The sequence below is a fragment of the Halarcobacter ebronensis genome, assembly GCF_013201825.1.
In the GTDB taxonomy this organism is placed as follows: domain Bacteria; phylum Campylobacterota; class Campylobacteria; order Campylobacterales; family Arcobacteraceae; genus Halarcobacter; species Halarcobacter ebronensis.
Genome location: NZ_CP053836.1, coordinates 1,672,472 through 1,787,814, shown reverse-complemented (window position 1 = coordinate 1,787,814; position 115,343 = coordinate 1,672,472). Strand labels below are relative to the sequence as shown.

Annotated in this window: 122 protein-coding genes, 1 tRNA gene and 1 other RNA gene (2 of these 124 running past the window's edge); 70 read left to right on the top strand and 54 right to left on the bottom strand. The window is 28.2% G+C overall.

Annotated features, from left to right (window positions below; genetic code table 11):
* From AEBR_RS08855 to mltG, 5 genes are all read right to left on the bottom strand, one after another.
* Positions 1–38, bottom strand: partial view of a heavy-metal-associated domain-containing protein gene (locus AEBR_RS08855; protein WP_129086580.1) — the beginning only. Its footprint begins 169 nt before the window's first position; the window shows 38 of its 207 coding nt (coding positions 1–38); its start codon is at positions 36–38; its stop codon lies off the left edge, out of view.
* 79 nt (positions 39–117) lie between these two features.
* The gene (locus AEBR_RS08850; RefSeq protein WP_129086581.1) at positions 118–408 is read right to left on the bottom strand and encodes a heavy-metal-associated domain-containing protein; all 291 of its coding nucleotides are present in this window, start codon (positions 406–408) and stop codon (positions 118–120) included.
* An 80-nt stretch (positions 409–488) separates the two neighbouring features.
* Positions 489–1,430: a malate dehydrogenase gene (gene mdh, locus AEBR_RS08845; RefSeq protein ID WP_129086582.1), complete on the bottom strand. Its 942-nt coding sequence runs from the start codon at positions 1,428–1,430 to the stop codon at positions 489–491.
* Between the two features lie 129 nt (positions 1,431–1,559).
* A complete protein-coding gene (locus AEBR_RS08840) occupies positions 1,560–3,752 on the bottom strand; it encodes an NADP-dependent isocitrate dehydrogenase (protein WP_129086583.1) in 2,193 nt (730 codons plus the stop codon).
* 122 nt (positions 3,753–3,874) lie between these two features.
* Positions 3,875–4,873: an endolytic transglycosylase MltG gene (mltG, locus tag AEBR_RS08835; RefSeq protein ID WP_237682619.1), complete on the bottom strand. Its 999-nt coding sequence runs from the start codon at positions 4,871–4,873 to the stop codon at positions 3,875–3,877.
* A 43-nt stretch (positions 4,874–4,916) separates the two neighbouring features.
* On the opposite strand from mltG, the gene AEBR_RS08830 reads away from it, so the two are divergent.
* On the top strand, positions 4,917–7,859 hold the full coding sequence (locus tag AEBR_RS08830; protein ID WP_129086585.1) for a YhdP family protein: 2,943 nt from the start codon (positions 4,917–4,919) through the stop codon (positions 7,857–7,859).
* Positions 7,860–7,864: 5 nt separating this feature from the next.
* Here the strand turns inward: AEBR_RS08830 and AEBR_RS08825 are convergent, their stop codons facing one another.
* Together AEBR_RS08825 and secA are read right to left on the bottom strand one after the other, a co-directional pair.
* Positions 7,865–9,070, bottom strand: a complete 1,206-nt coding sequence (locus tag AEBR_RS08825) for an ABC transporter permease (protein WP_129086586.1) — start codon at positions 9,068–9,070, stop codon at positions 7,865–7,867.
* A 1-nt stretch (position 9,071) separates the two neighbouring features.
* The gene (gene secA / locus AEBR_RS08820) at positions 9,072–11,690 is read right to left on the bottom strand and encodes a preprotein translocase subunit SecA (protein ID WP_129086587.1); all 2,619 of its coding nucleotides are present in this window, start codon (positions 11,688–11,690) and stop codon (positions 9,072–9,074) included.
* A gap of 96 nt (positions 11,691–11,786) precedes the next feature.
* On the opposite strand from secA, the gene lolA reads away from it, so the two are divergent.
* The 5 genes from lolA to AEBR_RS08795 all read left to right on the top strand — a co-directional run bounded on the left by lolA (position 11,787) and on the right by AEBR_RS08795 (position 15,716).
* The gene (gene lolA / locus AEBR_RS08815) at positions 11,787–12,317 is read left to right on the top strand and encodes a LolA-like outer membrane lipoprotein chaperone (protein WP_129086588.1); all 531 of its coding nucleotides are present in this window, start codon (positions 11,787–11,789) and stop codon (positions 12,315–12,317) included.
* Between the two features lie 25 nt (positions 12,318–12,342).
* Positions 12,343–12,668, top strand: an RNA gene (gene rnpB, locus AEBR_RS08810) — RNase P RNA component class A.
* A 316-nt stretch (positions 12,669–12,984) separates the two neighbouring features.
* Positions 12,985–14,193 (top strand): hypothetical protein, encoded by a 1,209-nt coding sequence (locus AEBR_RS08805; RefSeq protein ID WP_129086589.1) that lies wholly within the window; start codon positions 12,985–12,987, stop codon positions 14,191–14,193.
* Positions 14,194–14,202: 9 nt separating this feature from the next.
* The gene (locus AEBR_RS08800; protein ID WP_129086590.1) at positions 14,203–14,688 is read left to right on the top strand and encodes a YceI family protein; all 486 of its coding nucleotides are present in this window, start codon (positions 14,203–14,205) and stop codon (positions 14,686–14,688) included.
* Between the two features lie 164 nt (positions 14,689–14,852).
* Positions 14,853–15,716: a helix-turn-helix domain-containing protein gene (locus tag AEBR_RS08795; protein WP_129086591.1), complete on the top strand. Its 864-nt coding sequence runs from the start codon at positions 14,853–14,855 to the stop codon at positions 15,714–15,716.
* Positions 15,717–15,902: 186 nt separating this feature from the next.
* Here AEBR_RS08795 and AEBR_RS08790 read toward each other — a convergent pair whose 3' ends face one another.
* From AEBR_RS08790 to AEBR_RS08775, 4 genes are all read right to left on the bottom strand, one after another.
* A complete protein-coding gene (locus AEBR_RS08790; RefSeq protein WP_129086592.1) occupies positions 15,903–16,316 on the bottom strand; it encodes a hypothetical protein in 414 nt (137 codons plus the stop codon).
* A gap of 121 nt (positions 16,317–16,437) precedes the next feature.
* Entirely contained in the window at positions 16,438–17,067 is a 630-nt protein-coding gene (locus AEBR_RS08785) for a hypothetical protein (protein ID WP_129086593.1), read from the bottom strand.
* An 80-nt stretch (positions 17,068–17,147) separates the two neighbouring features.
* Positions 17,148–18,917: an ABC transporter ATP-binding protein gene (locus AEBR_RS08780; protein ID WP_129086594.1), complete on the bottom strand. Its 1,770-nt coding sequence runs from the start codon at positions 18,915–18,917 to the stop codon at positions 17,148–17,150.
* Between the two features lie 13 nt (positions 18,918–18,930).
* The gene (locus AEBR_RS08775; protein WP_129086595.1) at positions 18,931–19,218 is read right to left on the bottom strand and encodes a hypothetical protein; all 288 of its coding nucleotides are present in this window, start codon (positions 19,216–19,218) and stop codon (positions 18,931–18,933) included.
* A gap of 126 nt (positions 19,219–19,344) precedes the next feature.
* On the opposite strand from AEBR_RS08775, the gene AEBR_RS08770 reads away from it, so the two are divergent.
* The 6 genes from AEBR_RS08770 (at position 19,345) to AEBR_RS08745 (ending at position 22,688) form a co-directional block, all read left to right on the top strand.
* Entirely contained in the window at positions 19,345–19,566 is a 222-nt protein-coding gene (locus tag AEBR_RS08770) for a DUF1104 domain-containing protein (RefSeq protein WP_129086596.1), read from the top strand.
* Between the two features lie 8 nt (positions 19,567–19,574).
* Positions 19,575–20,246: a response regulator transcription factor gene (locus AEBR_RS08765; protein WP_129086597.1), complete on the top strand. Its 672-nt coding sequence runs from the start codon at positions 19,575–19,577 to the stop codon at positions 20,244–20,246.
* 100 nt (positions 20,247–20,346) lie between these two features.
* On the top strand, positions 20,347–21,390 hold the full coding sequence (locus AEBR_RS08760) for a sensor histidine kinase (protein WP_323807946.1): 1,044 nt from the start codon (positions 20,347–20,349) through the stop codon (positions 21,388–21,390).
* A complete protein-coding gene (locus tag AEBR_RS08755) occupies positions 21,384–21,713 on the top strand; it encodes a hypothetical protein (RefSeq protein ID WP_129086599.1) in 330 nt (109 codons plus the stop codon). The genes AEBR_RS08760 and AEBR_RS08755 overlap by 7 nt, the downstream gene beginning before the upstream one ends.
* A 70-nt stretch (positions 21,714–21,783) precedes the next feature.
* Positions 21,784–22,086 carry a c-type cytochrome gene (locus tag AEBR_RS08750; RefSeq protein WP_128977927.1) on the top strand — a complete coding sequence of 101 codons (303 nt, stop codon included), beginning with the start codon at positions 21,784–21,786 and terminating at the stop codon, positions 22,084–22,086.
* A 35-nt stretch (positions 22,087–22,121) separates the two neighbouring features.
* On the top strand, positions 22,122–22,688 hold the full coding sequence (locus AEBR_RS08745; protein WP_129086600.1) for a glycine zipper 2TM domain-containing protein: 567 nt from the start codon (positions 22,122–22,124) through the stop codon (positions 22,686–22,688).
* A gap of 33 nt (positions 22,689–22,721) precedes the next feature.
* Here the strand turns inward: AEBR_RS08745 and AEBR_RS08740 are convergent, their stop codons facing one another.
* Entirely contained in the window at positions 22,722–23,552 is an 831-nt protein-coding gene (locus tag AEBR_RS08740) for a flagellin (RefSeq protein WP_129086601.1), read from the bottom strand.
* 320 nt (positions 23,553–23,872) lie between these two features.
* On the opposite strand from AEBR_RS08740, the gene AEBR_RS08735 reads away from it, so the two are divergent.
* Positions 23,873–24,502, top strand: coding sequence for a thermonuclease family protein (locus AEBR_RS08735; protein ID WP_172658882.1), 630 nt, complete (start codon positions 23,873–23,875; stop codon positions 24,500–24,502).
* 33 nt (positions 24,503–24,535) lie between these two features.
* Here the strand turns inward: AEBR_RS08735 and AEBR_RS08730 are convergent, their stop codons facing one another.
* Entirely contained in the window at positions 24,536–25,486 is a 951-nt protein-coding gene (locus AEBR_RS08730; RefSeq protein WP_129087898.1) for a hypothetical protein, read from the bottom strand.
* 182 nt (positions 25,487–25,668) lie between these two features.
* Between AEBR_RS08730 and AEBR_RS08725 the strand changes: the two genes are divergently transcribed.
* The gene (locus AEBR_RS08725) at positions 25,669–26,418 is read left to right on the top strand and encodes a glycosyltransferase family 2 protein (RefSeq protein ID WP_172658881.1); all 750 of its coding nucleotides are present in this window, start codon (positions 25,669–25,671) and stop codon (positions 26,416–26,418) included.
* Between the two features lie 38 nt (positions 26,419–26,456).
* On the opposite strand, the gene AEBR_RS08720 is transcribed toward AEBR_RS08725, so the two are convergent.
* The 4 genes from AEBR_RS08720 to AEBR_RS08705 form a co-directional block, all read right to left on the bottom strand.
* Positions 26,457–26,786 carry a hypothetical protein gene (locus AEBR_RS08720; protein ID WP_129087900.1) on the bottom strand — a complete coding sequence of 110 codons (330 nt, stop codon included), beginning with the start codon at positions 26,784–26,786 and terminating at the stop codon, positions 26,457–26,459.
* A 117-nt stretch (positions 26,787–26,903) separates the two neighbouring features.
* Positions 26,904–26,986: transfer RNA gene (locus AEBR_RS08715), tRNA-Leu, on the bottom strand.
* Positions 26,987–27,120: 134 nt separating this feature from the next.
* Positions 27,121–27,396 (bottom strand): HU family DNA-binding protein, encoded by a 276-nt coding sequence (locus AEBR_RS08710; RefSeq protein WP_129087901.1) that lies wholly within the window; start codon positions 27,394–27,396, stop codon positions 27,121–27,123.
* A 114-nt stretch (positions 27,397–27,510) separates the two neighbouring features.
* The gene (locus tag AEBR_RS08705; protein WP_128977945.1) at positions 27,511–28,092 is read right to left on the bottom strand and encodes a class II aldolase and adducin N-terminal domain-containing protein; all 582 of its coding nucleotides are present in this window, start codon (positions 28,090–28,092) and stop codon (positions 27,511–27,513) included.
* Between the two features lie 73 nt (positions 28,093–28,165).
* Between AEBR_RS08705 and rsmH the strand changes: the two genes are divergently transcribed.
* Genes rsmH through AEBR_RS08690 form a run of 3 tightly spaced genes read left to right on the top strand, consistent with a single transcriptional unit; the run spans position 28,166 to position 32,403 of the window.
* On the top strand, positions 28,166–29,068 hold the full coding sequence (gene rsmH, locus AEBR_RS08700; RefSeq protein ID WP_128977947.1) for a 16S rRNA (cytosine(1402)-N(4))-methyltransferase RsmH: 903 nt from the start codon (positions 28,166–28,168) through the stop codon (positions 29,066–29,068).
* A complete protein-coding gene (locus AEBR_RS08695) occupies positions 29,061–29,330 on the top strand; it encodes a hypothetical protein (protein WP_128977949.1) in 270 nt (89 codons plus the stop codon). The genes rsmH and AEBR_RS08695 overlap by 8 nt, the downstream gene beginning before the upstream one ends.
* The gene (locus AEBR_RS08690) at positions 29,311–32,403 is read left to right on the top strand and encodes an efflux RND transporter permease subunit (RefSeq protein ID WP_129087902.1); all 3,093 of its coding nucleotides are present in this window, start codon (positions 29,311–29,313) and stop codon (positions 32,401–32,403) included. The genes AEBR_RS08695 and AEBR_RS08690 overlap by 20 nt, the downstream gene beginning before the upstream one ends.
* 2 nt (positions 32,404–32,405) lie before the next feature.
* On the opposite strand, the gene AEBR_RS08685 is transcribed toward AEBR_RS08690, so the two are convergent.
* Positions 32,406–33,677 carry a C40 family peptidase gene (locus tag AEBR_RS08685; protein WP_172658880.1) on the bottom strand — a complete coding sequence of 424 codons (1,272 nt, stop codon included), beginning with the start codon at positions 33,675–33,677 and terminating at the stop codon, positions 32,406–32,408.
* A 26-nt stretch (positions 33,678–33,703) separates the two neighbouring features.
* Complete coding sequence (locus tag AEBR_RS08680; RefSeq protein WP_129087904.1) at positions 33,704–34,687, bottom strand: hypothetical protein; 984 nt, start codon at positions 34,685–34,687, stop codon at positions 33,704–33,706.
* Positions 34,688–34,804: 117 nt separating this feature from the next.
* Here AEBR_RS08680 and rraA point away from each other — a divergent pair, with 117 nt between their 5' ends.
* The 6 genes from rraA (at position 34,805) to AEBR_RS08650 (ending at position 42,631) form a co-directional block, all read left to right on the top strand.
* Positions 34,805–35,284, top strand: a complete 480-nt coding sequence (rraA, locus tag AEBR_RS08675) for a ribonuclease E activity regulator RraA (RefSeq protein WP_128977957.1) — start codon at positions 34,805–34,807, stop codon at positions 35,282–35,284.
* Entirely contained in the window at positions 35,285–35,857 is a 573-nt protein-coding gene (locus AEBR_RS08670) for a gamma-glutamylcyclotransferase family protein (RefSeq protein ID WP_129087905.1), read from the top strand.
* Complete coding sequence (locus AEBR_RS08665) at positions 35,847–38,051, top strand: tetratricopeptide repeat protein (protein ID WP_129087906.1); 2,205 nt, start codon at positions 35,847–35,849, stop codon at positions 38,049–38,051. The genes AEBR_RS08670 and AEBR_RS08665 overlap by 11 nt, the downstream gene beginning before the upstream one ends.
* A gap of 11 nt (positions 38,052–38,062) precedes the next feature.
* Positions 38,063–40,153: a 5-histidylcysteine sulfoxide synthase gene (gene ovoA / locus AEBR_RS08660; RefSeq protein ID WP_129087907.1), complete on the top strand. Its 2,091-nt coding sequence runs from the start codon at positions 38,063–38,065 to the stop codon at positions 40,151–40,153.
* Positions 40,154–40,196: 43 nt separating this feature from the next.
* On the top strand, positions 40,197–41,435 hold the full coding sequence (locus tag AEBR_RS08655; RefSeq protein ID WP_129087908.1) for a ComEC/Rec2 family competence protein: 1,239 nt from the start codon (positions 40,197–40,199) through the stop codon (positions 41,433–41,435).
* A 134-nt stretch (positions 41,436–41,569) separates the two neighbouring features.
* Positions 41,570–42,631, top strand: a complete 1,062-nt coding sequence (locus tag AEBR_RS08650; RefSeq protein WP_129087909.1) for a response regulator — start codon at positions 41,570–41,572, stop codon at positions 42,629–42,631.
* Between the two features lie 4 nt (positions 42,632–42,635).
* On the opposite strand, the gene AEBR_RS08645 is transcribed toward AEBR_RS08650, so the two are convergent.
* From AEBR_RS08645 to AEBR_RS08635, 3 genes are all read right to left on the bottom strand, one after another.
* A complete protein-coding gene (locus AEBR_RS08645; RefSeq protein WP_129087910.1) occupies positions 42,636–43,796 on the bottom strand; it encodes a murein transglycosylase domain-containing protein in 1,161 nt (386 codons plus the stop codon).
* 18 nt (positions 43,797–43,814) lie between these two features.
* Positions 43,815–44,330 (bottom strand): hypothetical protein, encoded by a 516-nt coding sequence (locus AEBR_RS08640; protein ID WP_129087911.1) that lies wholly within the window; start codon positions 44,328–44,330, stop codon positions 43,815–43,817.
* A gap of 166 nt (positions 44,331–44,496) precedes the next feature.
* Positions 44,497–45,045, bottom strand: coding sequence for a hypothetical protein (locus tag AEBR_RS08635; protein WP_129087912.1), 549 nt, complete (start codon positions 45,043–45,045; stop codon positions 44,497–44,499).
* Positions 45,046–45,188: 143 nt separating this feature from the next.
* Between AEBR_RS08635 and AEBR_RS08630 the strand changes: the two genes are divergently transcribed.
* Positions 45,189–45,515: a hypothetical protein gene (locus AEBR_RS08630; protein ID WP_129087913.1), complete on the top strand. Its 327-nt coding sequence runs from the start codon at positions 45,189–45,191 to the stop codon at positions 45,513–45,515.
* An 11-nt stretch (positions 45,516–45,526) separates the two neighbouring features.
* Positions 45,527–46,801 (top strand): DEAD/DEAH box helicase, encoded by a 1,275-nt coding sequence (locus AEBR_RS08625; protein WP_337787742.1) that lies wholly within the window; start codon positions 45,527–45,529, stop codon positions 46,799–46,801.
* 16 nt (positions 46,802–46,817) lie between these two features.
* On the opposite strand, the gene AEBR_RS08620 is transcribed toward AEBR_RS08625, so the two are convergent.
* The 6 genes from AEBR_RS08620 to tatB all read right to left on the bottom strand — a co-directional run bounded on the left by AEBR_RS08620 (position 46,818) and on the right by tatB (position 52,497).
* A complete protein-coding gene (locus tag AEBR_RS08620) occupies positions 46,818–48,155 on the bottom strand; it encodes a sodium-dependent transporter (RefSeq protein ID WP_129087915.1) in 1,338 nt (445 codons plus the stop codon).
* Positions 48,155–49,492, bottom strand: a complete 1,338-nt coding sequence (locus AEBR_RS08615; RefSeq protein ID WP_129087916.1) for a sodium-dependent transporter — start codon at positions 49,490–49,492, stop codon at positions 48,155–48,157. The genes AEBR_RS08620 and AEBR_RS08615 overlap by 1 nt, the downstream gene beginning before the upstream one ends.
* 65 nt (positions 49,493–49,557) lie before the next feature.
* Positions 49,558–50,295: a 3'-5' exonuclease gene (locus AEBR_RS08610; RefSeq protein WP_129087917.1), complete on the bottom strand. Its 738-nt coding sequence runs from the start codon at positions 50,293–50,295 to the stop codon at positions 49,558–49,560.
* Between the two features lie 12 nt (positions 50,296–50,307).
* Positions 50,308–51,345, bottom strand: a complete 1,038-nt coding sequence (gene queA / locus AEBR_RS08605; protein WP_420370926.1) for a tRNA preQ1(34) S-adenosylmethionine ribosyltransferase-isomerase QueA — start codon at positions 51,343–51,345, stop codon at positions 50,308–50,310.
* Positions 51,332–52,060 carry a twin-arginine translocase subunit TatC gene (tatC, locus tag AEBR_RS08600; protein WP_129087918.1) on the bottom strand — a complete coding sequence of 243 codons (729 nt, stop codon included), beginning with the start codon at positions 52,058–52,060 and terminating at the stop codon, positions 51,332–51,334. The genes queA and tatC overlap by 14 nt, the downstream gene beginning before the upstream one ends.
* Positions 52,060–52,497: a Sec-independent protein translocase protein TatB gene (gene tatB, locus AEBR_RS08595; RefSeq protein WP_228720436.1), complete on the bottom strand. Its 438-nt coding sequence runs from the start codon at positions 52,495–52,497 to the stop codon at positions 52,060–52,062. The genes tatC and tatB overlap by 1 nt, the downstream gene beginning before the upstream one ends.
* A 99-nt stretch (positions 52,498–52,596) precedes the next feature.
* Here tatB and AEBR_RS08590 point away from each other — a divergent pair, with 99 nt between their 5' ends.
* The 9 genes from AEBR_RS08590 to AEBR_RS08550 all read left to right on the top strand — a co-directional run bounded on the left by AEBR_RS08590 (position 52,597) and on the right by AEBR_RS08550 (position 59,753).
* Positions 52,597–53,352, top strand: a complete 756-nt coding sequence (locus AEBR_RS08590) for a TerB family tellurite resistance protein (protein WP_129087920.1) — start codon at positions 52,597–52,599, stop codon at positions 53,350–53,352.
* Between the two features lies 1 nt (position 53,353).
* Complete coding sequence (locus tag AEBR_RS08585) at positions 53,354–53,584, top strand: (2Fe-2S)-binding protein (protein ID WP_129087921.1); 231 nt, start codon at positions 53,354–53,356, stop codon at positions 53,582–53,584.
* Positions 53,577–53,804: a (2Fe-2S)-binding protein gene (locus AEBR_RS08580; protein ID WP_129087922.1), complete on the top strand. Its 228-nt coding sequence runs from the start codon at positions 53,577–53,579 to the stop codon at positions 53,802–53,804. The genes AEBR_RS08585 and AEBR_RS08580 overlap by 8 nt, the downstream gene beginning before the upstream one ends.
* Positions 53,801–54,013, top strand: coding sequence for a hypothetical protein (locus AEBR_RS08575; protein WP_129087923.1), 213 nt, complete (start codon positions 53,801–53,803; stop codon positions 54,011–54,013). Before AEBR_RS08580 ends, AEBR_RS08575 begins: the two co-directional genes overlap by 4 nt.
* 38 nt (positions 54,014–54,051) lie before the next feature.
* The gene (locus AEBR_RS08570) at positions 54,052–54,813 is read left to right on the top strand and encodes an NAD+ synthase (protein WP_129087924.1); all 762 of its coding nucleotides are present in this window, start codon (positions 54,052–54,054) and stop codon (positions 54,811–54,813) included.
* Positions 54,814–54,816: 3 nt separating this feature from the next.
* Positions 54,817–55,965, top strand: coding sequence for a DegT/DnrJ/EryC1/StrS family aminotransferase (locus tag AEBR_RS08565; protein ID WP_129087925.1), 1,149 nt, complete (start codon positions 54,817–54,819; stop codon positions 55,963–55,965).
* Positions 55,966–55,968: 3 nt separating this feature from the next.
* Positions 55,969–56,916, top strand: coding sequence for a tetraacyldisaccharide 4'-kinase (locus tag AEBR_RS08560; protein ID WP_129087926.1), 948 nt, complete (start codon positions 55,969–55,971; stop codon positions 56,914–56,916).
* Between the two features lie 131 nt (positions 56,917–57,047).
* The gene (locus AEBR_RS08555) at positions 57,048–59,138 is read left to right on the top strand and encodes a TonB-dependent siderophore receptor (RefSeq protein ID WP_129087927.1); all 2,091 of its coding nucleotides are present in this window, start codon (positions 57,048–57,050) and stop codon (positions 59,136–59,138) included.
* Between the two features lie 9 nt (positions 59,139–59,147).
* Positions 59,148–59,753 (top strand): PepSY-associated TM helix domain-containing protein, encoded by a 606-nt coding sequence (locus AEBR_RS08550; protein ID WP_129087928.1) that lies wholly within the window; start codon positions 59,148–59,150, stop codon positions 59,751–59,753.
* A gap of 12 nt (positions 59,754–59,765) precedes the next feature.
* On the opposite strand, the gene AEBR_RS08545 is transcribed toward AEBR_RS08550, so the two are convergent.
* The 3 genes from AEBR_RS08545 to AEBR_RS08535 all read right to left on the bottom strand — a co-directional run bounded on the left by AEBR_RS08545 (position 59,766) and on the right by AEBR_RS08535 (position 62,305).
* Positions 59,766–60,419 carry a hypothetical protein gene (locus tag AEBR_RS08545; protein WP_129087929.1) on the bottom strand — a complete coding sequence of 218 codons (654 nt, stop codon included), beginning with the start codon at positions 60,417–60,419 and terminating at the stop codon, positions 59,766–59,768.
* Between the two features lie 66 nt (positions 60,420–60,485).
* Positions 60,486–61,664 (bottom strand): glutathionylspermidine synthase family protein, encoded by a 1,179-nt coding sequence (locus tag AEBR_RS08540; RefSeq protein WP_129087930.1) that lies wholly within the window; start codon positions 61,662–61,664, stop codon positions 60,486–60,488.
* A gap of 2 nt (positions 61,665–61,666) precedes the next feature.
* Positions 61,667–62,305, bottom strand: coding sequence for a UPF0323 family lipoprotein (locus AEBR_RS08535; protein ID WP_129087931.1), 639 nt, complete (start codon positions 62,303–62,305; stop codon positions 61,667–61,669).
* A 172-nt stretch (positions 62,306–62,477) separates the two neighbouring features.
* Between AEBR_RS08535 and AEBR_RS08530 the strand changes: the two genes are divergently transcribed.
* The 3 genes from AEBR_RS08530 to AEBR_RS08520 all read left to right on the top strand — a co-directional run bounded on the left by AEBR_RS08530 (position 62,478) and on the right by AEBR_RS08520 (position 66,036).
* Positions 62,478–63,173, top strand: coding sequence for a metallophosphoesterase (locus AEBR_RS08530; RefSeq protein WP_129087932.1), 696 nt, complete (start codon positions 62,478–62,480; stop codon positions 63,171–63,173).
* A 30-nt stretch (positions 63,174–63,203) separates the two neighbouring features.
* Positions 63,204–63,728 carry a 3'-5' exonuclease gene (locus AEBR_RS08525; RefSeq protein WP_129087933.1) on the top strand — a complete coding sequence of 175 codons (525 nt, stop codon included), beginning with the start codon at positions 63,204–63,206 and terminating at the stop codon, positions 63,726–63,728.
* Positions 63,729–63,813: 85 nt separating this feature from the next.
* Positions 63,814–66,036 carry a sensor domain-containing diguanylate cyclase gene (locus AEBR_RS08520; protein ID WP_129087934.1) on the top strand — a complete coding sequence of 741 codons (2,223 nt, stop codon included), beginning with the start codon at positions 63,814–63,816 and terminating at the stop codon, positions 66,034–66,036.
* A gap of 26 nt (positions 66,037–66,062) precedes the next feature.
* Here the strand turns inward: AEBR_RS08520 and AEBR_RS08515 are convergent, their stop codons facing one another.
* Entirely contained in the window at positions 66,063–66,866 is an 804-nt protein-coding gene (locus AEBR_RS08515) for a shikimate dehydrogenase (RefSeq protein WP_129087935.1), read from the bottom strand.
* 95 nt (positions 66,867–66,961) lie between these two features.
* Here AEBR_RS08515 and pgeF point away from each other — a divergent pair, with 95 nt between their 5' ends.
* The 4 genes from pgeF (at position 66,962) to AEBR_RS08495 (ending at position 70,404) form a co-directional block, all read left to right on the top strand.
* On the top strand, positions 66,962–67,636 hold the full coding sequence (gene pgeF / locus AEBR_RS08510) for a peptidoglycan editing factor PgeF (protein ID WP_128978021.1): 675 nt from the start codon (positions 66,962–66,964) through the stop codon (positions 67,634–67,636).
* Between the two features lie 148 nt (positions 67,637–67,784).
* Positions 67,785–69,044, top strand: coding sequence for a malic enzyme-like NAD(P)-binding protein (locus AEBR_RS08505; RefSeq protein ID WP_129087936.1), 1,260 nt, complete (start codon positions 67,785–67,787; stop codon positions 69,042–69,044).
* 60 nt (positions 69,045–69,104) lie between these two features.
* Complete coding sequence (gene purU, locus AEBR_RS08500) at positions 69,105–69,938, top strand: formyltetrahydrofolate deformylase (RefSeq protein WP_128978025.1); 834 nt, start codon at positions 69,105–69,107, stop codon at positions 69,936–69,938.
* Position 69,939: 1 nt separating this feature from the next.
* Entirely contained in the window at positions 69,940–70,404 is a 465-nt protein-coding gene (locus AEBR_RS08495; RefSeq protein WP_129087937.1) for a tRNA (cytidine(34)-2'-O)-methyltransferase, read from the top strand.
* Here the strand turns inward: AEBR_RS08495 and AEBR_RS08490 are convergent.
* Positions 70,397–70,633: a hypothetical protein gene (locus AEBR_RS08490; RefSeq protein ID WP_128978029.1), complete on the bottom strand. Its 237-nt coding sequence runs from the start codon at positions 70,631–70,633 to the stop codon at positions 70,397–70,399. The genes AEBR_RS08495 and AEBR_RS08490 overlap by 8 nt on opposite strands.
* A complete protein-coding gene (locus AEBR_RS08485) occupies positions 70,623–72,389 on the bottom strand; it encodes a Na/Pi cotransporter family protein (protein WP_129087939.1) in 1,767 nt (588 codons plus the stop codon). Before AEBR_RS08485 ends, AEBR_RS08490 begins: the two co-directional genes overlap by 11 nt.
* 136 nt (positions 72,390–72,525) lie before the next feature.
* Between AEBR_RS08485 and AEBR_RS08480 the strand changes: the two genes are divergently transcribed.
* From AEBR_RS08480 to AEBR_RS08465, 4 genes are all read left to right on the top strand, one after another.
* The gene (locus AEBR_RS08480; protein WP_129087940.1) at positions 72,526–73,185 is read left to right on the top strand and encodes a response regulator transcription factor; all 660 of its coding nucleotides are present in this window, start codon (positions 72,526–72,528) and stop codon (positions 73,183–73,185) included.
* The gene (locus AEBR_RS08475) at positions 73,175–74,035 is read left to right on the top strand and encodes a sensor histidine kinase (RefSeq protein WP_129087941.1); all 861 of its coding nucleotides are present in this window, start codon (positions 73,175–73,177) and stop codon (positions 74,033–74,035) included. The genes AEBR_RS08480 and AEBR_RS08475 overlap by 11 nt, the downstream gene beginning before the upstream one ends.
* Before the next feature lie 71 nt (positions 74,036–74,106).
* A complete protein-coding gene (locus AEBR_RS08470; RefSeq protein ID WP_128978037.1) occupies positions 74,107–75,045 on the top strand; it encodes an SPFH domain-containing protein in 939 nt (312 codons plus the stop codon).
* Positions 75,020–75,463 (top strand): NfeD family protein, encoded by a 444-nt coding sequence (locus AEBR_RS08465; RefSeq protein ID WP_129087942.1) that lies wholly within the window; start codon positions 75,020–75,022, stop codon positions 75,461–75,463. Before AEBR_RS08470 ends, AEBR_RS08465 begins: the two co-directional genes overlap by 26 nt.
* Positions 75,464–75,477: 14 nt before the next feature.
* Here AEBR_RS08465 and AEBR_RS08460 read toward each other — a convergent pair whose 3' ends face one another.
* Positions 75,478–75,651: a hypothetical protein gene (locus AEBR_RS08460; RefSeq protein ID WP_164969516.1), complete on the bottom strand. Its 174-nt coding sequence runs from the start codon at positions 75,649–75,651 to the stop codon at positions 75,478–75,480.
* 63 nt (positions 75,652–75,714) lie between these two features.
* On the opposite strand from AEBR_RS08460, the gene dgt reads away from it, so the two are divergent.
* Entirely contained in the window at positions 75,715–77,151 is a 1,437-nt protein-coding gene (dgt, locus tag AEBR_RS08455) for a dGTPase (protein WP_129087943.1), read from the top strand.
* On the opposite strand, the gene AEBR_RS08450 is transcribed toward dgt, so the two are convergent.
* On the bottom strand, positions 77,148–77,774 hold the full coding sequence (locus AEBR_RS08450; RefSeq protein WP_129087944.1) for an HAD family hydrolase: 627 nt from the start codon (positions 77,772–77,774) through the stop codon (positions 77,148–77,150). The genes dgt and AEBR_RS08450 overlap by 4 nt on opposite strands.
* A gap of 292 nt (positions 77,775–78,066) precedes the next feature.
* Here AEBR_RS08450 and AEBR_RS08445 point away from each other — a divergent pair, with 292 nt between their 5' ends.
* Both AEBR_RS08445 and AEBR_RS08440 read left to right on the top strand, forming a co-directional pair.
* Positions 78,067–78,570, top strand: coding sequence for a hypothetical protein (locus tag AEBR_RS08445; RefSeq protein WP_129087945.1), 504 nt, complete (start codon positions 78,067–78,069; stop codon positions 78,568–78,570).
* Entirely contained in the window at positions 78,571–79,281 is a 711-nt protein-coding gene (locus tag AEBR_RS08440; protein WP_129087946.1) for a sulfite exporter TauE/SafE family protein, read from the top strand.
* Between the two features lie 37 nt (positions 79,282–79,318).
* Here AEBR_RS08440 and AEBR_RS08435 read toward each other — a convergent pair whose 3' ends face one another.
* Positions 79,319–81,211 carry a methyl-accepting chemotaxis protein gene (locus AEBR_RS08435; RefSeq protein WP_129087947.1) on the bottom strand — a complete coding sequence of 631 codons (1,893 nt, stop codon included), beginning with the start codon at positions 81,209–81,211 and terminating at the stop codon, positions 79,319–79,321.
* A 125-nt stretch (positions 81,212–81,336) separates the two neighbouring features.
* Here AEBR_RS08435 and AEBR_RS08430 point away from each other — a divergent pair, with 125 nt between their 5' ends.
* From AEBR_RS08430 to AEBR_RS08410, 5 genes are read left to right on the top strand one after another with little or no spacing between them, the layout of a single operon-like run.
* Positions 81,337–81,522 carry a hypothetical protein gene (locus AEBR_RS08430; protein ID WP_129087948.1) on the top strand — a complete coding sequence of 62 codons (186 nt, stop codon included), beginning with the start codon at positions 81,337–81,339 and terminating at the stop codon, positions 81,520–81,522.
* A gap of 10 nt (positions 81,523–81,532) precedes the next feature.
* The gene (locus AEBR_RS08425; protein ID WP_129087949.1) at positions 81,533–83,368 is read left to right on the top strand and encodes a TonB-dependent receptor plug domain-containing protein; all 1,836 of its coding nucleotides are present in this window, start codon (positions 81,533–81,535) and stop codon (positions 83,366–83,368) included.
* A complete protein-coding gene (locus AEBR_RS08420) occupies positions 83,369–84,193 on the top strand; it encodes an ABC transporter substrate-binding protein (protein WP_129087950.1) in 825 nt (274 codons plus the stop codon).
* A complete protein-coding gene (locus AEBR_RS08415; protein WP_129087951.1) occupies positions 84,177–84,875 on the top strand; it encodes an ABC transporter ATP-binding protein in 699 nt (232 codons plus the stop codon). The genes AEBR_RS08420 and AEBR_RS08415 overlap by 17 nt, the downstream gene beginning before the upstream one ends.
* Positions 84,872–85,834, top strand: coding sequence for a FecCD family ABC transporter permease (locus AEBR_RS08410; RefSeq protein WP_129087952.1), 963 nt, complete (start codon positions 84,872–84,874; stop codon positions 85,832–85,834). Before AEBR_RS08415 ends, AEBR_RS08410 begins: the two co-directional genes overlap by 4 nt.
* On the opposite strand, the gene cbiB is transcribed toward AEBR_RS08410, so the two are convergent.
* The 10 genes from cbiB to AEBR_RS08360 are packed head-to-tail and all read right to left on the bottom strand — an operon-like array spanning position 85,805 to position 94,901.
* Positions 85,805–86,692, bottom strand: coding sequence for an adenosylcobinamide-phosphate synthase CbiB (cbiB, locus tag AEBR_RS08405; RefSeq protein ID WP_129087953.1), 888 nt, complete (start codon positions 86,690–86,692; stop codon positions 85,805–85,807). The genes AEBR_RS08410 and cbiB overlap by 30 nt on opposite strands.
* 2 nt (positions 86,693–86,694) lie before the next feature.
* Positions 86,695–87,705, bottom strand: a complete 1,011-nt coding sequence (locus AEBR_RS08400; protein WP_129087954.1) for an aminotransferase class I/II-fold pyridoxal phosphate-dependent enzyme — start codon at positions 87,703–87,705, stop codon at positions 86,695–86,697.
* Positions 87,706–87,708: 3 nt separating this feature from the next.
* On the bottom strand, positions 87,709–88,494 hold the full coding sequence (locus AEBR_RS08395; protein ID WP_129087955.1) for a precorrin-3B C(17)-methyltransferase: 786 nt from the start codon (positions 88,492–88,494) through the stop codon (positions 87,709–87,711).
* Positions 88,495–88,498: 4 nt separating this feature from the next.
* Positions 88,499–89,518, bottom strand: a complete 1,020-nt coding sequence (locus tag AEBR_RS08390; RefSeq protein WP_129087956.1) for a cobalt-precorrin 5A hydrolase — start codon at positions 89,516–89,518, stop codon at positions 88,499–88,501.
* Complete coding sequence (locus AEBR_RS08385) at positions 89,515–90,264, bottom strand: cobalt-precorrin-4/precorrin-4 C(11)-methyltransferase (protein WP_129087957.1); 750 nt, start codon at positions 90,262–90,264, stop codon at positions 89,515–89,517. The genes AEBR_RS08390 and AEBR_RS08385 overlap by 4 nt, the downstream gene beginning before the upstream one ends.
* Positions 90,264–91,460, bottom strand: a complete 1,197-nt coding sequence (gene cbiT, locus AEBR_RS08380) for a precorrin-6Y C5,15-methyltransferase (decarboxylating) subunit CbiT (RefSeq protein WP_129087958.1) — start codon at positions 91,458–91,460, stop codon at positions 90,264–90,266. The genes AEBR_RS08385 and cbiT overlap by 1 nt, the downstream gene beginning before the upstream one ends.
* Positions 91,454–92,476: a cobalt-precorrin-5B (C(1))-methyltransferase CbiD gene (gene cbiD, locus AEBR_RS08375; protein ID WP_129087959.1), complete on the bottom strand. Its 1,023-nt coding sequence runs from the start codon at positions 92,474–92,476 to the stop codon at positions 91,454–91,456. Before cbiD ends, cbiT begins: the two co-directional genes overlap by 7 nt.
* Positions 92,476–92,955 carry a (2Fe-2S) ferredoxin domain-containing protein gene (locus AEBR_RS08370; RefSeq protein WP_129087960.1) on the bottom strand — a complete coding sequence of 160 codons (480 nt, stop codon included), beginning with the start codon at positions 92,953–92,955 and terminating at the stop codon, positions 92,476–92,478. The genes cbiD and AEBR_RS08370 overlap by 1 nt, the downstream gene beginning before the upstream one ends.
* Entirely contained in the window at positions 92,933–93,643 is a 711-nt protein-coding gene (locus AEBR_RS08365) for a precorrin-8X methylmutase (RefSeq protein WP_129087961.1), read from the bottom strand. The genes AEBR_RS08370 and AEBR_RS08365 overlap by 23 nt, the downstream gene beginning before the upstream one ends.
* Positions 93,633–94,901 (bottom strand): cobyrinic acid a,c-diamide synthase CobB, encoded by a 1,269-nt coding sequence (locus tag AEBR_RS08360; RefSeq protein ID WP_129087962.1) that lies wholly within the window; start codon positions 94,899–94,901, stop codon positions 93,633–93,635. Before AEBR_RS08360 ends, AEBR_RS08365 begins: the two co-directional genes overlap by 11 nt.
* Before the next feature lie 105 nt (positions 94,902–95,006).
* Between AEBR_RS08360 and AEBR_RS15560 the strand changes: the two genes are divergently transcribed.
* The 11 genes from AEBR_RS15560 to AEBR_RS08310 are packed head-to-tail and all read left to right on the top strand — an operon-like array spanning position 95,007 to position 103,093.
* Positions 95,007–95,129: a hypothetical protein gene (locus AEBR_RS15560; RefSeq protein WP_272953308.1), complete on the top strand. Its 123-nt coding sequence runs from the start codon at positions 95,007–95,009 to the stop codon at positions 95,127–95,129.
* 57 nt (positions 95,130–95,186) lie between these two features.
* Entirely contained in the window at positions 95,187–95,867 is a 681-nt protein-coding gene (locus AEBR_RS08355) for an energy-coupling factor ABC transporter permease (RefSeq protein WP_129087964.1), read from the top strand.
* The gene (locus tag AEBR_RS08350; protein WP_129087965.1) at positions 95,867–96,709 is read left to right on the top strand and encodes a sirohydrochlorin cobaltochelatase; all 843 of its coding nucleotides are present in this window, start codon (positions 95,867–95,869) and stop codon (positions 96,707–96,709) included. The genes AEBR_RS08355 and AEBR_RS08350 overlap by 1 nt, the downstream gene beginning before the upstream one ends.
* A gap of 8 nt (positions 96,710–96,717) precedes the next feature.
* Positions 96,718–97,386: a precorrin-2 C(20)-methyltransferase gene (locus AEBR_RS08345; protein WP_129087966.1), complete on the top strand. Its 669-nt coding sequence runs from the start codon at positions 96,718–96,720 to the stop codon at positions 97,384–97,386.
* A gap of 15 nt (positions 97,387–97,401) precedes the next feature.
* Positions 97,402–98,253: a phosphotransferase gene (locus tag AEBR_RS08340; RefSeq protein WP_129087967.1), complete on the top strand. Its 852-nt coding sequence runs from the start codon at positions 97,402–97,404 to the stop codon at positions 98,251–98,253.
* Positions 98,254–98,877: a 5,6-dimethylbenzimidazole synthase gene (bluB, locus tag AEBR_RS08335; RefSeq protein WP_129087968.1), complete on the top strand. Its 624-nt coding sequence runs from the start codon at positions 98,254–98,256 to the stop codon at positions 98,875–98,877. It abuts the gene before it with no gap.
* A gap of 8 nt (positions 98,878–98,885) precedes the next feature.
* The gene (gene cobT, locus AEBR_RS08330) at positions 98,886–99,944 is read left to right on the top strand and encodes a nicotinate mononucleotide-dependent phosphoribosyltransferase CobT (RefSeq protein WP_129087969.1); all 1,059 of its coding nucleotides are present in this window, start codon (positions 98,886–98,888) and stop codon (positions 99,942–99,944) included.
* Between the two features lie 2 nt (positions 99,945–99,946).
* Positions 99,947–100,438: a bifunctional adenosylcobinamide kinase/adenosylcobinamide-phosphate guanylyltransferase gene (locus tag AEBR_RS08325; RefSeq protein WP_129087970.1), complete on the top strand. Its 492-nt coding sequence runs from the start codon at positions 99,947–99,949 to the stop codon at positions 100,436–100,438.
* Positions 100,439–101,833 carry a cobyric acid synthase gene (locus AEBR_RS08320; protein ID WP_129087971.1) on the top strand — a complete coding sequence of 465 codons (1,395 nt, stop codon included), beginning with the start codon at positions 100,439–100,441 and terminating at the stop codon, positions 101,831–101,833.
* The gene (locus AEBR_RS08315; RefSeq protein ID WP_129087972.1) at positions 101,826–102,572 is read left to right on the top strand and encodes an adenosylcobinamide-GDP ribazoletransferase; all 747 of its coding nucleotides are present in this window, start codon (positions 101,826–101,828) and stop codon (positions 102,570–102,572) included. The genes AEBR_RS08320 and AEBR_RS08315 overlap by 8 nt, the downstream gene beginning before the upstream one ends.
* Complete coding sequence (locus tag AEBR_RS08310) at positions 102,563–103,093, top strand: histidine phosphatase family protein (RefSeq protein WP_164969517.1); 531 nt, start codon at positions 102,563–102,565, stop codon at positions 103,091–103,093. The genes AEBR_RS08315 and AEBR_RS08310 overlap by 10 nt, the downstream gene beginning before the upstream one ends.
* Before the next feature lie 63 nt (positions 103,094–103,156).
* Here the strand turns inward: AEBR_RS08310 and AEBR_RS08305 are convergent, their stop codons facing one another.
* Complete coding sequence (locus AEBR_RS08305; protein WP_129087974.1) at positions 103,157–103,360, bottom strand: malate dehydrogenase; 204 nt, start codon at positions 103,358–103,360, stop codon at positions 103,157–103,159.
* A gap of 54 nt (positions 103,361–103,414) precedes the next feature.
* On the opposite strand from AEBR_RS08305, the gene AEBR_RS08300 reads away from it, so the two are divergent.
* The gene (locus AEBR_RS08300) at positions 103,415–104,392 is read left to right on the top strand and encodes an SLAC1 anion channel family protein (protein ID WP_129087975.1); all 978 of its coding nucleotides are present in this window, start codon (positions 103,415–103,417) and stop codon (positions 104,390–104,392) included.
* A 54-nt stretch (positions 104,393–104,446) separates the two neighbouring features.
* Positions 104,447–105,466 (top strand): aldo/keto reductase, encoded by a 1,020-nt coding sequence (locus tag AEBR_RS08295; RefSeq protein ID WP_129087976.1) that lies wholly within the window; start codon positions 104,447–104,449, stop codon positions 105,464–105,466.
* A 56-nt stretch (positions 105,467–105,522) separates the two neighbouring features.
* Here the strand turns inward: AEBR_RS08295 and AEBR_RS08290 are convergent, their stop codons facing one another.
* From AEBR_RS08290 to AEBR_RS08265, 6 genes are all read right to left on the bottom strand, one after another.
* Positions 105,523–105,942 carry a hypothetical protein gene (locus AEBR_RS08290; protein WP_228712196.1) on the bottom strand — a complete coding sequence of 140 codons (420 nt, stop codon included), beginning with the start codon at positions 105,940–105,942 and terminating at the stop codon, positions 105,523–105,525.
* 5 nt (positions 105,943–105,947) lie between these two features.
* Positions 105,948–106,496, bottom strand: coding sequence for an HPP family protein (locus AEBR_RS08285; RefSeq protein WP_128978109.1), 549 nt, complete (start codon positions 106,494–106,496; stop codon positions 105,948–105,950).
* A 2-nt stretch (positions 106,497–106,498) separates the two neighbouring features.
* Positions 106,499–106,801: a metal-sulfur cluster assembly factor gene (locus AEBR_RS08280; RefSeq protein WP_128978111.1), complete on the bottom strand. Its 303-nt coding sequence runs from the start codon at positions 106,799–106,801 to the stop codon at positions 106,499–106,501.
* Positions 106,794–107,858 carry a hypothetical protein gene (locus AEBR_RS08275; protein WP_228712197.1) on the bottom strand — a complete coding sequence of 355 codons (1,065 nt, stop codon included), beginning with the start codon at positions 107,856–107,858 and terminating at the stop codon, positions 106,794–106,796. Before AEBR_RS08275 ends, AEBR_RS08280 begins: the two co-directional genes overlap by 8 nt.
* 181 nt (positions 107,859–108,039) lie before the next feature.
* Positions 108,040–108,363, bottom strand: coding sequence for a hypothetical protein (locus tag AEBR_RS08270; RefSeq protein WP_129087978.1), 324 nt, complete (start codon positions 108,361–108,363; stop codon positions 108,040–108,042).
* A gap of 178 nt (positions 108,364–108,541) precedes the next feature.
* A complete protein-coding gene (locus AEBR_RS08265) occupies positions 108,542–110,470 on the bottom strand; it encodes a sensor histidine kinase (RefSeq protein WP_129087979.1) in 1,929 nt (642 codons plus the stop codon).
* A gap of 410 nt (positions 110,471–110,880) precedes the next feature.
* Between AEBR_RS08265 and AEBR_RS08260 the strand changes: the two genes are divergently transcribed.
* The 4 genes in view from AEBR_RS08260 to AEBR_RS08245 are tightly spaced (at most 52 nt apart) and all read left to right on the top strand, a layout consistent with a single transcriptional unit that may run on beyond the window.
* A complete protein-coding gene (locus tag AEBR_RS08260) occupies positions 110,881–113,625 on the top strand; it encodes a molybdopterin-dependent oxidoreductase (protein ID WP_129087980.1) in 2,745 nt (914 codons plus the stop codon).
* Between the two features lie 11 nt (positions 113,626–113,636).
* Positions 113,637–114,266 carry a 4Fe-4S dicluster domain-containing protein gene (locus AEBR_RS08255; RefSeq protein ID WP_129087981.1) on the top strand — a complete coding sequence of 210 codons (630 nt, stop codon included), beginning with the start codon at positions 113,637–113,639 and terminating at the stop codon, positions 114,264–114,266.
* Between the two features lie 14 nt (positions 114,267–114,280).
* Entirely contained in the window at positions 114,281–114,922 is a 642-nt protein-coding gene (locus AEBR_RS08250) for a molecular chaperone TorD family protein (RefSeq protein WP_129087982.1), read from the top strand.
* Between the two features lie 52 nt (positions 114,923–114,974).
* A protein-coding gene (locus AEBR_RS08245) for a NapC/NirT family cytochrome c (RefSeq protein ID WP_129087983.1) crosses the window boundary here: on the top strand, positions 114,975–115,343 show its 5' portion. The gene runs 210 nt beyond the window's last position; 369 of the gene's 579 nt are visible here — the first part of the coding sequence; the start codon lies at positions 114,975–114,977; its stop codon lies beyond the right edge, outside the window.

The following is a 115,343-nucleotide window of genomic DNA, read 5'->3' as shown; positions in this document are numbered from 1 at the left end:
TTGCATGAAATATTTTCTGCTTTATATGTTTTTTTCATATTAAATCCTTTTTGTTATAAATAGTATCATATTTATGTGGAGAGAATATGTAATTGATAATTGCTATTAAATTAAAAGCTATTTCCCTGTTGCTACATTAAATTTACCAACAGCACAAGAGACAAAACTTTTTGCTGTAGTTGCTGCTTTTTCAAAACCACTTAGCTCGTCAGTTGTTAAAGGATAACCTAGTCCTCTTAGTTTCATTTTTAGAGTTTCAACTTTATCATCTTCTATATCTAAAGTTATTTGTCTTGGATGTACATCTAAGTTAACTTCTACTTCTCCAAACTCTTCTTTTAGACCATTTATAAGAGTATTTGCGCATCCTCCGCATTTAACATTGTGAACTTCTAATGTTTTTTTCATATCATATTACCTTGATTTTTTTTGTTTAGTATATCGTAAAGTAATATAGGATGTGTTAAAGAGAGTGTATATTAATTGTATTAGAAGAATCTCTCTTCTAATACATTAATCAGTGATTGAACTGAATCAACTGAGTTTGCAAAAAGTCTTTTTTGTTCATCTGTTAGTTTTAGTTCCATTATCTTTTCAACTCCTTTGCTTCCAAGCATTACAGGAACTCCTGCTACAACATTTTTGTATCCATACTCACCATCAAGCATAACTGAACAAGGATAGATTTTTTTCTTATTATCCAATATTGCTTCAACCATAAGTGATGTGGCATGGGCAGGGGCATAATATGCTGAACCTGTTTCTAGTAGTTTAACTATTTGAAGTCCACCATTTTTAGTTTTTTCAATTATTTGTTCAATCTCTTCTTGGCTTAATAGTTCATTTAAAGCAACTCCTGCAACAGTTGAGTGATTTGGCAGAGGAACCATATCATCACCATGTCCTCCCATAACAGAAGACTCAATTTGACCTGCTCCAAATCCTAGTTTTTCAAGTATAAAGTGGCTCATTCTTGCACTATCTAAAATTCCTGCCATTCCTAAAACTTGTTCTTTTTTAAATCCTGAAGTTTTTAGTGCTGCATAAACCATCGCATCTAATGGATTTGAAACAACAATTATAATTGCATCTGGAGAATAAACTTTTATCTCATCAATTACAGATTTTAGAATTTTTGCATTTGTTAAAAGGAGGTCGTCTCTACTCATTCCTGGTTTTCTAGGGATTCCAGCAGTTATAACAATAACATCACAACCTTCTAAATCATTGGCATTTTTAGCCGCATGAACTGTAGTGTGTGATTTTGCAGCATTTGCAGATTGAGAGATATCCAAAGCCATAGCTTCAACTATGTTCTCTCTAATATCTTTTAATATTATTGATGAGCATATACCTTTGTGGGCTAATGTATAAGCAAGTGTAGAACCCACATTTCCTACACCAATAATTCCAACTTTTTTATTAATCAATATATGACCTTTTAATTAAGATATTTTAATTATATCAAAATAGTTTTTAGTATGATTAAAATATCTGTATATTTTTTAATAAAAAAAGGCAAGAGGGAGAATCTCCCTCCTGCCTTAATTTAAAGTCAATTAACCAATAATTGCGTTTAAAGTTGCTGATGGTCTCATTGCAGCATATGCTTTTTCATCATTTGGTAAATAGTATCCTCCGATATCAGCAGCAGTTCCATGAGGAGCTACTAGTTCAGAGAAAATTTTATCTTCATTTTCAGTCATTGCTTTTGCAATAGGTTCAAATTCTGCTTTAAGCTCTTTATCATCATTTTGAGCTGCTAACTCTTGAGCCCAGTACATTGCTAAATAGAAATGGCTTCCTCTATTATCAATTCCACCTAATTTTCTAGAAGGTGATTTATCATTTAAAAGGAATCTTCCAGTTGCTTTATCTAAAGTAGTTGCAAGAACTTTTGCTTTTGTATTGTTTTGAGTATTTCCAAGATGTTCAAAAGATGCAGCAAGAGCCATAAATTCTCCTAAAGAGTCCCATCTTAAGTAGTTCTCTTCAACAAATTGTTGTACGTGTTTAGGAGCAGATCCTCCAGCACCAGTTTCAAATAATCCTCCACCTTGCATTAATGGAACAATTGAAAGCATTTTTGCACTAGTTCCAAGTTCTAAAATAGGGAATAGGTCAGTGTTGTAATCCCTAAATACATTTCCAGTTACAGAGATTGTATCAAGTCCTTTTCTCATTCTATCAAGAGTGTATTTAATAGCATCATCCGGAGCCATAATAGAGATTTCTAAACCTGTTAAATCATACTCTTTTAAGTACTCTTCAACTTTTGCAATCATTTGTGCATCATGGCCTCTGTTTTTATCTAACCAGAATACGGCAGGAGTTTTAGATAGTTTTGCTCTATTTACTGCAAGTTTAACCCAATCTTTAATTGGAGCATCTTTTGTTTGGCACATTCTAAAGATATCTCCACTATCAACATCAAAACTAAATACAGTTTCACCAGCTTTATTTGTAACAATAATTTTTCCATCACCTTGTGCTTGGAAAGTTTTATCATGGCTTCCATACTCTTCAGCTTTTTTAGCCATAAGTCCAACATTTGGAACACTTCCCATAGTTCTTGGATCTAATGCACCATTCTCTTTACAATCTTCAATTACAACTTGATATGTAGTTGCATAACATCTATCTGGAATCATTGCAAGAGTATCTTCTTCTTTATCTTGCGCATTCCACATCTTACCACCACCTCTAATCATAGCAGGCATTGATGCATCAATAATAACATCAGAAGGTACATGTAAGTTTGTTATACCTTTTGCAGAGTTTACCATTGCAAGTCTTGGTTGTTTTTCATAAATTGCAGCAATATCAGCTTCAATTTCTGCTTTTTTAGCTGCATCAACATTTTCTAGTTTTGAGTATAAATCACCTAAACCATTGTTGAAGTTTACACCTAACTCATCAAAAAATGCCCCATGTTTTGCAATTAAATCTTTAAAGAATACTTTTACAGCAAATCCAAACATGATAGGATCAGATACTTTCATCATAGTTGCTTTTAAATGAAGAGAAAGAAGAACATCTCTTTTTTTAGCTTCATCAATTGCTTCTTGATAGAATTTTTGAAGTGCTTTTGAAGACATTTTTGTAGCATCTACAACTTCACCAGCTTCTAGTGGAAGCGATGCTTTTAAAACTTTCTCTTCACCATTTGCACCAATAAAAGTAATTTTGAAATTATCAACAGAGTTTAGAGTTGTAGAAACTTCAGTACCATAAAAATCATCTGCAGGCATATATGCTACTTCAGTTTTAGAATCTTTTTTCCACTCACCCATTCTATGAGGGTTGTTTTTTGCATAGTTTTTAACTGCACTTGGAGCTCTTCTGTCTGAGTTACCTTCTCTAAGAACAGGGTTAACTGCACTACCTAAAATTTTAGAATATCTTGCAGTAATCTCTTCACTTTCATCATAGTTTGGTACATTGTACCCTTTTGATTGAAGTTCTGCAATTGCAGCTTTTAATTGAGGAATTGATGCCGATATATTTGGTAGTTTAATAATATTTGCATTTGGATCTTGAGTCATATTTCCAAGTTCAGCTAAAGCATCACCAATTTTTTGATCCTCTTTTAAATTCTCTGGGAAATTTGCAATAATTCTTCCAGCTAATGAGATATCTTTTTGTACCATTTCGATACCAGAACTTTTTGTAAAAGCTTTAATAATAGGTAAAAAAGAGTATGTAGCTAACGCAGGGGCTTCATCAACTTTTGTGTAAATGATTTTTGACATGTCTGTTCCTAAATATTGAATTTTTGAATAGTGATATGATAGCAGTATTTGAGTTTATGATAATTGAATTTTTATATTTAATTTATTACAAAAATTTTACTGTTTCAATAATTCACATAAAATTATTTAACATTGTTCCATAAATCTTTTATAGAAGAGGGCTTTTGTTCGCTTACATCGGTATCCATAATCTTTTTAGCCTCTAAATCAAGTTCTGTTTCTTCCTCTTTTATTTTTGTGTAACTTTTCTTAACACCTCTATTCGCGTTAATATTATTTACATGTTCTGTATATGAGCTTGTAAACTTATGAAGACCAGTTGTATTATCTTTGACAAAATATAAATAATCACTCTTTACAGGGAAAATTGCAGCTTTTATTGCATTTAAACTAACTGCACATACTGGACTTGATGGGATTCCTCTATTTTTGTATGTATTATAAGAGCTATTATCTTCTCTGATTCTTTGGGCAGTGATTTTAACATGGGAATATTTCCCATAGTTTAAAGTTCCATCCATCTGCAGTGCCATTTTTTTTCTTAGTCTGTTATATATTACACTTGATACTATTGGCATTTCATCAACACTTGCTGCCTCTTTTTGAATGATTGAAGCAATTGTTAAATAAAAATACCACTTTTTCTTATCATAATAACCAAAAATCTTTCTTGAAAACTCTTCATACTGTTTGTTTGTTTGTGAAAATAGATAAAAAAGGAGATGATCCTCTTTCATTCCATATGGTAATGAGTAGCTCTCTGCTAAAATATTTCCATCCTCTTTATAGGCATGGGTATCATATATTTCTCTTAATTTATCTATTGAGAGATTAAACTTCTCTGCAAGGTCTAATAAAAAGACATAAGAGGTCTCTCCTGGAATCAAAGTTACAGTTTTAAGCGCTGCTTTTGATTTTGTGATTTTATAGAGGAAATCAGCCTTTGTCATATAGTTTGTTTTTAAATCAATCCAGCCATTTTGTGGATAACCAAAAAGTCTTACAACAAACTTATCTATGCCATTTGTTTCATAACCCTTTTTATTTAATTGAGATATAATGCTGTTGGTACTACCTTTAGGTATAAAAATCACTTTTGTTGAGCTTAATGGAATATTCAAATAGAAAAGGAGTGCTATTATTAAAATAAGGATTATCTCAATTATGTTAAAAATCGTTAAGGCTATTAGTCTGTTTTTTGTACTCTTTTTCATTATTTCAGGAATTTCACTCTTTTATGGTATTAAAATTGATTCTTTTTCATTTAGTAATTTTACAATTTCGAAATTTTATTTAAAATTGGATAAAAAGCTTATTTTAAAGACTGAAAAAATAGTAACAAATTTCAAATCTTCTTCAGAAGACAACTCTTTAAAGGGCCTTTATCAAAAATTATCTAATTTAAATATTCTTTTGAAACTATTTAAAGAGATTGATATAAAAGAGCTTAAAGTTAATGATAGTTCCATATCAATCCATTTGGATAATAGCTTTTTGTATTTGGATAATAAATTTATAAATATAGCTTCAGATTTAAAAGTAGAAGATCATTTAATAAAAATGGATATCTATTCAATCTATCTAAAAAAAGAGGACCTTGCATTTTTTGGAAATATAAAAGTAGATTTAAATGAAAAAGTTGCAAGTTTTTTAGGTAAATATGATTATAGAGATATTAAAGGTGAAATAAATGCAAAATTTTCAAAAAAATATTTAGATTTTTATATTGATACAGCTAATAGTATTAAATCAATTGGTTTTTTAAAAGAGTATTTTAGACTTGATAGTGTTGCAGAAGAGTGGATGTATGATAATGTTGAAGGAGATATAAAATTAAACTATCTTTATGGAAAAGTTGATTTAAAAAATTATGAACCAATAATCAACTCTATAAAAGGTCAAGCTGTAATAAAAAATGCCAAAATTAGATTTAATAAAGCTGCAAAAACAGTTGATACTCCTACTTTAACAATTGATTATGAAAATGATAAACTCTCTTTTAATTTAGAAAATCCAATCTATAACACAAGCAAAATCTATGGTAGTAATGTATATATAACTGATTTGACAAGCATGCAAAAGGGTACTGTATTTGTTGATTTGAAATCTGATTCAATACTTAATAGTGATGTTTTAGAGATATTAAAAGCTTATGAAATCAATTTGCCTTTAATTCAAACAAGTGGAACTTTGGATTCAAAACTACTACTTACAATACCATATTTAGCTTCAAAAGAGATGCATGTAGATGGAGAGTTCAAAGCTATAAATGCAGATTTTAAACTAGGAAATTTTGATTTCTTTGCAAGTACTGCTGATGTGAGTTTAAAAGATAATGATGTATATATAAATAATTCATACATAAAACACAAAGAGATGTTAAGTGGTAATTTAAAGTTAAAAATTGATACTAAAAAAGAAGTTGCACAAGGTGAAATAAAAATTGATGAACTAAATATAAAAAGTGATAATAAAGAGATTCTTTTTATAAAAGACAAACTCTCTAAAATTGATATTGATTTTAGTGATAAAACAAAAATAAAATTAGATGATTTTAAAAGTGATATTGAGGTAAAAGATGACTATCTTCAAATAGTAGTTAATGATTTAAACTCTTTGTATGACTATTCAACTCTATTAAAAGAGATAGGTTTATCAAAAGGAGATTTAACTGTTGATATTTATGATGAAAATAAAATTGATTTTAAGGTAAATGCAATAGGGTTAAATCTTCCTTTCAAAAAAGAGAATAAAAAGATTGAAAATTTAACTGCTACAGGGGTTCTTAGAAATGAAGCAATTCTTATTAAAACAAACGATGATAGTATTAGTATTGTATTAGAGAGTAATAAAACACCTATTATAAAACTAAAAAAAGTGGATTTGATTTTATCTGAGGGGACAGGTTTTGAAAGTAAAGAGTATCCAACTGTAAATATTGAATTAAGAGGTTCCAAAATTGAGTTAGATAAAGAGCATATTTTTAATGCTTTATGGGCAAATCTCTATTTGAATAAAAAAGTAGTTGAGTTTGAAGGAGAAGGATTAGATTTAGATTTACCAATTTCTAAAAATGGGAAAATTGTAACAAATCTTCAAATTAGAGGTGTTTATAAAGATAATTTGGTTGAATTAAAGAGTAAAGATAAAGGCTTGTCTTTAAAGTATGATATCCCTAAAGAGAGAATTGATTTAAAGCTAAAAGCTTATGATATTGTATATAACACAAATGATGAAGAGAAAGAAAATATTAAAACAAGCTATTATGTAAAAGGTGAAAATTCAAATATAATTATCAATGAAAAACATATAGCAAAAGCAACAAATTATAGTTTTGTCTTTGAAAAAAAACATACTCGTATAGATTTAAATAATGGTGCAACAAGTTTCTTTTATGAAAAAGATAGAAACGATAATATAACACTCTCTGCAACTAATATGACTGATAACTTTTTAAATCCATTAATTGGAAAAAATTTGATTAAAGGCGGATATGTAAATGTCCTTGCCAAAGGAAAAGATACTTATATAAGTGGAAATGCATATTTTAACGAAACAAAAATAGTTGATTTGGCAATTTTAAATAACTTGATTATTTTAGTAAATACTTCTCCTGCTATTATAAATCCATTTTTGGCAATTCCTTCTGTTGTTGGAATGGCAACAAATGGTGGATTTAATTTAAATGGATATAGAATCACTGAGGGTAAAGTTGAGTTCTCTTATAGTTTTGTTGATAAATTCTTAAATATGAATAAGCTTAATACAGAAGGAAATGGTATTGATTTTGATGGTTATACTACAATAGATTTTAAAACATCAGCAGTTGATGCAAAGCTTAAAATGATTTTCTTTAAAGATTACTCAAAATTGGTAAACTATATTCCTGTTATAAACTATATTTTACTTGGAGATGAAAAAAGAGTTGATACAGAAGTTACTATTTATGGTACTTTAGAAGAGCCAAAATATAAAACAAATTTTATAGAAGAGGGTGTTAGTGCACCTGTTAATTTCTTAAAAAGAGTCTTTACAACACCATTTGACTTAATTAAATCCATAGGAAGTAGTAATAAAGAAGAGGAAGAAATCCCTAAGAGTGAGTAGTAGTTTTACTCATTTCTTAGTACATCTATAACATCAATATTTGTAGCTTTTTTAGCTGGATAATATGATGATAATAAAACAATAATAATAGCTCCAATAACTATTGATACAAAATCAACAGTAGATAAATCTAAAGGAAGTTTAGATGTACCATATACATCTGCTGGTAGTGAAATAATATCAAAAGTATCTAACAACCACATTCCACTAAAACCTAATGCAATTCCAGTTACAATCCCTGAAAAACCAATTATTATTCCAAGTTTTAAAAAAATATTTTTTATCTCTTTTTCAGAAGTTCCCATTGAAAGAAGTAGAGCAATCTCTTTTCTTCTGCTCATAACAGTCATAAGAAGAGAAGAGATAATATTTAAAGAAGCTACTAATATAATAAGCATTAATACAATAAAAAGAGCTCTTTTTTCCATTTGCATTGCAGCAAAAAAGTTTCCATTTTGTTGCCACCAACCAGTAACACCAGCTCCATAAGGAAGTAAAAACTCTTTTAATTTTTTTATATCTTCCATTGCATTATCAGAATAAACATGAATACCATCATAGCTATTTTTATTTTTGTTAAGAAGGGTTTGTAAAGCTTCAATTGAAGTATAAACATAGGCTTTATCATAGGCATGAAGTCCTGACTCAAAGAAAGTTTTGTAGTTAAATCTTTTCATCTTTGGAAGCATAGATAAACCAGTTGGATTAAGAGAAGTAAAATAGAGTGTAACTTTACTATTTGGTGTTAGATACAAATTCTCTTCTATCCCTTTTCCAACAACAATATCATATTTTGAAAGTTTTGTATTCTCTACTGCTTTTTTATAGATTGAGTTAATTTGAGCTTCATCCTCTTGATTTACACCAAAAATAATTCCTCCATTCATATTATCACCATGTTGTAAAATAATTTGTGAACTAAGATAAGCAGAGAATTTAAATTTTGGGAACTCTTTTTTTAAATCTTCTAAAATAGAGTTATTTATTGAGTTTTCAAATCTAGGATAGATAGAAAGTGGGTAGTTCATTGTAAAGAGTTTACTTTCAAACTCTTTTGCTGTACCATTCATAATTGCCATAGAGATTATTAGAACCATAACTCCAATGGCAACTCCAATAAATGCTAAAATAGCACTTATTGATATAAAAGGATTTTTTTTGTCAAATTTTAGATATTTTTTGACAATAAAGTTAACTAATTTTTTATTCAAACTAGTTTCCTGCTGCTAAACCTCTTTTAGGTCCACTTTTCCCGCAACATTGTTTATACTTTTTCCCTGAACCACAAGGACAAGGCTCATTTCTTGCAATTTTTTTCTCATTTGATGAAAATTCATCTTGATCAAGATTTGTTACAAGGTTTTCTGTTGCTTCTTCCATCTTCTCTTTCATTCTCTCTAAAGCCTCTTGCTCTTTTTGAGCATCTTCTTTGCTTTGAAGTTGAATTGTAAATAGAACTTTTATAATTTCAGTTTTAATATTTGAAATAAGCTCAATAAACATATTATATGATTCTTTTTTATACTCAACAAGTGGATCTTTTTGATTATATCCTCTAAGTCCTATACCTGTTTTTAATGTATCCATTGCATATAAGTGTTCTCTCCATGCTTTATCCAAAATTTGTAGATAAAGAACTCTTTCAATCTCACTTTTTTGTTCAGGAGCTGCAACACTCATTTTACCTTCATAAACCTCTTTTATTATTGAGATTAATTTATCTTCTAAACTTTGGTAATCATCACTTACAATATGCTCTTTTTCAACAATTAAGTTTAATTCCTCTTTAAATTTAACAATAATATATTCGTAGTTAAAATCTTCAGCAGGCATTCCATCTATAATTTCACCATCTAAAAGTAGATTTTGAATATAGTCAGCTCTATGTTCATCTAGTTTTGAAGTTATGTCATAATCAGGGTTTAGAAGATCATTTCTAAAGTTGTAGATTACTTTTCTTTGTTGATTTGCAACATCATCATACTCTAAAATATATTTTCTTTGTTCAAAGTGCATTGATTCTACTTTTTTCTGAGCATTTTCAACTGCTCTTGTTACCATTTTAGATTCAATGTGCTCTCCCTCTTCAATTCCAATTCTCTCCATAATACCTTTGATTTTATCACTTCCAAAGATTCTTAAAAGATTATCTTCCAAAGATAGATAGAATTGAGATTCACCAATATCTCCTTGTCTTCCTGCTCTCCCTCTTAATTGGTTATCAATTCTTCTACTTTCATGTCTTTCTGTACCAATAATTGCTAAACCGCCAAGATCAAGAGTCTCTTTAGTTAATTTAATATCAACTCCCCGTCCTGCCATATTTGTAGCAATAGTAACAGCACCTTTTTGACCTGCATCAGCAATAATTTTCCCCTCTTTTTCGTGTTGTTTTGCATTTAAAACAGTGTGAGGAATTTTTAATTTTGTAAGTAATTCATGAAGTTTTTCAGATTTTTCAATTGAAGCAGTACCAACAAGAACTGGTTGTCCTTTTTCATGGTAGTATTTGATTTTATTACTTACTGCCTCAAATTTTTCTCTTTCACTTTTATATATAAGGTCATTTTTGTCAATTCTTTGAACAGGAACATTTGTAGGAATTGATACAACATCAAGATTATAAATCTCTGCAAATTCAGTTGCTTCTGTTTGAGCAGTACCAGTCATACCTGCTAGTTTATTATACATTCTAAAATAGTTTTGGAAAGTGATATCCGCTAAAGTTTGAGACTCCTCTTTAATGCTAACACCTTCTTTTGCTTCTAATGCTTGGTGTAAACCTTCAGAAAATCTTCTCCCTTCACTAAGTCTTCCTGTAAACTCATCAACAATAATTACTTCATTGTCTTTTACAACATAATCAACATCTTTTACAAAAATATAGTTTGCTTTAAGTGCTTGGTCAAGATGGTGAGAAAGTATTGCATTTTCTAAAGAGTATAGGTTGTCAACACCAAAAAGTTGCTCTGCTTTTTCAATCCCTTTTTCAGTAATTAGAACTGATCTGTTTTTTTCATCAACAGTAAAATCACCAGTTGAATAAGGTCTTTCTTCTGCAGATTTAGGAGTAATTACTTCCCCTTTTTCTAAGCTTAATGCAATTTGATTTGCTTTTGCATAATCTGCACTTTTATGGTTTGTTGGACCTGAAATAATTAAAGGTGTTCTAGCTTCATCAATTAAAATAGAGTCAACTTCATCAACAATTACAAAGTAGTGACCTCTTTGAACTTTATCTGCCAAATCATAACCCATATTATCTCTTAAAAAGTCAAAACCAAATTCATTATTTGTACCATAAGTAATATCAGCATCATATTGCTCTTTTCTTAAAGTGTCATCTCTTAAGTCACCAGTAATAGACCCCACACTAAAACCTAAAAAGTTGTAAAGTGGTTTTAACTCTGTAGCATCTCTTGAAGCTAGGTAATCGTTAACTGTAACTACATGTACACTTTTCCCTGTCATTGCATTTAAAACAACAGGTAAGGTAGCTACTAAAGTCTTTCCTTCCCCCGTTTTCATCTCTGCAATTCTTCCATCATTTAGAACCATTCCACCAATAAGTTGCACATCATAGTGTCTCATATTTAGAACTCTTTTACTAGCTTCCCTTGTAATTGCAAAAGAATCATTTAAAACATCTTTTAACTCTATTTCACCATTTTGTACTTTACTTTTTAATTCATTAAATATATTTTGCAACTCTTCATCACTAAGAGATTGATATTTTTCTTCCAATGCAGTAATAGCTTCAGCTTTTTTTCTGTATCTCTTTACTTCTCTATCGTTAGATGTTCCAAAAATCTTTGAAAATATGTTTATCATAAAATAAGTTCCTTTTATACCAAATAGCTATTGATTAATTTTTTTAATTTGGTATTAGTTATAATCGCAAGATTATATAAAAATAAAGGTTAAAGAATGGTTTATAAACTAATTCTAGGTCTCCTCTTTGTAACTACAACACTATTGGCAGATTTTAATTTTAATGATATGAAAACCCTTAAAGCGGAGTTTACTCAAACAATCAAAAATGAAGCAGGGAAGGTTATACAATACACAGGAGTTATTTATATAAAAGATAATAAAAAAGTTTTATGGCAATATTTAACTCCCATAAAGAAAAATGTTTATGTTTTGGATAAAGAGGTTATTATTGATGAACCAGAGTTAGAACAAGCAATATATACTCATTTAGATAAAAATATTGATATTACTACACTTCTTAGTAATGCAGTAAAAGTTAGTGCAGATTTATATAAAACAAAACTTTATGATGTTGAATATTTTTTAGAGATAAAAGATCAAAAAATAAATAAGATAAGTTTTAAAGATGGTTTATCAAATAGTATTGAAATAGATTTTAAAAATGTAGATACTAAAGATGAGCTTGATGATACTCTTTTTGTTTTTCTTCCGTCAAACTCTTATGACATTATAGAGAAATACTAAGTATTAATTTATTATAATTGCAACTTAGGTACATCAGACAATAGCTTGTTAACTCAAGAGGAAAGTCTGGGCTGCAGTGAAGTATGGTTCCATTTAAAGAATGGCTAGAGTAATCTAAGGGATAGTGCAACAGAGAGTAGACCGCCTATTTATATAGGTAAGGGTGAAACGGTAGAGTAAGAGCCTACCAGCATTTTGAGCAATCTTAATGGCTATGTAAACCCAACCAGCAGCAAGAAGAACGTGGTAATAAACTTCACATTTTTGTTCTTTGCATGATTGTTAAAGTAATTTAACAACTAGATAAATTATTGTCAAATACATAACCCAGCTTACAGATGTACCTATTCTTATTAAAAGTCTTATAAATTCTAAACCACATTTTTTCTTATATATATGTAAATCTTATACTTATATACAAATTTTATTTGTTAGGTTTTTTTAAAATTTCAACCCCAAAACAACTAATATAATAGATATAATAAAAAATTATTTTTTATTTTTTATACCTTTAAACTGAAAATGATATTAATTAACAAAATTAGTTAAAAAAATTGAATGAATATTCAAATTTTGACAATTTGTCCAATATTTTGGTAAAAAAATCCATTTTAAAAAAAAATATTAGTTGTTACAATTAAGGTAAATCTAATATAAGGAAACAAAAATGAAAAGATTTACAAATATTATTTTATCAGTGGCAGTTTGTGCTTCACTTGCAAATGCTGAAAAAATAAAACATGTGTTTGAACCAGAAAAAGATACTTCTGGATTTGATAAAGTTGAGTTTAATTTTAACGGAGATTTAACATTTACTTATCAAGGGTTAAGTGACAATTATGGTGATCCAATTAAATCTGGTTTATCTTTGCCTACAGCAAATTTAGATATTAATGCTAAGATTATGAGTGGTTTTAATGTAAAACTTGAAACTATGTTATCATCTCACCACCACCATGAAACATTTGTAAAAGGTGGATATGCTTCTATGGATAATCTTGACTTTGTTTATAAAGGTTTTGCAAAAGACTTTATGGATCATGCAACAATCAAAGTAGGGGTTAATGATATTAACTATGGTGATTACCATTTTAGAAGAACTGATAATGCTGATGTCTTTAGAAATCCATTTGTTAATAATATGGGAGTTGAAGCTTACATGCAAGCTGGATTTGTTGAATTAATGTATAGATTGCCATCTATAGATTCATTTTTTGTGACAGGTGTTACAAATGGTGAGGTTAATCCAGATGATGTTTCTGCTGGAAATGGTAAAGGGGCATATTCATATTATGGAAAATTTGGTTATGATTCTCAACTTAGTGAAAATACAAGATTAAGAGTGTCTCAATCTGGTTTTATTGTAAGAAATACATCAAAAAATAGATTATATATGGGGGATAAGGCAGGAAATATTCCAACAAAAGTGTTTGCCTTTAGTACAGACTCTAATCCAAACGGAGAGTTTAATGCAGTATGGGATCCTGTTAGTGGATATAAAGATTTAACTGCAGGTATGACAAATATATTTTTCAAACATAATGGTACAGAATTTTTTGGATTAGTTGAGTATGTAGATGGGAAAAATCAAACTGATCAAGACTTTAATATGCTTCACTACTCTGGTGAAGTTATTCAAAGATTTGGTGGGGATGAATTCTATGCAGCTGCAAGATACGAAAATGCTACTGTAGAAAGAGATGGAGATTCTGCTGATGATGAGTTAACTCAATATCAACTTGCATTAGGTTGGTTCTTATCTAAAAATGCAATGATGAAATTAGAGTATATCAAACAAGAGAGAGAAAATATAGCTAAATATGGTAAAGATATCAAATTTGATGGATTTATGTTCTCTGCTGCATTAAGTTTTTAAGGATAGATTATGAAAAAAGTAATATTAACAGCAACATTATTAACTTCATTTCTTTTTGCTAACAGTTCAATAACTATAGATGGAACATCTACCCTTCATGACTGGAAGATGGTTTCAGAAAAAATTGATACTGAGTTTGAAAGTGATGATTCAGATATCACTAAATTAAATGTGTCTGTTAAAATTGATACATTAAAAAGTGGTGATGAAGGTCTTGATGAAAAAGCTTATGAGACACTAAAAATTGATAGAAAAAACAATATTATTTTCGAGCTTGAAAACGCGAACTTAAAAGCTGGAGAAATAAAAGGTGTATTTAGAGTTTTGGATAAAGAGAAAGAGGTTGTTTTAAAACCTGAAATTTTAACTTTAAATCAAGTAAAAGGAAGTTTTAAAGTTAAAATGACTGATTTTGGTTTGGAAGTTCCTTCAGTAATGTTTGGAGCTATTAAATCAGGAGATGAAGTAACTGTAAGCTATAACATCGAGAAATAAATAGATAAGAAATTGCATTTGTTCTCCCTTATACAATAAGTATCTATTTTATATATTTATATAATTTTTATAAAACTTGGCAACTAATAAAAAAAAATGTTGCCAAGTTTATTTATATTTTATAGAATAAATTGTTAATTTTTAAATTTAAAGGTATTTATATTATGGATAAAGAAGTCGGCTTTCACGACAAAATAAATGTTTCAGAAGAGGGTAATAAAAATCCATTTTTTATTATGGAAATAGAGCATGCCCCTAAAAATGAAGATTTAGTAACTAGAAATATACATAGACACCCTTTTTATGAAATGATTTTCGTAACTCAAGGTGAGCTGACTATTGAAGTTGATTTTAAAAAACATTTTGTAAAAGAGGGTTCAATATTACTTTTCTCCCCTTTGCAAATTCATCATCCGGAAAAAGTTACAAAAAAATATACTTGTGTTTTAATTAGATTCTATCCTATATTATTTGAGAGTGCAGATTTTCTAAAAGATATTAGCGTATTTAATTATGACCTAATCTCTTTAAATGAAGAGTATTTTAATAAATGTAAAACAGTTTTAAAAGAGTTAATTGAAGAGTTTAATAGTGATTTACCACTAAAAAATATTGCTATAGGTAATTTATTAAAAAACTTTTTAATCGCACTACAAAGATCTATCCCTGAGGATACTTCAGAAAAGAGTGTAGAGGATGTTTTTTCAAAATTTAATTATCTTATTGTTGAAAATGAATTTAAAATAGCAAAACCAAGTTATTATGCAGAAGAGTTAAGAATCTCTTCAAGATCACTAAATGATATCACTAAAAGAAATACAGGCTTTGCAGCTGGAGAATATATAAAATCAAAAACAATTTTTGAAGCACAAAGATTGTTATGTTATACATCTTTAACTGTAAAAGAGATTGCTTATGCTTTAGGTTTTGATGATGTGGCTTATTTTAGTAGATTTTTTAAAAAAGCTGCAAATATTTCTGCTATAGAGTATAGAAAAGAGTTTCTTTCTAATAATAAAGTTAGTTAATATTAAAATTATTTTTCTTCATAATCATTAATTAATCACAATAAAAAAACTAAAAATATGATTTATATATTTTAAAAAATAAAATAAAATTGTTTGCTAATAAAAAAGGGTAGATTTAAAAATTATTTTATATAAATAAAAAAATTATTAATTATAAAAGAGTTAGCTTACGCTAACTTCTTTTATTTAGAATCCTGCAGAGTAACCTCTACTTGAATGACTTTTAATTAGACCATAATAAGTTTTATCTCTTATTTGTTTAATCATGTTTCTAAGAGTAAAAATTGAAGTACTTTTATCTTTCCATGCATTCTTTTTGATTGTGTCTACATCAACAATTGTCCCTTGACTTTTAAGGATAGTGTTGAAAATTGACATTTGAGTCTTTGTTAGACCAACATCTTGATTTTTTCTATCATAAACTTTTTTTAGTACTTTGTCGTAATAAAAACCTTTACCTAAATCAATTCTACTATCAATTTGTTGATTTAAAATCTCTTTTAATGTATCTTCAACAGATAAATTAAATTCTTTTGATTTACTTTTTAAGAATCTTTCCATATCTTTAGTTAAATCTATTGTTAAAATATTGCTACTCATGTATATCTCACTTTTTTTATTTTAATTATAACACATTATATTATGATAAAACTTAAAAATGAGACAATTTTGAGACAAATCTTATTGAAATTTAATAAATAATAAATGGAAAATTAAAAGATTATTTTATTGAACTCTTCCATCTATCAATAAAATCTTTTCGGTTATATATTTTTGCACCTAAATCTATTTTGTATTGAAGTTGAGGATGTCCTAAATTCCATAATTTGTAATCATTATTTTTTAAAAAATCATTTAATAAAACCAGCTGAAGTTTACCCCAACAATTATATTTTTTCTCTCTTGTAGTAAATCCAGATAAAGAAGTGTATGTTTTTCCTATTTTATACCCAATTTCGCCAGAAATTAGCTTATTTGTTACTAAATCACTCACTTCAATAGTTATAAACTTAAAGTTGCTATTTAATTTTGTATTTTTAATATTATTGATTATTTTAATATAATTATCATTTATCCAAGAGTTTTTATGGTACACTTGGATTTTATTTAATACTTCGTCAAAGCTCTCATTTATGGTAAACTTGTACTCTTTTTTTTCAAGAATTTTTTTTACTTTTTTATCTATTTTTATATCTTCAAAATTTAAGATTGCATATTCATATTGTATTTCAGGAAGAAGAATAAACAAATTATCTTTTGTGTACATTGATGTTGTTATAAAACCACATTGAGCTGCTTTAATATAAAATTCATTTGAGAAATCATCACTCCAATAGTAATTTTCATTCATATTTGAATAAATTTCATTATTAAGTAGCTCTTCGTTGTTTAAGTCTTCTAAGGTTAGATAATAAATAATAGGAAATCCTTTTATAAAAGCTGATTCTTTACGAACTCTAAGTAGTGTCCCTCTTCCTCTTCTAGTTTTTTGTGAGTTCCACTTTGAACAATTTTTCCATCTTCTAGTACATATATCATATTTGCATTTTTAACTGTACTTAATCTGTGAGCAATTGTTATTACAGTTTTATCTTTTAATATATCTTTTAAACCATTAAAGAGTTTTGCCTCAGTATGAACATCTAAAGCGGATGTGGATTCATCTAATATTATAACAGAAGGATTTGCAATTATCATTCTTGCAATAGAGAGTCTTTGTCTTTGTCCTCCACTTAATCTTATCCCGTGTTTACCTACTATTGTATCTAAACCATTTGGCATTTTTTTTACATACTCAGTTAATTGAGCAATCTCTAATGCTTTATCTATCTCTTCATCTTCTATATTTTCATTTCCCATGGTTATATTAAATCTAAGAGTATTGTTAAAAAGAATTGGCATTTGCAATACAAGAAAAACTTCATCTCTTAATGTATTTTTATCAATTTGATCAATATTAATATTATTGTATTTTATCTCTCCACTTTTTTTCTCATAAAACCCCGCAATAATCTGTGCAAGAGTTGTTTTCCCACTACCACTTGCTCCAATTAATGCAATTTTTTCTCTCTCTTTAATCTCTATATTTATATCTTTTAAAAGTTCTTTTGTTTCATTATATGAGAAGAAGAGATTCTTTATACAAATTGATACACCTAAACTATTTTTTAAAAGTTTTTGTTCTCCTTGTTTTTCTGTTTGTAGTTCCAATATTTTATTTATTCTGCCAATTGCGGCATTTGCAGTAGTGTATGCATATTGCATTGAAAGAATATCTTGTACTGGAGTCATTATAAACCAGATATATCCAAACATTGCAAACATCATACCTATTGATAAATCTGAATATGCTACCATAACTAGACCACTTGCCCTTAAAACTTCAAAGGCAACTAAAAAAATTGTAAAAGAGAATCTTTCATAAGCAATACTTTTATAATTGTATTCATTTGAAGTTTTTTGAATATTTTGAGCCTTTTTTATTGCATCATTAAAGAAATATTCTTCTTTATTACTAGCTTTTATTTGTCCAAATAGCTCTAAAGATTCTCCAATATTATCCTGGAATTTTTCAACAGCTTGATTTTCAATTTTTTTTAGTGTTCCAACTTGTTTAGAGATTTTTTTTGACAAAATTATAATTATTGGTTGAATAACTAAAATAAGTAATCCCAAAATAGGGTGTATTGCAATCATTACAAAAGATACTGCAATTAAAGTTAACACTGAAGCAACAAATTTACTTGCACCTGAAACTATAAAATTATCTAAAGTATTAACATCAGTAATTAGATTTGCTGTAATTGCTCCACTTCCAATAGTTTCATATTCGTTCATTGAAACTTCTTTTAAATGAAGTATTAATCTTTCTCTTATTTTATATGTAACATATTTTGATATTTTTGTAAAAATTTTTGTATTTAAAACTGTTGCTAAAAAGTGAAGAACTCTTAATGTTACTACTACTAAAGTTACTATACTTATATAATAAAGAGTATTTCCTATACCAAAATAGTTATCTATTGTATTAACAAAAAAATTTGGTTTATTTAATAATACTTCATCAACAAGTGCAGGAAGCATTAAAGGAATAGGGATACTAATTATAATGGCAACAATAGTTACAAACTGCCCAAAAATCAAACTCTTTTTATTATCTAAAAGTAGTTTCCAAATATATTTTAAATCTATTTTATTCATATCAAAGAGTAAATTATTTACTCAATTTTTCACAAACTTCCATTTGTGCACCTTCATTATAAGTGCAATTTAATCCACATTGATAATCGCCTCTTGAAGAGAGTTCTAATCTTTCTAATTCTAATAATGACTCTTTTTTACACTCTTCTAATGTTGGGTAAATACCATGCTTTTTACTTCTTTTGGTATTGTTTTTATCTGGATAGATTAACGCTGTCCACTCTTGTTTTTGGTCCCCTCCACCAAAACACCCTGATAGTACAAAAATTGCTAGGGAAGAAATTATAATTGTCTTTTTCATTTTTACTCTCTATTTTTTTGAAGATTTTATTATAAATATAATTTGTTCACGATAAAACGATATTCGCTTTACATTTTTTCTACAATTTTATGTTATTATTATTGAAATTTTTTATAGAGAAAACAGATGCAAAAACTTTTAATTTCTTTTTTATTTTTAATTATGACATGCCCACTTTTTGCAGTAGATTATACTGAAATGAGTACACAAGAATTAATAGAAATAATGGGCTATGTTGAAAAAGAAAACCTTCATAAATTTGAAAAAGAGCTAAAAAGTAGAGTACCAACAATGACGCAAAAAGAGAGAGATAAATATCTTCAAAATCTCAAAAAAATTAAAAATTAGAGTTTATTATGAAAACTAGGGTACTACTTTTAGAAGATGAGTTAACTTTAAGTGAAACCATTATTGAGTATCTAGAAGAGCAAGGGTATGAAGTATCTAGTGTATATGATGGTAGTGAAGCACAAGATTTAATTTATGAAAAAAAGTTTGATCTTTTTTTATTTGATGTAAATGTTCCTAATATAAATGGGTTTGAGCTTTTAAAATCCCTTAGAGAAGAGGGGAATTTTACACCTGCAATATTTATCACTTCTTTAAACTCAATGGAGTCTTTAGAAAAAGGTTTTGAAAGTGGTTGTGATGATTACATTAGAAAACCTTTTGCGCTAAAAGAACTACTTTTAAGAATCCAAACAATAATCAAAAGGGAGTTTTCAAAAAGTAGGGAAACACTGATTGATATTGATGCTAATATAACTTTTAATAGTGTTACAAATGAATTAAAAAAAGATGGAAAAGTTGTACAATTAAACTTCAAAGAACAAAAATTGCTTAAATTTTTCCTTCAAAATAGTGATGAGTTATTGACTCATGAGAGAATTTATGACAATATATGGGATTATGATGAACAGTATAGTGATAATTCACTTCGTACATACATAAAAAATTTGAGAAAAGTTTTAGGAAAAGAGAAAATTGTTAGTCTTAAAAAGTTTGGATATAGATTTAACTCAAAGTGAAAAAAAGACTCTTTTGAGCTTTTTATTCGTATACTCTTTTTTTACCATAGTTATACTCTTCTTTGTCTCTTTTTTATACTTTAGTTTTCAAAAAGATTTAATGCTTCAAAAGAAAAGACTTATTATGCAAGAGTATGCTAATGATTTTGTTTTTAGATTAAAAGATTTGCATATCAACTTTGATAAATATAAGTATTATCCAAGAGATGAAAAATTTAATTCTGCAATATATGATAGTGATAAAAAGATGATCTTTTCTACTCTTGAATCAAAAAAAGTTGATTTGGATGAAGTTGCTTATATTTCAAACTCTAAAATACATTTTGTTGAAGAACCAGAATCTTTTTATTTAGGGGCAAAATATATAGTTTTGGAAATTCCCGATGATAAACATTGGTTGAGAGATTTAAAAGATGAAATTACAATTTTTGTAATTATTGCCTTTGTTTTTATGACTATCTTGGGATATTTTCTTCTAAAAATATTATTAAAGCCAATGAGAGAGGCTTTACATCTTTTAGATAGATTTATAAAAGATACTACCCATGAGCTAAATACTCCTGTTACAGCAATAATATCAAACATTGAGATGATTGACACTTCTACCTTAGATGAAAAACTTGCTAAAAAAATAAAAAGAATTGATATTGGGGCAAAAACAATCTCAAATATTTATGAAGATTTAACATTTTTGACGCTTAATAATAAAATTATCTCTCAAAATGAGAATTTAGATTTATCAACAATATTAATTCAAAGAATAGAGTATTTTAAAACTTTGGCAGATGTTAAAAAGATTACATTTATTCCATATATTGATAAAGATATAACAATTTTTTGTGATAAAAAAAAGATAATAAAACTAATAGACAATTTTTTATCAAATGCAATAAAATATAATAAAATAAATGGAAAAATTGAAGTGATATTAAAAGAGCACTATTTAAGTATAGAAGATAGTGGAAAAGGTATGACACAAAATCAAATTGACAATCTTTTTGAAAGATATATGAGATTTGATAAAAGTGTTGGAGGTTTTGGAATAGGGCTTAATATAGTTTCATTAATTGCCAAAGAGTATGACTTCAAAATTGAAGTTATATCTAAGTTGGATGAGGGTAGTAAAATGGTGGTAAAATGGTAAAATATATCTTTATTTGTTCTCTTTTTTTTAATTTTTTATATTCAGATGTTTATGAAACAAACTGTTTGCATTGTCATAATAAATTGCCTGTATCTATTGATAAATATTTTTATAGATATCTTCTTAAATATAGCAGTGAAAGAGCTGTTAAAAAAGCGATGAAAGACTATTTACTCAATCCAACTAAAGAGAATACTATAATGCCAGAAGCCTTTATTAAAAGGTTTGGCGTTAAAAAGAAAACAACACTTTCTGAAAAAGAACTTACAGAGGCAATTGACAAATATTGGGAAGAATATAAAGTTTTTGGAAAGTTAAAATAACTGTTTTTTATATACACAATCAATTCACAATTAGATTTTATACTAATATAATCAAAATAAGGAGTATAAAATGAAAATTACAAAAATTACAGCAACTATGGCAATTTTAGGTTTAACATCTCTTTTTGCTGCAGATGGTGCAACACTATTTAAAACATGTGCAACATGTCATGGTGCAAATGCAGAAAAACAAGCATTAGGTAAATCTCAAGTAATTAAGGGGTGGGATGCTGCAAAAATCGAAGCTGCATTAAAAGGTTACAAAGATGGATCTTATGGTGGAGCAATGAAAGGTGTAATGAAAGGTCAAACAACTAGACTTTCAGATGCTGATATTAAAGCATTAGCAGGATATATCTCTGCAATGAAATAAAAACTGGAAGTTTCCAGTTTTTGAAAGGATTAATTATGAGTAAATTAAATCTTTTAAAACATGGGAAAAGAGCAGTTATAATCTCTCTTTCTCTATCTTCTTTTTTATTTGCAGGAGGAGATAGATATTACGAATATGCAAAAGTAACCTACTCAGAACCTATTTATGACTATGTATATGACAATCACCCTAATAGAATTTGTAAAGAAGTTAGATATAAAGTAAGAGATGATTACGATGATGGATATTACGCATCAAGACGTGATGATAGTTTAGGTCTTGACACTTTAGTTGGTGCAACAACAGGTGTAGTAATAGGTAGTCAAATAGGAAAAGGAAATGGAAGAGTAGCTGCACAAATAGTTGGTGGATTACTTGGCGCAAAAATTTCTCATGAAATTAGAAATAATTATAGACCTCAAAAATATGATAATTATAGATATGAAGTTAGAACTGAGTGCTATGATGAACCTACTAGACAAACTAAAACAAGAGTTCTTTCTGGATACAAAAACTATTTTGTTTATAATGGAATAAAACACTATAAAATTACAAATGAACCTATAAAAAGAGTACAGATTACACATACAATAGATTTTTAAACCTAAGTTTTAAACTTAGGTTTAATGCGGTTTTTAAGATAGTGCTCTTGTTACAATACTTTGGTTTATATTATTAGATTGTGCAGCAGCATAAGCACCAATTTGAGCTAAAATATTTTGTTTACTAAAATTTGCTACTTCTTTTGAATAATCAACATCAGTTAATATAGATGAAGAATTACTTGTTTGTGTATAGTCTGAAAGAAGACTTCTTCCATTACTTTCTAGTTGCACTTGTGATGAACCAAAGTTTGATCTATAATCATTTAGTGTGTTTAATGCATTATCAACTTGATCTAAAAAACTTCTTGCAGCATCTATTGTAAAAGTACTTGCATCTTGTGAAACTAAAGAATCTAAACCAAGTCCTGTTGTATTAGATTGGATAGAGTCTGTCTCAATAAGTGATGAAGAATCTTCTCCTGATTGGAATTGAAGTCCAGTTGTAGCAGAAGAATCATTTATTCCATTTTGAAGTAGAGTTTGTCCATTATAGTTTGTACTACTTGCAATATTATTTAGATTATCCATAAGTCCTTGAATATCATTTAACAAAGATTCTCTACCTTCTTGCGAAGTTGTAGATGTAGAAGCTTGTAATAGTTTCTCTTTAACTTGATCTAAAATTTTTGATTGTTCATTAAACGCTTGATCACCAATTTGCATTGTTGCAATTGCACTATTTGTATTATCAATAGCTTGTGAAATACCGCTTGTTTGAGCAATTAACTCTTCTGAAATAGCTAATGATGCAGCATTATCAGCAGCACTATTTAATTCTTTCCCTGTGGCAATTTTATTTAAAGACTGGGTAGTATTTAAATATACCGATTGGTCATATAGTACATTGTTTTCTACTTGCATAACTTACTCCTTCCTGAGTATTTACTTAATTTTATTATTTTCTTTTTTAAAAAATTATTAATCATAGAAATTAGTTTTATATAACCTATTTATTAAGAGATATAAATAAAATTATTTGCTTATGTTAATAGTTGAGTATTGCCATTTTAGGTCACTTTATGTTTAATATTGTTTTTATATAAAATTCAATTATTTTGTTGTTACTCTTTATTTTATAAGTATAATAAATATTAGTAAGTAAATTGTAACTTCAGGTATTTAACAAATAATTAATACAAAGGTCATATGATTGATTAAAAATAATATGAGAAGAGGGAAAAATGAAAAAGTTATTGATTCTTATTACATTGATTTGTAGTTTTGCATTTGCCAAAAGTGCTCAAGTTGTTGATATTGTTAGTGAAAATATAATTAAAGTTAAAGAGAGTAGTGGAGTTGTTAAAAATATTCATTTGAGTGGTATTGAACTTTTTGCAACTGTAAATAATAGTAATAAAAATGTGTCTTATAAAATAAGAGATATTTTGAAAGAGAAAACTATTTCATATATGAAAACAAAAATTAAAATAGGTTCAAATATTAATTATTTTGTTGTAGCAAAAGACTCATATGGAGTTGAAAAAGTTTGGATTGATAATTATGAATTAAACTATTTAATGGTAAAAGAGGGTTATGCAATTGTAAATATGAAAGATAAATTTTTACCAACAGTTTTTAAAAATAGAATGTCAATTGCAATGAACTATGCAAAAGAGAAAAAGTTAGGACTTTGGAAAGATAGTTCTGTTTCAATGCTTGCTTTAGTTAATAAAGATATTCATATGTGTGGATGGAAAAATTCAAAAATCAATCTTGGTTTAACAAAAAATGAAGTACTAGAAGAGTTGAAAGCTCATTTACCAACAAGTTATCAAAAAGAAGAGTTATTTATTTTAGCTTCTTCTAAATAGTGATAGATCCCATCAATTGATGGGATGTTTTTACTAATTTTTTATACAACTATCTAAAATATCATTAAAAATATTAAGATAGTTTCTAATTCCATTTTTATAATACTCTTCAAAATCACTTGATTCTCTTGAAGCTATCTTTTCTAAAAGGTGAAATTTACTATTTATTAATCTATAAATATAGATAAATCCATCATTTAATTTATTATCATGAAATACCAAAGAGTAATTTTTGACTAAATCTTTTTCAAAAATAAAATTTTTTATCTTTTCAAAATCAAATGTTAGATTTTGGTATGATGAAGGGATAACAATGTAGTTCTTTTCATCAAAATCATATTTTTTCTTACTATGCTTTTTAAATATATAAGAGTATGTAAGAAATCCTAAGTTATATGGATCTAAAGTTCCATCAAGTAATTCTATATCTACTCTCATATCATAGTTAATCTCTTTTCTCTCTTTAGTATTTGTTTCAATAGGAGTATTCTCTTTTATCTCTTCTTTAATTTTATCTTCTTCAATCTCTTCTACAATTTTAATAGGGAGATGTTTGACTGTTATGTATTCTTTTAATTTTTGTATAAACTGTTTGTATGTAATTACACTATTATCATCATTTTTTACTTTTTTTAAAACACCAGAAGAGAGTAAATATTTATAAAGTTCAATTGAGTCATTATATTTTTTATTTAATACCAAATCCAAAATAGAAACTTTGCAGTTTAGAAAAACTTTATTGATAGTATGTTCTTCATAACTTTTTTGAAAATATTTAATTAGAAAATTTCTATAACTAAAAACTGAAATTTCTAATTCAAACTCTTTTTTTATTTCATTAATTTGTTGTTTCAAACTAAAGTTTGTATCTAGAAAAAATTTAATTTTATCCCTATTCTCTAGAAGAATTGTGTATCTATCTTTTAAACTTTTTATCTCAATATCATCTAAAAAGTCTGCAAGGTCATATAACTCATTTTCCATATTATATCCTTAATAAAACAAAAATAAAACAAAATATATCATAATTAATATAAATAAAATATAAAATAAAACAAAAATATATATTTTGATTAAGCGTAAATAGATATTTTCATAAAGCTTTTATTATAAAATTATTATAATGTAATAAGTTATTACCATTTAAAAAATATAGGAGAAATATATTGAATAAATTAAAAATATCTGTTGTAGTACCCTTTTATAATACTCCTATAACATATTTTAAAAAGTGTATAGAAGGATTGAAAAAAATCAATCCATATGAGGTTATATTAGTTGATGACTGTTCAACTAATGAAGAGGTGATTTTGGAAGCTTTGAACTCAGGATATAAATATTATAAGACTCCATATCAATCAGGACATGATGGTTTGCCTGTAAATATTGGTGTAAAAAATGCAACAGGGGATTATATTTGTAGAATAGATTCAGATGATATTTTACTTGCTCTTCCTACTTTTATGCATACAGATATTTGTTTTGGAAGACCAGATAGAGTAAGACCTGCTGATAATATAACAATTGAACAGTTAATTTTAGCACCAAGAGCAATATGTAATGCATTGGTCGCAAAAAAAGAGATATTTTTGAAACATCCTTTTGCAACAGATTCAAATGTTTATGGTGATGTGCTGTTTGTATTGCAGCTTTTAAATAATAAATACTCTTTTACTGTTTTCCCAGAAGTTAATTACATATATACAAAAAGAGAAAACTCTATTCAGAGTTCATCCTCTCCTCTTAGTCATAGACTAAGACATATTCAAACTGTTGCAAGATTTTGTCAATTGGAAAAAATTTCACATTTAAGATCAAAACAGTTACTTAATCTTGCTTTTTTAAACTTTAATTATGGGAGTAAAGCATTAAAATACTTAAAATTTAAAAATTCTAAAACTTTAAAAAAGCAGTAATTTTATAAAAATATCTTATAAGTAACATTAAATCAATATTAAAGTCTTGATAACATAACTAAAATAAATGGAACATGATTTTTAGGAGCATCAACAATATCAAATACTTTACATATAGCCTTTGCAAAATCTGTAATATCCTCTATCTTATATTCATGGTCATAGGCATTATCAAGTAATTCCAAAGTTTTTTTTGATACAACTTCTAGATTATTACAATCAACAATATCCTCATTTAGTGCTTTAACAAATTTACATGCATGGGGAAATGTTTCAAATAGTTTTTTTAAATCTTGTTCATTATTTGTTTTTAAAAGTTGTGGGTACTTATGAAAAAAATCAATTATATGTTCAAATTTACAATTCATAAAAATCCTTTATTTCTTAATTTAATATACAAAAACTATACCATAAGCCATAAAAAATTTATTTGTTGTAATAAATAGATGAATTAAATTAAAATATTGATATAAAGAAAAAAGTGGTGGTACCCGTGGTCGGACTCGAACCGACAAGCCGGAGCACCGGATTTTGAATCCGGCGTGTTTACCAGTTTCACCACACGGGCATCTAAAAAAGAGTTGAAATTATACAAGAAAGAATATAATTTTTTGTTTAAATTTTTCAATTTCGAGAAATTTATGCATAAAAAAAGGGGCCTTATACAAAGCCCCTTTTTCTTATAAAAATTTGGAAGTTAAATTATTTAGCTACAGCTTCTTTTAAAGCTTTTCCAACTTTGAATTTTGCTACAGTTGTAGCAGGTACTTTAACAGTTTTGTCAGTTCCTGGAACTTTTGCTGTTCTTTCAGCTCTATCAGCTGTACTAAATGTACCAAACCCAATAAAACTAACAGACTCTTTTTTTACTAAAGTCTCAGTAATAGTATCTAATACTGCATCAACTGCACATTTAGCATCTTTTTTAGATAAACCAGCCTTTGCTGCAACTGCGTCAATAAATTCAGCTTTGTTCATAGAAGAACTCCTTGTGTAAGATTAAAATATTTAAAAACTTTATAGTATTTAAGCTTTAAAATAGCTAAAATTAGGGAATTTTAAACGATTATTATATGAAAAATCTTATTTTTGTTATTTATATGACGATTTTATACTTAAAAGACGACACGAATTCTCTAAAATTGCTACTCTTTTTACCAAATTATTTATATCTCTATCATATACATAAGTACCAATCCCTCTTATAACCATAATATGTTCACTACTCTCTTTTAGATATTTTGTTATCTCTAAAGCATTTCTATCATACCAAGTAGAAAAATCTCCTGGATCATAAACAGGAACTTTTCCACCTAAAGTTGTTTTTCCAAAAAAATCATCTAAGATTATTTCGTCATGTTCAAATGTATAAGCTGTAGTATATATGGGAACACCAAAAGCAATATATTTTGCTTCATGTATATTATTATATATAGTAGAGTGAATATCAGACTCAATACTTGCAATTTTCCATCTATAATCTTTTTTTGTCATATTTAAAGCACAAAAAGATTTTTCATTCATCTCATCAAAGATAGCATCGGCTGTATTAATAATAAATGAATTATAATCAAGTTTTGCCGAGATGGCACCATGATATATACCAAAAAAGTTTTTTCTAAACATTGTTAATGATAAATCACTTAAAAGCTTTACTGTATTTTTATCTAGCATTTTAAAAAGCCTTAAATTATTTTTTAGATATTATATCCAATCGCAAATAAAAGAACTACAATAAGGATATATTATGGATGTGCCCCATATTCCTGTCTTATATGAAGAAGTTTTAGAAACTTTTAGAAATATTAATGAGGGATATATTATTGATTGCACTACAGGTTATGCAGGTCATAGCTTGGGACTTTTAAAACAAAATGAAAATATACAATTAATATGTAATGATCAAGACCAAGAAGCTTTACTTTTTTCAAAGAAAAGATTGATTGATTATAAAACAAGAGTTTTATTCAATCAAGGAAATTTTGAGCATGTAATTGAAACTTTTAGAGGCTTTAAAATAAGAGGTATCTTAGCAGATATTGGTGTTTCATCTTTACAACTTGATAAAACTGAAAGAGGTTTTGGTTTTGATAGTGATACATTAGATATGAGAATGGATCAAACAAAAAGTTTAGATGCTTCAGTTGTGGTTAATACTTACTCACAAAATGAATTAGAGAGAGTTTTTAGAGACTATGGTGAAGTAAGGGAATATAAAAAGGTTGCTTCTTTAATAGTAAACAACAGACCTTTTAGTTCAGCAAAAGAACTTTCAGATTTTTTATATAAACATTTACATAAGGGTAAGATTCATCCTGCGACTCTTCCATTTCAAGGGATTAGAATAGAAGTAAATGATGAGTTAGGTGTTTTGGAAAGACTTTTTCAATCAATTGAAGAGTTAAAACCAAAAAACTGTATTGTTGCAATTATCTCTTTTCACTCTTTAGAAGATAGAATTGTAAAAAACTATTTTAAAAAATGGAAACAATCTTGTATCTGTCCACCAGACTCATTTAAATGTACTTGTGGTAATAATCATGCTTTAGGAAAAATTTTAACAAAAAAACCTATAACTCCAACAAAAGAGGAGATTAAAAAGAATCCAAGGAGCAGAAGTTCTAAATTAAGGGTGTTTAAGTTTGATTAAACTCAATCCTAAAAAATCTCTTTTGATAGTTTTAAGTTTATTACTTATAACTTTGGTTCTTTATTTCCCAAAGATATATTTAATTAACAATATATATTATGTAAGTAAAGATATTAATAAGATGTATTCTCACTATATCTCTTTGAAAGAAGAGAATAAATTTTTAGCACAACAGCTTGAGGATATGAAATTTAAAAACCAAATAGAAGACTCTCTTATTATTTATAGTATAGAAGGAAATTATGGTACAAAGAGTAATTGAGTTTAGTTTAAATAAAAGCCTTTTAAATCATATGCTTTTATTATTTATTTTTGTTTTATCAATTTTTGCATATTTAAAAGTTCCAAAAGAGATATTTCCCCCTTCAAATATGGAAGCAATTCTTATTTCAGGGGAATATGCAGGGGCAAGTTCTGATATCTTAGATAAAATTGCAGTTGAAGAGATAGAGGATGAACTTTTTAGTGTTAGTGAAGTTAAAAAGATAACTTCTATTATAAAAAATGGAACTTTTTCTATAACTGCTGAATTAAAAGATGGTGAAAATCCAAATTTTGTTATTGATGATGTAAAAGATATTATTACAAAAATCAAAACAAATCTTCCTTCAGATATGGATGAACCAACAGTAAAAGCTCTTGTATATAATTTTCCTTTGATTACTGTTGCTGTATATTCAAAAACAAAAGATTCAAAGGAGTATATGCTTGATATTGCTGATGAAGTAAAATCAAAAATCCAACAACTAAAAGATTTAGATAGTGTTAGAATTTTAGGAGATAGTGATAAAGAACTTCTTATCTCTTTTAATGAGGACAAAATAGAAGCTTTGGGTTTATCAAATATAGAGGTTGTCTCTGCTGTTCAAAATATAAGTTCAATTTTTCCTGTTGGGATTATCAAAGATAAAACAAGACACTATTATTTAAGTACCTTTAATGGTGAAAAAGATATTGAAAAAATTAGAAATATCAAAATAAAAGTCAATGGTAAAACACTATATTTAAAAGATATTGCAAATATAGAATATACCTTTAGTGATGTTACAGATACTTCCCATTTTAATGGAAAAACAAATATTGCAATAAATATAAGCAAGAGTGAGCATGGTGATGCAATAGATTTAGTTAAACAGATAAAAACAATTACTAAAGATTTTGAGAAAAGATACACAAATTTAAAGTTTGATACATATATAGATACTTCAATATGGATTAAAAACAGACTTAATACGGTTGTATCAAATATTCTATTTGGATTAATACTTCTTTTTATTGCTCTATTACTCTTTATAAATGTGAGAATAGCCATAGTTATTGCAATAGGAATACCAACTTCATTTATGATTGGACTTATCTCAACAGAAGCTTTAGGATACAGTTTAAATATGCTCTCATTGCTAGGAGCATTAATTGCATTAGGTATGCTTGTTGATGAAGCTATTGTTGTTGGGGAAAATATCTATAGACATATGGAGATGGGAAAAGATAGATATAGTGCTGCTAGAGATGGAGCTTTGGAGATGTATCCTGCTGTTTTAACTGCAACTGCCACAACAATTTTTGCTTTTTTGCCAATTCTTTTAATGACAGGAGAAACTGGTAAATTTATGCAAATTGTTCCTATTATGATCTCCATTCTTCTGTTAAGTTCACTTTTGGAGGCATTTTTCTTCCTTCCTTTACACGCAATGCAGATTTTTAAAGTTAGCCATGAAAATAGAAAATCACATAAAATTTGGGATTTTAATAAAAATTTATATAAAAATATTTTACAGTTTTTATTAAAAGGAAAATATTTAACTCTAGCGGCACTTCTGTTTTTTATAATATTTGCAAGTGTCATATTAATAGGCTCTTCTAAATTTAAGTTTTTGCCAGATTTTGACTCTACACAAGTTTATATAACAGGTTCTGTTGGAGTTGGTAAAAAGATTGAACAAACTGAAGAGATTGTTAGTAAAATAGAGAAAGAACTTTTAAATAGTCTAAATTTTGAGACTGAAATTCAATCAATAAGTTCAGTTACTGGTATGAAATTAGATGGGAAAAATCAACCTCAGTATGAAGAGTTCTATTTCCAACTCTTTGTAAATCTTTTTGAAAGAGCTCCTCAAAACTTTTTTGATAAATATATAAATCCACATTTATCTCCTAAATATGATGATGAAAATATGAAAAGAGAACTAAGAGCTCAGGATGTAGAGCTACTTGTAAAAGAGAAACTTAAAAAATTTATTGATTCAAAAGAGTTTGAAGAGTTTAAAGTCTTTGTTCCAAAGGCAGGAATTGTAAAAAATGATTTAGAGTTGGCTATTTGGGGAGATGAAAAAGAGGTAAAAAGTGCAGTTAAAATTTTAAAAGATGAACTTTCAAAGATAGAAGGGGTATATAATATAGCAGATGACTCACTCTTTGGTAATTTTGATTTGAAATTTAAAGTAAACTCTTATGGATATGAGTTGGGGTTTTCAGAAGAATCAATACTTTCAGAATTAAGACCTTTATATTTAAAAGGTACATACTCTAAGATGTTTGATGACAAAGGTATTATTGATATAGTCTTTAAAAGTGAAAATAGAGATATATTAAGTTCTTTACAAAATTTTGAAGTAACTATTCCAAATAGCCAGAAAAAAGTTCTTTTATCTGAGGTTGTTGATTTTATAAAAATTCCTGCTTATTCTCAAATTTTTAAAGAGAATAATAAAAGAGTTACAAGTGTAACTGCTTCTATTAAAGATGTAACTTCAAATGAGATTTTTCAAAAACTAAACTCAACTTTACAAACTTTGAAAAAAAGTGTAAATATTGATATAAAAGGTGAACAAGAGGAGAATGAGAAAGTTCAGTATGAGATGGCTCAAGCTGCAGCTATGGCTATTATTTTGATTTTTATTGCCCTTGTTTGGATGTTTGATTCAATGGTAAAATCATTAATAATCATAAGTACAATACCTTTATCAATTTTGGGAGTCTATTTTGGGCACTTTATTATGGGTGTTAATATAACAATGCCAAGTCTTATTGGGATGGTTGGACTTGCTGGAGTTATTGTAAATGATGGAATTATTATGATGGATTTTATTAAAAAAGCCAAATCTTTAGAGGAGATGGTAGATTTAGCACTTTTAAGATTAAGACCTATTTTATTAACCTCTATAACAACAGTATTGGGACTTTTTACTCTTATCTTTTTTCCATCAGGACAAGCTTTGATTTTGCAACCAATGGCTTTATCTTTGGGATTTGGAGTATTATGGGCAACAATATTAAATCTATATTATGTTCCAATGCTTTATAGAATTATATATTTAAGAAGAGCACAATTGTAAAACTACTTTTGTGCTTTTTCATTTAATAAAACTATCCCTTTTACTCTTTTTAAAATAGTGCTATTTTTAGCACTTTCAAGCTCTATTCCAGGTTCTAGTGTTGTAATAACTGTTTTCCCAACTACTTTTCTTCCTTGACTAAAAAGTGATCTCCAAGTTCTAACTCCCCACATATTATGCATTACTAAAGGTTCGTTATTAAAAGTTCCAATATAGAGCATAATATGACCACTTAGATAAACCAATGTTAAAAAAGGGGTTCCATTTTTAACTATAAACTCTTTTTTCTCTTTGTCATTTAATTTTGAGACATCAAGATATTTATGTCCAAAAGTTTGTGCTTTTGAGTTTCTATTTAAGTAGAGTCCAAAGGGAGTAAAAAAGTCTTGGGTAAAACTTGAACAATCCCTATGATTGTTTAATCCTCCCCACCCATAAGGCTCTCCTATAAACTCATTTAGAAGTTCAACAATATTTGAAGAGTTGAATTTTAAAGGGAAAGGTGTAATAGTCTCCTCTTTTAAAGAAACTTTTTTAAAACCATTATTTGTAGCAACTAGAAATTTATCTTCAACTTTTGGGAAAAAGGTTCCAACTTTAAGCTCTTCAACTAAATTTATATCAAAACTTTGATAACCCTCTTTTTTTATAACATATAACTCTTGATTTTTAAACTCTTCAATCTCTTTTTCATTTACAAAATATAGATTATCAACCCTAACCCATCCTAAAACATAATTAGCTTGTACAAAAGCCCAAGCTTTATCCTTTGAAAAATGAGAAACCATAACGGGAGTATTGATTTTTACCCTTGAGTTTTGGTTATAATCAAAGGGATAACCTTCTCCTGCAACACTTGGATTATAAAAGAAATTACTATTTGTTGGCATTACCCTAAAGTCACAATTTTTTGTAGTAATAGCTTTTTTTAAAACACTATTGTATTGATTAAAATTTGAATTATCAGTTAGTTTTTTGAACCACTCTTTTTGTGCAACTCTATGATTTTCTAAAAAAATCTCTCTTTTTGCATAGGTTTCCCCCCACATTGCTTCATCTTTTGGATATTTTAGCGAGCTTAAATCCCAAGGAGAGTAGAACTTTTTAATAAACTCTTTTGAAAGGGTATTTTGGTCAAGTGTGATTTCTTGCAAATTATTTATATATGTTTTAGGGCTTTGCGAATAATTTAATTCATCTTCAATTTGTACCTCTTTATATGAACAAGCAGAAAAGAGTAAAATAACTGCAATTAGTAGTAGTGTTGACTTCAAAATATACCTTTAAAATTTATTGGTAATTATATATCACTTAACTGAGATTTTGCTTTTCTCTCTTGTAGTTCATTGCTTTTAATACGTATTAAAGCATTTTCTATAAGTTCCAAATCATCAGACTCTTTACATATCTTCTGAGCCTTTAATAAGTAAGTTCTAGCCATAAAATTATTATGTTGAGCTTCATAAGTAAGAGCTAAATTATAAAGAGTTTCATAACTTTTAGAATCCAATTTTTTATTTAACTCCTGTAGCTTATCTTGTGCTAAAGATATTTGTTGTTTATTCAGTAGTTCAACTATCTGTTCAAACTCTTTTTGATTTTTTTCTCCAAAACTCTCAGCTAACTCCTCTATCAAGGTTGCTTTTTGATATATATAGTGAGGAGAGAGGTCTTCAATCATCTCTTTTGCAATTATATTTGCAAGTTGGGTATTTACTCTTTTTTTCTCTTTCTCATAGTTTAAATTATTATAAAGCATAAAACCAAAATATGGTTCATTATATCTGTAACACTCGTTTTTATAATCACTTTTTGAGTAGATTTTAGAGAATATAACTTCATGTTTCATATTTAAAACTTTTACTTGGGTTTTAACTCTATAATCTCTTCTTTCACAAGGTATCAATAATCGTCTATATTCAATACAGTTACCTGTTCTTGCACCATTTACATACTCATATCTTACACATCTTGAACTAAGGCTTTCATCATAATAGATTCTAAAATCAAAAGATGACTCTAATACTTCCCCTGAAATTATTGCATCAACACCTTCATGGGTAGGTTTTATTGTAAATATTTTTTTATTGTCAACTTTTGCATTTACAAGTTGGGTTTCCAAATAGTTTGTTTGGTTTATATCATCATTTGTAAATTGTTCTAAGAAAACATTGCTTATATTTGTTCCACTTATCTCTGAAGGTTGCAAAGATTTTATAGAGACATATTTATTTGAGCAGCCAATAAATAAAAAAGGGAGTATTAAAAGTAAGTATTGTTTCATTATGTAATCCTTTATTGAATATATTTTACAGTTAATTTCTATAAAAAAAGTATTAATAAGTAAAAATTAAAGCTATTTTGAGATAATTATTCTTTAAGAATAAAAAGGATGGATAAAATGGATTTTTTTACTGCAGATTTATGTGATGAATATCCTGATAGAGTATATGTACTTGATGGTGCTTTTAAAAATTATGGTGCAAAAGAGAAAATATGTGGAACAGTTGTAACTGTTAAGTTAGATAAAAACAACTCAGAGTTAATTAAAATATTAAGAGATGAAGAGGGTAAAGGAAAAATTGTAGTTGTTGATGTGGAAGATGAATATTTTGCCGTTGTAGGTGAAAATTTAATGAAATTTGCCCATAAAAATGGCTATGAGGGAATAATCGTAAATGGTTATATAAGAGATACCTTTCAAATAAAAGATATTCCTGTGGCACTATTTGCTAGGGGAACTTGCCCTAGAAAATATATTCCTGTAACAAAAGCTGAAAGAGGAATTGAACTATCTTTTGGTGGAGTAAAATTTTGCCAAGGGGATTATATTTATGCAGATAGTGATGGAGTAATATTAACAAAAGAGAAAATTGTATAAATGTATATATTTGGATATGGCTCTTTAGTTAATATTAATAGTGCTCAAAAATCTTTTAAAAGAGTATTAAAACAAGAGGATTTTATTCCAGTGGTTTTAAAAGGCTTCAAAAAGGTTTGGAACTCAATAGAGTATATTCTTTTTGAAGATGAAAAGCAGATTTCAAATGGTATATTTTTGAATCTGCAAAAGGATGAAAAAAGCTCTACAAATGGAGTTTTACTACATATTAGTCAAGAAGAGTTTGAGCTTTTAAAATTAAGAGAAAAAAACTATTCATGTATAAAGCTAAATAGTGAAGATTTTATAGGTTTAAAAACAAAAGAGAAGATTTATACTTTTAGTACTACAAACAAAGAGAAAATTGCAACTTTGGGTGATGAAAATTGTTTTATTCCTAAAAACTACATATTTTTATTGGAAGAGGGCTTAAAAAATTACTCAAAAGAGTTTCAAGAAGAGTTTGTAAAGTCTTATTCAAATTATCCTTTTAAAATAAAAGAGGGTACTTATAAATTTTCAGACCCAATACAAAATAGATTTGCAAAAGATGGATTTAAAGATGAAAGCTAGTTGTTTAGTAATAAGTAAAGAGTTACAAACAAATAGTAGAGAAGAGGAGAAAAACAGTTTAGTACAAAAAACTTCAAACTCTTTGGAGATAGTTTATAACTATAATGATACTTTAGAAGAGTTTGAATATTCACTAAATGAGTTGTGTGGAAATTCCTCTTTTTTCTATAAGATGAAAAAAAGAGGTTCAGCTTATTTTTTGAGTTTTATCTCTGTTGTTGTAATTCTTTTTGCATTGATTTCCTCTTCTTTATATGAAGATATTGTTAAAAAGGTAATCTTTGAGTCACCTTTTCCTTGGAGTTCAAATGATACAATCTCTATTTTATTTGTTTTGCTTTTCTTTTTTGGACTTATTTTAATGCCTTCCATTTTAGATGGAGAAGGTTCAGAGTTTAAAGAGAGTCTAAAGGCGTGGATAAATAAAGATATAAGAGTATTAAAACGTTTGAAAGTGGCTTTAAACTCTTTGGATAAGAAATATAAAATAAAAATCTATAACATTGACTTATTGGAAGAGAATCATTGGATGTGGCGTTTAGTTATGCCAATAGTGATTAATCACTTTTCTTATATTGAAATCTATGTAAGAAATGATTTAAAAAAGAGAACCCAAAAGAGAGTTAAAGCTTTAGGTTGTTTAAGTTCAGATATAAAAACAACAAATGGTGTAGATAAACCCTTTTTAAACTATGAGCTTTTTTTCTCACAAAAAGAGGAGACTCTATACTCTTTAATGCAATTAAGTTCTACTAAGATAATAGGTAAAGATGAACAAGATATCTATATCTCTTTAGAACTTTTTGAGTATTGTGGACGAAATTTTTATGATCAAAAGAGTGAAAAAAATCAATTAATTTCAGGGTTCCAAAATTTTGTAAATAGATGTTTTGATGATTTTAAGCTTTTAAATCAGCATAAATCAAATCAGATATTTTTCCAAAAATGGGTCAAAATAGAGGAGCTGGAAGATGAAAGAAGAAGGCTTTCTTACTATCTAAGAAATCATATTGAAGAGTGTTTAGAGTATTTTGACAATCCAATTTCATTACTGATTTTATATTATTATGTAAAAGATATAGTTCTTGATGAAAAGAGAACAATAGCTATATTAGAAAAATTAATTGATTCAATAAAAAGAAAACAACAGTATGATTTAATAAATAACTATTGGTTTAAAATTGCAGGAGAGATGTTTGATTCAAATGATTTAGACAGTTTTATTTTGACAAATAACTCTATATATAGAAAACTTTCAATTGAGACACTAAATAGTTTGATATTTTTGTTTGAGAGAAATGGTAAGTTTGAACAAGCTTTACTTATTGCAAAATATCTTTACGAAATAAATCCAAATAAATACTCAATAGATATTTCATCTTTATATGAGAGACTAGGGGAGTTTGATAAGGCATATAACTCTTTAGTCTATAATGCAAAAGATAATACTAAACCAAATGATGTGGAAGTTAGATATTATCAAAGAAAATCATGGATAGTTGTAAGTCAGAGAAAAGAAGAGAAGAGAGAGGAGGGGAAAGAGGCATTAGGAAAACTATATGAATTACTCTTCTCTCATAAAGAGTTCAATGAACCACTCTGGCTTTGGCATTATTATAATATTAAAGCAAATTATGAAGAGTGGGATGAAAACTTTGATTTAACAATTGATAACTATTTAAAATGTTTAAGTATTCCTGCTTTAGGAGCTTTTGAATATGGTGCAACTTTTGTAAACACATCTATTGCTTATAGATTAAACTATATAAAAAGTAAAGACAAAAATATAGAGCTTATATCTAAATCTATTGAGTTGGGCTTTATAGGTATAAAACTAAAAGAGTCAGTTGGAGACAGAGATGAAATGCCTGTTGTTTTACATAATCAATGTTTAAATATTTTGTATAAACTGGTATATTTTGAGGACAAAAAACTATTAGATAGTGCTATGCTTTTAGTTTTAAAGGCATATGCGATATTAAGTGAAACAAAATCTAAAAAACGTTTAGGTATGATACTTACTGAGTTGATTCTTCTAAAAGCAATTAAAAATGAACCATATTCAAAAGAGCTGGAAGAATTAGAAAAACATTGGATAAATATGAATAACTATGAAAAAACTCAAGCATATAGTATATATTCACTTTATGAAGGAAAAAATATAGTAAAAAGAGTAGAGTGGTTAACCATTTAAGAGGGGATATAATGAATTATAGAAAAAATACGATAAATTTGACTGAAGGCAGTGTTGAGGAAAAAAGAGCAGAGATTAGGGAATATTTCCTCCAAACCTATGAATTAGATGAAAAAATTTTTGATTTATTAAAAGACAAAGAGTACTTATATAAACAACCAAATAGATTAAGACACCCTTTGATTTTCTATTATGGACATACTGCTACATTTTTTATGAACAAACTAAATATTGCTAATATTATAAAAAAGAGAGTAGATAAGAATCTTGAAGCAATATTTGCAATTGGTGTAGATGAAATGAGTTGGGATGATTTAAATAGTGAAAACTACTCTTGGCCAACCTATGAACAAACAAAGGCTTATAGAGATGAAGTAAAAGAGATTATACTTGATTTAATAGATAATATGCAATTTAGTATGCCTATTAATTGGGAAAGTCCTATGTGGATTATTCTAATGGGAATAGAGCATGAAAATATACATATAGAGACCTCTTCTGTTCTACTTAGAGAATTAAATATAAAATATTTAATAGAAGATGAACTTTTATTGTACTGTAATGAGTTTAGTAATAAATATCCTAAAAATGAGTTAGTTGAAGTACAAGAAGGGGAAGTTATTCTTGAAAAGAATCATGAAAATCCTGTATATTATGGTTGGGATAATGAATTTTCTTTTCATAAATCATACATTAAAGCATTTAAAGCAAGTAAATATTTAGTATCAAATGGCGAGTTTATGGAGTTTGTAAAAGAGGGTGGATATACAAAACTTCATTACTTTAGTAAAGATGGTCTTAAATGGCTTGATTTTAGTAAAGCAAAACATCCAACTTTTTGGATAAAAAAAGATGGCAGATTCTATTTAAGAGAGATTAATAGGGTTGTACCTCTACCTTTAAACTATCCAGTTGATATAAATGTATATGAAGCAGAAGCTTTTTGTAAATATAAAAGTGAAAAATTGGGCTTTGAGGTTAGACTTCCAAGTGAAGATGAATTTTATAGATTAAATGATTATGTTAAAGCTCAAGAGAGTGAGGCAAATATTGGTCTTAAGTTCTTTAATCAAACCCCTGTTGATAAGTATAAAATGGGAGAGTTTTATGATGTTATTGGAAATGTTTGGCAGTGGAGTATAACTCCAATTTATCCATTTGATGGTTTTAAAACCCATCCAGCTTATGATGATTTTACAACTCCAACCTTTGATGATAGACACGCTTTAATAAAAGGTGGTTCTTTTATTAGTTTAGGAAATGAGATTTTAAGAAGTGCAAGATATGCTTTTAGAAAACACTTTTTTCAACATGCAGGTTTTAGATATGTTCAATCAAACAATGATTATAGAACTAAACTAAATGATAATGTATATGAAACAGATGAACAAATTTCACAATATTGTGAGTTTCATTATGGAGCAGAGTATTATGGGGTTAAAAACTTCCCTAAAAACTCTGTTGAACTTCTAAAACCATATATAAAAGATTTGAAAAAACAAAAAGCACTTGATTTAGGATGTTCTGTTGGAAGAAGTTCTTTTGAGTTGGCTAAACATTATGATGAGGTTTTAGGTATTGACTTTAGTGCAAATTTTATAAATGTGGGAGTTAAACTTAAAAAATATGATTCTCTAACTTATAAGGTTACAACAGAAGGTAGTCTATTTGATGAAAAGACTATTTCTCTAAAAGATTTTGACTTAGAAGAGACAAAAGATAGGGTAACTTTTATGCAAGGGGATGCTTGTAATTTAAAAGATTTATATAGTGGATATGATTTAATTTTTTGCTCAAATCTTATTGATAGATTATATTATCCTCAAAAGTTTTTAGATGATATTCCAAAAAGAGTTAATAAAGATGGGCTTTTAGTGCTTCTTAGTCCTTATACTTGGCTTGAGGATTATACACCAAAAGCAAATTGGCTTGGAGGATATCTAAAAGATAATAAAGAGGTTAAAACTCTTGATACATTAAAAACAAATCTAGAAAAAGAGTTTGAGCTTCTTGATATTCTTGATGTACCTTTTGTAATTAAAGAGACAAATAGAAAGTTTCAACATACAATATCTCAAATGAGTATTTGGAAAAGAAAATAGCTATATAATAATCTATTTAATTATTTTACTGTAAACTATTTGAATGAATAGTTTACAGCTTTTTAACAATAAAAAAGAGACTTCTTTACTAATTATTCTTCTTACATTTTTGGCTTTTTTTAACTATTTTCATGAATATTTTAAATATAAAGAGTTTAAATCCGAAGAGATATATTCAGGGACTTTTCAGATTGTTAATATTTATAAAAAAGATGATTTTTTTGTTGTAAAACTTCAAAACTCCAATTTCTCTTTTTTTACTTCACTTGAACTTTTAGAAAATTTACACAAACTTGATTATATTGATATAACTTTTGTAACTTTGAATATAGAGTTTATAGATTACCTAAAAGGATTTTACAGTAAAAGTATATATCATGAAGAGCCTTTTTCAAAGCCTAGCATTAAAACAATTCTATATGACAAAATAAATCAAATTCATAAAAACAGTAAATTATCAGAGCTTTTTGCTGCACTTTTTTTAGCAATTCCGGCATCTAAGCAGAGTAGGGAATTTTATACAAATTGGGGAATTAGCCATCTAATTGCAATTTCAGGGTTTCATTTAGCTATCCTTCTTTTTATCTCCTATTGGTTTATATATCTAATCTATTTTCAAATACATAAAAAGTATTTTATATATAGAAATATTAAATTTGATGTACTGCTTATTTCAACTTTTTTTGCTCTTTTTTATCTTTATTTGACAGATTTAGTACCCTCTTTATTAAGAAGTTTTGTAATGTTTTTATTGGGAATTTTATTCCTTCGAGCAAATATAAAACTTTTATCTTTTAAGACTCTTTTTTTAACGCTTTTATTAATTTTGGCAATTTTTCCTAAATTTTTATTCTCAATCTCTTTATGGTTTTCAATTGCTGGAGTATTTTATATCTTTTTATACATAAAATATTTTAATAATTTTCCAAAAATTTTGTCAATAATCTTTTTTAATTTCTGGATTTTTTTTGTTTTTAATCCAGTTGTTCATTTTTTCTTTTATAATACAACCTATGAACAGTTACTTTCTCCCCTTATTACTATACTTTTTACTATTTTTTATCCCCTTGAATTATTTTTACATTTGCTTGGTTTTGGTGATATTCTTAATGATTATATTGTTATATTATTTGATTACAAATTTATAATTTTTGAGAAAGAGAGTAAACTATTTTTTTTCATTTTTTATATTTTATGTTCCATTTTAAGTATTTTCAGTAAAAAATTCTTTATAATACTAAACTTGCTTTTATTGATATTCAATATTAATATTTATATTTAGAGGTTTTGGTTATTTTTTTAAATCTGTATAAAAAATAATATTTATTTTTGAAAAATAATAAAAGTTTATGCTACAATAAAAATTATTTCTTTGTATAGGAAATTTTTTCCTTTTTTTGAAGTAAGGAGGGGATTATGTCTCAGTTACATGAGTGTACATTTAACAAAGATTATTTATCTGCTGCAACAATTCTATTTATTGAAAATAATGAGAAAATAAGGTCAGAAGCCACAGAGATTTTTACTGCTTTTTTCAGAAAAGTTTTAGTAGCAACTGATATTAATGATGCTATAAATATTTTTAAAGCAAATAGAATGGATATTGATATTATTTTAACTGATATTGATATGCCAGATTTTGGTGGAATTGTCCTGCTAGCTGAATTAAGGAAGATTGATTGGGATATACCAGTTCTAATATCTTCAAACTTTTCTGATCCTAATATCTTGTTAAAAGCTATTAAATTTAATCTTACTAACTATATTGTTAAACCAATACAATTAAATACAACTTTGAAAATCATGTCAGATATTATGCTAAAGAAGCAACAACAAAAAGAGTTAGCAATAAAAAATAATGAGTTAAGACAGTTTATGTCTATTTTAGACTCTTATAATATTATATGTGAGTTGGATCTGAATTTTAAAATCACTTTAGCAAACGACTCTTTTCTTATGAATTCAGGTTTTGAACTTGATGAGTTGATTGGATTGCATTTTAATAATAAAAATATCTTTAGACATTCAGATGTTCCAGATATTAAAATAAAAGAGATTTTGGTAAATGGTAAAACATGGGTAGGTTTTAGTAAAAAAATGACAAAAGCTGGTGAGTTTTACTATACTCATTCAACAATACTTCCAATTTTCTTTAATGATGGAAGAATTAAAAAATTTGTTGAGTTCTCAACTCTTATCTCAAAATATGAAAATGAGATACAGTCTTTACGGAAGCATATCTTTTTACTAAAAAGTGAAAATTTGAAGAATAATTCTGAGTTAAGAAAAGAGAGAGAACACTACTATAATATTGCACATAATTTACAAAGTCAAATGGATGAAAATGTAAATAATGCACAAAAAAATCTTTTTGAAGTATATGAATTAAAAAAACAAAATGCTATTTTAAGAGATAAACTCAAAATTCAAGAAAAAAGATTTGAAGAATTTCAAGCAACTATTATGAGTGGGAGATAGCACTTTAAATATTAGTAAACTCTTTTTTAGAGTCTATTACTTTTTTTAAGTATCTTCTTGTCTCCTCATAAGGTAAATCACTCTTTAATGTATTATAAACCTCAAGGGCAGATTTACTATTTATTATATTTACTGCTTTTGTTCTATTTTCTGAAAATGTTCTAAGTACGTTACCACTTCCTGTATTATATGCACTTATTACACAATACTCTTTTGATACTTCATTTTGTATATTTCCAAGATATTGATTATTTAACATTTTTAAATAAGCAGTGCCCAATTCAATATTATTTTGTGCATTAAAAAGATATGAAGTAGATGGTTCTGAATTTTTCCCTTTTACATATTCATAGGCGTCTTTTCCTGCACTACTTGGAACTATTTGCATAAGTCCATAAGCTCCTGCATTACTTACTGCAAATTGATTAAAATTACTCTCTGTTTTTATTATTGCATAAATTAAGTTTCTACTTACACCATATTTTTGTGAATATTTTTCAACGATTGGTTTTACTTTTGCAACTCTAATTGAAGTATGGTCTTTAACCATAGGGATAGTTACATAAGAGACATTTACCTCTTTTGATTCTACTTTTACCTTTTTTTGTTTGAAACTATTTTTTATTAGTACCTCTGCAAATCTATTTGCTCTCCACTCATATCGAATATCTTTGTTTTGATCATCTTTTATCTCTCCTAGTAAATAAGGAGTAGAACCAAGTTTTATCTCACTTGCCCCAAACAAATCAGCAGCTCTTGGATCATCAGGAAGTAAAAGTGTAGTTACAATTGCATTTTGCAGACTATCTTTTGGATTTTTTTCATCTATTGTCTCTACTGTTACAATTCCATTATCAAAATCAATCAATGCTCTACTTTTGTAGTTTTGCATATACTTTACATACTCTTTTTGTTTTGGAATTTTAACATTATCATTTCCCCAATTATTGCTTATTTTTTCAATAAATGAAGATAATGCTTTAATATCTTTTGATAATTTTGTTGGGTTTGAAGCATAATTTATTGCTTTTGAAGTAGCAAGAGATTGTAGTGCAGCAGAGGGATCTTTACTAATTGCAGCCCTTGTGATGTTATAAACATCATTGACTCCACATCCTGTAAATAAAAAAATAGAGAAAAATATTAATACTTTTAATCTTGTCAAAATATTTTAGAACTTCATTTAATTTATTTTGATATTTTGGTATTTTTGTAATTCCATACCTATAGAATTTTTTCCATAATCCAATAAACTTTTTGATTCTTCAACTAATTCTTGACTTAGTTTAAAAATATCTTTCAGTTTATCTTCAATCTTTGCTTTATCAAAAATAGTTCCACTCATATTATTTGTTATATCTTTTATTAAATTTTGCAACTCTTTGAAAAGTTCTTGCATTTTATCTGCTGAGAAGTTTCTTTTACTAGCTTTTTCAAGATTCTTTTTTATTTGATCTATAATTTCATTCAGCTTCTCTTCTGTAATTTCATTTATACCTGAATTTATAATTTTTTTTATTTCTTTAAGCATTTGTTCAACAGGACTTTCTTCTTTTTTAGTGTTTACATTATTTGAACTATTCTTTTGACTTTCCTTTAGTGCTTCTGCAAAAGAAGCGTCTTTTTGTTCTGATTCACTTTTATTATTATTTATCATCTCGTAATTTTGATTTATCATTTTATTGTTAGATATTTCCATAAACTCCCCTTTATGTAGAATATCTTAATATTAACACAAATAACTTTTAAAAAGTTTAAAGATGTGCCATTTTATAAACCCTTTTAAGCTTTAATGAAAATCTTGTTATTATTTTTAACTTCATCAAAATAATCTATCATAAAAGATTATTGAACACTTTAAAACCCTAATACTTTCCTAGTTGGGCTTCAAAAAAAGCTCTGTTATAACTACTGTAGCTATTTAGACTACTTTTATTTTTGCTATTTCTATTTAAATTATATAACAAGTCCATACTATCATTTAAAATAGAGTAGAGTTCATCTTGCAGTTGTAAATAGTTTGATGGTTCAATATTTGATATTTTTTCATTAAATTCTTCAACTCTTTTTTGAATATCTTGAGCAGTGCTACTACTGTTTGTGAAGCTTGAGAACTCATTTCTTATACTGTTTTGAATACTACTTTTAATTTTTTGTAAAATTTGGTCAATTTTTTCTTGAGGTACTTTATAGGCTCTATCTTTTGATAACTCTTCAATCTCATTTTTCATAATGTTAATTAGTTCATTATTGCCATTTATCTGCTCTTGTACACCATTTTCATCTTTTATTTTATCTCTTAATGTATTTTCTAAATCATTTAAAAAAGAGCTATTGTTTTTTGTTGTCTCATTTTGTGTAGAGCTAGAAAGATTCTTATTTTGGTTTGAAGTTTCATCAATAGTCATTGCCATGGAGACTCCTTTAGTAGATAAAAAGATACTAGCACTACAAAGCTTTTATAAATATAAATGATAAGTATTAAATATAGACTTCATTTGATTTAATGAAAATCTTGTTATTATTGCATTGATATAATAAATCAAGGTGCTTTTTAATGGAAATGATTTTAAATGATAGTGATATGGTTGTTGGTGCTATTTTTGAAAATGGTACAATTCAAGACTATGTCAATAAAGAGAATACTTATGGTCTAATAAGATATGAAAATACAACTGCAAATTGGTTTTTGTACAATGATTTAGACTCTCCAACAGATATTAGAAGATTATATGAAAAGGTTATTGAAAAAGAGCACTTCATAAAAAATGATTTTGGTGAAGAGATAGTTCTATTTAACAAAGATGGTAAAATCTCTTATGAAGATTTAGTAAAAAAAATTGATGAATACTTAGATGACGAGATTATGTCTAGCTCATTTTAAAAGGATAAAAGATAAATAAATTTAGTGAATTTAACCTAAACGAATTAATACTAAAAGCTATTGAAAAGCAAGGGTATGATTCTCCTACAAAAGTTCAAAAAAAAGTTATACCAATTATTGACAAAGGTATAGATGTAGTAGCAGCCTCAAAATCTGGTACAGGGAAAACAGCAGCTTATATTCTGCCAATGATAAAAAAGATAAATTCAAATCTAAATTATAAAAATAGAGTTTTAAGAGGGCTTATTTTAGTTCCAACTAGAGAGTTGGCTGAACAAGTATCTAAAACACTTGCAGATTTAGGAGAATTTTTAAAACTAAAACATACAAAAGTAATTGGTGGAACAAGTAGAACTAAACAGATTCAAGTTTTATCTTCTGGAGTTGATATTGTTGTAGCAACAACAGGGAGATTATTGGATTTAGTAGGTGAAGGGTTTATAAACTTAGAATCAGTAAATTTTATAGTTTTAGATGAAGCTGATACTATGCTTGAGATGGGTTTTATTGAAGAGATAGAAAAGGTATTATCTTTATGCTCTCCTTATAGACAAATGGTTATGTGTTCGGCAACAATTTCTCAAAATATAAACAAACTTGCAAAAGAGTTTTTAAAAGATCCTGTTACTGTACAAGTTCATGATAGAAGAGACACTGTTCATCTAATAGAGCATTTTGCATATAAAATTGATAAAACGAAGAAAAAAGAGCTAGTTGCAAAACTTATCCTTGAATCTGGATATGAACAAATACTTCTTTTTGTAAACAAAAAAGATAGTGTTGATTCTGCAATTGAGTATTTTGGACAGTTTAAAATAAAAGCTGCTGCTATTCATGGTGGAATTGAATATAAACAAAGAGTTCAATCAATTAAAGATTTTAAGAATAAAAAAGTTCAAGTCTTAATTGCTACAGATATTGCTGGAAGAGGGCTTGACATAGAAAAACTCCCTTTGGTTATAAACTACTCTTTACCTGAAACAACAGACGATTTTACGCACAGAACTGGGAGAACAGGAAGAGCAGGGAACAGAGGTGAGGTTATTACTATTTTAACTACTGAGGATTATAATAGGTTTACAAAAATTGAGAGAGATTTAAGACTAAATGTAAAAAGATTGGTTCATGATGAATTCCCATTAAAAGATAGACAACCAAGACAAAAAGCTCAAGCTAAAAAGAAACTTAGTGAAATAAAGGGTAAAAAAACTCCTGTAAAAAAAGAGCCTCCAAAATCAAAGAAAACTACAAAAAGAGATGCAAATAGAAACTTTAGAAAGAAGTAGGTTAAACCTACTTTTTCTATTTTATAATTCCTAATTTATTTAAAAATAGTATTATAATTGCAATTGGAACAATATATCTAATTAGAGCAAGCCAAATTTTAAATACAATTTTGTTTATATGGATTGTAAACTTCTTTTCTAACTCTTGTTGATCAACAAAATATCCTAAAAAGATACAAGTAATAAAACCTGAAATCGGCATTGCAATTGATGAAGTTAAATAATCTAACCAATCAAATAGATTTTTTTCAAAGAAAGTTAAAAATTTTCCAAAATCTTCACTCATTGATAATAGAGCAAAAATCCCTAAAATGTAGAAAAATAGGCTACAAAGAATAGTTCCTTTTACTCTACTTACTTTATATCTCTCCATTAAATACATCAAAGGTGGCTCTAGCAAAGATACAGCAGAAGTAATACCAGCAAAAAGAAGAGCTACAAAGAAGGCACATCCAACTATTTGTCCAAAAATACCCCATGTAGAGAAGATTAAAGGAAGAGAGATAAATACAAGTCCAGGACCAGCTGTACTTTTAGCTCCAGCTGAAAATAAAAATGCAAAAATTATAATACCAGCAACAAGTGCTACAGCTGTATCAACAACAGCAACCATAATAGAAGATTTTACGAAATTTGTTTTTTTATCCATTGATGCTGAATATGTTATTACAATAGCCATCCCTAAAGATAGTGTAAAAAATGCTTGTCCAACTGCTGCAAGGATAGAGTTTTCATTAACTTTATCCCAGTTAGGCATAAACATAAACTCAAGAGCTTTTGAAAATGAATCAAGAGTAAATGAGTATATTAAAAGTCCAAATAAAATAAGTCCAAGTAGTGGCATTAAAATAAGATTGAGTTTCTCAATTCCCTCTTTAACACCTTTTACAATAATATATGCAACAGTTAAAGTAACTATTGTATGAAATAAAATTTGCTTGCCAATTTCCTTTGTAACTAAGTTATTAAATAGATTTTCTGCTTTTTGTATATCATTAGGGAAACCAGTAAAAGAGATTAGAATATAGTTTAAAATCCAACCTATGATAAATGCATAGAAAGAGAGAATTACAATACCTGTAACAATTTGAAACCCAGCAAACTTCCATGAGCTATTTTTACTTTTTGATACTATTTGATAGGCATCTGCAGCATTAACTCTTGCTTCTTTCCCTATATATGATTCAGCAATAAAAATTGTAAGACCAATTAGACTAACTGCAATTAAATAGATAAGAACAAAAGCTCCACCGCCATACTCACCAGTAATATATGGAAACTTCCAAATATTACCTAATCCAACAGCTGAACCAGCAGCTGCAAGTATAAAACCAATTCTTGAAAAATTATTCATTATTTAATCACTCCTATTTTATTAAGAAGGAGTATAGCAATTGCAAAAGGTACTAGGTATTTAACTAGAAAATACCAAATATCAAATACAATCTTAGGTGCATGTTGAGTAAATTTATCCCTCATTTTATTTTTATCTACAAAGTATCCTAAAAAGATACAAGTCATAATTGCCGCAATTGGCATTGAAATTGATGATGTTAAAAAGTCCATCCAATCAAAGGCATTTTTTCCAAAAAATGTAAGTGAATCTTTAAATGAGTTTGACATTGATAAAAGTGCAATAATACCAAGTGAGTAGAAAATTGAACCACAAATTACTACAGCTTTTTTTCTTGTCATATTAAATCTTTCTATAAAGAGCATTAAAGGTGGCTCTATCATAGATACAGCAGAAGTTATTCCTGCAAAAAGAAGAGCAGTAAAAAATGCAATAGCAATAATATTTCCTAAAACGCCCCATTGTTGAAAAATAACAGGTAGTGAGATAAAAACAAGTCCTGGTCCAGCACTACTTTCTGCTCCCGCTTCAAAAAGGAAAGCAAAAATTATAAGACCAGCAATAATAGCTATAATCGTATCAACAATTGCAACATAAAGAGATGACTTTATAAAGTTTTCATTTTTTGGTAATGAAGCGGCATATGTTATGATTGTACCTATTCCAAGAGAAAGTGTAAAAAATGCTTGTCCAAGAGCTGCAAGAAGAGCATTCTCATCTATTTTATTCCAATTTGCACTAAACATAAACTCCACTGACTTTGAGAAACTATCTAAATTTACTGCATATATTAAAAGTCCAAAAAGGATTATACCAAGAAGAGGCATTAAAATTAGATTTATCTTTTCAATTCCCTCTTTAACTCCTCTTAAAACTATAAAAATAGTAATAAGTGCAATAATAGTATGGAAAAAGATTTGTAATTCAATTTTTTCAGAAACAAGGCTATTAAAGTAGCTCCCTGCTAATTCACTACTCTCTGGCAATGAAGCAAAAGAGATAAAAATATAGTTTAAAATCCAACCTAATACAACAGAGTAAAAAGAGAGTATAATTAAACCTCCAAATACCATAAAACCACTATATTTCCAATTTGAATTTTTACTTTTTGAGAGCTTTACAAAAGTTGAAGACACATTTGCTTCTGAAGTTTGTCCTAAATATGATTCAGCAATAAAAACTACAAGTCCAATAAATACAATACAAAGCAGATACACAATAACAAATGCTCCACCACCATACTCACCAGTAATATATGGAAACTTCCAAATATTACCTAATCCAACAGCAGATCCCGCTGCTGCGAAGATAAATCCTAAACGTGAAAATTTATTCACAACAATTCCTTAATACTTTTTTGTAATTATAGTATAATATTTATGAAAGTTTTATGTAACTTATTTTAACCTAAAACTTTATCTAAACTATATTTCATATCTTCATCAAGCTCTAAATTTGTTCTCATCCAATTTAGATAACCTGGATCCTCATTTGCAACCTCTGCAATATCTCTATTTTTATATTTACCAAATTTGAATGTTTTAATAAAAACAGGAGTTTTGGTTAAAGTTACAAGTTTTTCCATTGGATTATAATCTGGATAGATCTCTCTACATTTACTAACAAGTTTTGATAAAAAGAGTTTCATAACAAGTACATCACCAATTGCATCATGGGCTTTAATAGTTATATTATGTTTTGCCGCCTCTTTCTCTTCAGTTTTATAAAGCTCTAAAGCATATCTTAAATATTGAAGTCTATGGTATGGCATTTGGGGAAAAAGATGTTTTGCACATCTTAAAGTATCAATAACTTGGTAAGCATTTACAAATCCCTCTTTTTCTATCATTGCCATATCAAAACTTATATTATGTGCAATTAGATAGTTTTCTGGTGAGTTAAGCTCTTCTAATTTTTTAAAAAAAGAGGTTTCATTAGCTTTTGATTTTCCTTCAAGCAAATTTGGAGTGATATTATGAACTTCCATTGCCTCAATCTTAATTTCAACATCTGTAGAACAAAATTCATCAAAAGCTTCTACATTTCCTTTTTGGTCAACTACCATAGCTCCAAACTGGATTACTCTGTCTTCCTCTTGATTTCCTGTAGTTTCTGTATCAAATAGTACGTAATATGGCATAATATCTCCTTTTTATATAATTAACATTCCATCACCATAAGAGTAGAATCTATATCTCTCTTTAATGGCTTCATTATAGATTTCTAAAGTCTTTTCTAATCCTACAAATGAGGCAATAAGCATTATTAGTGTTGATTTTGGCAAGTGAAAATTAGTAAGCAAATAATCAACTTTTATTGGCTTGTTTAGTGGATTTAAAAATAGATCACACTCACCTTGAATTTTATTTGTTCTTGCATAATATTCAATTGTTCTTGTAACTGTTGTTCCAACTGCCAAAACTTTTTTTGCTTTATCTAAAGCTTTTTTTGCTTCAATTCCTATCTCAAAATATTCACTATGCATTGGATGTGAAAGTATTTCATCCACATCTACAGGTTTAAAAGTACCAGCTCCCACATGTAAAGTTAGATAATTTATAGGAAAATTTTGATTAATTTTCTCTAATAACTCTTCAGTAAAATGTAAAGATGCAGTTGGTGCGGCAACTGCTCCATAATTTTTTGCAAAAAGAGTTTGATAGTCTTGATTATCTTTATCTTCATCTTCTCTATTCATATATGGAGGAAGAGGAAGATGTCCAATTTTATTTAAAATCTCCACAAGTGATAGAAAATCAAGCTTTTTATCTTTTTGAAAAAAGTGTACAACTCTACTTCCATCTTCGTTTACTTCAAGAACTTCTACACTTAAATCATACTCAAAAAATAGTTTTGTACCGACTTTTACTTTTCCTCTTATCATTACAAGATATCTATCCATAAAAAGAGGTTTATTAAACAATAGTTCAACTCTTCCCCCTGACTCTTTTGTTCCAAATATTCTTGCTTTTATAACTTTTGTGTCATTTAAAAAAATAGAACTATCTTTTGGTATAAAATCAAGAAGATTTTTAAATGTAGTATGAGTGATTTTATTTTCTACTCTATTATAGACTAAAAGTTTTGCACTATCAGCTGGATATACAGGATGGGTTGCTATGAGCTCTTTTGGTAAAGAGTAATCATAGCTTGAAGTCTTTAGAGGGTTTAGTTCCTTATTCTTCATCATCAACAGGTGCTGCTGGATTGAATATTTTTGCAATATAGATTGATACTATATATAGTAAGATTAGTGGACCAGCCATTAAAAATTGTGTTAATACATCAGGTGGAGTTAAAAGTGCAGCTAATATAAAGATAAGAACAACTGCATATTTAAAGAAATCTTTTAACATCTTATCATCAACAAGTCCAATTTTTGCCAAGAAAAATGTAATAACTGGTAACTCAAAAGCTACTCCAAAACCAAATAGAAGTTTTGTAAAAAAGCCCACATATTTTCCAATACTAGGAAGAACTGTTACAACAGCTGAACCAAAGTTGATAAGAAAATCAAATCCAAAAGGAACAACAACCCAATATGCAAATGAAGCACCTATTAAAAACATAAGTGTTGCAAAGAATACAAATGGAATTACAAGTTTTTTCTCATGGTCATAAAGCCCTGGAGCCAAAAATAGCCATAATTGCCAAAAAATCACAGGTAATGAAACAATAAAACCTGAGAAAAATGCAACTTTTAGTGCTGTAAAGAAAGTCTCTTGAATCTCAACTGCAACCATATGAGAGTTTGGAGGAAGAACAGCTTCAACAGGAACCATCATCCACTTTAAGATTGGTTCATAAAAGTTAAAGCATACAAAAAATGCAATAATCAGACAAATAGCTGAGTTAATAAGTCTCTTTCTAAGATCTGCAATATGCGGTTTTAAATCTTCAAACATTATTTAGTTTCCTCTGTATTATCAAAATCTTCAAGTTTTATTTTAAACTTATCTTCCGCTTGCGTTGTCTCTGGAGTCTCTTCTTTACTCTCTTTTTTTTCTTTTTTCTTTTTAGGTTCTTTTAAAGAGACAGTTCCTTCATTTTTCTCTTCTGTATCACTCTTTTTTGTTTTATCTTCATTTATAATATCATTTAAGCCTAAATCAACATTCTCTTTTAGGTTTAAAGTTGCTTTCGCACTCTCTATTTGAGCTTTATATTTTGCTGCTTCCTCTTTCATTTCTGAAATATTTAGTTCATTATCAAGTGTAGATTTTGCATCTTCAATACCAGATTTAAACTTTTTTAAAAACTTTGCAATCTCTACCATAGCTGTAGGTAGCTTTTCCGGTCCCAATGCAATAATTGCGATTACAGCAATTAATAGGATTTCCATAAAACCCATTCCAAACATATCATTCTCCGATTCTTTTTTAAAGGTAAAGATTTTACCTAATTTTTGTTAAAATTTGCCATTATTTTAAAAAGGATTAGAATGAAATTATTAGTTTTACTTGTAATAGGAGTTATTCTATATTTTATTGCAAGAAATTATAAAACAGAGAAATTTGAAAATATTAAATTAGATATAAAAGAGAGATTTAACGGTGATTTAATGAATCACGAAGCAGGGCTTTTAATTGCTTTAATGGCAAAAGTAGCAAAAGCTGATGGTCAAGTAAGTGAGTTGGAAGCTGAAATGTTAAAACACACTTTTACAGATATCTCAAGCCATTTTGAAAACTCTTCTGAGATAAGAGAAAAACTAAAAGAGATATATGAAAAAGAGAAAAATAGTTTTGATAACACAATCTCTATTTGTGAAAAACTATATAAAATTACAAAACATGATTATGTAAAAAGAGTAAAAATCTTAGAGTATCTTTTAAATTTGGCATTTATTGATAAAGAGTTTTCAAAAACTGAGTTTATGATAACTGAAGATATATCAAATGCGTTACAGATTAAAAAAGCAGATTTTGAAACTCTTGTTAATAGATTTGAAAACTTTTATAGAGACCAAAAAAACAGTGAGGCACTATCTCTTGATAAGGCTTATGAAGTGCTTCAATCAAGTGCTAATGATGATGATAGCACTTTAAAGAAAAATTATAGAAATCTTGTAAAAAAACATCATCCAGATATTATCTCAGGGCAGGGGGCTTCTCAAGATATTATTGATCAAGCAACCAAAAAACTTCAGGAGATAAATCAAGCTTATGAACTTGTAAAAAAACATAGAGGTATTTAGTTTGTTAAAAGATTTTGAAGATAGTTATGAAGTGTGTACTTGCAAAAAAATCAAACTAAAAGAGTTGCTAAAAGTAATAGAAGAAAAGAATTTGAAAACTTTAGGAGCCATTCAAGAGTTTACTTTGGCTGGAACGCAGTGTAGAAATTGTATTATGGCTGAAGCAGATTTTGGAAAAATTAAAAAAAGAGTTTATTTAAAAGATATATTAAAAGAGGTATTAAATGGCTAAAAATTTTCCACACTCTTTTGAAGTATGTAGATGCAGAGCTGTAACTCTAGGAGAGATTATTCATGCAATTAAAGAGCGAGGTGCCAACTCAATTGAGAGCATTGGTGAGCTTACTGATGCAGGAACTAGCTGTAAATGTTGTCAAAGTGAAGAGAAAGATATTGGTGAAGAGAAGATGGAATTATATATAAAACAGATAGTGGATAAATTTGTAAAATGAGTGAAAAAGAAGAGTTAATTAAAGATATAAAAGAGTTGATTTCAGTTGATGGTAAAGAGACAATTGATATTAATCCAAATTATTTAGAGTATTTTCAAGTTGAGGAGCTTATTTCAATAAAAGAGAAACTTTTGTCACGAAAAAGCAAAATAAAAGAAACTACTTTGTTATTTTTAGATGAAATTTATGAAAAAACAAAGGAAGAATAAAATATAATTAAATGGTTAGCCCAAAACAAAGGATATGAATGATTAATTGGGAAAAAATAAAAATACAATTAATAGATTTTTTAAAAACAGAACTTAACAAAACTGGACTTGAAAGAGTTACCGTTGGTGTTTCAGGTGGACTTGATTCTGCCGTTGTTTCTGCTTTATGCAAAGAGGCTTTTGGTGACAATATGAGCGCTGTTCTTATGCCTTCACAATTCTCTTCAAAAAGTAGTGCTGAAGATGCAATAGAACATTGTGAAAAGTTTAATATAAAATATGAAATAAAATCAATTGCTCCTATGGTAGAAGCCTATATTGAAAATATGGATGAAGATAGACTTAGAATTGGTAACTTTAGTGCAAGAATGAGAATGTCTGTATTATATGATACATCTTCAAGAGATAAATCAATTGTTGTTGGTACTTCAAATAAGAGTGAAATTCTTTTGGGGTATGGAACAATTTTTGGAGATATAGCTTGTGCAATCAATCCTATTGGAGAGATTTATAAAAGTGATGAATTCGACTTCGCTAGATATTTAGGTGTTCCTGAAACAATTTTAAATAAAAAGCCAAGTGCCGATTTATGGGAAGGTCAAAGTGATGAAGAGGAATTAGGTCACTCATATAAAGAGATGGACGAGGTTCTAAAACTTTTAGTTGACCAAGGTAAATCAAAAGAGGACGTTATGGCTTTGGGACATGATGAAGCTTTAATAGATAGATTAGTTTACAGAATGAAAGCAAATGCGTTTAAGGGTAAATTACCTGTAATAGCAAATATCAAGTGGAGTTAAACAATGAAAGAGAACACGAAAGAGATATCATTTTATCAATCATCAATTGGTGAAGAGGAGTTAGCTCAGATTAAATCTGTTCTTGAGCTTAATAAAGATCAAAACAAAGTTATTGAGTTTGAAGATAATATGGCAAATTTTGTTGGTGCAAAATATGCGGTTGCAACTTGTAATGCGACAGCAGCTATTCATTTAGCTCTTAGTGCAATAAAACTAAAAAGAGGTGACAAAATTTTAATGTCTGTTAACTCTTTTGTTAATATCCCTGAGGTTGTTAGACATTTTGATGCAGAACCACTATTTATTGACATAAATACAGAAGATATGAATATTGATGTAAATAAGTTTGAAAAAGCTTTAGCAGAGAATAAAACAAAAAAACTAAGAGGTGCGATTATAACTTTTGTAGCAGGTCAAACACCTGATTTAGATAGAATTTATGATATTGCTGAGAAGTATGGAATTATCCTTATTGAAGATGCAACTTGTGCTTTAGGAGTTACATACAAGGATGAGACAGTAGGAAGTTTAAGAGCAGATATGACTATTTTCTCTACAAACCCTTCAAATGGTAAATACTCTGTAAGTAGATCAGGAATTATTGTTACAAATAATCAAGAGATAGCGGAACGTGCAAAACTTTTAAGAACCCATGCTATTACAACTACTTATGATGATTTTGGAAACTTAGATTATATTTATGATGTGGTTGATATTGGACATAAATATGATATTTCTGAACTTGATGCAGCATTTTCACTTGCTCAACTTAAAAAAACAAATAAGTTTATTAAAAGAAGAAAAGAGATAGCAAAAATTTATAAAGATAGATTAGCTGGAATTAAACACGTAACTATTCCAGTTCATAAAGATGAGCATATTTTCTCTCAATTTATTATCAAAATTTCTAGAAATAGAGATGCTTTTGCTAGAGCATTAAAAGAGAGAGGAATTTCAACAGGGCTAAACTATATACCTCTACATCTTTTATCATACTATAAAAGTAAATACTCTATTAAAATTACAGAATATAGTTCTGCGCTTACTTCTTATCAACAAATTCTTTCGATACCTATGTATCCAGGACTTACTGATGAAGAGGTAAACTATATTTGTGACCAAATTATAGAAATAGCGGCAGATTGGGTATAACTTTTGAGACAAAAGCTATATTTATGGGTAGAAGATTATCTCTTCTTCCCCAGCTTCTTTCAAAGAATAATCTCTTTTATACTACTTCCTTTAACATTTATATATATGTTGATAATTGCTTTAAAACGAGCAAGTGCAAAATCAATTGATTTTGGAATACCTGTGATTTCTATAGGTAATTTAATTATTGGTGGAAGTGGGAAAACTCCATTGACAATAGAGCTTGCAAAAAAATATGAAGATGTTGCTGTTATCTTAAGAGGATATGGAAGAGAATCAAAGGGTTTATACATAATTTCACAAAAAGGTGAGATAAAACAGAGTGTTAAAATAAGTGGAGATGAAGCTATGCTTTTAGCTAAATCTTTACCAAATGCAACTGTAATTGTAAGTGAAGATAGGAAAAAAGCTATTTTAAAGGCTAAAGAGTTAGGTTGTAAAATAGTTTTCTTAGATGATGGGTTTTCTAAGTATGATATTAATAAATTTGATGTTTTAATTAGACCAAAAATTGAGCCTACAAATATCTTTTGTATTCCAAGTGGCGGATATAGAGAACCAAAGATGGCATATTCATTTGCAGATTTGGAACTAAAAGAGGGAGTAGATTTTGTTAGGGTTGTTAGTTTTGTAAGAGAAGGGGAAGTATTAAATGTATTACCAAAAAATCTTTTACTTTTGACAGCCATTTCTAAGCCAAAAAGACTTTTAGAATTTTTACCTAAAGAGACCATTATGGAAGCTTTTGAAGATCATCATCGTTTTACACAAGAGGAATTGGATACTATAAATGCAAATTATAGTGATTACACAATAATCACAACGCAAAAAGATTTTGTTAAACTAAAAAATCTCAATATAAAAAATCTTATCTTAATGGATCTCTCTTTAGAAATTTTAGAGGCTAAAAAATTAGAATCTATTGATACTTATATAAACTTTTATAAATAATTAAACTATTTTTATATTATTTTTTATAAAAAATTATGTTTATAATATGTGAATATTGATAGTAATTATTAAAACTAATTTTAAGAATTAATTGATAAAATTCTATCCCTCAGGAAAACACAAGGATAGATATGAACAAAAAATTAATCATGGGACTCACAATCCCATTATGTTGTACATTATTAAATGCTTCGGAAGAGCTTGATGATGTTACGGTTGTTGGAATACAAAATTCCTATTATGAAGAGAACTCTTCAACTGCATTAAAGAGTGATAGTAGTGATAAAGAGACCCCTTATTCTACAACTACTACAAATAAAACTCTAATAGATGACCTTCAAGCTTTAAGATTAGAAGATACCTATGATTATACAACAGGTGTTACAAAAATAGGGCAGAGTGCAGATAGTATAACTATTAGAGGTTTTGATATTGATTTACAAAATATTCAAGTTGATGGTTTACCAGGATTGATTAGTAGATTTGGTTCACCAAGTACTGCAAATGTTGAAAAAGTTGAGATTCTAAAAGGACCTGCATCTGTATTATATGGAAATATGGAGGCAGGTGGTTTTGTAAATATTATTACTAAAAAACCTCAAGCTGAAAACAAAGTTACAATAGAGACCTCTTATCATTCTTATTTATCAAATAGCTCAAAATTGGGTGAAGATAATGGATTTACAACATCAGTTGATGCAACAGGGACTATTACAAATGGTCTATACTATAGATTTATTGCTGTTGGTGAAAATATTGACTCATATAGAGGAAATGTTGGAAATAAAAACTTATATGTTTACCCAAGTTTATTATGGGATATAGATGATAATACCTCATTATTACTGGCACTAGAGTATGGAAAAGAGGATGGTGATGCAGATGATGGACTATTTGTAGCTAACCATGATATCGCAACTGCAGCTGATATTACAACTGTTTATCAAGATGATGGTGATTATGATAATGATGAAGGGACAGCGATTAATTTAAATCTTGAACACTATTTTGTAAATAATTCTGTTCTAAATGTCTCTTGGCGTTCTGTATTCCACAATGATGAAAGAGCACTTAATGAAAATAGAACTGTAAATCAAGCAGTAAATGTTGAAGATACAACTCTAACTAGAAGACATAGGGATCAAAGCAATGACAGAGATTGGCACTCATTTGATGCAAATCTAAAATTCAAAGCTTATACTGGTTCAATTGTTCATAATCTTACAACAGGAGTTTCTGGTGCATATAGAGAGACTGATTATGATAGAATTGCATTTGGAGGAAATCTTACACCAAATATAAATATTTATAATCCCTCTCATGTAAGTACATATACTTCAGTTGAAGGAAATAGAAGAAAAACAGAGTACTTAAGTGGTGCAATTTATGCCCAAGACAAAATGAATCTAACTGATGATTTGATTTTTGTTACATCAGGAAGAGTAGATAGAACAAAAATAAATTATTATTGTTTAAGGGGTTCTTGTGCAGATGATAACACAACATATTCAACTAACTTTGTTGGTTCTTTAGGGTTAGTTTATAATATAAACCCTTTTGTATCTGTATATGGAAGTTTTGGGCAAAGTTATAACCCTGAAACAGCTGAAAGAGTTGATGTAGACGGTAATGGTTTGGACTCAGAAAAATCTAAACAGTATGAAGTTGGTGCGAAATTTAATATAAATGAGAAATTGAATACAACACTATCTTTTTATAAAATCAATAAAGAGAATGTTGCAGAAAGCAATGGTTCTTATTATGTATTAACAGGGGAAGTTGAAAGTAAAGGTATTGAATTAGATGTTCAATGGTTACCAACTGAAAATTGGCAGTTTAAAGCAGGATATGCACTTAACAACGCAGAGTATGTTGCAGGTAGTTCTTTAGGTGAGAAACCTTCAAATACACCAAGAAATACAGCTTTTGTATTTACAAGATATAATATTCCAACAAGGGTTTTCAATGGTGTTTTAGGATTAACATCTGGAGTTACATATAAAGATAGTGTATTTACAAGCTCTTCAGAATCTACAAGAGTTGAATTACCCTCATATGCAAGACTTGATTTAGGTGTGCACTATGATGAAAAAGATTGGAGTCTATCTCTAAATGTTCAAAATGTTGCTGACAAAAAATATTATGAGTATGGTTCAAATGATTATAGTATCTATTCAGGTGAACCAAGAAAAATTGTTCTTACATTCAAAAAAAGTTTTTAATAGAGTTTTATGAAAAAGTCATTAAGCAATATGATGCGATCTCTTCATAGGGATTTAGGATATTTCTTTATTGGAGTTACATTGCTTTACTCTATTACAGGTTTTATCCTTTCAGCTAGGAGCCTTGGTTGGTTTAAAGTTGAATATAATTTTACAACGTTTATTTCAAAAGATATTCAAAAAGATCACTTTAAAAAGCAACTTATTGTAGAAGCAAAAAATGGAAAGTTTGATAAGATTTATACAAAAGAGACTTTTAAAGCAGTGGAAAAAAATATAAAAAATTTGGAGTATAAGGGGGAAGAAAATTATATTTTACATTTTAATAGAAGTGGAAAATTTGATATAAAATATAATCAAATAACAGGTGAATCTCAAATAAAATATAAAGATTATCCACCATATTTAAAATTGTTTACAAACACCCATATGACAAATAATGAAAATGTATGGTTTTATCTTGCTTTAGTTTATAGTGTAGTATTGGCTTTTTTTGCCATCTCTGCTATGTTTATTGTAAAAGGAAAATATGGTTTTAAAAGAAGAGGGGTTTATCTTACCTCTTTAGGGTTTTTAACTGTGTTTATTTTTATATATTTTTCTTTTTATAATTAATTTTTATGAAGTCTAAATTTTGAATTTTTCAAAAAGTTCAGTTTTGTCTTTTTCAATTTGGACTTCATTAAATATAACCCTTTTTTTAAACTTTCCATAAAGTTTATATTGGAACAAAATTCCAATAACTCCTAAGATAGCAAGGTAGAGCAAAAGATATGATAACTCTTTTGTAAAATAATCAAATAACATGGCACTTAAACTTCCCATAACTATTGCTAAAGATATCATAAAAGAGCGAAGCATTAAATAATCCTTTAATACAATATTTTCATCTTGCATAAAGTCAACAGTATGGATTCTTGCAACTTCAAAGGTTATTGCTTGGATTGTAAAGATTGTTAGAATTAAATAGGTAAAAAATATAATTGAAGTTGAAAAAAAGATATAACTTCCAATTTGTATCATATCCAAAATAATTGTAAAAAGATAAATATTATAGATTCTAATATTTTTGAAAAGAGGGTGTATAAAACCATCTAAAGAACCTAGAAGCATAAAAAAGCTGATCATAAATACAGGAAGAAAAGTCCCTTCTAATTTTGTAACAAAAGGTATTAAAGTCCAATCTATATATGTTGTAATAAATAGAACTATTGCTTGGATTTTTAAGAATTTACTTTTTTTTACTTCTTTGAATATTGAGATATAGTGTTTATAGGCCATTTTCGTAATCTTGTAGTAATTTATTTGGAAGTATACTACAAAATTAAGAAAACCTGATTTAAGAGATTACTTTATAATATGCCCTACAAATTTAGACATATTATTTAAAATTTTTTCACCTCTTCTAAAGCCTAAAGCACAAGCTTCATAAGCATAGAAAACACCAGCTTGGTAAGAGTTTCCTTCCATATCTTTTGGAAGTTCCACATACTCTTGATAAATAGCTCTATGCCCTTCATACTCTCCACTTGTTTCTAATTCAATAGAGCCATCACTATTTATAATTTTAATATTTGCTCCTTCTCTTCCAAAACATCTTTTTTCAACCTGTTTTTTATTCTCTAATGGTTCAAAAGAGGTCTCTAAAAGAAGTGGATGGTTTGGAAAAAGATCCCAAAGAATTTTCATAAAACCTTTTGATTGGAACATTAAAGTATATGCAGGATTAAAGATAATTGCTTTTTTCTCTTTTACTATTTCAGTTAAAAGAACTGCAAGTTCTCCCTCTTCAATAGCTATATTTTCCCAAGGAATAAGTTTAAACCAAAATTCAAAAGCTTCCTCATCTTTAAAAATACCTTCATCACTAAATTGAACATTTTCAATATATTCGAAGTCTGTATTAAATCCAGCCTCACTTGCAATATGTTGTAAAAGTTTTGTTGTATTTATATCTTCACTTGAACTAGATATTGAAGAGAAGAGTATTTTCCAATTAAGTTTTGAGTAGTACTCTTCAAATTTGTTTGTGTCTGTATCAAGGGTGATAATTCTTTTAAAATTCTCTTTTAATGCTTCATACAAATTATTAAATTGACTTACATTTTCAAGGTTATTTGCTTTTAATAGTGCCCATTGAATAATTGCTGTTTCAAAAAGTGAAGTTGGTGTATCTGCATTAAACTCTAATAGTTTAATTGGTTTCCCATCTACTCCTCCAGCTAAATCAAATCTAGAGTATAAATGCCAATGAACATCATTTTCCCATGACTCTTTTATAATCTCAACTAAGTTAAAAGGTATATTTATCTCATGGAATAGGTTGTTTTCTATTACATACTCTCCAGCTTCACAAAACATATCATATAGTTCATTACAAGCTTCATAGTAAGTATTAGCTTCCTCTTCACTAATCTCCACAACTTCATTTGCCACATAAGAGCTGTTATCAATATCCGTATGCCATACAAAACCAATCGATTCTAAATAATCATTGGTTAATGGTTGTAATTTTTTTAGTTTCATTATTAACCACCAAACGAAGAAGAGCCACTTCCAGAGAAAGAGCCAGATTTAGAGCTTCCCGAACTACTTCCAAAAAAGCCAGTTTTTTTAGTACTACTTGTAGAAGTTGAAGGAGTTTTACTAAATGAACTTTGAGATCTACTATATGTTTGTGGTGATTTATATTGTGCAGATCTTTGATTTTGATAGTTTTGATTGTTAAATAGTTTATTTCCTATCCATGAACCAAGCATTGCTCCTGCAATAGATGATAATAAAACTCCTCCAAGCCCCATATCACTACTCATTTGTGGATTTGTTAAGCCTGAGGTTCCTGCATCAATTTTTGCTGCCTCATCTTTAACTAACTTATCAATCTCTTCTTGAGATAAAATTCTTTCAGTTCCATCTGGGCTTCTTAAAACAATTGTATTTTTTGAAGCAGGAAACTCCTCTGCAATTTTATATTTTCCCTCTTCTGTTTGTTCAATAATTACAAAAGCTGCTTGTTTTTGACTAGCTTGTGAAAAAGCATCACTTTGCCCTTGATTTTGATTATTTGAACCTTTGTTATCACAACCTGTAAGTCCTGAAATCAAAAATGCACCAAGTCCACCAATAACAGCATAATTTGCAAATTTCTTAATATTTTTATTTTTCAATTTTATAATCCTTCTAAATTTTAAAGTAAATATATTACTAAATATTTCAATAAATTTTGATGAAAAAGAAAAATTATAGATAGATAAAGTTGAATATTACTTTTTGATATTAAGAAGTTTTTTTAATAATTTTTGGTAAAAAATAGAGTAACTTCTTTTACGAGGGTTTGATATGTCAGAAAATAAGATATATATTATTGGTGATGTTCATGGCTGTTTTAAAACCCTTATAGCTTTAATAAAAAAACTTCCCAAAAATGCAAGAATCTGTTTTGTTGGTGATTTGATTGACAGAGGTTCAAACTCTTCTAAAGTTGTTGATTTTGTTAAAAAAAACAATTTTGACTGTGTTTTAGGAAATCATGAACTTTTTATGATTGAAGATACTCCTAAAATACTTGAAAACAGAGATTATATGCTTGAATCAAAATGGATTCAAAGGGCAGGGGGCTACTCAACTTTAAAATCCTATAATAGAATAGATAAAATCCAAAGTGATGTGGAATATTTTAAAAACTTACCCCTATTTATTGAGTATAAAGATATAAAAACTAAAGATGGCAGATATTTGGTTGTTTCCCATTCAAGTGTTGAAGAGAATTGGAAGTTTAGAGATTATCCAATAGACTCTTTTGAGTATGAAGAGTTTAAACATAGCACACTATTTTCCAGATATAAAAACTATGACAACAAAGAGATATATAATGTATATGGACATACCCCAACAACAGAACCAATAATCAAAGAGTTTAGAGCTCAAATTGATTTAGGATGCTGCTACTCAAAAAATATAGGTTTGATCCCAAGGCTTTGTGCTTTGGAGTTTCCATCTTTAGAGTTAATAACGCAGGAGAATATTGAGGATTAAAATTTACTAAAGTTATAATATACTTCCATTATGATTATTATAGATTTTGAAACAAATACAATGAATCCCCAAGATGTTATTGAAGCAGCAGCTGTGAAGTTGGAATTAGTTAACAATGAATTTAAAGTTGTAGATAAATTTCATAGATATTATCTTTCACGATATCCTGTAAATCCTTACTCATATGAAGTTCATAGATTAACTCCTGAAAAAATTCTTGCCCATAGAAATGGTGCTAGTTATAGCTCATATTTTAGTGAAGATCTAGAGTTTATAGAGTTTTGTAGAGGTGTTAAAACTCTTATTGCACACAATATAAATTTTGAATTAAGACATTTAGAAGGATTAGTAAGATTTGAAAAACATTTTTGTACTATGAAAGAGAATAAAAATATAGTCAAAGCAATAAATAGAAATGGAAGTATAAAAAATCCAAAATTGGATGAGACTTGCCTTTTTTATGGAATTGATTTTGATCCTTTGTCATATCACAGTGCAACATATGATGTAAGTAAAACCTATGAAATTCTCAAGAAGATGAATAAGAGTTTTTAGTAGTTTTTTAATTTAACTCATTTTTTATAACTCAATATGTAAAATTTAATAGTTGTGTAAAAATATATGATTTTTAAGGATTTCTTTGGGAAAAAAAGAGATAGTAAATCGAGTTTTTCTTTTTGTTCTTTTTATAGTATGCGAAGCAGGGCTTATCTTGCAAATAGACAAGTATTATGATGATAAAAAAGAAGAGCTTCTTAAACAAAATATTTCTAATATTGAAGCCCAGTTTAGAATAGTAAATAAAAATTTAACAGAGTTAGCAGATAGCTCTTTTAGAGGTTTTATTGATAGAGAAGAGATTCTTGAAGTTTTTGCAAAAAGAGATAGAGAAGCTCTATTTAATCTATTAAAAACTGACTATTTATATCTCTCTTCTTTAGGTTTTAAACAGATAGATTTTCATCTTCCAAATAATATTTCATTTTTAAGAATGCATAGACCTGAAAAGTTTGGAGATGATCTTAGCTCTTTTAGATATACAGTTGAATATACCAATAGATTACAAAAAGGAATAAATGGATTTGAAATAGGTAGAGTCCTTCCTGGAATAAGAAATCTTTTTCCTCTTTTTTTTAAAGGTGAGTATATAGGAAGTGTGGAACTCTCTTTTGGTTTGGATAAATTTGAAAATGAGATAGAGAAAGTTTATGGAATATATACCCATTCTTTAATCAAAAAAAGTGATTTTGATAAAATGGTATTCCTTGAAGAGAAGCAGAATTATAAGCTAAGTGCTGAAAATAGTGATTATGTAGAGCTAAAAGAAGATGAAGGTAGAGATTTTTTTAATAAGATAACTTTTAATAAAGAATTTTATGAAAGAGTTGCTAAAGGCTTAAAAAGTCAGAAATTTTTTAATCTTGAATTACCAAATGAGCACTATATTGTATCTTTTTTGCCTATAGTTAGTCCTAAGGGAGAGAGTATCATCTATTTTGTTTTTTATGAAAAAAGTCAAGATTTAAAGCTTTTTGAAGAACATAGACATGATAGAACAGTATTATTCTCTTTAATTTTAATTGTAGTTTTTTTCTTGCTGTATCAATTAATGAAAATTCAGGAGTTAACCTTAAGATCTAAAAAAGATATAGAAAAAGAGAAAAGTCGATATAAAGATTTAATGAATTTAGCAAGTGATGGGATACATATCCTTGATAAAAATGGAAATATTTATGAATCAAACCAAGCTTTTGCAAATATGTTAGGATACACCTACGAAGAGGTTTTGAAATTAAATATAAAAGATTTTGATACAAATAATTACAATCCAAAAGAAGTTGAAATAAAGATTGATAAAGCAGAGGTTTTTAATGTTAAACATAAAAGGAAAGATGGTACAACTTTTGATGCCCAAATAAATGCAAAATGGATTCAACTTGAAGGTGAAGAGTATTTATATTCTTCATCAAGGGATATAACACAAGAGAGAAATGCTTATAAAAAGCTTCAAAAATTTATAGACTTACAAGATAATATTGTTGTTGTATCTGATTCAATAGAGATAAATTATGCAAATAAAAAGTTTTTTATATTTTTAGGTTTTAAATCTTTGGAAGATTTCAAGAAAAAATTTAATTGTATATGTGATCTATTTGTTCAAAATGATAGATTTTTTCATCTTGGAAAAATAGAAAACGGTGAAAATTGGATAGAGCATTTAGAGAAAATTCCTCACTCAAAAAGAATTGTAGGAATGTTAATGTATGACTATACAATCCATGCTTTTGCTGTTACTGTAAATAAGTTTGAAGATGGTTATTATATTTTAACTTTTACAGATATTACACAAACTATGTTAAAACATATTGAGTTGGAAGATAAAACAATTCATGATAAATTAACCAATGCTTTAAATAGAGAATATTTTGAACAAAACTATAAATTGTTAATTAAAAACTTTACTCAAAATAGTTCTAAACTCGGTCTTGCATTTATTGATATTGACCATTTTAAATCAGTAAATGATACATTTGGCCATGATGTTGGAGATATTGTTCTAATGGATTTTGTTAAAACAGTACAAAAGTATTCAAGGGAAAATGATATTCTAATTAGATGGGGTGGAGAAGAGTTTGTTTTTATTTTTAAAACAGACTCTTTAAATGGTTTAATTAAAGCATTAGAGCATATAAGAGTTGTTGTTGAACTAGAAGAATTCAAAGTAGTTAAACATATAACTTGTTCAATAGGTGCCACATTATATATTGAAGATGAAAGTATTGAACAAACTATAAAAAGAGCAGATGAAGCAGTATATAAAGCAAAAAAAGCAGGAAGAAATAGGCTTGAAATTGTAAATTAAATTAATTTTTTTTAATAATTAATATATTATCCCTCTTTTAAACCTTTTCTCATGGCTTCAATTAGCTCTTTAGAAGCTTTTGTATTTGTAAAGTATTCAAATGCAAGAACACCTTGATATAAAAGCATATCTTCCCCATCTTTTATCTCTAGATTATTCTCTTTTGCCAAAGCTAAAAATGGTGTAATTTTCCCATATACACAATCAAAGGCAAATTTTGCAGTTTTAAAAAGAGTCTCTAAAAGCTTTTTATTGCAAGGTAAATATTCATCTTTTAATCCTGCACTTGTAGAGTTTACTATTAAATCATATTTTTTTGCTTGAAAATTTTCCCAAGAGTAGCACTTAATATTGTGTTCTTTAAAAAAATCAAGTTTATTTTCACTTCTATTTAAAACTGTAACTTCTATTTTTTCTTTTTGTAAAGCTAAACTAATGGCTTTTGCAGTCCCTCCTGCTCCTAAAAGTAGTACAGATTTTATTCCCCCAAAACTCTCAATTGCTTTTATAAAACCTGGTGCATCAGTGTTATATGCTATTACTTTTCCATTTTCATTTATATAAGTATTAACTGCTTTTATATCTTTTGCTAAGCCTCTTACTTCATCTGCATTTTCATAAGCATACTCTTTATGAGGAACAGTAATATTTGCTCCTTTGTAAGAGTTTTCTAAAAAAATCTCTTTTATTTTATTTCCATCTTCAACTAAATGTTTTATGTAGTTTCCATTAAAATCTATCTTCTTAAAACCTGCATTGTGCATTTGAGGAGATTTTGAGTGCTCAACTGGATTTCCAAATATTGCGAATAGTTCTTTTTTATCTGACATTGTTTTCCTTTAAAGAGAGCCATTTTATTAAATTTTTGATAAGAATATATTAAATTATTAATTGTACAATGCTTATAATCAAAAAAGGATTTCTTATGTATGATATTTTTTATACCTTTACAAATAAAGACGAAGGAAATATAGCTTATCACGTACCTGACAAAAAAGAGAATGTAGACAAAAATAGATTAGAGTTGGCAAATAAGTTTAGTTTTGATATTAAAAAACTTATCTCAATGAATCAAGTTCATGGAGATAATATTGTAATTGTAGATGAAAATTCACCAAATATAATTGACAAATGTGATGCGATTATTACTGATAAAAAAGGTCTTACTCTTATGGTAATGGTTGCAGACTGCATACCAATATTAATGTTTGACAAATTTAAAGGTGTAATAGCAGCTGTTCATGCAGGAAGAAACTCTACTTTTCAAAACATAGCCAAAAAAACAGCACTTAAAATGAGAGATGAGTTTGGATCTATCTTGGAAAATATTGAAGTTGTAATGGGACCTTCTATTCAAAAATGTTGTTATGAAGTTGATGAAAAGTTAGCAAATATTGTAAAAACAAGTTTTGGAATAGAGTTTGAAAACAATAGATATATAGATTTGCAAGGAATTAATAGAAAACAATTAAGTGACATAGATGTGACAAATATAAATATTACTAATATTTGTACAAAATGTAGTGGAGTAAATTTTTTTTCATATAGAATTGATAAAAATTGTGGAAGGTTTGCAGGTATAATTTCGATATTATCGTAATTATGTATGAATTATGTAAATCTGGTGTAAAAATGATGTAATTCATTTTTAATTAATATTTTTATAAGTTCAAATTATTTTTTTCTTTAAATTTATAAGTTTTTCTTAGTTAAAATTTGATTGCAAATTAAACTAAGGGAAAGTTATTATGAGTAAAGCAGTTACGAAAGAAGAAGCATTAGAATATCATCAATTTCCAAAACCTGGTAAATTAGCTATTGAAACTACTACTGAATTAAAAACACAAAGAGATTTATCAATGGCATATACTCCAGGAGTAGCATTTCCATGCTTAGAGATTGAAGAAAATCCTGAAAATGCATATAAATACACAGCAAAAAGAAATCTTGTTGCTGTAATATCAAACGGTACAGCCGTACTAGGACTTGGTAATATTGGAGCATTGGCTTCAAAACCAGTTATGGAAGGAAAATCTGTACTATTTAAAAAATTCTCAGCTATTGACTCTTTTGATATTGAAGTTGATGAAGAAGATATTGATAGATTTGTTGATGTATGTAAAGCTATTGCACCTACATTTGGAGGAATTAACTTAGAAGATATAAAGTCACCTGAATGTTTTGAAATTGAGAGAAGACTTGTTGAAGAATTAAATATTCCAGTTATGCATGATGACCAACATGGAACAGCAATTATTACAACAGCAGGTTTAATCAATGCTTGTGATATTATTAAAAAGAATTTAGAAGATTTAAAAGTTGTTGTTGTTGGAGCAGGAGCTGCGGCTATCTCATGTGCTAGAATGTATAAAGCAGTTGGAGTTAAAAACATTATTATGTGTGACTCTAAAGGTGTAATTCATGATAAAAGAGATGATTTAAATAAATATAAAAAAGAGTTTTCTCATCCAAAACCATTATCAAAAATAGAAGCATTTAGAGGTGCAGATGTTGTATTAGGATTATCAAGACCAGGTACTTTTACACAAGAGCATATTTCAGTTATGGCTGATGAACCTATTGTATTTTCATTAGCAAATCCAACACCTGAACTGTTTCCTGAAGATGTTTTAGCTATTAGAGATAAAGCTATTGTTGGAACTGGAAGAAGTGACTTTAATAATCAAGTAAATAATGTAATTGGATTTCCTTTTATCTTTAGAGGGGCGCTTGATGTTCAAGCAAAAAAGATAAATATGGCAATGAAAAAAGCAGCAGCAAAAGCAATTGCAGATTTAGCTAAAAAACCAGTACCAGATGATATAAAAGCTATATTTGGAGATCATTTAGTTTACTCAAAAGAGTATATTTTACCTAAACCATTTGACAAAAGACTTATTGTTGAAGTTTCAGCTGCAGTTGCACAAGCAGCAGTTGATACAGGTGTTGCAAGAGTTAAAAGTTTTAACATTGAAGAGTATAAAGAGAAACTATCTAAAATGATTTAAAACTATTTAATGGTATTATTTCAAGCTTAATTGAAATAATACCGTTTATATAGGAAAAAAATGAAAGAGTATATACTTCTTATTGATACTATTGATGCAAAAGGTTTAGTTTACAATATTTCTAAAATCCTTTTTGCTAACCACTTAAATATTGAACAAAATGCTGAGTTTGTTGATAAAGATACCAATAAATTTTTTATGAGAACAGTTATCTCTGGTGAAGTTAATGTAGAGATTTTGTTAAAAGAGTTAAAAGAGGTTCTTCCAAAAGAGTCAACAATAAAATTAAATTTAAAATCAAAAAAAGATATTGTAATTCTTGCAACTAAAGAGTCTCATGTTTTAGGAGATTTGCTCATTAGATATTTAGATGGTGAGTTAAATGCAAATATTAAAGCAGTAATTGCAAATCATGACTATTTAAGAGATTTAGTTGAAAAGTTTGATATCCCTTTTCATTGTATTAGTGCAGATGATATGGATAGACAAACCCACGAAGATTTAGTTATTGAGAAGATAAAAGAGTATAACCCAGAGCTTATAGTTTTAGCAAAATATATGAGAATATTAACTCCAAAATTTGTTCACACTTTTCCAAAACAAGTTTTAAATATCCATCACTCATTTTTACCTGCATTTATAGGAGCAAATCCATATAAACAAGCTCACCACAGAGGTGTTAAAATTATTGGTGCAACAGCTCACTATGTAACAGATGATTTAGATGAGGGTCCAATTATCTCTCAAGATGTTCTAAGAGTTGACCATACATACTCTTGGGAAGATATGAGAATGGCTGGAAAAAATGTTGAAAAAGTTGTACTTTCAAATGCTTTACAACTTCTTTTAGAAGATAGAGTTTTTGTATTTGAAAATAAAACAGTAATTTTATAAGATGTTTAATATAGTATTATTAGAGCCAAGAATTCCTGGAAATGTAGGAACAATTGGTAGACTTGCTTTTGCGATGAATTGTACTTTGCACTTGATAAAACCTTATGGTTTTGGTGAAATTACAGAAAAAGAAGTAAGACGTGCGGGGCTTGATTACTGGTTTGATTTGGATGTTAGAGAGTATGAAAATATTGAGGATTTTTGGTCAAAAAATCCTTTAAACAATAGACACTTTTTTGCTACAACAAAAACAAAACAGGTCTATTTTGATATGAAATTTGAAGTTGGAGATTATCTCTATTTTGGAAGAGAAGATGCAGGTCTTCCAGAAGATTTGCTTGCAAAAAATGAGAAAAATTGTATTACAATTCCTATGACAAATAGTGCAAGAAGTTTAAATATGGCAAATTCAGTGTCAATTGTGGCTTATGAGGCGTTAAGGCAAAATTTTAAAGAGTTTAAATAATAAAACTCTCTTTTGCTTTTTTGATTAGTTTTTTAACAGCTTTTAGTTTTTTAACTAAATCTTTTTTTTCACCTTTATCATCCTCTTTTTTTATCTTTTTTTCTAAAGAGTTTCTTTTTTCAATGAGCTTATCCATAAGCTCATCTATCTCATTATCTTTATCTTGTAATTTACTCTCATCCCATTTAAAGAGTTCATTAAAACTCTCCATTAATTTTTTAATTCTCATCGCTCTCTCCTAGCTTTCTTAGCTGTTTATCTCTAATATACATTATATTTGCAATTCTTATTAGATTTCTACAGATATTTGATGTTGTTGTAGAGTCGTTTATCAATGATGTTGCCATTTTTGATGTAATTTTTTCTGTTCTAATCAAATCCTCTATTCTTTGACTGTTTTGAGTATCAAGAGTGCAAAGTTTGTCTTTATTTGCTTGTATTAAAGCAGAAGTTTCAACTTCATCTATTGCATCATTATTTAGCTGGTTTATTTCAAAAATAAAAGTTGCAAGTTGAATCTTAATTTGAAGATACTCTTGTTTAATAAACTCGTTTTTACTATTTAGATAAAAGTTCATATTTTTTTGGATATCTCTTGTATCTTTCAGAATTTTAACTATAACCCTTGAAGCAGTCTTTAGATTTGCCACATACTCATTTTGATTTTTATTCATTCCTTGTTGAGCTAATAGTGCAAACTCTATAATCTCACTATAAAGAAGTTTTAAATTATTTTGGTATATATCATCTAAATTTGTATCAATTTTTTTACTTGTTTTTGTTGGAAGATTATCTAAATCCTCTCTTGTTTTAAGTTCACTTGTATGTATTGAAATAGCATGTAAGATTGCTTTTTCTGCATTTTCGTATAAGTTGATAACCTCTTTTTGTATTGAAACCATTGCATTGTAAGGGATTTTCATATTCTCTTTAGAAAGATATTTAGGTTTTGAACTCTTTTTATATTTATCATCATTAATAAATTTTTCTGACCATGAAACAATATTTGAAATAAAAGGAAGTAAAATAACTATTCCTAAAATATTAAATATGGTGTGAAATAGTGCTAGTTTCATTGAGTTGTTATCTTCTGCAATACCAAGTATAGGGGCAAGGAAATCAACAATATCTTTTAAAGTATATATGAAAACTAGAGCAATAAGTCCTGTTATTACATTAAATACAAAATGCCCAAACGCTAATCTTTTACCATTTTGATTTGAGGTTAAGGAACCAATTATTGCAGTTACAGTTGTTCCAACATTTGCACCAATTGCCAACGCCAAGGCATCCACATAAAGAATATTTCCTCCTGCTAAAGCAGTAATAATAATTGCCATTGTTGCACCACTTGATTGGATAATAATAGTTGCAATAATACCAATTAGAAAATATATAAATATACCTAAGATACCACCAATAGAATATTTAGCCAAATCAATGGCATCTTTTAGGGTGTCAAATCCATCTTTCATATATGAAATACCAAGAAAAATAAAACCTAAACCCAAAAGAACATTACCAAAACCAGCATAGGTGCTATTTTTTGAAAATCTAAAGATTACTCCAAATATAATCATTGGCATAGCGTATAAAGATATTTTTATATTTAATCCAAGCGCTGAAACAATCCATGCAGTTGTAGTACTTCCTAAATTTGCACCAAAGATTATAGCCATACCTTGAGTAAGAGAGATTATCTCAACAGATAAAAAAGAGATAACTATTACAGAAATCAAAGAGGAACTTTGAACAATTGAGGTTGTAATAAAACCTGTTAGAAGAGATTTATATTTATTAGCAGTAAATTTTTCTAAAATCTTCTCTAATGTTCCTCCTGAAAAGAGTTTAAAGCCATCTTCCATAAAATTCATTCCAATTAGGAAAATAGCAATCCCAGCAAGTATTATTTTGACATTCTCTTGAGAAATAACATAAAATGCAGTAATAATCAATAGTGATACAATTAGAGCTTTTTTTATCATCAACCATCCAGTGTAATTTTTATTATAATAGCATAAGTTATTTGTATTAATGTTTTTTCAAATAATTTTTTCTATTTAACTCAAAATTAACTCTATTGTCCTATAATATTATATATTTGCAAATTTTGGAGTATTTTTGTATAAAATATTGATTTTAGAAGATGATGAACTCTTCAAAGAGAGTTTAGAAGATTTTTTACAAGATGAGGAGTTTGAAGTTGTAACGGCTTCAAATGGCGAAGAGGTATTTGAAATTTGTTATGAACAAAAATTTGATCTCTATTTATTTGATATAAATGTACCAATTGTGGATGGAATAGAGACGCTAAAAGAGCTTAGAAAAACATTAGATGATACTCCAACAATCTATTTAACTTCATATAAAGATAAAGATGTTTTAAAACAAGGGTTTTTAAGTGGTTGTGATGATTACCTTAAAAAACCAATAGATTTAGATGAACTTTTACTTAGAATTCACTCTTTACTTAAAAGAAGTGGTAAATCTATGAAAGAGATTGTTTTAAATGATGATTTTACTTTTGAACCTAGAAATAGAAGAGTGCTTAAAAATGGTGAAGATATAAATCTTGCAGGCAAAGTTATTGATCTGCTTGAGCTATTTTTAGAAAAAAAAGATGCAATAATCACAAAAGAGATGATAATTGACAAACTTTGGAATTATGGAGAAGAGTATAGTGAAGGCTCTATTCGAGTCTATATAAATACATTGAAAAAACTTTTGGGTAAAGATAAGATAAAAAATCTAAAAGGTGTAGGGTATAAAATTGAGTTATAATAAAAAGACAAATTTTTTAATTACAAATGCTATAATTGTGCTTTTTGTATTGCTTTTATCTTTGTTTGTAAACTACTATTTAACTTCACTTTTAGGCTTTAACAGAGAGACATATCTTGTAATAACGCTGTCAGTATTAATATTTGGACTTATTTTATATCTGCTTCTTAGCAAATCAATTTTTGAACCAATATTTAAAAGTGATGAAAATCTTCAAAAGACTGTAAAAGAGACTCTTCATGAGTTAAATATTCCTATTTCAACTATAAAATTAAATACCCAAATGTTAGAGAAAAAGATAAGTGATGAGAAGGCTTTAACTAGGCTAAATCGTATCAAACTTGCCTCAAATGAGCTTTTAAAACTCTATGAAGATATGGAGTATCATATAAAAAAAGAGATTGATAGGGTTGATATTATAAACTTCTCTTTAAAAGAGGTTATTGAGTATAGTTTGGATAAGTTTGCAGATTTGAAAAATAATATAAAAATTGAGGTTGATATCCAAGATGTGACTTTAAACAGTGATAGAAATGGTTTTCAAAAGATGTTAGATAATTTAATCTCTAATGCTTTAAAATACAACCTAAAAGAGAATGGACTTATAAAAATAGTCTACAAAAATAAAAACTTGACAATTTTTAATAAAGGCAAAGAGATAGATACAAAAAATCTCTTTATGATTTTTGATAAGTTTTTTCAAGAAGACAAAACAAAAGAGGGGTTTGGTTTAGGACTTTTTATGGTAAAAGAGTTTTGTGATAAAAATAAAATTGCCATAAAAATAGAACCAACAAAAGATGGAAACTCTTTTATTTTAAGCCTAAAAAATATTATTGATGATAAATAATAATTTCTTAAGCAACTAAAATATAATCTAAACTATGATATTATGGAAGTTTTAATTCATAAAGGACTTTCATGATTTTAAATGAAGCATTAATTTTGCCATTGGCATTTATTGTATTTGCAGTGATAATTATTGCAAAAGGTGTAACTATCGTACCTCAATCGGATCTATATGTAGTAGAGAGATTAGGAAAGTTTGATAAAATTTTGCATGGTGGCTTCCATGTTATTATCCCAATTATTGATAATATTAGAATTAAATTAACCTCTAGAGAACAACTAGTTGATATAGAAAAACAATCTGTTATTACAAAAGATAACGTAAATATTTCTATTGATGGAATTGTTTTTTGTAAAGTTGAAGATGCAAAAGAAGCAACATATAATGTTGTGGATTTTAAAAATGCAATTGCAAATTTAGCTATGACAACTTTAAGATCTGAAATTGGTTCAATGGAGCTAGATGATACCCTTTCAAATAGAGAGACTTTAAATATAAAACTTCAAACAGAGTTAGGTTCCGCTGCTGCTAACTGGGGAATAAAAGTTACAAGAGTTGAAATCTCAGATATAGAAGTACCCGATGAAATTCAAAAAGCTATGAATATGCAAATGGAAGCAGAGAGAGAAAAAAGAGCAATTGAAACAAAAGCAAAGGCTGATAAAGAGGCAGTTATTAGAAAAGCTGAAGGTTTCAGACAAGAGGAGTTTTTAAAAGCAGAAGCAATTGAGAGAATGGCAGATGCAAAAAAATATGAACAAGAGAAGTTAGCCCAAGGGCAACAAGAGGCAATGAAGCTTATAAATGAAGCTATGTCACAAAATGAAAAAGCAGCAGAGTTTTTACTTGCAAAAGATAGAATTGTAGCATTTAAAGCATTGGCAGAGTCTAATTCAAAAGATAAAATGATTATACCTTATGAAGTATCCCAACTTATAGGAAGTACTTCAGTTCTGGGTGATGCTTTTTTTAAAGGTATGAGTAATGGAAACACAAATAATGCTTCTTGATGTAATTAATCCCTATGTCCTTTTTGGGATGGGAATTGTATTAATTGCTTTAGAGGCATTTATTGTCTCGTTTATTTTAATTTGGTTTGGAATAGGGTTTTTAATTGCAGCAATAATTAGCTACTTTTATGATTATGGTGATGGCATATGGCAATTGGGAACTGTAGCTATTATTTCACTACTTCTAATTACTATTTTAAGAAAAAGAGCTATAGAGAAGTTTTTAAAATCTGAAGATGAGATAAATGATAACTATTTAGATGAAAAAGGAGTAGGAGAGATAAAAAACTCAAAGGTTTTTTATAAAGGAACTTATTGGGAAGTTGAATTTGCAGATGAAGAGTTTGAGCTTGAAGAAAATCAAAAAGTAGAAGTTTTAAAAACCTATAAAAACTCTGCACTTATTCAGAAAAGATAGATTAAAGTAGTTTTCTACTTTAGTTTATCCTCTTGTATCATAACTTGCCAATTTTTATATTTTGGGTCGTTGTTTATCTCATCAATTCTTTTTTTTGTAAGTTGTGGATAGCTCATCATCTTCCCATCAAAAACAATACATGAATAGGTCTTCTCTTTTTTAAAGATAGATTTGAATTTTTCAAACATTTTTATCCTTTAATTGGGTAGCAAATATTATAATAAGAAAAACTATTAAAGTAAAGTGATATTATGATTGACTACAAAAAGAAGATTAAACTAGATAGAGAATTTTATGCTTTTGATAAAATTGATATGTCAGTTGAGAGTGATAGGGGAAGAATCCTTTCAGCGCCTTCTTTAAGAAGGCTTCAAAAAAAGACTCAAGTTTTTCCTTTGGAGTTAAATGCAGCTGTAAGAAGCAGACTTACACACTCTTTGGAAGTTTCTCAAACAGCTAGATTTATTGCAAAAACAATCTTAAGTAAGTGCAACAAAGAGTTTGGGCTTGAAGAGTTGGAAAATGCATTTGTCTCTATTGCAGAGATGACAAGTTTGCTTCATGATATTGGAAATCCTCCTTTTGGACATTTTGCAGAGGTTGCCATAAATAATTGGATGAGTACAAAAGGGGTTGAACTTTTAAATAAACTAATTCCCGTTTCAAAAAGTAATTTAGAGTTTAAAGAGATGCTTTTAAAAGATCTTTGCAGTTTTGATGGAAATGCACAAGGGATTAGAATTGTAACAAAACTACAAAGACTTAATCTCTCATATTCACAAATTGCCTCTATAATCAAGTATACAAGGGGAGCTTTTGAAGAGAAACCTCAAAAAGATGACTCTTTAGGATATTTAAAAAAGAAACCAGGGTTTTATTATTCAGAAAGAGAGATTATTGAAAAAATCAAAGACTCTCTTGATATAAAAGATGGACATAGATTTCCAATTACATATATAATGGAAGCAGCAGATGATATAAGCTATCTAAATGCTGATATGGAAGATGCTGTTGATAAAAAAATATTAAAATTTGATGATGTTTATACTTTAATAAAACAAGAGTGTGAAACTATGGGGGAAACCTATCTTTTGGAGTTAGTAGAGAAGTTTTATAATAAAGCAAAACAAAATGAGCAAGAACCTTATCAATTTAATCTTTTTTTGACTTTAACAAGAGCAAAACTAACCCATGCTTTAGTTGAACATGTCTCAAGAATATATTTAGATAATCATAAAGAGATATTTGAGGGTAGTTTTAATTCAGCTCTTTTAGAATATGATAAAGAATCTAAATATACAAAAGCTGTAAAAGTTCTTCAAAATATCTCTATAAAGTATATTTATAATCACAAAGATATTCAAACATTGGAGTTAAAAGGGCATAAAATATTAAGCTCTTTATTTGAAAAATATACTCCACTTCTAAAACTTCATTGCAGTGAATTTGAGAAGTTAGTAAAAGCAGAAAAAATCTCTTGTTTCTTATCTCAAAGATTAATTAGACGACTCTCTTCTAAACATATTGTTGCATATAAAGATGCAGTTGAGGGCTTAAACAAAAAAGACAAAGAGAGATTTGAGTTAGAGGAGTGGTACTATAGAGTAAGACTTCTTATTGATTATATATCTGGTATGACAGATGATTTTGCTTTAAATGAGTACAAAACCTTAGAGGCTTTGATTTAAGAGTTAAATTTTATATAAATTCTATTTTTTAACTCTTCAATAGTCTCTATGGCATCTTTGTCATGGTTTGAAAAACCCCAGTTAACTAAAACTGAGTCAACCCCTGCATTTTTAGCTGCTAAAATATCCTTATGAGAATCTCCAATCACTTGAGCATTCTCTTTTCTCATACTGTGTTTATCTAAAATTTTATTTATCATTTCAGGGTGTGGTTTTGGATTTTTTACACTATCATAGCCTAAAATGGTTTGGAAATATCTCCCAATATTTAGATGGTCAAGCATTTTTTTAGCAAAAAATGAGTTTGCATTTGTTGCAACTGCTAGAGTAAAATCTTTACTTAAATCTTCAAGAAGACTTTCAATTCCTGCATAAAGTTCTAACTCTTTTAGACAATTCTCTTTATAATAATCTTCAAAAAGCTCTTTTTGTTGTAAAGTGAAATCATCTGTTCCATAAAAAAATTTTGAAGTACTAATATTTGGATCATTTAGTTTCTCAAGAGCAAAGCTTTTTTCCATCTTTTCAAAACCAAGATTAACTCTTACATGGTTGATTGTATTTGTTATAGAGGTGCCACTATCAACAAGAGTTCCATCCATATCAAACATAATAATACGCATAAACTTCCTTTTATTTAAAGATAGATTATATATCTTTTAAGTCTAAAAAGTGATTAAAATGTGTATATAAAATATTTTAAAACTAATAAGTTTTTTATGGGATTAAAATAATATTAACAGATAATTAACTTAGTGAAGTTAAAATTTTGTAAATCAGCAATAAAAATTAAATTTCTCCTCCAAATAGATTATTTAATTTTTTAAAGGCTTCATCGAAAGGTGGAGCTTTTTTTATTCATTTATCAAGATAGTTTCTATATGATTACTTTTATTTTTTAAGGAATTATTTAAAATGAAAAAGTTGATGCCATTTATTACAGTGTTTGTGTTAGTTTTAATTATAGTTTTTATTTTTTTATCAATGTCCAGCCAAAAAAAGATGGTGACTATTCAAGAAGGAAATCATGAACATAAACCTCTTGATATAACACTAAATCATTTTCAAGATACGCAGTGTGGTATGACAATAGAGAGTTTACGACACTCTGTTCAAGTTGTTTCTCCTGATGGAAAAACTTGGTTTTTTGATGATGTGGGTTGTTTTGCATTATGGTTTAAAAATATTGCATTTCAAAAAGATGCTGTAATATGGGTATATACAAATGATACAAATCAATATATTGATGGAAGAGTTGCACACTATAATATAGTGGATAAAACTCCTATGGGATATGGATTTGGAGCATATGAAAAGAAGGGTGAAAATATGATAGATTTTAATGAGATGCTTCTTAGAATGTATAGGGGAGAGAATTTAACAAACCCACTATTAAGAAAAAAATTATTAAGTGAATAGATGGAAAGTATAAGTATTATCACAATTATATCAATAGCTTTTTTAGGCTCTTTTGGTCACTGTATTGGAATGTGTGGAGGAATAGTAATAGCTTACTCTAGCACAAAAATAGATAATGGTTGGTCAAAAGCAAAACAAGCTTTATCTCATGTTTTGTACTCTTTTGGAAGAATTACAACTTATGTGATTTTAGGGTTTATTTTTGGTTTTGTTGGTGGCGTTGTTACTTTTGATAATACGACAAGTGGTATTTTACTTTTAATTACAGGTTTTCTAATGATTCTTGTAGGTTTATCTCTTAGTGGAAAGTTAAAGTTTCTTACCTCTTTGGAGTACTCTGTTTCAAAATCAAATTTATATCAAAAAACATTTAGATCATTAATAGGTTCAAATACACTTTTGAGTTTTTATCTTTTAGGAATGTTAAATGGTCTTCTCCCCTGTGGTTTTGTATATGTTTTTGCTATAACTGCTGCTAGTACAGGAAGCCCACTTTGGGGTGCATTTGTAATGTTGATTTTTGGACTCAGCACTCTTCCTGCAATGTTTTCACTTGGTTTTTTTGTTGGTATTTTTAAACAAATTGCCCTTAGAAATCTGTTTATTACTATAGCAGCTATATTAGTTATACTCTTTGGAGTTTATATAATGCATAATGGTTATACTTATTTAACAGACCCTACTAAATCAATTTTGAGTTGTCATATCTAAGGTAATAATTTAAGGATGAAAACATCCTTAAATTTTTTTAATTCCTCTTTTTTTCTATATCTGAAGCTTTAACTTCATCCTTCCCATTAAATTCTTTTTCATCTGCTTTTTTTACAATAAGTTTTGCAATTTCATCTGTGATTAGTGCTACATCATGAGTTTGTGAAGCAACCATCGCATTTTTTTGTGTTTGTTGATCTAATTGTGTAACTGCATCGTTTATTTGTTCAATTCCCAATAATTGTTCTTTTGAAGCATTTTCGATATCTGAAATTAGATTTACTGTATGGGAAATATTTTCATTTAGAACTTTATATCCTTTTATCATATTATTTGCAATCTCTTTTCCTCCATTTGCTTTCGCTGTTGCATTTTCAACTAAAGATTTAATCTCTTTAGCAGCTTCAGCAGATCTAGAAGCTAGATTTCTAACCTCTTGGGCAACGACAGCGAAACCTTTTCCAGCTTCCCCAGCAGTAGCAGCTTCAACAGCAGCATTAAGAGATAAAATATTTGTTTGAAATGCAATTTGATCAATCACTGTAATAGCTTCACTTATTGCTGTTACTTGTTCATTTATATCATCCATTGAGTTAGTTGTTTCATTTGCAAGTTTTTCCCCATTTGAAGCAGAATTTGTAACTTCATTTGAAAACTTTGACATTTTTGCAATATTTTCTGTATTTTGTCTTATATTGCTTGTTATCTCTTCTAATGCAGCTGCTGTTTCTTCAAGAGACGAAGCTGCTTCATTTGAACTATCGTTCAGTTCGTCCACATTTGCCAAAAGAATATCTGAACTTTTATCTAGAGTTAATCCATTTGATTTATTCTCAATAAGCATAGAAGTGATTGAATCACCTAGATTATTCACCCCATTAGCTAAAGCTAAAAGATGTTTTTTTAATTGAGAAACTGATATTTTATTTTTATAATTGTAGTTACTATATTGATCTAAAATAGTTAGTATATTTTGAATATTTGTTTCTAAAATATTTGCCATTTGATTTAGAACATTTTTAAGTTCAGTTAATGCAGGATTTTTTACATTTATATTTAATCTTTGAGATAAATCTCCTTGTTCAAACTCTCCTAAAACATTAATTGCTTCATTAATTAGTTTTTTATCCTCTTCAATACCCTGTTTTGTTTTTTCTATATTTTCATTTACAGCTTTTGACATCTGTCCAAATTCATCTTTACTATCAATTTTGATTTTTTCCACATCATTTTTTTCTCTGTTTAAATAAGCAAAAAATGAAAGTAATCCCTCTTTAAAAAGATTTAATTTATTTGTTATATCTGTGATAATTAAAAAAGCCAAAAGCACGATTATAATAAGAGCAATCGCAATTGTTGCTATTGTGATAATTTTACTTGTATTATAAATTTCGATTGCTTTATTCGTTTCTTCTTTTGCCACTTTTAATTGTAATTCTATAAGTTGAGATATTTTTTCACCTATTGGATCAATTTTTGGATATAAATCTTCAATTGTAATTTTAGTTACTAAATCAAAATCTTTCTCTTCACATGCAGCTTTAATTTTTTCTGCAATAACACTTCCTACTTTCATCAACTCTTGAGTTTCATTTGCAAGTTTTTGTTCATCTTTTGTTAATTCTGTTGAAATATAAGAACTCCAGTTTTTATTAATTTTTTCTTGTGCATTTGTAATATTTTCAATACATTTTTCAAAGCTTATATTTTTGTTTCTTGTTTGATGTGTAGTATCTACAATATCAATTGCATACTCATCTGCAATTATTTTAAGTTGTTCAAGGGGAACAACACGATCATTATAAACGGTATTTAAGCCATTATTTACTTTTTGTAATTGGGAAATGGACAATATTCCTAATATTAAAAGTGCAATTAATGTAACAATTATTAGTATTGACAACTTAAACTTAGTTGAGAGATTATTCATCTTTGTTCCCTTCTTTTGTTTTATGCTGGAAAATTAATTGTAACTTAATATAGTATCAAAAAAGTTTCTTTTATTTACATTTTTTTTACTATAATACAAAAATTTTGTAAAGGAGGTATGATTTGATGATTAGAAATTATAAAAACTACTTTTCATTTTTTGGAATTTTGTGTGCAACTGTTAATAAACAACTTCACTCAAATGAGAGCAAAATTTTAGCGCTTTTAAAAGTTGATATTCCAAAAATTATAAAGCTTTTATTATCAAAGCAGTTAAAACCAATCAAACTATATTCAACAAATAATAACTAGGGAAAAATATATGGGAAAGAAAAAAATAACTACAAGTGTAGTTGCTACACTTTTATTAGCAACAAATCTACTATCAGAAGAACTTGGAACAATTACTGTTGTAAGTGCTACTAAATCAGAACAATCAATCAAAGATATTACTTCAAATGTTGAAGTTATTTCAAGGGAAGAGCTTGAAGAGAGACATTTTACTACAGTTGCAGAAGCTTTAAATAGTGTGAGTGGTTTGACATTTACTTCAAATGGTGGTTTAGGATCAACTACAAGTCTTTATTTAAGAGGAATGGGTTCAAATAGAGTTTTAGTATTAATTGATGGAATAAATTATAAAGATCCTTCAAATACAAGTGGAGCATCAATTCAACATTTAATGATGAATGATATTGAAAGAATTGAAGTAATAAAAGGTGCACAAAGTGGTATTTGGGGTGCTGATGCAGCTGCTGGAGTAATTAATATTATTACAAAAAAAGCAAAAAAGGGATTTAGTGGAACTATAAATAGCGAATATGGCTCATACGATACAAGAAAATTTGGAACAGCTTTATATTATGGCAGTGAGAAATTTGATGTGAAATTTACAGCAAACAAAATAGAGTCAAATGGTTTTACTACAATGCTTCCAAAAGGTGAAAATAGAAACAACTATGAAAATGATGGTTATGAAAATAGAACTGTTACTTTTGGAACAACATATTATATAAATGATGACTCAAAAATCTCTTTTGGTATTAAAGATATTAATGCTTTTGCCCAGTATGATACAGCAAATGGTAATGATACAAATATGAAAAGTGATGTTGATACGACTTTGTATAATCTAAATTACTCTCAAAAAATAGAAAACCATAACTTAAATTTAAAATATGAACTCTCAAAATTTAAAAGATATGAGATAGGTACAGCTGGCTCAATCTGGGGTGAATCAGTTTTAGAATTTGAAGGAAAAACTCAAAATATAGAGCTTAGTGATACTTACAGTTATCTAAATAAAGATTTTTTGATATATGGATTTGGTGCTAATAAAAGCGAAGTTGATTATCTTTTAACAGATAATTCAAAAAATAGTGATGATAGTAAATCAAAGTTTATCTATCTTACAAATACAAATAGTTTTAATGATAAATTTATTTTAACTCAAAGTCTAAGATTTGACTCATATAATAACTTTGATGATGAGCTTACAGGGAAAATTGGAGCAAAGTATAATTTTACAAAGGATTTAGCATTTAAAACAAACTATGGAACAGCTTATAATGTTCCAAGTATAATGCAAGAGTTAAATCCTTGGGGAACAGCAAATAGTAATTTGCAACCTGAAAAGTCACAGAGTTTTGATATAGGGTTTGAGTATAAAGAGTTCTCTTTTACATACTTTGAATCAAAAGTAAAAGATTTAATCTCTTGGGAGAGTGCAACTTCAAGATATCTAAATCAAAATGGAAAGTCAAAATTTAAAGGGATAGAGTTTGCCTATAAAAAACTACTCACAGAAGATACTCTTTTAGGCTTTAACTATACTTTACAAAGTGCTAAAGATGAAGATGGAGATGATTTAGCAAGAAGAGCAAAAGAGCTTTATAAAGCTAGTATTGATTATTATGGTTTTGATAAATTTCATATTAATGTAAATGCAGAATATATTGGAGACAGATATGATAACAGTTCTAAAACTATTCAAACGGGAAATTATGGAATAGTTAACAGTGTTATTAATTATGAAGCTTCAAGAACTCTATCTTTATATCTAAAAGTTGATAATATGTTTGGTACAAATTATCAAACAGTTAACGGTTATGCAACAGCTGGACTTAGTGCATACGCAGGTATAAAGGTAACATTTTAGATGAAAAAAACTCTTCTTTTAATCTTTATTTTTTCAAATATTTTTGCCTCTTCAAGAATAGTTACCCTCTCTCCTTCTTTAAATGAGATAGTTTTTGCTCTAGGATGTGGAGAAGATATTGTTGCAAATACTTTATATAGTGATTATCCAAAAGAGTCTAAAAAAATCCCAAAGGTAGGAGGCTATGCCTCTTTATCTTTGGAAAAAATTGTTTTGGCAAAACCCTCTTTAGTTCTTGTGCAAGATTATGATGAAGAGCTTTTAGACAAACTAAAAAAACTTGGTTTAAATTTTCATAGTTTTAGAACAGATAATCTAAATTCAATAAAAAACACAATAAGAAGTATTGGAAAAATTTTAAAAAAAGAGAGCAGGGCAGAAGAGCTGATTTTAGATATAAATAACTCTTTGGAAAGTATAAAAAACATAGTTGAAAATAGAAAAATCATGATAGTAATAAGTCCCAAATTAGAACTTGATAGGTCAATTTATATCTCAGGGAATAATCTATATTTTAATGATATTATAAATTACTCTGGAAATAGCAATGCATATAGCTCAAAGAGTAATAATCAACCAGTAGTAAATGTAGAGAAAATCATAAAAATGAATCCTGATATAGTAATACTTTTAGCTCCTTTTATGCGCTCTTTAGGTTTAAAAAAAGAGCAGTTGATTTCCCCTTGGGAAAATCTTCCTATTAGAGCCACAAAAGATAATAACATCTATGTTATTGATAAAGATTACGCAGGAATACCAAGCAATAGAGTAATAAATTTTATAGAAGATTTTAAAGAAGTGTTAGAAGATGTTAAAAGTAGATAACTATTCAAGTAATATTTTACAAAATATCTCTTTTGATTTAAAAGAGGATGAAAATTTAATAATACTTGGTCAAAATGGTGCGGGAAAATCTACGTTAGCCAAAGTTTTATCTTATCTTGTAAAAAGTGATAGAGTTGAACTTTTGGGCAAAAATATCTCTAAATTGGAAGATAAAAGAAGAGCAGAGTATATAAACTATATTCCACCTAAGTTAGAGGTTTTTGATGACTATATTACTGTTTATGAGTTGTTAGAGCTCTCTTTTATTTGTGAAGTGGATAAAAAAAGAGTAGATGAAGTAATAAAACTTATAGGAATTGAAGAGATAAAACATAGATCTTGTCAAGAGTTAAGTAGTGGAGAAAAACAGCTTCTTTTGTTGGCTTCTAGTATGATACACAATGCAAAAATAACTATTTTTGATGAACTAACAGCAAATATGGATATCTCAAGGGTAAAAGAGGTTTATACCCTTTTTAAAATGCCATATTTAAAACAAAAGATTATTATTACCCATAATCTTGATTTGGCATATCATTTAAAGTACAAAATTCTCTATTTAAAAAATGGAAAAATAGAGTTTTTTGGAACTTCGCAAGAGTTTTTTTCAAGTGAAAATCTCTCTAAGTTTTATAACAACTCTTTAAAGATTGTAAATGATCATTTGGTGGTAAATTTATGAAAATAATACTATATATCTTGGCTCTTTTACTTGTGCTTTGTGCACCTTTTATTGGAGAAAATAGTATTGTATTTAGTGATATTTTTGATAACAGTTCAAGTAGTTATATGATTTTTTGGGATTTAAGAGTCTCTAGAATTATTTTGGCTTTTTTTATTGGAGGTATATTAAGTTTAAGTGGGCTTATTTTTCAAACTCTTTTTAAAAATATTCTAATTACTCCTTATACTTTAGGAATTGCTAGTGGAACTACACTTTTTACAGCTTTATCTATTGTTTTTTTACCAGGCTTTGCCCTTTATATTTCAGGAATCTTTGGTTCTTTTATTACAATTATGGTTTTATATCTAATCTCAAAAATAGTAAACAGAAACTCAATGTTAGCCTCAACAAATGCTATTTTGCTTATTGGGATTGCTTTGTCATTTTTTTATTCATCAGCTTTGATGTTGGTTTTCTTTTTAAGTACATTGCAAGAAAACTACACAATAGTAAGATTTACCCTTGGAAGTTTGGATATCGTTGGTTTTAAAATACCACTTATAATCTCTTTTGTAGCAATACTTTTTTATCTGTTTGTAAATAGTTATAAAAAAGAGTTAAAACTACTTTTAATCTCAAATGATATGGCTTTTTTAAAGGGTTTAAATGTAAATAGAGTAAATCTAGCTCTTTTGGTTGTGGTTTCAATAGCTGTGGGAGTTAGTATTAGCTTTGTAGGTCCAATAGGATTTATAGGTCTTATTATTCCTCATACCATTAGACTTATATATAAAAAGAGTTCCCACAAACTTATTTTCCCTGTATTTTTTTATGGGGGAGTTTTTTTGGTTCTTTCAGACTTAATTGCAAGAAATCTAAATACTGCTTCAACTATGCCAATTGGAGTAGTAACTTCATTTATTGGAGCACCATTTTTTATATATCTTTTAATAAGAAAAAATAGTAAAAAGAGATAGAAAAAATAGTATAAAAATATCTATTCGTATTTTTATATTTAAAGCTTTTTTTACATCCTCTTTTGTTATCTCTTCTTTTCCCTCTCCAAAGTAGGGTTTATCTTTTATTTTTCCAAAATAAGAAGTTGGCCCTCCAAGTTTTAAATCTAAAGCCAAAGCTATGGCAGAGATTGGAAGTCCAGCATTTAAACTTTCATGTTTTTTCCCATATTTATTAAAGTTTAAAAAAGCCTTTTTTGATAGAAAAAGTAGGGCTATCAAAAGTGCCGTAATTCTAGCTGGAATATAGTTTGCAATATCATCAAGTCTTGCGGATACTTTTCCAAAGTTTTCATACTTTTCATTTCTATATCCAACCATAGAATCAAGTGTATTTATTGCTTTGTAAATAAAGGCTCCAACAAGACCAAAACAGATCATATAAAAAAGTGGAGCTATCACTCCATCACTTAAATTTTCTGCATAAGTCTCAATTGCTGCTTTGTTTATTTCACTCTGTTTCATCTCTTTTGTATCCCTGCTAACAAGCATTGAAATTGCATATTTTGGATTTGAAGAGTTTATAACATTTTTTACACTTTCATAGAGCATTTTAGATGAAATTGCAAAAGAACATAGAAATCCTTGAAAAAGAACATTATCAACAAGTGTAAAGATGTAGGTGATACTAAAGACTATACACAACAAACTTAGTGTAAGGATAAACCCTCTATAAATATTATCCAAATAGAATCTCTTTTCAAACCATTTTATATAATCTCCTATAAAAATTATAGGGTGTTTTAAGAACTTGATTTTCTCAAATTCTGCAAAAAAGTAGTCAATAATGTAAGCAATAAGTGCAGTAGAAAAATACAAAATCAGATCCTATCCAAAGCTTTTTTTAGCTTTAAAATTGAACTTTTGTCTTTGATGGCAACTCTTACAAAAGTTGAATCTAGAAAATCAAAGTTGGAGCAATCACGAATCATAATTTTGTATTTTTTTAGATGTTTTTGCATAGTTTTTGCATCAATATTTTTTAGCTTCAAAAGAAGAAAATTTGCATCACTTTCATAAACTTTTTCAATGAAAGAATAGTTATTTAAAATGCTTTTTAGAAGCTCTTTATTTTTACTATTTTGTTCTAAGCTATTAGAAACAAAAGTTTTATCTTTTAAAGCTTCAATAATATAGTTCATATCAAAAGTTGAGAGTTTCCATTTTGGCTCTTTCTCTTTTAACTGTTTTATATTTTTTTTATCTGAGATAATTGTTCCAACTCTAACTCCTGCGCAAGAGTAAAACTTTGTCATTGATTTTAGAATATAAAGTTTCTTATACTCTTTTAAAAATCTTATTGCAGAGCTCTCTTTTGTAAACTCTAAAAAACTCTCATCGATTAAAATTGTGCACTCATTTTTTGCCCACACTTGAAATAACTCTTCTAGTTTATAGAATGTTCCCTCAGGTGTTGAAGGATTTGCAAAGATAACCAAAGAGCCTTTTTTAATCTCTTTTTTTAGATTTTCAAATCTATTAATTAGATTTATTTTATATCCAAAAAGTTTTGCTGCCTTTTTATACTCCAAATAAGCAGGAGAGTAGATAAAACACTCTTTTAGACCCAATGAGTCAAATAAAGAGAAAATAGCTCTACTAGCACCGTTAAAAAGCTCTAAATTTGACTTTTTAACTTTGTAGTGCTTTGCAACTGTTTTATAAAGCTTTTCATAATTAGCATAAAAACTTATATCAACTTTGTTAAAATCAATATTTAGTTTTGGTTTTAAAAAGTTGATATTTGAAGAGAGATCTATAATCTCTTCCTTTTTACACTTTAACTCTTTTACAAAAGAGTCTATATCTCCACCATGTTGAAACTCTTTCATTAGTTATTTTAACTCTCCAGAAAGTTCATATTTGTTTAAATATCCCCTTGGTGTTAAGACTTTGCCATTTTTTGTTAATCTTGTATTTGAGTTACAAATAATTATAAGCGTTGACATAGATACTGCTTCATGATTTATATCTTGAGTTATCAAATCTTTTGCTGTTGTTATGGTGATTTTCTCTTTTTCCTCTCTTCCCACATTTGAAGCAATGATTGCAATTCTATCTTGATATCCATCTTCTAAAGCTTTTAAAAAGTTTTGGTAAGGAAGAACTCTTTTTTTAGATTTTGGGTTATAAATTCCTAGAATAAAGTCACAAGCAAGAGCTGCTTTTACTCTTTTGTCTATTAGATTTATATCTGTAAGTCTATCAGATAGGGAAATAATAGAAAAATCTTGTGAAATAGGTGCTCCAACTTTACTTGCTGCTGCTAAAAATGAGGTAACTCCAGGAAGTGAAATAAGTTCAATCTCATCCCATAACTCTTTTTCATCAATAATTTCAACTATTAGTGTTGCCATTCCATATACATTTGCATCGCCATTTGATACGATACAAGTGGTTTTCCCTTGCTTAGCATACTCAATTGCTTGGTTACATCTCTCTATTTCGTGAGTCATCCCTGAAGTATATATCTCTTTGCCTTCTATTAACTCTTTTAGCTCTTTTGCATATTTACTATATGAAACTACAACCTCACACTCTTTTAACGCTTTTTTTGCTTCTGGTGTGATGTATGATGTTCCTCCTGCACCTGAACTAACTATATATAATCTATTCGCCATTTTTTTATACTGCTCCTGCAATTGTAATTTTTTTGTTATATACCTCTTTTTTGAGGATTAATTCTCTATATTTTGATACTAAAATAGCTGAGGGTTCAGCTACTCCTTTTAGATTAAAAAACTTTGTAGCTTGAGAAGGGGAAAACTCTCTTTCAAGTGAGTTTATCTGCTCTTCTTTAAAAAATTTAATATCAAAATTGTATTTTAAAGCAAACTCTAATAGTCCTTTTTCATCACTCTTTGCTTCAAATGAAGCTATATTTTCTATCTGCTCTTTTTTTAAGTTGTTTTTATCTAAAAATAGAAAAAAAGCCTCTTCTATCTCTTTTAAACTTGTATCTCTATTACAACCAAGTCCTAAATATACTTTAGGTTTTAAAGTTAAATTTTCATCTTTAAATGGAGTTATATTTACGCATAGTTCAGAACTTTGTTCCTCTACTCTTTTTAGATTTGTTTTATTAGGTATTGTTTTAAAAATATTTTCATAAGTTTTAACTTCTATCTCTTTTTTATTTAATAAAGAGTTTGAGATTTTTGCCAAACACTTTAGGTTTTCTATCTCTAGATTGTTTCTCTTCGCAAACATATCAAAAGCAAAGGTTTTTGTCTGATCTGTTGCAGTTGAAATAAAGTTTAGACATCCTTCTATTCTTGAAGCTATTAAATCACTTAACTCATTTGCTCCACCAATATGACCACTTAAAAGGGGTACAATTTTTAACAAATCCATACTCATTACTATAATTGCTGGATCACTTGCTTTACTTTTTAACAAAGGAGCAATTTTTCTTACAACAATTCCCATTGCAAGAATACAAATGATAGCATCATATCTTTTCCAGCCATTTTCTAATACTGTATCAATTTTTTCATAGCTTTGAAATTTTTTTAGATTGTGTTTTAAATCCTCTTTCCCATATATATCCACATTAAAGTCAGTTAAATACTCCAAAAGTTTAGAAGCAGAGTCTAGACTTGGTTGATTTATTGATACTATTGCAATATTTAATCTACTGCTCATTTTTGTTTTTTTAACCTCTCTAGCTCTTTTACCAAAGGACTTACATATAAGTGAGACTCCTCTTTTTCATCTTGATGAAGAAAATCACCAAAAAGAATAAGTGCCACACCTTTAATATGTTGAACTTGCTCTTCAATTGTAGAGATTGTTCCTTTATATATCTCCTCTTCCATCCAAGTTGCTTTTTCCACAACCCAACAAGGAGTATCTGGACTATAACTCATCTCTAAAGCTTTTCTTTTAAGATTTTTTAGAAGTTGTATTGATAAATAAAAAACAAAAGAAGAGTGTCTGCAAGCAAGTAGATTTTCAAGTTTTTCAGGATTTGGAGTTCTTCCTTCCAATCTTGAAAGGATAATTGTTTGAGACACTCCTGGAATTGTGTATTCTATTCCTAAACTAGCAGCAGCTCCAAAAGCGGCTGTAATTCCTGGAATTACCTTATAGTTAATCTTCTCTTTTTGCAAAAAATCTATCTGTTTTGCTATTGTTGAGTATAAAGAGGGATCTCCTGTGTGAACTCTGGCAATAATTTTATTCTTATGTTTTTTTAGAAAATCAAATATTTCAGGGTATCTCATCTCTTGAGAATCTTCTATTATTGCATCTTTTTTGCACCAAGATAATACCTCTTTTGGAACTAGTGAACCTGTATATAAAACTGCATCAGCTTTTTGAAGTATTTTTTGAGCTTTAACTGTTACTAAATCTGGATCTCCACATCCAGCACCTATAAAATATACCATTACTCTTCCTCTATTTTATAAATTTTTATTTGAAATAGTTGCCTTTCTGGCTCTACTAAATCTAGTTTACCTTTATATGTGGTAAGAGAAATAGAGTGAATTTCATACTCAATTTTTGCCTCATTTAAAACTGTTAACATCAAGTTTAGATGTTTTAAAGTTATGGCATTTATTAGTATTATTCCTCTATTATCCAACTTTTTATATAGCTTAGGTAGTTGTTTTATAACTTCAACTCCTCCACCACCCAAAAAAATCCTTTGTGGAATCTCTTGTAGTTTATCAAAAAACTCTTGTGCTTCTCCTACAAAAAGTTTAGTTTCTACCACATGATGTTTTTTTAGATTCTCTTTTATAAACTCAACTCTTGTCTCATTTTTTTCAAAAAGTGTTGTTTTTACTTTGTATCTTTTATATGCTTCAATGGCACAACTTCCACTTCCAGCACCAATATCCCATAAAAGCTGATTTGGCTCCAAATCAAGATTTTGTAAAGAAAGAGCTCGTTTATACTTTTTAGTAATCATTCCTCTCTCAGTTTCAAATTCACAATCTTCACTTATGGTACTACTATTTTCAAAATTCCTTTTTATAAGTAAAACATAAGGCGCTGTAATATCAATACTATTTTCATCAAAGTTTAATAAATCAATCTCTTCTATTCTTTCATCAATAAAACCTAATTTATATCCAAGGGTTGTAGTAATATCACTACTTTCAAAATAAAAAAGTTTCTCTTTTAATCTTTTTATACTCTCTTTATCACAAAGTACAAAAGTGTATCTATTTTGTAAAAAGTTTTTTAAATCAAGTTCAATTCTTCCATGTAAAGAGACACAATCAACTTCAAGCTCAGAGATAAATACTCTTTCAAGCAGATAGTTTTTTGAAGAGGTATTATTTATGATTTTTACACTACTCTTTGGCAAGTTTTTTGCAATAATAGTTCCTGCACTAAAAAATAGTGGAGAACCTGTTACCACATACAAAATCTCCTCTTTCTCATAGTTTTCTAAAAGATACTCTTTTGCCTCTTTATATTTTAGTTTTAATATATTTTTAGTTTCTTCTTTCTTGTGCTCTGCACTCTCTGTGAGAAAGTTTGGGTCACAAATGATTTTATCAAATTTTGAAATATCAAAATCAAGATTTGAAAAGTTGTAATCTCCCATTCCATTTCCAGCTATTGTTACCATCCTAAAACCTCTTTTTGTTCTAATATTATGGCTTTAACATTTGAAGTTTCAAACCACTGTTTTATCTGTTTGTTTGCTTTTATTGCAATCATTTTATAAAAATCTTCCAATAATCCAACTTTTTCAAGCTCCTGCGAGATTCCTTTTACTGTTAAGGTTTCCTCAATATCAACTTTGTAACCAAGATTTTCTTCTATATCCTCTTGAAGTTTTTTAAAATCTATTACTCCAAATCTATTATGGGTATTTTTAAAACCTTGGTAAACCTTTGTCATTTTTCCTATCCCACATAAAAAGATTACCTCTTTTGCTTTTAGTTTTGTTGCAAGTTCAATTGAGTCATAAACAAAGTTACCTATTTCAATAACTGCTTCAGAAGAGGCTTTTGAACATGCAACTTGAAAAGCAGAGTTTCCAAGGGTAAAGTAGATAGTTTCATACTCATTTTGTATGGCAAACTCTATCTCTATTTTAACTGAATCAATATATGCTGAACTTGAGATAGGTTTAACTATTCCTGTTGTTCCAAGTATAGAAATACCACCTAATACACCAACTTTTGAATTTGCAGTCTGTTTTGCAATATTTTCTCCATCTGTAACACTTACACAACATTTTAGATGTAAGTTTTGTTTTTCTTTAGTTCTTATCTTAAAATACTCATTTATTGCATTTAATGGAGCTGGATTTATAGCAGGATAGGGCGGAGCAATTTTTAAACCTCTTTTGGTTACAACTCCCACTCCTAAACCAGCAAAAATCTCTAAACTATTTGTTTGGTACTCAAAATAGTGTGGTTTTTGAGAAGTTGGGTTTAGTTGAAACTCTTTTTGGCAAAAGTCTAAAGCAACAATTATCTCACAACCTTTTGTAACATCTAAATCATCATTATCTATTTTTTCTGTTTTAGTAATACAAGCTTCATTTGTAGCCAAAAGAGTGTCTAAAGCAGATCTAAAAGATGCAAAGGTGTGAGCTCCTGTTGTGTAGCCTTTTCTTAATATTTTTTGTTCCATTATTTATAAAAACTTGGGTCACTCATTGGTACTTGTTTGAACTCTTCAAGTTCATCAATACTTCTATTCTCTTTTAAAGCTATAAATAGTCTTTTCCATTTCTCTTTGTCGTATTGATGGATGTTTTTAAGCCAAATTCCATTGTTATTTAGATTTCCGTTAACTTTTGTATTTTCATAAATATTTGCAACACTTCTAAATCTGCAAGCTCCAAAACAGCCTGTTCTTACAACTTTGATTCTATCTTCACCCTTTGAAAGGTTTACCTCTTTTATAAGCTCTCTTAGTGTTGCAGCTATATCTTTATCTTTGTGTGCTTTTCCACATCTCTCATCTGTACATATAAAAAGTTGTGTTTTTAGGTGCATAATTGGTTTGTTTGCATCAAAGTTTTTTGGTTTGCAAGTAAAACCATCTGCAATTTCACTTCCCATTGTGTTGTAGAGTTTCTCTTTTTTATCTTCCATTATATTTCTCATCTTTATCATAATCTTTGATTAGTTTATAAATAGCATGAAGTGTTGCAACAGCCATAGTTGAACTTCCGAATCTTCCCTCCATAATAACTCCTGCAACATCAAAGCTATTGCAAAATCTTTTTCCATAGGCTTTTGATTCAATCACATTTACAAAACCAACAGGAAAAAGTAAAAGTGCAACATTGTTTAAATTTACTTTTTGCTCAAGCAACGTGTTTATTGCCGCATAAATAAACGTTGGTGCATTTCCACAAGCTAAAACCAAAGGTTCATCTTTGTGCCTTTTTATTGCTTCAACAACTGCTGCATAGCTTCTTGTAGTTTTATTTTTATCAGCCATCTCATAAGTAAAGGGTTCATTTATATAACAAACTACTTCATTGTCATATTTTTTTAGATAAAAATCGCTAAGTCCAACTTTTATCATATTTACATCAACAATAATTTTTGCTTTGTTTAAAAGTAGGTTTTGTACTTTTTTAATGGCATCTTTTGAAAAGTAGATATTGTTTAATACCTCATCAAAACAAGTTGTTGTATGAATCAGTCTAGTTATTACCTCTTTTTGTTCTTCATCAAACTCTTTTATTTTTTCATACTCTTTTAACTCATCATTAATGATTTCAAAAGATCTATTTGAGATATCTGCACCAATATTTATTGGTGGTTGTTCTATTTTAAATTCCAAAGTAATCCTTTAATATTTTTATATTATTTCTAAACATTGTATGTAAATAAGTTCCATAGACATTGTTTTTTCTCCAAGCTCCTAACTCTCCTTTTGAGTTCTCTTTTTTACTTAATATATCAATTGCATTTTTTGTATCAAGTGGTTTTGTATAGTGAAAGGCATGACCTTTTAGTCCTGTTTGGCTATAGTAGTAGCCAAGTCTTACTCTTTTTGGTGTAAGAGTAAATTCAACATCCAAAATTCCACTCATTTTTTTATCATCAACACATTTGGCTAAATATAAAAGTCCGGCACACTCTGCATATATATGTTTATTTTTATTTGCGTGGTTTATTAAAGAGTTTTTAAAATTGTTTGAATCTTTTATTTTGTTATAACTCTTCTCTGTCTCCACGTATCCGCCAGGAATTAAAACCAAATGGGTATCATTTGAAATTGTTTCATCTTTTGTAGGGTTTACAAGTTCTACTTTTGAAAACAGCTCTTTTAGAAAAACTAAATTATCATAATATAAAAAAGAGAAATTTTCATCATAAACAATAGAGACTTTTTTATCTACTTTTTTAAAATCCGAAAAGGGATATTCATTTATATTCTCTCTCTTATAGTTTGCAAGCTTTTCAAGTCTTTCTAAATCAATATTTTCTAAAACTTCTATAGTTAAATCTTTTAATTCTTTATCATTTTTTTGTGCTAAATCAAGTCCTAAATGGGTATGTTCTAAGCTTTTTAAATCTTTTTTTATCCAACCTAAAACTTCAATGTCATCAAAATCTTTTAAAATTTGGTTTTTAATAAGTTCAAAGTGCATATTTGAAGAGACTTTGTTTAATACAACTGCTTTTATTGTATTATCATCTCTATAGGTTTTAAGACCTTTTAATACTGCACTAATAGTTATATAAGAACCACTTGCATCAAGAAGTAAAATTGAAGGTATATTTAAAAGTTTTCCAATATCATAAGAAGAGCACCCTTTGTCCATCCCATCATAAAAGCCCATTACTCCCTCTAAAATAGAGATATCTTTGTCAGAGTAGTTATCAAATATCCATTTAACTTGATTTTTATTCATTATAAAAGAGTCTAAGTTTATTGAGTTTGTATTACAAATTGCATGATGAAATTGGGGGTCTATAAAATCTGGACCTATTTTAAAAGGTCTTACACTAGTTTTATAGTGATTTAATAATGCGGTTGTAAATAGTGTTTTACCTTGATTTGATGCAATAGAAGATATTAAAATTGCTTTCACTTTTACCTCTTTATAATTTTCTTTAGCTAAAATTTTGCTATGAGAAATCTTCGAGGGTATAACAAACGTTACTTTAAATTGTCAATAATTGCAATGTATTCGACAATGAATAAATTATGTAATGTAGAAATCAACAACAATTTATACCACAAAAGAGCTTATGAAAATGAAATAAACTCTTTAGATCCCCCTTTTATTTTAGAAACTTCAATTTTTTTAACAAAATAATCAACATTTTACACACAAATATTTATTTATAAATATATCATACTATAAAGGACTACCATGCATATAGAAGCTGGTGTTGTGCAAGGCGCAAAAATGGTTTTAAGTTATGGAACTGCTGCAGTTTCATTCTCTGTTGCTGCAAAGTTGGCATATGAAAATATTAAAGATTCTGGTGTTTTACCATTTGCTGTAAAAACTCTAATCTCAACAATTTTAGTATTTTTCTTTTTTGAAGTTTTACCTCATCATCCTGTTGGAGTTTCAGAAGTTCATTTGATTTTGGGAACTACACTGTTTTTAATTTTTGGTGCTTCTTCAGCTGCTTTTGGATTGGCTCTTGGGTTATTGATTCAAGGTCTATTTTTTGCCCCTTTTGATTTACCTCAATATGGAATTAATGTAACTACTCTTTTAATGCCACTTTTTGCAATGTCTTATGTTGCTTCAAAGATTATTCCAAAAGATATTGCTTATAAAGATATTAAATATGTTGCTGCTTTAAAACTATCTTTAATGTATCAAGGTGGAATTGTAACTTGGGTTGCTTTTTGGGCACTATATGGTCAAGGTTTTGGTACAGAAAATTTGAGTGAGGTATTTAGTTTTGGTGTTGCATATATGAGTGTAGTAATACTTGAACCTTTCATTGATTTAGCTGTACTTGCAGGAGCAAAAACCTTAAATAGTTTAAAATCAAGTTCATATGTGGAAGCTAGACTTTATAATAGCGCAAAATAATGAAAAGATATAGACACTATAATAGAAAAAGAGCTATTGTTCTTGCTTGTTTTGGTTCAGTAATTGAACAACAAAAATATCTTGATTTAGAAGAAAAAGTAAAAGAGGAGTATCCCGATTGTGAGGTATTTACCTCTTTTTCTTCAAGAATGGTAATAAAACTTTTAAAGAAAAAGAAAAAAGAGATTTATAAAAATCTTCCTCAAACTTTAGCTGATGTCGATATGTTAGGTTTTAAACATGTGGTGGTTGTTTCTGTAAATATCTATCCCACTGATGAACATGAGTTTTTAAAAAAAATTGTAGATGGTTTCAAAATTTTTTCATTGGCTAATATTGGTATTACAAATGCCATTTTAACTACTGCAAAAGATACAACGGAATATTTAAAAGAGTTAAATGAAAAAGTTAGTAAAGAAGATACTGCAAATTTATATATTATACATGGAACGCCCAAACTAAATACTATAGGGATAGAGTCAATCTCTTATACAAAAGAGCTTTTAAAAACTTTAGATGCGAGAAACTTTTCATGCTCTTTAGAGGGTGCTTTCCCATATTTTGCTATTAATGACTCAATAAAAAGAGAGATAAAAGCTAAAGGTTATAAAAAAGTTCAAGTTGTTCCTTTACTATTAGTTAGTGGAAATCATTACATAAAAGATATGTTTGAAATAAAAGAGGATTTAGAAGATTGTTTTGAATCTTCAATTGTAGAATCTATAACACAAGGTGAGAACTTTAATCTTTTAGAGTTTCCAAAAACTAGTGAGATTATTATAAATAATATTAAAGAATCTTTTAAAATGCTTGGTATTAGTCATAAGACTATGACCTATTAGGAGAGTAGATGAAATTATATATGGTTTCACTAGGCCCTGGGGATCATGAACTAATTACCATAAAGGCACTAAAAGCATTAAAAGATTCAGATGCTATATGTATTCCGACAAAGAGTACAAATAATAGTTTTGAAAAATCTATGACTTATAAAATTGTAAAAGAGCTTATGGAAGAGTTTGGTTTTGATAAACCAATAATTCCTATGTATACGCCAATGAAGTTTAAACAAGAGGATTGGCAAAGACAAGTTGATACTATTTTAGACTCTTTTGAATCTTATGAAAAACTCTCTTTTGTTACTTTAGGAGATAGTGCTGTTTATAGTACAGTTTATTATCTGCTTGATATAATAAAAGAGCAAAAAAATGAAGTTTATGAAAAGTGTGAGGTGATTCCTGGAGTAACCTCTTTTTCAAGTGCTTCTGCAAAAGTTAAAAAGCCTTTATGTGTTGGAGATAGTAGTTTTTTAATAAGACCTCTACATAAAAGTAAAGTACCTTTTACAACTGTTTATATGAGACCAAAAATTGGTATGAATACAGAAAAAGTAAAAGAAAAAAACTCAATTTATACCTTTGAAAATTTAAATTTCCAAGGGGAACAGGTGTTGGATTATAAAAAGAAGAGTGTAGATAAATATATGACTCTTTTTATAGATTTTTATGAACCAAAATAGAAAAGGTCAAAGGATTTGGCAGTTTTAACAAAACTTACAATTGAAGAGATAAATAGTTTAATAGCAGATACAAATATATCTTTTAATCATATATTTGAGACTTCTACAGGTATTAGTGATACAACTTATATTGGAGTCTCAAATAGTGATAAATATGTTTTTAAACTCTTTGAAAATGCTTCATTAAGAGATGTTAAAAGCCAAATAAAACTTCTGGATTCTATTAAAAGCCTAAATGTTCCTAATGTTCTCTCAAAAGATATTAAATTGTATAAAAATAAACCCTTTACCCTTTTTTCATATATTGAAGGTTCTTGTTCTTATTTTATAACATTAAATCATCTTGAACAAATAACTCTTTTTTTGGCAAGTTTGCACAATATAAAAGATATTAGATTTCCTAAAAAAAATATATATGAGATTAGTTCATTTAACAAGATGTTAAACTCTTTGATGGATAATAAAATAAAAGAAGAGATAAAAAATAAGTTTGAAAAAATAAAAGGGATTGATTTAAAAAGTAGTGCTTTGATACATGGAGATCTTTTCCCTGATAATGCAAAGTTTATTAATGGAAAACTAAGTGGTGTCTATGACTTTACACAGTCATGTTTTGGTAATATTAAGTTTGATTTAGCAGTTGTTGTAATAAGTTGGTGTTTTAATGAGTATAGTTTTAATAACTTATACTTTGAGCAAATAATTGAAAACTACAACAGCTACTCAAATAAGAAAATAGAAAAAGATAGTATGAAAATATATCTTCTTTATGCCTGTTTATATTATGCCTTGCAAAGGTTATATAAAAGAAGAGAAGATTATGATGAGTATTTAAAAAAATATGAGATATTAGAGAAGATATTATAGATGAAAGAGTTTACTAAAGAGGATATTGAGACTTTAAAGCAGATTATGCTTTTAAGAAGAGATGTTAGAGGAAATAGATTTAACAATAAAAAAATTGATGATGAAATTTTAGATGAGATTTTAAATGCTGCAAATATGGCTCCTTCTGTTGGTTTTTCACAACCTTGGAAATTTTTACTAGTAAAGAGCAAAAGTAAAAGAGAAGAGATATATGAAGAGTTTATAAAAGAGAACGAAAAAGCTAAAAAGATATTTAAAGATAAGGAACTCTACGCCTCTTTAAAACTAGAAGGAATAAAAGAGTCATATATAAATATAGCAGTTTTATATGAAAAACCCAAAAAGAGTATTTTAGGACAAACTACACAAAAAAAGATGGGAGAGTATAGCGTTGTATGTGCTATAGAAAATCTTTGGTTGATGGCAAGAGCTTTTAATATTGGAGTAGGGTGGATAAGTATATTAAAACCAAAAAATGTAAAGAAGATATTAGGAATAGGTAGTGAACATAAACTTATAGCATATCTTGCTTTGGGGTATGTGGATGAGTTTCTAGAAGAGCCAGAGCTTTTAAAGATTAAATGGGAAGATAAAAAGAGTCTAAAAGATATAAAAATAATTTAGGAATAAAAATGATAAAGAGTATTTTAGGGAAAGTTGATTTTATAGAGAGTCTAAGAGGCAAAAAAGCAACATATATGTTAGCTATGAGTAATACAAAAACAGCAGAGATAGAAGGAATAACCCAAGCAGGGATTCCAGGAAAAATATATCTTACTCCAACCCTTGATAGTGAATTTTTGTGTTGTGGTGAGGTTCGAAGCTTGGAAGATATAGCAAAAACTCCAAAAGGTGTACCAACTCCTGCACTTATAACAAGAGCAGTTCATCTATTAAAACCTTTTTCAAATATTGAACTTCTTGATTTGGGAATAGAGGTTAAACCAAAATTGGACTATTTTAAGATACATGATATGCAAATAAAACCCTCTAATTCAATTGCAGAAAATGCAAAAATAGATGCTTTGGCAATATTTCAAAAGGGTTTGGTTTTTGGACAAGCCTATGAGCTAAAAGATGATTATTTGATATTAGCTGAATCAGTTCCTTCTGGGACTACAACAGCAACAGCAACAGCACTTGCTTTAGGATATAAATGTAAAGAGCTTTTTAGTAGCTCTTTTAAAGATGTCCCAAATAGTATAAGAGATCAAACTATAGATAAGGCTTTGGAAAATATTTCAAAAGAGGATGATCTCTTTGCAGTTTTAAGTAAAGTCTCTGATAATATGTTGATTTTTTACGCGGGCGTAATTTTAGGGTTAAATAATAAAACAAAAGTTATATTAGCTGGTGGAACTCAATTAGCTTGTGTTCTTCTAATAATAAATGCAATGTTAAAGACTATGCAAGGGGAATTTAACACTTCAAATTTAGCTTTATGTACAACTAAATGGGTATATGAAGATAAAAATAGTGATATAAAAGCACTTTTAGAGATGTTAAGTTTTAAAGTTAATGCTTATTATGCAGATTTTGATTTCTCTTTATCTTCCCATCCTGCACTTAAACTTTATGATAATGGTGAAGCAAAAGAGGGTGTTGGAGCAGGGGCTGCATTAACCTATGCTTTATTAAATGGAATTGACAAACTCTCTATTACTAAAAAAATAGAAAACCTTTTAGGATAATAATGAAAATTTTATATTTTGGTGGACAAAAATCAGGAAAATCATCTTTGGCTGAAAAAAAGGCTTTAGCCTTAACAAAAAATAAACCTTTTTATGTGGCAACATATAATAACTCTTATGATGATAAAGAGATGCATAAAAGAGTAGATAAACATAAGAAGAGTAGGGAAGATAGTTTTATTACTATTGAAGAGCAAAGAGATTTAACAAAAGTTCTTAAACCAAATCAAACCTATTTAGTTGATTGTATCTCTATGTGGATATTTAATAATCTTGATGAAGAGGAACAATACTTAAAAACACAACTAGAAGAGCTTGAAAAAATAGATTGTAATATTGTTTTTGTACTTAATGAAGTGACTTCTGGAGTAATTCCTTTTGATAAAGATAGTAGAAAGTTTGTAGATTTAACTGGAATAATAGGTCAAAAACTAGCAAAGATTTGTGATGAGGTCTATGAAGTTAAATTCGGACTTGAAAGCAGATTAAAATAGATGAACAATATCTCAATCTTTGGTACAAGTTCTGATGCAGGGAAATCAACTCTAACTTTTGTAATTGCAAAAATAATCCAAGAGATGGGATATAGTGTTGCTCCTTTTAAAGCCCAAAATGTATCAAATAATGCCTTTGTTTGTGATGATAAAAGCGAAATTGCAGTTGCTCAATATTTTCAAGCAGAGATTCTAAAAGTTCCAACTTCATACCATCTAAATCCTGTTTTGCTTAAATCAGGAAGAGGAAGTAGTGCTTCACTTATAGTCGAAGGTAAGGTTGTAACAAACAAAGATGTTAGAGAGTATTATAGAGATTTGGATATTTTAAAACCTGCTGTAAAAAGATGTTTTGATTACCTTGATTCAAAATATGATGTTGTTGTTTGTGAGGGAGCTGGAAGTCCTGTTGAATTAAATCTAATGGATAAAGATTTATCAAATATCTTTATTGCAAATGAATACAATACAAAAATCATTTTAGTTGCTGATATTGAAAAAGGTGGAGTTTTTGCCTCTATTTATGGAGTATATAATCTTCTTCCTCAAAAATTAAGAGAGAATGTAATAGGTGTAATTATAAACAAATTTAGAGGGGATTTAACTCTTTTTGATGAGGGAATAAAAATAATTGAAAAAGATTTTAAAATTCCAGTTTTAGGAGTCTTGCCCTATACCCCTTTTAATTTTGGATTTGAAGATTCACAAAGTCTTAAAAATTATGTTCAAAATAGAGACAAAGCTTTTATAAAAGTTGCAGTAATTGCTTATCCATATATGAGTAATTACAATGATTTTGAGCCTTTAATTGTTGATGATTCAATTGAGTTGGAGTTTATTGAGTCAAATATCTCTTTAGAGAAGTTTGATATGATAGTTTTACCTGGTTCTAAACTTGTTATAAAAGATTTAAGATGGTTAAAGCAAATTGGTCTATATGAAAGAATAAAAGAGTTTAAAAAAGAGATTTTTGGTATTTGTGGTGGATATGAGATGATGTTTGAGACTTTGGACGATAAATATGCTTTAGAAAATGAGAAACCGACCTTAGAAGTGGGTTTTGGATTTATAGCTGATAAAATAGTTTTTGAAAAAGAGAAAACTTTAGAGAAAAAAGAGTATGAACTCTTCTCTTGCAAAGTTGATGGCTTTGAAATACATCACGGCAAAAGCCTTAAATATCCACTTTTTTTTGAAAAAGAGAATATAAAAGGGACTTTTATTCATGCAATTTTTGATAGTGATATTTTAAGAGATAATATTTTTAAAAAAATAGATAAAAACTATAAAAGTTTTGATTTTAAAGTATATAAAGAGTCAAAAATTGATGAGTTTGTAAATCTATTAAAATCAAAACTTGATGTAAAAAAGATAAGAGAGAGTATTGATGAATAATCTATTTTTAGGGCTAAAATTTGTATTTAGCTATTTTTCGATTTTGCCAGTTAGTTTTAAAAAAGAGGATGATTTATCAAAAAAAGAGGTTTTAAACTATACTCTATTTTTCCTTCCATTTGTTGGTTTTGTTTTAGGTTTATTAACTCTTATAATCTACTCTTTTTTAGACTCAATTCCTTTTTTGGGAGCCATTATTGCTTCATGTATATATTTTGTTTTGTATGGTTTTATTCACACAGAAGCAGTTTTAGATGTTTTTGATGCAATTTATGCAAAACATAGTGGTAAAGATGCCTATAAGATAATAAAAGAGCCAACAGTTGGTGCAATTGGGGTTTTATACTCTCTTGTTTTTGTGATTTTAAAAATCTCTTTGTTTTCGTATTTGCTAATGAATGAACACTTTTTAGAGTTTTTATCAATTTTAGTTATTAGTAGAATTTCAATACAATTTTCAGTCTATTTTTTTACCTTTAGATCCTCTTTTGTCTCTTTATTATGTGACTCTTTTACGCAAAAGAGTTTTTTAGTCTCAATTGTTCTTTACTCTTTATTAATACTATTTTTAACAGACTTCTCTTTTCTCCTTATTTTATTTTTTGCATTTTTATTTACTCTATTAATAGCAAATTTTCTAAAAAAAGCTTTAGGCTTTTTAAATGGTGATGCCTTAGGTTTTATTTTGGAGAGTTTAGAGATTATTTTGGCTTTTGTGGTATCTTTTTTGTGGCTTTAATAACACTTCTAAGACATGCTCCTTTACCAAAAGAGTATCAAAAAAGATATATTGGACACACAAATATAGAGATAGATTTAAAATTGACAGACTTATCTTTGGTTAAAGATTTAAAACTAAAAGATTATGACTTAGTGTTCTCATCTGATCTAAAAAGATGTACTCAAACTTTGGAGTTATTAGGTTTTAACTTTAGTATTGATAGTAGATTAAGAGAAGTTGAATTTAAAGATAGTTTTGAACTAAAAAGCTTTGATGAAATAGAGAAAATGGATATTTATGAGAAAAAATATTTGGACTCTTTTCTTGCTTGGCATGAATTTATATGTAAAGAGAGTTTTAGTAAATTTGAGCAAAGAGTCTATTCTTTTATTAAAGAACTTCCAAAAAATAAAAATATACTTATTTGTTCCCATGGGGGAACTATAAAGATGATGAACTCTATTTTAAATAATGAAGAGTACTTCTCTTCGCCATTTAACCTAAAGTATTTAGAGTCAGTTGATATAATTATAAGCTAATCTTATCAAAATATTATAAGTATACTTAATATAATTTTAAGTTAAAATTTATATAATTCGCAATTATAATGGTTTGATGGCAGATTTAAGATTTTTGGGAAGATGAGCAAATACTATTGTACTGTTTTTTATAAACTTATCTTTTTCATATATGGCAATGTCCAGAGTCATATTTGATTTTTTGAAAGTTAACAGTTTAATAATCTGATCTCTATCTTGAAATGACAAATCCAAAGGTTTTAAATCTATTATTGGTTTTTTACCCATGCTTCTCCTTCTCTCAAGCCATTATAAAAAAAGATTTCTTAAAGGATTAATATTATGGAGAAAAGTGAACAAATTACGGCTATTCCTTCTAATAGACTACAATTTTTTCCAGTTATGATGTTTGCAGTAGTTATGGGATTTACAGGGTTATCTATTGTTTTTTTTAAAATGAGTGAAGATTTACTATTCCCAATTATTATTGCTGATATTTTTGGATATATCTCTTTAACACTTTTTTTAGTTATCTCTTTTTTCTATTTAAAAAAGATTATAACATATACAGAAGAGGTAAAAAAAGAGTTTACACATCCAATTAGAGTAAATTTTTTTGCAGCAATTTCAATCTCTATGCTTCTTTTGTCAATATTTTTTAGACACTCATTACCAAGCTTTTCATATGTTATATTTGTAGTTGGAGCTATTTTACACTTCTTCTTTACATTTTATACGATTAAATATTGGATTAATAATAATCTTGAAATGCAACACTCAAATCCAGCTTGGTTTATTCCAATTGTAGGAAATATTATTGTACCTATTGCAGGAAAAGGTTTTGCTCCTGATGAAATTTTATATTTTTTCTTTTCAGTTGGATTGTTTTTTTGGATTATTCTTTTTGCAATTATTTTAAATAGAATTATATTTCACAATCAATTTGCACCAAAATTTATGCCAACACTTTTTATTCTTATAGCTCCACCTGCAATTGGATTTATTGCTTATGAAAAGTTGGTTTTACAGCTTGATTTTTTTGCACATATGCTTTATAGTTTGGCACTATTTTTTACAATACTTGTTTTTGTAATGTATAAAAATTATATTAAAATTAAATTTTTTATCTCTTGGTGGGCATTTACCTTTCCTATGGCTGCTATTAGTATTGCAACAGTTTTAATGTATGAGTTAAGCCATGAAAATATTTATGCAGTTTTAGCTTATCTTTTTACAGCAATTACCGTATTTGTAGTATTTTTAGTTGCAAAAGAGACTATAGTACATATGTTTAAAAAAGAGATTTGTATAATGGAGTAGTTATCTACTCTTAAAAAATAAAGCGTTATAATTCATTTTTTTAAAGGTGAAATTATGAATTATAACTATATAGGTAAAAGTGGATTAAGAGTTACTCCCATTTGTTTGGGAACTATGACCTTTGGAAGTAGTACTGATAAAAGTGAAGCCTTCCAAATTATGGATAAAGCTTATGATAGAGGAATAAATTTTTTTGATACAGCTGAGATTTATCCTGTTCCTCCAAAAGCTTCTTACGAAGGTACAACAGAAAAAATTGTTGGAGAGTGGTTAAAAAGCAAACCTAGAGAATCAATAATTTTGGCAACAAAAATAGCTGGTGCTGCTTCTGGTTGGTTTGTTCCTCCTACAAGACACGGTTTGACTGCAATTGACTCTTTTCATATTAAAAGAGCAGTTGAAGGAAGTCTAAAAAGACTTGATACTGATTATATTGATTTATATCAAATGCATTGGCCTGATACTATTGTTCCAATTGAAGAGAGTTTAAAAGCTTTCGATGAGTTGGTACGTGAGGGAAAAGTGAGATATATAGGAACTTCAAATGATAGTGCCTATGGACTTACAAAAGCAAATGAAGTATCTAAACATAAAAATTTAGCAAGATTTGAATCTATTCAAAATAACTTCTCTCTTTTAAACCCAAGATTCCATGATGAGTTGGCAAATGTATGTAAAAGAGAAAATATTTCACTTCTTCCATACTCTCCAATTGGTGGAGGAGTTTTATCTGGTAAATATAATGGTGGATTTTTCCCAGAAGGTTGTAGATTTACAGCCTATGCAAAACATCAAAATCCTAGAGTACAAGCTCAAGCAAAAAGATTTGTAAATGAGAAAACTATTGAAGCAACAAACAGATATATTGCAATAGCAAAAGAGTATGGAATCTCACCTGTTACTTTAGCTGTTGCATATTCAAAACATTTTGATTTTGTAGCTTCAACTATTATTGGAGCTAGAAAATTAGCTCAACTGGATGAATCTTTAGCTGCTTTAGATTTTAATCTTGATAGTGAACTTTTAGAGAGAATTGAACAGGTACAAAAAGAGATTCTTTATCCTATGGGATGATTAAAATATTAGAAACTTCTTTAAAAAGAAGTTCTAATATATTTCAGATTTTTTTGTCAAATGTAATACATAGTTTGTGATAAAAATACAATACAAATAACTAATATAAAAGGGAGTCTATGACTTTTGAATATAAAAGGTTGTATTCCAAAAAACACTTGTAATACGCCTCTTGCTCCTAACCATAGACCTAAGATAGCCTTTATTGATAATAGAATTTGAAAATTTGAAAATCCATTTTCCCCAATGGTTCCAAAGCTATAATAAAATAGAACTATTCCACTAACTACAGCTATAACTAAAGCTTTAGGAACTAATACTTTTGTAAAATCTTTAAAGTAAGCTCTTACCTCTTCATATTTTTCTTTTGAGAGTGTTTTTTGCATTCTCATTAATATAAGATTATCAGTAAATAGAAAGCCACCATAAATTAGTACTGAGAAGATATGTAATAGTTTTATAACTAGATATGTCAAAGTTGTTACTCCTTTTTTCTTTTTAATGTTCTATCTGGATAAGCTCTATGTTTTGGAATATTATTAACTATTAATGCAATAACCAATAAGATTAAAGATCCTGTAAAAACGGGATATAAAACATAAATAAAACCAAGATTATGAATATGTTCACTACCTAAAACAGCAATTAATGCAGTTGCTCCTCCTGGTGGATGTAGTGTTAATGTTAATTGCATAACCAAAATAGAAGTTGCAACGGCAAAAGCTGAGCATAAAAGAAGATTTCCAAAAAAAAGTTTATAGGATATTACACCCACTAATGCAGATAATAGATGTCCTCCTATAAGATTTCTTGGTTGTGCCAAGGGAGAATGAATAGCCCCATAAACTAAAACTGCACTGGCTCCAAAAGAACCTATGACTAAACTTAAATCTTCATCTCCCAACACACCTCTATGAAATATGGCTATGCTCATAATACCTATAAAGGAACCTATCCATGACCATATTATATTTGAGCGCTCAAGGGGTTCGGTGTTTACTTTTTTAAATTGTTTAAAAAAATTTTTCAACTTTAACCTGCTAATCTTGCTTTTACTTCTTCTGTTGCCATACTTATATTCCAAACAGGCTCCCAAACTAGATCAACTTTTGTTAGTCTTACTTTGGGTAACTCTCTTAATACTGCTTCTTCAACCCATTGGACAATCATTTGATGTAATGGACAAGCTTTTGTACTAAGTGTCATAGTAACTGTAACTTCCATATTTTCATTACATATAGCATCATAAATAAGTCCCATCTCTACAAGATTGAAACCTACTTCTGGATCAATAACTGTTGATACAGCTTTTAAAATATCATCTTTACTATACATCTTCTTTAAACCTTATCATATATAAAATATCTTTTAACAAAAAAATTGCACCAATAGATAAAAAACTTAACCCACTTTTATAAATAGTTTCATTTATGTTTAATATTCCTAAAGAAACAAAAATTACACCAATACTTGAAAAAACAAATTGCATATTTGCACTTTTTTTAGGAACTATATCAACTAACATTGGTATTTTCTTTTTTCCAACATATGGTGAAAATCTCTCATACCAGACTAAAAAAGGGATTATTTTATAAAGATGACCTGTTATTATAAAAGTAATAAAACCACCAAGTAGAATCCAAGAGAGAGTAAGAAATATATTTTCTATAGGATAAAAAATGTAAATTATTCCTAAAATAAGTGATAATAATAAGGATAAAAATGAAAACATAATACTTTTGAAATATATGTCATTTTCTAGTCTAACTCTAGTTTTATAGATTATAAAAACTTGATAAAAATATAAAAAAAGAGCAATAAGAGTAAAAAAATATCCTAAATATTCAAAAAAAGTTATATTTGAGAAAGAAGATAATACAACAAATAAAATTCCTACAGATAATATACTCAGAGAACTTTTGATATATTTCCAAGAAAAACCATGACTTAACCAAAACATTGGCAATAATATTAGACTCATTCCCATTATAGTTATACCAACATAACCTACTAATACTAAGTAAATATGGGCTTTTAGAAACTGGTATATATTAATATCAATTGTTCCACTGTAACCTAAAGCAAGTATAATTCCAATAATTAGACCAAAAAATAGAAATATATTTGCTAATAAAACGGAAACAATTACAAAATTTATTTTTTTTACTTTTAAAATAGTTAAAAATGTTTCAAATAGAAATATTGAAAAAGAGACAAAGGCAATAGTTCCTCCAAATGGTAACAAAGAAGGATAATAAACAAAGCCCATTGCCATTAATATAGCCCCAATGAAAAGTAAAGGATAAATTGTATAATACAAATCAACAGCAAAATGACCAACTTCGAGTACAACAGGAACCAATTGTGCCATTGCTCCAAATATTATAATCATAACAAATCCGAGTAAAAATAGATGTATCCATGCCACTATATTGCTATTTAGGCTATGTAAAATCGATATATCAATTTTAAACAACAAAAATGTGCTGATTAAATAAGTAAATACACCTAATAAAAAGTAAGGTATAACTAATTTAAAAGGTGGAGCAAACTGTTGAGAAATATTCATCTATCTACCCGTTACAAGAATTTTCTAAAAAATTTGTAGATTTAGGAGAACTATTTTTTAATGTAAATGTAATTTTTACTTTTCCCTCTTTTGTTCTCTCTTCTATAAAATTGAAATCTTGTTCTATTTTGGGGAATAAACCACTTGGAGATTGATGGTTTATCATTATTAGTTGTGAATTTTTGTCTAGAAGTTGTAATCCTATCATCGCATTTACCATTGGTTCTGGAGGACCACACATACTTGTATCAAATTGGTATATTGTTAAACTATCTTTAATCTCTTTATAAAAATCTACTGTTGAGTGCATAACTTCAATTTTTTCCATTTTAGCTCCTTTTATTTTTTGTAAATATATCATTATTGATAATCTATATCATTGACCTTAATCAATAAAGTTTTTTTATTTAATAAGAATTTATTGTGAAATATTAATTTTGTTTTTATTATTTAAGACAAAATGAAGTGAGTTTTACTTTAATGTAAAAAACTGAAAGTAAAACTTTTTATAATGAAGATTGAAAAGGTATTTTGATGGTAAATTCAGCTCCTTTGCACTTTTGATCTTTATATTCATATTCAACATTAGAAACTGAAATTTCCCCTTTGATACTATTTATAATCTGTTTTGTCATATAAAGATTAACACCTTTTGTATCTTCATTTTTTTCAGTTTTAACGTAAGATAAAAAGAGTTTATCAAGAATATCAGCTGAGACACCCCCAGCATTATCTTTTACTTTTATTGTAATTTCATCATTTTTATATTTAGCTTCAATAAATATAATTCTATTTTCATCTTTTTTTACTAAAACATCAATAGCATTTTTTATTATATTAATCAATACTTGAAGTAGTTCATTTTCATAGCCATAAAATTCAAGATTGTTTATCTCTTTAACCACTTCAATTCTATTTGTTTTTAGTTGATAGTCTAAGAGTATGAAAGTTTTATTAAACAGATCCTCTATTTTGAAAACTGATTTAACTTTGTTTGGATTGAAGAAGTTTTTAAAGTTATCAATAGTTGTTGCAAGATTAACTACTGAGCTATCAATATTCTCTAAAGCATCATCAATTTGCTCAGGTGTACTAAAATTTTCTATCTCTCTATTTAGCTTAACAAGGCTATTTGAAGTGCTAATAAGTGTTAGAGGTTGTTTTAGTTGATGTGCCACACTACCAATCATCTCTCCCATAATTGCCATTTTAGATTGTTGTATTAACATCTTTTCATTCTCTATGGTTTTATCAACCTCTTTTTTTATTTCATTTTTATACTCATTAAATTTATTATAGATAATTTTTGAAATATAGAATGAAAAGAGAACAAGAAGAATAGTTACAAGAATACTTATAAATATTATTTTCTTAATTATTAGTTCATATTTTTGTGTTAACTCTTGTTGTTTTTGGGTTATCTCATAATTTAACTCTTCTAAATAAAAGCCTGCTCCAATAGTCCAACCCCAGTCATTAAAGTATTTTAAAAAAGATATTTTCTTTCTATTTTTATTTTCTCCATTTGGTTTTGCACTTGCTATGTAAGAGAAGAAACCCTCTCCATTGATTTTTGCAAAATTAACCATATCTTTTACAAAATATTTTCCATTTTTATCTTTTACTTCAAATCCGTCAATTCCGATTTTGTTTTCTTGAAAATGAGATAGGTATTTTCCTTCTCTATCAAAAACCATAATATAGCCATTGTCATCAAATCTAATTCTTTTAATTTTCTCAATAATACTATTTTGGAGTTTTTGTGTATATTCATCTATATACTCTCCTGTTCCAATTGCAACATTATAAGGTTCAAAATATTTATAAAAACTAAGTTTTTCGTAGGCTGTTTTGTCCTCTTTTGATTTGTACCAATAGTATTGATCAAAAGATTCAGATTTATCTTTTATTGTCTCTATTATTTTTTGAACAAACTTATAACCTTTAGGATCTTCAAAATTACTAAAGTCTCTTCCTTCAAAACTTTTATTTAGTGGTTGTAAAAGTTTTATTCCATTTATATTATCTATAAAGATGTATCCTCTGCCATCATTAAATCTAATATTTACCAAAGCCTGTTTTATTATTTGAAAAACTTCATCTTTACTTTTATATTTTATATTATCTTTATAGATAGTATGAGCTATTGCATATGCTTCATAAACTCTATTCTTTAAAGATTGTTTTAATTCTTCATTATTGATTTCAATTTCATAGTTTATTGTTTTTATAACTCTATTTACTTCATCTTGAACACTTTTTTTATTTTGATTCATATATCTTGTTTTAATAGATTCAATCTCTTTTTTTAATTCTTCATTCTTATATTGGATAAAAATGTAGGTAAATATTACAGATAAAAGTAAAATTGGTATAACTGCACCAAATTTTATGATGTTTACAAGGGTTCTTTCATTTTTAGTTTTTATATTCATTTCTCATCTATTGTATCAAATTATTTAGTGGGATTATACAAGATAAGAGTTTAATATTATATATAAACTTCTGATTTTTAGGCGATTTTACAAAAGAAAACATAAGAGTATAAAGTAAAAATAATTCTACTTTGAGATTTTTATTTGATTTCAATTCAAGCTTCAATTTTAAATAAAAATTGTTTTTAGATTTTTTTTATTTTTTCCTTAGATTCATTTTCTTTATAATAGATTTTAAGATTTAGTTAGTTTAAAAATTAAGGAAAATTTAATTTATTAAACAAGCTGTTAATCTAAAGGTGGCAATAAAAATGCCAAAGAGTCAATTATTATTGCAAAACTTTTTTATAGATTTAGAATAGGATTTTTGCAATAAAAGTTTAATTATAAATTGATTAGGAGGAGTCAATATGGAAATAGAATCAAATATTATGCCACAATTATCGAGAAGATCATTTCTTAAAAATGCTGGTATTGCAGGATTTCTTGTAACAGTTGGAGCTAATTTTGGGTTAACTCAACTATTAGAAGCTGCAGAAAAAAATATTAAAGATACTAGCAGTGATGGTTGGCATTATGGACACTGTAGAATGTGTATGCGTGGATGTTGTCCAAATATGTATAGGGTTGAAAATGGTATAGCTGTAGAGATACAAGGAAATGTTGAAGCCCCAACAACAAAAGGTGCACTTTGTGCTAAGGGACAATCTATTATCCAAAATACATATAACCCTTATCGTGTAAAAGCACCAATGAAAAGAACAAATCCAGAAAAAGGTCTTGATGTTGACCCAAAATGGGTTGAAATCAGTTGGGAAGAGGCATTAAGTACAACAGCTAAAAAACTTGAAGAGGTACATAAAGAGGATCCAAGAGGTCTGTTATATCAAGTTGGTTTTGGTGATATGGATTATTTCTGTACTTTTGAGTTCTATTTTGCTCACGCTTTTGGAACACCAAACTATGTAAAATCAAATGGTATTTTATGTACATTACACTATGCTTCTGACCTTGTTCAAGGGGTTTTCCCTGGTTCTGGACCAGATGGTACATATCTAAAATATTTTATTGCATTAGGAATGAACCTTGGATTAGGTTTAGCTTCTGCGGATGGTGGGGCTAGAACCCTTTTTGATAGAATGTATAAAGATAGAGATTTCAAAATGCTTGTTGTTGATCCACACTGTGGACCAGAAGCATCAAAAGGTGAATGGGTTCCTATTAAGCCTGGAGGAGATCTTGCATTTATGCTTGCAATGTCACAAGTTATTTTTTATGAAGTTAAAAAAATGGATTTCCACTTCTTACAATGGAGAACTACAAGTCCATATTTAATTGGTAAAGATGGATTGTATGCTAGAGGAAAAGATGGAAAACCACAAATATTAGATAAATTTGATGGAAAAGTAAAATCTTTTGATGATAAATCATTAAAAGAGCCTGATCTTTGGGCTCAAAACATTGAAGTTAATGGACAAAAAGCAACAAGTGCATTAACATTAATTAAAGATTCATTTAAAGAATATACCCCTGAATGGGCTGAAAAAATTTGCGAAATTCCAGCAGAAAAAATTAGACAAATTGCATTTGATTATATTAATAACGCTTCTATTGGTGAATTTGTATATCTTAAAAACTCAAAAGGTGAAATGGTAAAAATGCCAAAAAGGACCTCTTTAATTGAAGCAAAAAGAGGGGTTAAAAACCAAAGAGATGGTGTTGCAAGTGACCTTATGACTAAATTCTTATCAATGATTGTTGGAGCAGTTGAGTTACCTGGTGGAACTGTTGGTAAAGCAAGAGGAATTCATCATATGGCACCAGATGAGGATGGTGTTGTTGCTCCAAAAGGTGAGGCAAAAAATAGTAGACTTGAAAATATGAAATGGCCTCCTGAACATATTAACCTTTGGGATTGGTTCCCTCATAAACATACACTTCCTGTGCATGCTTATAGAGTTGCCGCTGAACCTAAAAAATATGGTTTTGAGTATGAAATTAAAGCAATTTTAACTATTGGAAGTAACCCAATTTCATCTACTTCTGACCCTTATATGATTACAGAAACAATTAAAAAAATACCATTTGGAGCAGTTGTTGCTTATCACTATGATGAAATGGCACAAATGGCAGATATTCTTTTTGCCTCTCACTCTTTACTTGAAAAAGAGTCAGTTAACTGTTTTGAAGGTGCATTTGATATCTCTGGAAAAGAGACAAACAATGTAAGAATTATGATGTATCGTGATCCAATTAAACCAATTTACAATACTAGACAACCACAAGATATTGTTATGGAATTAGCAGAGAGAATCGGTATTATGAAACAATTTAACTCTGATATTAATAAAGTTGGAATTATCTTAGGAGAGGTTACTACTGCACACCTTGATAAAGAAGAATATCTTGATTTAAATAAAAGATATACAATTACAGAATTATGGAATAAAGGTATTCAAAAATCTTTTGGTGTTGGGATGGATCACTTCAAAAAGAATGGAATGATTGTTTCTTATAGAGCACCAGCTGAAGCATATAACGGATACTGGTACAAAGATGGTGAAACAAGACACCCTGTATATTGGAGTACAACAAAAATCTCTGGAGAAAAACAAAGAAAATATTTTGAGGAACATGCAGAAACTATTGATAAGTTCCCAGGATTGGATTGGAGAGATAACTTTAACTATTATGAACCAATCATCAAATGGAGAAATAAAGAGTTATTAAAAATTAGTGATGATGATGAGTACAATTTAACTTCTGTTAACTGGAAATCACCATTTTTACCAACACGTTGTGGTGGAGCTGACCAAATGCCTTGGTTACAAGAAGCAGCTGCAAATTTTGACCCTTCACATGGGAAAATGTCTTTACATACTAGTACAGCAAGAAAACTTGGAGTAGTTGAAAATGACGTATGCTGGTGTGAATCAAAATTTGGAAAAGTTAAAGCGCCTGTGCATGTAACAGAGTTGCTTAGACCAGGAATAGTTGGATTCTCAGGTGCAACTGGTCGTATGGTTAATTCATTAGGGCAAAAAGCTGCAGATTATCCTCACTACAATAGATTGACAAGTGGATTACCAGAAAGCTCATGTGCTATTTCTCAAGGTATTGTCAATAGTGTTGCTTGTAAAGTATATAAAGCGTAAGGAAGTAGAAAATGAAACTTGGATTAATTATTGATAAAAGAAGATGTTACGGGTGTCAAGCTTGTACAGTATCTTGTAAAGCTGAGAATGGTACACCTCCAGGAGTTTTTTGGTGTAAAACATATCTTCATGAACATGGAACTTATCCAAATGCTTTTATCGAGTATGAAGCAAGAATTTGTAATCACTGCGATAATGCACCTTGTGTAAAAGTTTGTCCTACAGGGGCTTCAATGAAGATGGATGATGGAACAGTACAAATAGATTTAAATAAATGTATTGGATGTGAAGCGTGTGTTCCTGCTTGTCCTTACGGTTCAAGATACCCAATAAAAGAGTCAACTCCAACATATTGGGAAACAGGAAAACAAACAGAGTGGGAAAAGGCTGTGCAACCTAGATTTAAAGTAGGAACAGTATCAAAATGTACTTTCTGTGTAGATAGAAGAAGAAGAGGTCTTCTTCCAGCTTGTGTACAGACTTGTGCTGGTGGTGCGAGAATTTTTGGGGATTTAGATGATCCAAATAGTCAAATTTCAATTTTGATGAGAGAAGAGAATCCAAAACCTCTACCTTCTAAATTTGGAGCAAAACCTAATGTTTTCTATATAGAAGACGAGAAGATAAAACCACATAGATAATGAGGTAAAAAATTATGAATATTGAGAATAAAGAAAACATTGCGAGTACTCTTCAAAATGATGCAGAGATTTTTGCACTATTGTCAAGTTTCTATTTGACAAACCCAAATGGCGTTTATGTAAAAGGGATTTCACAATTAGAAATTGATGATATAAAAGATGGTTCAATAAAAAAAGAGCTAAAAAAAATACGTGATTATGCTGCTATATGTGGAGAAGATGAATCAGAAGAGAATATGTTGGAACTAAAAAGGGACTGGACTAAATTATTTAGGGGAATCTCTCCTACATATGGTCCAAAACCACCATATGCACAACTTTATAAAAACTCTATTAGCACTGATTTTCTTTCATCGCTAGCAGAGTTGTATTTGGATGTGGGATATAAAGGTTATGAAAAAATCAATGATAGACTTGATTACATTGGTGTTGTCCTTGATGCTCTTACAATAATTACATTATTAAGAAAAAAGAGTATTGAACAGGACAACGAAGTTGAGTATAAAAGACTAAGCCTAATATTTGACTCTGTGGTTCATCAATATTTTACATCTTGGTTTGGAGAATTTAGAAATTTAGCTGTAGCTCACGTAAAAACGCCGTTTTACGATGGGGCTTTAAAATTGACATTATTAATAGCAGAAGATTTGAGATAGAGATAGGCTATTAAATAATGAGACAATATATCATCAAAAATTGGAGTACAAGATGAAAACAAAGATAGTTCAAATTGTTTTATTACTATTAGCAGGATGCGTTATAGGGGCTTCATTTATGGGGCTGTCTGTAGTAGTAATGCATAAAACTAGTAGCGATAAATATTGTATTAGTTGCCATACTAATCATTCATTAGTTCCTGATAATCCGCAGTTCTCTCACCTTTATAATAGTAAAGGGATTACTGTAAAATGTGCAGATTGTCATATTGCACCAGGTATAGGAAATTATTTAAAAGCAAAAGCTGGAGGATTTAAAGACGTCTTTACTTATATGTTTAATGGAGATTTTAATACAAAAGAGTGGATTGATAAACATAGAAGCGAATTAGCTGAAAAAGCTTTATCTGATATTGCAAAA

Bases quoted from the DNA above. Each gene is read 5' to 3' on its own strand.
- AEBR_RS08545 (WP_129087929.1), bottom strand. From the start codon at position 60,419: ATGGCCTATAAACACTATATCTCAATATTCAAAGAAGTAAAAAAAAGT.
- AEBR_RS08550 (WP_129087928.1), top strand. From the start codon at position 59,148: ATGAAAAAGTCATTAAGCAATATGATGCGATCTCTTCATAGGGATTTA.
- AEBR_RS08485 (WP_129087939.1), bottom strand. From the start codon at position 72,389: ATGATAAAAAAAGCTCTAATTGTATCACTATTGATTATTACTGCATTT.
- AEBR_RS08775 (WP_129086595.1), bottom strand. From the start codon at position 19,218: ATGAAAAAGACAATTATAATTTCTTCCCTAGCAATTTTTGTACTATCA.
- AEBR_RS08325 (WP_129087970.1), top strand. From the start codon at position 99,947: ATGAAAATTTTATATTTTGGTGGACAAAAATCAGGAAAATCATCTTTG.
- AEBR_RS08430 (WP_129087948.1), top strand. From the start codon at position 81,337: ATGATTAGAAATTATAAAAACTACTTTTCATTTTTTGGAATTTTGTGT.
- AEBR_RS08850 (WP_129086581.1), bottom strand. From the start codon at position 408: ATGAAAAAAACATTAGAAGTTCACAATGTTAAATGCGGAGGATGCGCA.
- AEBR_RS08840 (WP_129086583.1), bottom strand. From the start codon at position 3,752: ATGTCAAAAATCATTTACACAAAAGTTGATGAAGCCCCTGCGTTAGCT.
- AEBR_RS08745 (WP_129086600.1), top strand. From the start codon at position 22,122: ATGAGTAAATTAAATCTTTTAAAACATGGGAAAAGAGCAGTTATAATC.
- cobT (WP_129087969.1), top strand. From the start codon at position 98,886: ATGATAAAGAGTATTTTAGGGAAAGTTGATTTTATAGAGAGTCTAAGA.
- AEBR_RS08830 (WP_129086585.1), top strand. From the start codon at position 4,917: ATGTTAAAAATCGTTAAGGCTATTAGTCTGTTTTTTGTACTCTTTTTC.
- AEBR_RS08260 (WP_129087980.1), top strand. From the start codon at position 110,881: ATGGAAATAGAATCAAATATTATGCCACAATTATCGAGAAGATCATTT.
- queA (WP_420370926.1), bottom strand. From the start codon at position 51,345: ATGATGAAGAATAAGGAACTAAACCCTCTAAAGACTTCAAGCTATGAT.
- secA (WP_129086587.1), bottom strand. From the start codon at position 11,690: ATGATAAACATATTTTCAAAGATTTTTGGAACATCTAACGATAGAGAA.
- AEBR_RS08425 (WP_129087949.1), top strand. From the start codon at position 81,533: ATGGGAAAGAAAAAAATAACTACAAGTGTAGTTGCTACACTTTTATTA.
- AEBR_RS08435 (WP_129087947.1), bottom strand. From the start codon at position 81,211: ATGAATAATCTCTCAACTAAGTTTAAGTTGTCAATACTAATAATTGTT.
- AEBR_RS15560 (WP_272953308.1), top strand. From the start codon at position 95,007: ATGAATAAATTATGTAATGTAGAAATCAACAACAATTTATACCACAAA.
- AEBR_RS08740 (WP_129086601.1), bottom strand. From the start codon at position 23,552: ATGCAAGTAGAAAACAATGTACTATATGACCAATCGGTATATTTAAAT.
- AEBR_RS08320 (WP_129087971.1), top strand. From the start codon at position 100,439: ATGAACAATATCTCAATCTTTGGTACAAGTTCTGATGCAGGGAAATCA.
- AEBR_RS08710 (WP_129087901.1), bottom strand. From the start codon at position 27,396: ATGAACAAAGCTGAATTTATTGACGCAGTTGCAGCAAAGGCTGGTTTA.
- AEBR_RS08565 (WP_129087925.1), top strand. From the start codon at position 54,817: ATGAAAGAGAACACGAAAGAGATATCATTTTATCAATCATCAATTGGT.
- lolA (WP_129086588.1), top strand. From the start codon at position 11,787: ATGGTTTATAAACTAATTCTAGGTCTCCTCTTTGTAACTACAACACTA.
- AEBR_RS08730 (WP_129087898.1), bottom strand. From the start codon at position 25,486: ATGGAAAATGAGTTATATGACCTTGCAGACTTTTTAGATGATATTGAG.
- AEBR_RS08570 (WP_129087924.1), top strand. From the start codon at position 54,052: ATGATTAATTGGGAAAAAATAAAAATACAATTAATAGATTTTTTAAAA.
- AEBR_RS08555 (WP_129087927.1), top strand. From the start codon at position 57,048: ATGAACAAAAAATTAATCATGGGACTCACAATCCCATTATGTTGTACA.
- AEBR_RS08410 (WP_129087952.1), top strand. From the start codon at position 84,872: ATGAAAATAATACTATATATCTTGGCTCTTTTACTTGTGCTTTGTGCA.
- AEBR_RS08265 (WP_129087979.1), bottom strand. From the start codon at position 110,470: ATGAATATAAAAACTAAAAATGAAAGAACCCTTGTAAACATCATAAAA.
- AEBR_RS08635 (WP_129087912.1), bottom strand. From the start codon at position 45,045: ATGGCAATGACTATTGATGAAACTTCAAACCAAAATAAGAATCTTTCT.
- AEBR_RS08790 (WP_129086592.1), bottom strand. From the start codon at position 16,316: ATGAGTAGCAATATTTTAACAATAGATTTAACTAAAGATATGGAAAGA.
- AEBR_RS08250 (WP_129087982.1), top strand. From the start codon at position 114,281: ATGAATATTGAGAATAAAGAAAACATTGCGAGTACTCTTCAAAATGAT.
- rsmH (WP_128977947.1), top strand. From the start codon at position 28,166: ATGGATGTGCCCCATATTCCTGTCTTATATGAAGAAGTTTTAGAAACT.
- AEBR_RS08420 (WP_129087950.1), top strand. From the start codon at position 83,369: ATGAAAAAAACTCTTCTTTTAATCTTTATTTTTTCAAATATTTTTGCC.
- AEBR_RS08400 (WP_129087954.1), bottom strand. From the start codon at position 87,705: ATGAAAGAGTTTCAACATGGTGGAGATATAGACTCTTTTGTAAAAGAG.
- AEBR_RS08515 (WP_129087935.1), bottom strand. From the start codon at position 66,866: ATGTCAGATAAAAAAGAACTATTCGCAATATTTGGAAATCCAGTTGAG.
- cbiD (WP_129087959.1), bottom strand. From the start codon at position 92,476: ATGGAACAAAAAATATTAAGAAAAGGCTACACAACAGGAGCTCACACC.
- AEBR_RS08385 (WP_129087957.1), bottom strand. From the start codon at position 90,264: ATGGTATATTTTATAGGTGCTGGATGTGGAGATCCAGATTTAGTAACA.
- AEBR_RS08760 (WP_323807946.1), top strand. From the start codon at position 20,347: ATGCTTCAAAAGAAAAGACTTATTATGCAAGAGTATGCTAATGATTTT.
- AEBR_RS08670 (WP_129087905.1), top strand. From the start codon at position 35,285: ATGTATATATTTGGATATGGCTCTTTAGTTAATATTAATAGTGCTCAA.
- AEBR_RS08705 (WP_128977945.1), bottom strand. From the start codon at position 28,092: ATGCTAGATAAAAATACAGTAAAGCTTTTAAGTGATTTATCATTAACA.
- AEBR_RS08800 (WP_129086590.1), top strand. From the start codon at position 14,203: ATGAAAAAAGTAATATTAACAGCAACATTATTAACTTCATTTCTTTTT.
- AEBR_RS08460 (WP_164969516.1), bottom strand. From the start codon at position 75,651: ATGTTTGAAAAATTCAAATCTATCTTTAAAAAAGAGAAGACCTATTCA.
- AEBR_RS08345 (WP_129087966.1), top strand. From the start codon at position 96,718: ATGAAATTATATATGGTTTCACTAGGCCCTGGGGATCATGAACTAATT.
- AEBR_RS08650 (WP_129087909.1), top strand. From the start codon at position 41,570: ATGTCTCAGTTACATGAGTGTACATTTAACAAAGATTATTTATCTGCT.
- AEBR_RS08680 (WP_129087904.1), bottom strand. From the start codon at position 34,687: ATGAAACAATACTTACTTTTAATACTCCCTTTTTTATTTATTGGCTGC.
- AEBR_RS08465 (WP_129087942.1), top strand. From the start codon at position 75,020: ATGGAAACACAAATAATGCTTCTTGATGTAATTAATCCCTATGTCCTT.
- AEBR_RS08440 (WP_129087946.1), top strand. From the start codon at position 78,571: ATGGAAAGTATAAGTATTATCACAATTATATCAATAGCTTTTTTAGGC.
- AEBR_RS08770 (WP_129086596.1), top strand. From the start codon at position 19,345: ATGCAAAAACTTTTAATTTCTTTTTTATTTTTAATTATGACATGCCCA.
- AEBR_RS08665 (WP_129087906.1), top strand. From the start codon at position 35,847: ATGAAAGCTAGTTGTTTAGTAATAAGTAAAGAGTTACAAACAAATAGT.
- AEBR_RS08640 (WP_129087911.1), bottom strand. From the start codon at position 44,330: ATGGAAATATCTAACAATAAAATGATAAATCAAAATTACGAGATGATA.
- AEBR_RS08795 (WP_129086591.1), top strand. From the start codon at position 14,853: ATGGATAAAGAAGTCGGCTTTCACGACAAAATAAATGTTTCAGAAGAG.
- AEBR_RS08765 (WP_129086597.1), top strand. From the start codon at position 19,575: ATGAAAACTAGGGTACTACTTTTAGAAGATGAGTTAACTTTAAGTGAA.
- AEBR_RS08620 (WP_129087915.1), bottom strand. From the start codon at position 48,155: ATGAATAATTTTTCAAGAATTGGTTTTATACTTGCAGCTGCTGGTTCA.
- tatB (WP_228720436.1), bottom strand. From the start codon at position 52,497: ATGGAAATCCTATTAATTGCTGTAATCGCAATTATTGCATTGGGACCG.
- AEBR_RS08495 (WP_129087937.1), top strand. From the start codon at position 69,940: ATGTTTAATATAGTATTATTAGAGCCAAGAATTCCTGGAAATGTAGGA.
- AEBR_RS08750 (WP_128977927.1), top strand. From the start codon at position 21,784: ATGAAAATTACAAAAATTACAGCAACTATGGCAATTTTAGGTTTAACA.
- rraA (WP_128977957.1), top strand. From the start codon at position 34,805: ATGGATTTTTTTACTGCAGATTTATGTGATGAATATCCTGATAGAGTA.
- AEBR_RS08415 (WP_129087951.1), top strand. From the start codon at position 84,177: ATGTTAAAAGTAGATAACTATTCAAGTAATATTTTACAAAATATCTCT.
- AEBR_RS08575 (WP_129087923.1), top strand. From the start codon at position 53,801: ATGAGTGAAAAAGAAGAGTTAATTAAAGATATAAAAGAGTTGATTTCA.
- AEBR_RS08355 (WP_129087964.1), top strand. From the start codon at position 95,187: ATGCATATAGAAGCTGGTGTTGTGCAAGGCGCAAAAATGGTTTTAAGT.
- purU (WP_128978025.1), top strand. From the start codon at position 69,105: ATGAAAGAGTATATACTTCTTATTGATACTATTGATGCAAAAGGTTTA.
- dgt (WP_129087943.1), top strand. From the start codon at position 75,715: ATGATTGACTACAAAAAGAAGATTAAACTAGATAGAGAATTTTATGCT.
- AEBR_RS08295 (WP_129087976.1), top strand. From the start codon at position 104,447: ATGAATTATAACTATATAGGTAAAAGTGGATTAAGAGTTACTCCCATT.
- tatC (WP_129087918.1), bottom strand. From the start codon at position 52,060: ATGTTTGAAGATTTAAAACCGCATATTGCAGATCTTAGAAAGAGACTT.
- AEBR_RS08780 (WP_129086594.1), bottom strand. From the start codon at position 18,917: ATGAATAAAATAGATTTAAAATATATTTGGAAACTACTTTTAGATAAT.
- pgeF (WP_128978021.1), top strand. From the start codon at position 66,962: ATGTATGATATTTTTTATACCTTTACAAATAAAGACGAAGGAAATATA.
- AEBR_RS08470 (WP_128978037.1), top strand. From the start codon at position 74,107: ATGATTTTAAATGAAGCATTAATTTTGCCATTGGCATTTATTGTATTT.
- AEBR_RS08540 (WP_129087930.1), bottom strand. From the start codon at position 61,664: ATGAAACTAAAAAAATTACAACCATTAACCAATGATTATTTAGAATCG.
- AEBR_RS08530 (WP_129087932.1), top strand. From the start codon at position 62,478: ATGTCAGAAAATAAGATATATATTATTGGTGATGTTCATGGCTGTTTT.
- AEBR_RS08720 (WP_129087900.1), bottom strand. From the start codon at position 26,786: ATGAATTGTAAATTTGAACATATAATTGATTTTTTTCATAAGTACCCA.
- AEBR_RS08590 (WP_129087920.1), top strand. From the start codon at position 52,597: ATGAAATTATTAGTTTTACTTGTAATAGGAGTTATTCTATATTTTATT.
- bluB (WP_129087968.1), top strand. From the start codon at position 98,254: ATGAAAGAGTTTACTAAAGAGGATATTGAGACTTTAAAGCAGATTATG.
- AEBR_RS08690 (WP_129087902.1), top strand. From the start codon at position 29,311: ATGGTACAAAGAGTAATTGAGTTTAGTTTAAATAAAAGCCTTTTAAAT.
- AEBR_RS08390 (WP_129087956.1), bottom strand. From the start codon at position 89,518: ATGAGCAGTAGATTAAATATTGCAATAGTATCAATAAATCAACCAAGT.
- AEBR_RS08370 (WP_129087960.1), bottom strand. From the start codon at position 92,955: ATGAGAAATATAATGGAAGATAAAAAAGAGAAACTCTACAACACAATG.
- AEBR_RS08630 (WP_129087913.1), top strand. From the start codon at position 45,189: ATGGAAATGATTTTAAATGATAGTGATATGGTTGTTGGTGCTATTTTT.
- AEBR_RS08610 (WP_129087917.1), bottom strand. From the start codon at position 50,295: ATGCCATATTACGTACTATTTGATACAGAAACTACAGGAAATCAAGAG.
- AEBR_RS08525 (WP_129087933.1), top strand. From the start codon at position 63,204: ATGATTATTATAGATTTTGAAACAAATACAATGAATCCCCAAGATGTT.
- AEBR_RS08450 (WP_129087944.1), bottom strand. From the start codon at position 77,774: ATGCGTATTATTATGTTTGATATGGATGGAACTCTTGTTGATAGTGGC.
- AEBR_RS08270 (WP_129087978.1), bottom strand. From the start codon at position 108,363: ATGGAAAAAATTGAAGTTATGCACTCAACAGTAGATTTTTATAAAGAG.
- AEBR_RS08505 (WP_129087936.1), top strand. From the start codon at position 67,785: ATGAGTAAAGCAGTTACGAAAGAAGAAGCATTAGAATATCATCAATTT.
- AEBR_RS08580 (WP_129087922.1), top strand. From the start codon at position 53,577: ATGGCTAAAAATTTTCCACACTCTTTTGAAGTATGTAGATGCAGAGCT.
- ovoA (WP_129087907.1), top strand. From the start codon at position 38,063: ATGAATTATAGAAAAAATACGATAAATTTGACTGAAGGCAGTGTTGAG.
- AEBR_RS08655 (WP_129087908.1), top strand. From the start codon at position 40,197: ATGAATAGTTTACAGCTTTTTAACAATAAAAAAGAGACTTCTTTACTA.
- AEBR_RS08785 (WP_129086593.1), bottom strand. From the start codon at position 17,067: ATGAATGAAAATTACTATTGGAGTGATGATTTCTCAAATGAATTTTAT.
- AEBR_RS08275 (WP_228712197.1), bottom strand. From the start codon at position 107,858: ATGATTATAATATTTGGAGCAATGGCACAATTGGTTCCTGTTGTACTC.
- AEBR_RS08255 (WP_129087981.1), top strand. From the start codon at position 113,637: ATGAAACTTGGATTAATTATTGATAAAAGAAGATGTTACGGGTGTCAA.
- AEBR_RS08305 (WP_129087974.1), bottom strand. From the start codon at position 103,360: ATGGGTAAAAAACCAATAATAGATTTAAAACCTTTGGATTTGTCATTT.
- AEBR_RS08735 (WP_172658882.1), top strand. From the start codon at position 23,873: ATGAAAAAGTTATTGATTCTTATTACATTGATTTGTAGTTTTGCATTT.
- AEBR_RS08280 (WP_128978111.1), bottom strand. From the start codon at position 106,801: ATGTATAGTAAAGATGATATTTTAAAAGCTGTATCAACAGTTATTGAT.
- AEBR_RS08805 (WP_129086589.1), top strand. From the start codon at position 12,985: ATGAAAAGATTTACAAATATTATTTTATCAGTGGCAGTTTGTGCTTCA.
- AEBR_RS08445 (WP_129087945.1), top strand. From the start codon at position 78,067: ATGAAAAAGTTGATGCCATTTATTACAGTGTTTGTGTTAGTTTTAATT.
- AEBR_RS08755 (WP_129086599.1), top strand. From the start codon at position 21,384: ATGGTAAAATATATCTTTATTTGTTCTCTTTTTTTTAATTTTTTATAT.
- AEBR_RS08395 (WP_129087955.1), bottom strand. From the start codon at position 88,494: ATGGCGAATAGATTATATATAGTTAGTTCAGGTGCAGGAGGAACATCA.
- AEBR_RS08300 (WP_129087975.1), top strand. From the start codon at position 103,415: ATGGAGAAAAGTGAACAAATTACGGCTATTCCTTCTAATAGACTACAA.
- AEBR_RS08350 (WP_129087965.1), top strand. From the start codon at position 95,867: ATGAAAAGATATAGACACTATAATAGAAAAAGAGCTATTGTTCTTGCT.
- AEBR_RS08490 (WP_128978029.1), bottom strand. From the start codon at position 70,633: ATGAGAATTAAAAAATTAATGGAGAGTTTTAATGAACTCTTTAAATGG.
- cbiT (WP_129087958.1), bottom strand. From the start codon at position 91,460: ATGGTAACAATAGCTGGAAATGGAATGGGAGATTACAACTTTTCAAAT.
- AEBR_RS08315 (WP_129087972.1), top strand. From the start codon at position 101,826: ATGAATAATCTATTTTTAGGGCTAAAATTTGTATTTAGCTATTTTTCG.